At 52.3% G+C, this 104,721-nt stretch carries 107 protein-coding genes, 10 tRNA genes, 1 pseudogene and 4 riboswitches; of the genes and pseudogenes, 16 read left to right on the plus strand and 102 right to left on the minus strand.

The annotated features are described in order from the left end of the window. Positions 1-2,034: 2,034 nt before the first annotated feature. From BLQ99_RS07270 to BLQ99_RS07280, 3 genes are all read right to left on the minus strand, one after another. Positions 2,035-2,517, minus strand: coding sequence for a hypothetical protein (locus BLQ99_RS07270; RefSeq protein ID WP_093689596.1), 483 nt, complete (start codon positions 2,515-2,517; stop codon positions 2,035-2,037). A gap of 493 nt (positions 2,518-3,010) precedes the next feature. Beyond that, on the minus strand, positions 3,011-3,703 hold the full coding sequence (locus BLQ99_RS07275) for a hypothetical protein (protein WP_093689598.1): 693 nt from the start codon (positions 3,701-3,703) through the stop codon (positions 3,011-3,013). Further along, on the minus strand, positions 3,691-4,191 hold the full coding sequence (locus BLQ99_RS07280) for an HAD family hydrolase (protein WP_093689599.1): 501 nt from the start codon (positions 4,189-4,191) through the stop codon (positions 3,691-3,693). Before BLQ99_RS07280 ends, BLQ99_RS07275 begins: the two co-directional genes overlap by 13 nt. Before the next feature lie 177 nt (positions 4,192-4,368). Between BLQ99_RS07280 and BLQ99_RS14915 the strand changes: the two genes are divergently transcribed. Further along, a complete protein-coding gene (locus tag BLQ99_RS14915) occupies positions 4,369-4,542 on the plus strand; it encodes a hypothetical protein (RefSeq protein WP_171904625.1) in 174 nt (57 codons plus the stop codon). Between the two features lie 23 nt (positions 4,543-4,565). On the opposite strand, the gene BLQ99_RS07285 is transcribed toward BLQ99_RS14915, so the two are convergent. The 23 genes from BLQ99_RS07285 to BLQ99_RS07395 form a co-directional block, all read right to left on the minus strand. Beyond that, positions 4,566-4,886, minus strand: a complete 321-nt coding sequence (locus tag BLQ99_RS07285; RefSeq protein WP_093689601.1) for a septation protein SpoVG family protein — start codon at positions 4,884-4,886, stop codon at positions 4,566-4,568. A gap of 81 nt (positions 4,887-4,967) precedes the next feature. Next, a complete protein-coding gene (locus BLQ99_RS07290) occupies positions 4,968-5,513 on the minus strand; it encodes a hypothetical protein (protein WP_093689603.1) in 546 nt (181 codons plus the stop codon). A 42-nt stretch (positions 5,514-5,555) separates the two neighbouring features. Continuing rightward, positions 5,556-5,768: a hypothetical protein gene (locus BLQ99_RS07295; protein WP_093689605.1), complete on the minus strand. Its 213-nt coding sequence runs from the start codon at positions 5,766-5,768 to the stop codon at positions 5,556-5,558. An 11-nt stretch (positions 5,769-5,779) separates the two neighbouring features. Continuing rightward, a complete protein-coding gene (locus BLQ99_RS07300; protein WP_093689607.1) occupies positions 5,780-6,010 on the minus strand; it encodes a hypothetical protein in 231 nt (76 codons plus the stop codon). Between the two features lie 110 nt (positions 6,011-6,120). Then, a complete protein-coding gene (locus BLQ99_RS07305; protein ID WP_093689609.1) occupies positions 6,121-6,534 on the minus strand; it encodes a helix-turn-helix domain-containing protein in 414 nt (137 codons plus the stop codon). A 59-nt stretch (positions 6,535-6,593) separates the two neighbouring features. Next, on the minus strand, positions 6,594-6,782 hold the full coding sequence (locus BLQ99_RS07310; protein ID WP_093689611.1) for a helix-turn-helix domain-containing protein: 189 nt from the start codon (positions 6,780-6,782) through the stop codon (positions 6,594-6,596). A gap of 472 nt (positions 6,783-7,254) precedes the next feature. Further along, positions 7,255-7,440 (minus strand): hypothetical protein, encoded by a 186-nt coding sequence (locus BLQ99_RS07315; protein ID WP_093689613.1) that lies wholly within the window; start codon positions 7,438-7,440, stop codon positions 7,255-7,257. Positions 7,441-7,459: 19 nt separating this feature from the next. Then, positions 7,460-8,080: a tyrosine-type recombinase/integrase gene (locus BLQ99_RS07320; protein WP_342721899.1), complete on the minus strand. Its 621-nt coding sequence runs from the start codon at positions 8,078-8,080 to the stop codon at positions 7,460-7,462. Between the two features lie 154 nt (positions 8,081-8,234). Next, positions 8,235-8,636 carry a tyrosine-type recombinase/integrase gene (locus BLQ99_RS07325; RefSeq protein WP_093689617.1) on the minus strand — a complete coding sequence of 134 codons (402 nt, stop codon included), beginning with the start codon at positions 8,634-8,636 and terminating at the stop codon, positions 8,235-8,237. A 166-nt stretch (positions 8,637-8,802) separates the two neighbouring features. Further along, positions 8,803-8,878, minus strand: a tRNA-Gly gene (locus tag BLQ99_RS07330). 324 nt (positions 8,879-9,202) lie between these two features. Further along, positions 9,203-9,709: an Nramp family divalent metal transporter gene (locus BLQ99_RS07335; protein WP_093689619.1), complete on the minus strand. Its 507-nt coding sequence runs from the start codon at positions 9,707-9,709 to the stop codon at positions 9,203-9,205. A gap of 357 nt (positions 9,710-10,066) precedes the next feature. Then, a complete protein-coding gene (locus BLQ99_RS07340; RefSeq protein ID WP_245690338.1) occupies positions 10,067-10,654 on the minus strand; it encodes a hypothetical protein in 588 nt (195 codons plus the stop codon). 411 nt (positions 10,655-11,065) lie between these two features. Continuing rightward, positions 11,066-12,097, minus strand: coding sequence for an NrfD/PsrC family molybdoenzyme membrane anchor subunit (gene nrfD / locus BLQ99_RS07345; protein ID WP_093689621.1), 1,032 nt, complete (start codon positions 12,095-12,097; stop codon positions 11,066-11,068). 2 nt (positions 12,098-12,099) lie between these two features. Continuing rightward, the gene (locus BLQ99_RS07350) at positions 12,100-12,699 is read right to left on the minus strand and encodes a 4Fe-4S dicluster domain-containing protein (protein WP_245690340.1); all 600 of its coding nucleotides are present in this window, start codon (positions 12,697-12,699) and stop codon (positions 12,100-12,102) included. Further along, the gene (locus tag BLQ99_RS07355; RefSeq protein ID WP_093689623.1) at positions 12,696-13,358 is read right to left on the minus strand and encodes a TorD/DmsD family molecular chaperone; all 663 of its coding nucleotides are present in this window, start codon (positions 13,356-13,358) and stop codon (positions 12,696-12,698) included. Before BLQ99_RS07355 ends, BLQ99_RS07350 begins: the two co-directional genes overlap by 4 nt. A 10-nt stretch (positions 13,359-13,368) precedes the next feature. Beyond that, on the minus strand, positions 13,369-15,606 hold the full coding sequence (locus BLQ99_RS07360; protein ID WP_093689625.1) for a molybdopterin dinucleotide binding domain-containing protein: 2,238 nt from the start codon (positions 15,604-15,606) through the stop codon (positions 13,369-13,371). A gap of 51 nt (positions 15,607-15,657) precedes the next feature. Continuing rightward, complete coding sequence (locus tag BLQ99_RS15280) at positions 15,658-16,425, minus strand: hypothetical protein (RefSeq protein ID WP_093689627.1); 768 nt, start codon at positions 16,423-16,425, stop codon at positions 15,658-15,660. A gap of 149 nt (positions 16,426-16,574) precedes the next feature. Then, positions 16,575-17,921 carry a sigma-54-dependent transcriptional regulator gene (locus tag BLQ99_RS07370; RefSeq protein ID WP_093689629.1) on the minus strand — a complete coding sequence of 449 codons (1,347 nt, stop codon included), beginning with the start codon at positions 17,919-17,921 and terminating at the stop codon, positions 16,575-16,577. After that, positions 17,893-19,767 carry a sensor histidine kinase gene (locus tag BLQ99_RS07375; RefSeq protein WP_093689631.1) on the minus strand — a complete coding sequence of 625 codons (1,875 nt, stop codon included), beginning with the start codon at positions 19,765-19,767 and terminating at the stop codon, positions 17,893-17,895. Before BLQ99_RS07375 ends, BLQ99_RS07370 begins: the two co-directional genes overlap by 29 nt. A gap of 19 nt (positions 19,768-19,786) precedes the next feature. Beyond that, positions 19,787-20,773 carry an ABC transporter substrate-binding protein gene (locus BLQ99_RS07380; protein WP_093689633.1) on the minus strand — a complete coding sequence of 329 codons (987 nt, stop codon included), beginning with the start codon at positions 20,771-20,773 and terminating at the stop codon, positions 19,787-19,789. A 170-nt stretch (positions 20,774-20,943) separates the two neighbouring features. Further along, the gene (hydE, locus tag BLQ99_RS07385; protein WP_093689635.1) at positions 20,944-21,978 is read right to left on the minus strand and encodes a [FeFe] hydrogenase H-cluster radical SAM maturase HydE; all 1,035 of its coding nucleotides are present in this window, start codon (positions 21,976-21,978) and stop codon (positions 20,944-20,946) included. Between the two features lie 134 nt (positions 21,979-22,112). Further along, the gene (locus tag BLQ99_RS07390) at positions 22,113-23,489 is read right to left on the minus strand and encodes an RsmF rRNA methyltransferase first C-terminal domain-containing protein (RefSeq protein WP_093689637.1); all 1,377 of its coding nucleotides are present in this window, start codon (positions 23,487-23,489) and stop codon (positions 22,113-22,115) included. A gap of 105 nt (positions 23,490-23,594) precedes the next feature. Continuing rightward, positions 23,595-23,810 carry a hypothetical protein gene (locus tag BLQ99_RS07395; RefSeq protein ID WP_093689639.1) on the minus strand — a complete coding sequence of 72 codons (216 nt, stop codon included), beginning with the start codon at positions 23,808-23,810 and terminating at the stop codon, positions 23,595-23,597. A 132-nt stretch (positions 23,811-23,942) separates the two neighbouring features. Here BLQ99_RS07395 and BLQ99_RS07400 point away from each other — a divergent pair, with 132 nt between their 5' ends. Then, positions 23,943-24,155, plus strand: coding sequence for a hypothetical protein (locus BLQ99_RS07400; RefSeq protein ID WP_093689641.1), 213 nt, complete (start codon positions 23,943-23,945; stop codon positions 24,153-24,155). A 17-nt stretch (positions 24,156-24,172) separates the two neighbouring features. Here the strand turns inward: BLQ99_RS07400 and BLQ99_RS07405 are convergent, their stop codons facing one another. From BLQ99_RS07405 to BLQ99_RS07505, 23 genes are all read right to left on the minus strand, one after another. Next, the gene (locus BLQ99_RS07405; protein WP_093689643.1) at positions 24,173-24,802 is read right to left on the minus strand and encodes a phosphoribosyltransferase; all 630 of its coding nucleotides are present in this window, start codon (positions 24,800-24,802) and stop codon (positions 24,173-24,175) included. Between the two features lie 15 nt (positions 24,803-24,817). Then, positions 24,818-25,255 (minus strand): hypothetical protein, encoded by a 438-nt coding sequence (locus BLQ99_RS07410; RefSeq protein ID WP_093689645.1) that lies wholly within the window; start codon positions 25,253-25,255, stop codon positions 24,818-24,820. Between the two features lie 152 nt (positions 25,256-25,407). Next, positions 25,408-25,483, minus strand: a tRNA-Phe gene (locus tag BLQ99_RS07415). Positions 25,484-25,488: 5 nt separating this feature from the next. Next, a tRNA-Asp gene (locus tag BLQ99_RS07420) sits at positions 25,489-25,564 on the minus strand. A 10-nt stretch (positions 25,565-25,574) separates the two neighbouring features. Further along, positions 25,575-25,649: transfer RNA gene (locus BLQ99_RS07425), tRNA-Glu, on the minus strand. A 126-nt stretch (positions 25,650-25,775) separates the two neighbouring features. Continuing rightward, positions 25,776-25,982, minus strand: coding sequence for a hypothetical protein (locus BLQ99_RS14775; protein WP_143005881.1), 207 nt, complete (start codon positions 25,980-25,982; stop codon positions 25,776-25,778). 186 nt (positions 25,983-26,168) lie between these two features. After that, positions 26,169-26,360, minus strand: coding sequence for a hypothetical protein (locus BLQ99_RS14780; protein ID WP_143005882.1), 192 nt, complete (start codon positions 26,358-26,360; stop codon positions 26,169-26,171). A gap of 124 nt (positions 26,361-26,484) precedes the next feature. Next, entirely contained in the window at positions 26,485-27,027 is a 543-nt protein-coding gene (locus BLQ99_RS07435) for a C40 family peptidase (RefSeq protein ID WP_245690342.1), read from the minus strand. Between the two features lie 16 nt (positions 27,028-27,043). Beyond that, positions 27,044-30,217 carry an efflux RND transporter permease subunit gene (locus BLQ99_RS07440; RefSeq protein ID WP_093689651.1) on the minus strand — a complete coding sequence of 1,058 codons (3,174 nt, stop codon included), beginning with the start codon at positions 30,215-30,217 and terminating at the stop codon, positions 27,044-27,046. An 11-nt stretch (positions 30,218-30,228) separates the two neighbouring features. Further along, positions 30,229-31,494, minus strand: a complete 1,266-nt coding sequence (locus tag BLQ99_RS07445) for an efflux RND transporter periplasmic adaptor subunit (RefSeq protein WP_093689653.1) — start codon at positions 31,492-31,494, stop codon at positions 30,229-30,231. 15 nt (positions 31,495-31,509) lie between these two features. Then, entirely contained in the window at positions 31,510-32,136 is a 627-nt protein-coding gene (locus BLQ99_RS07450) for a TolC family protein (RefSeq protein ID WP_245690344.1), read from the minus strand. Positions 32,137-32,385: 249 nt separating this feature from the next. After that, positions 32,386-32,526 carry a hypothetical protein gene (locus BLQ99_RS14925; protein WP_156784671.1) on the minus strand — a complete coding sequence of 47 codons (141 nt, stop codon included), beginning with the start codon at positions 32,524-32,526 and terminating at the stop codon, positions 32,386-32,388. Positions 32,527-32,633: 107 nt separating this feature from the next. Beyond that, entirely contained in the window at positions 32,634-33,011 is a 378-nt protein-coding gene (locus BLQ99_RS07455; RefSeq protein WP_245690346.1) for a NusG domain II-containing protein, read from the minus strand. 166 nt (positions 33,012-33,177) lie between these two features. After that, the gene (locus BLQ99_RS15370) at positions 33,178-33,471 is read right to left on the minus strand and encodes a DUF2680 domain-containing protein (RefSeq protein WP_342721896.1); all 294 of its coding nucleotides are present in this window, start codon (positions 33,469-33,471) and stop codon (positions 33,178-33,180) included. A gap of 89 nt (positions 33,472-33,560) precedes the next feature. Next, a complete protein-coding gene (locus BLQ99_RS07465; protein WP_093689657.1) occupies positions 33,561-33,803 on the minus strand; it encodes an SHOCT domain-containing protein in 243 nt (80 codons plus the stop codon). A gap of 65 nt (positions 33,804-33,868) precedes the next feature. After that, a complete protein-coding gene (locus BLQ99_RS07470; RefSeq protein WP_093689659.1) occupies positions 33,869-34,996 on the minus strand; it encodes a sensor histidine kinase in 1,128 nt (375 codons plus the stop codon). After that, positions 34,989-35,684 (minus strand): response regulator transcription factor, encoded by a 696-nt coding sequence (locus tag BLQ99_RS07475; RefSeq protein WP_093689791.1) that lies wholly within the window; start codon positions 35,682-35,684, stop codon positions 34,989-34,991. The genes BLQ99_RS07470 and BLQ99_RS07475 overlap by 8 nt, the downstream gene beginning before the upstream one ends. Before the next feature lie 658 nt (positions 35,685-36,342). Continuing rightward, positions 36,343-36,418, minus strand: a tRNA-Lys gene (locus BLQ99_RS07480). Positions 36,419-36,426: 8 nt separating this feature from the next. Continuing rightward, positions 36,427-36,502: transfer RNA gene (locus BLQ99_RS07485), tRNA-Phe, on the minus strand. A 4-nt stretch (positions 36,503-36,506) separates the two neighbouring features. Next, a tRNA-Asp gene (locus tag BLQ99_RS07490) sits at positions 36,507-36,582 on the minus strand. A gap of 41 nt (positions 36,583-36,623) precedes the next feature. Beyond that, positions 36,624-36,699, minus strand: a tRNA-Val gene (locus tag BLQ99_RS07495). Between the two features lie 6 nt (positions 36,700-36,705). Beyond that, positions 36,706-36,780: transfer RNA gene (locus BLQ99_RS07500), tRNA-Glu, on the minus strand. Positions 36,781-36,785: 5 nt separating this feature from the next. Further along, positions 36,786-36,861, minus strand: a tRNA-Lys gene (locus BLQ99_RS07505). A gap of 270 nt (positions 36,862-37,131) precedes the next feature. On the opposite strand from BLQ99_RS07505, the gene BLQ99_RS07510 reads away from it, so the two are divergent. After that, entirely contained in the window at positions 37,132-37,980 is an 849-nt protein-coding gene (locus BLQ99_RS07510) for a DMT family transporter (protein WP_093689661.1), read from the plus strand. A gap of 32 nt (positions 37,981-38,012) precedes the next feature. Here BLQ99_RS07510 and BLQ99_RS07515 read toward each other — a convergent pair whose 3' ends face one another. From BLQ99_RS07515 to BLQ99_RS07525, 3 genes are read right to left on the minus strand one after another with little or no spacing between them, the layout of a single operon-like run. Beyond that, the gene (locus BLQ99_RS07515; RefSeq protein WP_093689663.1) at positions 38,013-39,296 is read right to left on the minus strand and encodes an adenylosuccinate synthase; all 1,284 of its coding nucleotides are present in this window, start codon (positions 39,294-39,296) and stop codon (positions 38,013-38,015) included. A 29-nt stretch (positions 39,297-39,325) separates the two neighbouring features. Continuing rightward, positions 39,326-40,618, minus strand: a complete 1,293-nt coding sequence (gene purB, locus BLQ99_RS07520; protein WP_093689665.1) for an adenylosuccinate lyase — start codon at positions 40,616-40,618, stop codon at positions 39,326-39,328. Between the two features lie 33 nt (positions 40,619-40,651). After that, positions 40,652-42,043, minus strand: coding sequence for an NAD(P)/FAD-dependent oxidoreductase (locus BLQ99_RS07525; protein ID WP_093689667.1), 1,392 nt, complete (start codon positions 42,041-42,043; stop codon positions 40,652-40,654). A gap of 342 nt (positions 42,044-42,385) precedes the next feature. Here BLQ99_RS07525 and BLQ99_RS07530 point away from each other — a divergent pair, with 342 nt between their 5' ends. Then, the gene (locus BLQ99_RS07530) at positions 42,386-43,090 is read left to right on the plus strand and encodes a Crp/Fnr family transcriptional regulator (RefSeq protein ID WP_093689669.1); all 705 of its coding nucleotides are present in this window, start codon (positions 42,386-42,388) and stop codon (positions 43,088-43,090) included. 49 nt (positions 43,091-43,139) lie between these two features. On the opposite strand, the gene nhaC is transcribed toward BLQ99_RS07530, so the two are convergent. The 4 genes from nhaC to BLQ99_RS07550 all read right to left on the minus strand — a co-directional run bounded on the left by nhaC (position 43,140) and on the right by BLQ99_RS07550 (position 47,315). Next, positions 43,140-44,558 carry a Na+/H+ antiporter NhaC gene (nhaC, locus tag BLQ99_RS07535; protein WP_093689671.1) on the minus strand — a complete coding sequence of 473 codons (1,419 nt, stop codon included), beginning with the start codon at positions 44,556-44,558 and terminating at the stop codon, positions 43,140-43,142. 48 nt (positions 44,559-44,606) lie between these two features. After that, the gene (locus BLQ99_RS07540; protein WP_093689673.1) at positions 44,607-44,807 is read right to left on the minus strand and encodes a 4Fe-4S dicluster domain-containing protein; all 201 of its coding nucleotides are present in this window, start codon (positions 44,805-44,807) and stop codon (positions 44,607-44,609) included. A 24-nt stretch (positions 44,808-44,831) separates the two neighbouring features. Further along, the gene (locus BLQ99_RS07545) at positions 44,832-46,517 is read right to left on the minus strand and encodes a fumarate reductase/succinate dehydrogenase flavoprotein subunit (protein WP_093689675.1); all 1,686 of its coding nucleotides are present in this window, start codon (positions 46,515-46,517) and stop codon (positions 44,832-44,834) included. A gap of 219 nt (positions 46,518-46,736) precedes the next feature. Then, complete coding sequence (locus BLQ99_RS07550) at positions 46,737-47,315, minus strand: hypothetical protein (RefSeq protein ID WP_093689677.1); 579 nt, start codon at positions 47,313-47,315, stop codon at positions 46,737-46,739. A 240-nt stretch (positions 47,316-47,555) separates the two neighbouring features. Between BLQ99_RS07550 and BLQ99_RS15285 the strand changes: the two genes are divergently transcribed. Further along, positions 47,556-47,690 carry a hypothetical protein gene (locus BLQ99_RS15285; RefSeq protein WP_281240876.1) on the plus strand — a complete coding sequence of 45 codons (135 nt, stop codon included), beginning with the start codon at positions 47,556-47,558 and terminating at the stop codon, positions 47,688-47,690. Between the two features lie 138 nt (positions 47,691-47,828). On the opposite strand, the gene dnaB is transcribed toward BLQ99_RS15285, so the two are convergent. The 10 genes from dnaB to rpsF all read right to left on the minus strand — a co-directional run bounded on the left by dnaB (position 47,829) and on the right by rpsF (position 57,553). Next, a complete protein-coding gene (gene dnaB / locus BLQ99_RS07555; RefSeq protein ID WP_093689679.1) occupies positions 47,829-49,163 on the minus strand; it encodes a replicative DNA helicase in 1,335 nt (444 codons plus the stop codon). A 171-nt stretch (positions 49,164-49,334) separates the two neighbouring features. Next, entirely contained in the window at positions 49,335-51,269 is a 1,935-nt protein-coding gene (gene lonC, locus BLQ99_RS07560) for a Lon family ATP-dependent protease (RefSeq protein ID WP_093689681.1), read from the minus strand. 36 nt (positions 51,270-51,305) lie between these two features. Continuing rightward, a complete protein-coding gene (rplI, locus tag BLQ99_RS07565) occupies positions 51,306-51,752 on the minus strand; it encodes a 50S ribosomal protein L9 (RefSeq protein ID WP_093689682.1) in 447 nt (148 codons plus the stop codon). Continuing rightward, on the minus strand, positions 51,712-53,742 hold the full coding sequence (locus tag BLQ99_RS07570; RefSeq protein ID WP_093689684.1) for a DHH family phosphoesterase: 2,031 nt from the start codon (positions 53,740-53,742) through the stop codon (positions 51,712-51,714). Before BLQ99_RS07570 ends, rplI begins: the two co-directional genes overlap by 41 nt. Positions 53,743-53,757: 15 nt before the next feature. Beyond that, the gene (locus BLQ99_RS07575) at positions 53,758-54,717 is read right to left on the minus strand and encodes a YybS family protein (RefSeq protein ID WP_093689686.1); all 960 of its coding nucleotides are present in this window, start codon (positions 54,715-54,717) and stop codon (positions 53,758-53,760) included. Between the two features lie 3 nt (positions 54,718-54,720). Continuing rightward, positions 54,721-55,029: a MazG-like family protein gene (locus tag BLQ99_RS07580; protein WP_093689688.1), complete on the minus strand. Its 309-nt coding sequence runs from the start codon at positions 55,027-55,029 to the stop codon at positions 54,721-54,723. Positions 55,030-55,101: 72 nt separating this feature from the next. Continuing rightward, entirely contained in the window at positions 55,102-56,466 is a 1,365-nt protein-coding gene (locus BLQ99_RS07585; RefSeq protein WP_093689690.1) for a DNA recombination protein RmuC, read from the minus strand. A 136-nt stretch (positions 56,467-56,602) separates the two neighbouring features. Beyond that, a complete protein-coding gene (gene rpsR / locus BLQ99_RS07590; protein WP_007289993.1) occupies positions 56,603-56,833 on the minus strand; it encodes a 30S ribosomal protein S18 in 231 nt (76 codons plus the stop codon). 17 nt (positions 56,834-56,850) lie between these two features. Beyond that, complete coding sequence (locus BLQ99_RS07595) at positions 56,851-57,252, minus strand: single-stranded DNA-binding protein (protein WP_093689692.1); 402 nt, start codon at positions 57,250-57,252, stop codon at positions 56,851-56,853. A gap of 16 nt (positions 57,253-57,268) precedes the next feature. Continuing rightward, positions 57,269-57,553: a 30S ribosomal protein S6 gene (gene rpsF / locus BLQ99_RS07600; RefSeq protein ID WP_093689694.1), complete on the minus strand. Its 285-nt coding sequence runs from the start codon at positions 57,551-57,553 to the stop codon at positions 57,269-57,271. 562 nt (positions 57,554-58,115) lie between these two features. On the opposite strand from rpsF, the gene BLQ99_RS07605 reads away from it, so the two are divergent. After that, positions 58,116-58,316 carry a DUF3311 domain-containing protein gene (locus BLQ99_RS07605; RefSeq protein WP_093689696.1) on the plus strand — a complete coding sequence of 67 codons (201 nt, stop codon included), beginning with the start codon at positions 58,116-58,118 and terminating at the stop codon, positions 58,314-58,316. A gap of 30 nt (positions 58,317-58,346) precedes the next feature. After that, the gene (locus BLQ99_RS07610) at positions 58,347-59,822 is read left to right on the plus strand and encodes a sodium:solute symporter family protein (RefSeq protein ID WP_093689698.1); all 1,476 of its coding nucleotides are present in this window, start codon (positions 58,347-58,349) and stop codon (positions 59,820-59,822) included. A gap of 122 nt (positions 59,823-59,944) precedes the next feature. Here BLQ99_RS07610 and BLQ99_RS07615 read toward each other — a convergent pair whose 3' ends face one another. The 12 genes from BLQ99_RS07615 to selD form a co-directional block, all read right to left on the minus strand. Next, positions 59,945-60,832, minus strand: a complete 888-nt coding sequence (locus tag BLQ99_RS07615) for an HD-GYP domain-containing protein (protein WP_171904626.1) — start codon at positions 60,830-60,832, stop codon at positions 59,945-59,947. A 157-nt stretch (positions 60,833-60,989) separates the two neighbouring features. Continuing rightward, positions 60,990-61,077, minus strand: a riboswitch (cyclic di-GMP riboswitch). Positions 61,078-61,490: 413 nt separating this feature from the next. Then, complete coding sequence (ychF, locus tag BLQ99_RS07620; protein WP_093689702.1) at positions 61,491-62,597, minus strand: redox-regulated ATPase YchF; 1,107 nt, start codon at positions 62,595-62,597, stop codon at positions 61,491-61,493. A 209-nt stretch (positions 62,598-62,806) separates the two neighbouring features. Beyond that, entirely contained in the window at positions 62,807-62,992 is a 186-nt protein-coding gene (locus tag BLQ99_RS07625; RefSeq protein WP_093689704.1) for a hypothetical protein, read from the minus strand. 31 nt (positions 62,993-63,023) lie between these two features. Beyond that, the gene (gene pflA / locus BLQ99_RS07630) at positions 63,024-63,782 is read right to left on the minus strand and encodes a pyruvate formate-lyase-activating protein (protein ID WP_093689706.1); all 759 of its coding nucleotides are present in this window, start codon (positions 63,780-63,782) and stop codon (positions 63,024-63,026) included. Further along, complete coding sequence (gene pflB, locus BLQ99_RS07635) at positions 63,769-66,003, minus strand: formate C-acetyltransferase (RefSeq protein WP_093689708.1); 2,235 nt, start codon at positions 66,001-66,003, stop codon at positions 63,769-63,771. Before pflB ends, pflA begins: the two co-directional genes overlap by 14 nt. A gap of 142 nt (positions 66,004-66,145) precedes the next feature. Next, positions 66,146-66,226: riboswitch (ZMP/ZTP riboswitch) on the minus strand. A gap of 72 nt (positions 66,227-66,298) precedes the next feature. After that, a complete protein-coding gene (locus BLQ99_RS07640; protein WP_093689710.1) occupies positions 66,299-67,210 on the minus strand; it encodes a malate dehydrogenase in 912 nt (303 codons plus the stop codon). Positions 67,211-67,400: 190 nt separating this feature from the next. Beyond that, positions 67,401-69,287, minus strand: a complete 1,887-nt coding sequence (locus BLQ99_RS07645; RefSeq protein ID WP_093689712.1) for a sigma 54-interacting transcriptional regulator — start codon at positions 69,285-69,287, stop codon at positions 67,401-67,403. Further along, entirely contained in the window at positions 69,269-69,490 is a 222-nt protein-coding gene (locus BLQ99_RS07650; protein ID WP_093689714.1) for a DUF951 domain-containing protein, read from the minus strand. The genes BLQ99_RS07645 and BLQ99_RS07650 overlap by 19 nt, the downstream gene beginning before the upstream one ends. Then, a complete protein-coding gene (locus tag BLQ99_RS07655; protein WP_093689716.1) occupies positions 69,487-70,329 on the minus strand; it encodes a mechanosensitive ion channel family protein in 843 nt (280 codons plus the stop codon). The genes BLQ99_RS07650 and BLQ99_RS07655 overlap by 4 nt, the downstream gene beginning before the upstream one ends. Beyond that, positions 70,326-70,598 carry a putative Se/S carrier protein gene (locus BLQ99_RS07660; RefSeq protein ID WP_171904627.1) on the minus strand — a complete coding sequence of 91 codons (273 nt, stop codon included), beginning with the start codon at positions 70,596-70,598 and terminating at the stop codon, positions 70,326-70,328. Before BLQ99_RS07660 ends, BLQ99_RS07655 begins: the two co-directional genes overlap by 4 nt. A 34-nt stretch (positions 70,599-70,632) precedes the next feature. Next, the gene (yedF, locus tag BLQ99_RS07665) at positions 70,633-71,241 is read right to left on the minus strand and encodes a sulfurtransferase-like selenium metabolism protein YedF (RefSeq protein WP_093689720.1); all 609 of its coding nucleotides are present in this window, start codon (positions 71,239-71,241) and stop codon (positions 70,633-70,635) included. Continuing rightward, positions 71,219-72,262 (minus strand): selenide, water dikinase SelD, encoded by a 1,044-nt coding sequence (selD, locus tag BLQ99_RS07670; protein ID WP_093689722.1) that lies wholly within the window; start codon positions 72,260-72,262, stop codon positions 71,219-71,221. Before selD ends, yedF begins: the two co-directional genes overlap by 23 nt. Before the next feature lie 242 nt (positions 72,263-72,504). Between selD and BLQ99_RS07675 the strand changes: the two genes are divergently transcribed. The 3 genes from BLQ99_RS07675 to BLQ99_RS07685 all read left to right on the plus strand — a co-directional run bounded on the left by BLQ99_RS07675 (position 72,505) and on the right by BLQ99_RS07685 (position 74,048). Further along, positions 72,505-73,278: a hypothetical protein gene (locus BLQ99_RS07675; RefSeq protein ID WP_143005883.1), complete on the plus strand. Its 774-nt coding sequence runs from the start codon at positions 72,505-72,507 to the stop codon at positions 73,276-73,278. A 39-nt stretch (positions 73,279-73,317) separates the two neighbouring features. Further along, on the plus strand, positions 73,318-73,521 hold the full coding sequence (locus BLQ99_RS07680; RefSeq protein WP_093689726.1) for a hypothetical protein: 204 nt from the start codon (positions 73,318-73,320) through the stop codon (positions 73,519-73,521). Positions 73,522-73,625: 104 nt separating this feature from the next. Next, a complete protein-coding gene (locus tag BLQ99_RS07685; RefSeq protein WP_093689728.1) occupies positions 73,626-74,048 on the plus strand; it encodes a hypothetical protein in 423 nt (140 codons plus the stop codon). 121 nt (positions 74,049-74,169) lie between these two features. Here the strand turns inward: BLQ99_RS07685 and BLQ99_RS07690 are convergent, their stop codons facing one another. From BLQ99_RS07690 to selA, 13 genes and pseudogenes are all read right to left on the minus strand, one after another. Continuing rightward, positions 74,170-75,057 (minus strand): cation diffusion facilitator family transporter, encoded by an 888-nt coding sequence (locus tag BLQ99_RS07690; RefSeq protein ID WP_093689730.1) that lies wholly within the window; start codon positions 75,055-75,057, stop codon positions 74,170-74,172. A gap of 40 nt (positions 75,058-75,097) precedes the next feature. Then, positions 75,098-75,175: riboswitch (NiCo riboswitch) on the minus strand. A 48-nt stretch (positions 75,176-75,223) separates the two neighbouring features. Then, complete coding sequence (locus BLQ99_RS07695) at positions 75,224-75,868, minus strand: CBS domain-containing protein (protein WP_093689732.1); 645 nt, start codon at positions 75,866-75,868, stop codon at positions 75,224-75,226. A 50-nt stretch (positions 75,869-75,918) separates the two neighbouring features. Continuing rightward, positions 75,919-76,623, minus strand: coding sequence for an ABC transporter ATP-binding protein (locus BLQ99_RS07700; RefSeq protein WP_093689734.1), 705 nt, complete (start codon positions 76,621-76,623; stop codon positions 75,919-75,921). Then, positions 76,623-77,390: an ABC transporter ATP-binding protein gene (locus tag BLQ99_RS07705; RefSeq protein ID WP_093689736.1), complete on the minus strand. Its 768-nt coding sequence runs from the start codon at positions 77,388-77,390 to the stop codon at positions 76,623-76,625. Before BLQ99_RS07705 ends, BLQ99_RS07700 begins: the two co-directional genes overlap by 1 nt. Beyond that, positions 77,368-78,330, minus strand: a complete 963-nt coding sequence (locus BLQ99_RS07710) for a branched-chain amino acid ABC transporter permease (RefSeq protein ID WP_093689793.1) — start codon at positions 78,328-78,330, stop codon at positions 77,368-77,370. The genes BLQ99_RS07705 and BLQ99_RS07710 overlap by 23 nt, the downstream gene beginning before the upstream one ends. A gap of 24 nt (positions 78,331-78,354) precedes the next feature. Further along, on the minus strand, positions 78,355-79,251 hold the full coding sequence (locus BLQ99_RS07715) for a branched-chain amino acid ABC transporter permease (protein ID WP_093689738.1): 897 nt from the start codon (positions 79,249-79,251) through the stop codon (positions 78,355-78,357). A gap of 139 nt (positions 79,252-79,390) precedes the next feature. Beyond that, positions 79,391-80,566: an ABC transporter substrate-binding protein gene (locus BLQ99_RS07720; RefSeq protein ID WP_093689740.1), complete on the minus strand. Its 1,176-nt coding sequence runs from the start codon at positions 80,564-80,566 to the stop codon at positions 79,391-79,393. A 403-nt stretch (positions 80,567-80,969) separates the two neighbouring features. Further along, positions 80,970-81,710 carry a GltB/FmdC/FwdC-like GXGXG domain-containing protein gene (locus BLQ99_RS07725; protein ID WP_093689742.1) on the minus strand — a complete coding sequence of 247 codons (741 nt, stop codon included), beginning with the start codon at positions 81,708-81,710 and terminating at the stop codon, positions 80,970-80,972. Between the two features lie 5 nt (positions 81,711-81,715). Further along, complete coding sequence (locus tag BLQ99_RS07730; protein WP_093689744.1) at positions 81,716-83,212, minus strand: glutamate synthase-related protein; 1,497 nt, start codon at positions 83,210-83,212, stop codon at positions 81,716-81,718. Then, a complete protein-coding gene (locus BLQ99_RS07735; protein WP_093689746.1) occupies positions 83,205-84,299 on the minus strand; it encodes a class II glutamine amidotransferase in 1,095 nt (364 codons plus the stop codon). Before BLQ99_RS07735 ends, BLQ99_RS07730 begins: the two co-directional genes overlap by 8 nt. Positions 84,300-84,402: 103 nt before the next feature. Beyond that, positions 84,403-84,486: pseudogene (locus BLQ99_RS15430) on the minus strand (hypothetical protein); the annotation flags it as partial. Between the two features lie 370 nt (positions 84,487-84,856). Beyond that, entirely contained in the window at positions 84,857-86,728 is a 1,872-nt protein-coding gene (gene selB / locus BLQ99_RS07745) for a selenocysteine-specific translation elongation factor (RefSeq protein WP_093689748.1), read from the minus strand. After that, on the minus strand, positions 86,725-88,116 hold the full coding sequence (gene selA, locus BLQ99_RS07750) for an L-seryl-tRNA(Sec) selenium transferase (RefSeq protein ID WP_093689750.1): 1,392 nt from the start codon (positions 88,114-88,116) through the stop codon (positions 86,725-86,727). Before selA ends, selB begins: the two co-directional genes overlap by 4 nt. 158 nt (positions 88,117-88,274) lie before the next feature. On the opposite strand from selA, the gene yyaC reads away from it, so the two are divergent. Beyond that, positions 88,275-88,850, plus strand: coding sequence for a spore protease YyaC (yyaC, locus tag BLQ99_RS07755; protein ID WP_093689752.1), 576 nt, complete (start codon positions 88,275-88,277; stop codon positions 88,848-88,850). A 94-nt stretch (positions 88,851-88,944) separates the two neighbouring features. Here the strand turns inward: yyaC and BLQ99_RS07760 are convergent, their stop codons facing one another. The 11 genes from BLQ99_RS07760 to BLQ99_RS07810 all read right to left on the minus strand — a co-directional run bounded on the left by BLQ99_RS07760 (position 88,945) and on the right by BLQ99_RS07810 (position 97,306). Next, positions 88,945-89,187 (minus strand): YkuS family protein, encoded by a 243-nt coding sequence (locus BLQ99_RS07760; RefSeq protein WP_093689754.1) that lies wholly within the window; start codon positions 89,185-89,187, stop codon positions 88,945-88,947. Between the two features lie 120 nt (positions 89,188-89,307). Further along, positions 89,308-89,547, minus strand: coding sequence for a YkuS family protein (locus BLQ99_RS07765; protein ID WP_093689756.1), 240 nt, complete (start codon positions 89,545-89,547; stop codon positions 89,308-89,310). A gap of 72 nt (positions 89,548-89,619) precedes the next feature. Then, a complete protein-coding gene (locus tag BLQ99_RS07770; protein ID WP_093689759.1) occupies positions 89,620-90,003 on the minus strand; it encodes a bactofilin family protein in 384 nt (127 codons plus the stop codon). 24 nt (positions 90,004-90,027) lie between these two features. After that, the gene (locus tag BLQ99_RS07775; RefSeq protein ID WP_245690350.1) at positions 90,028-90,903 is read right to left on the minus strand and encodes a M23 family metallopeptidase; all 876 of its coding nucleotides are present in this window, start codon (positions 90,901-90,903) and stop codon (positions 90,028-90,030) included. Between the two features lie 219 nt (positions 90,904-91,122). Next, the gene (locus tag BLQ99_RS07780) at positions 91,123-91,692 is read right to left on the minus strand and encodes a nitroreductase family protein (protein ID WP_093689763.1); all 570 of its coding nucleotides are present in this window, start codon (positions 91,690-91,692) and stop codon (positions 91,123-91,125) included. Positions 91,693-91,705: 13 nt separating this feature from the next. Beyond that, positions 91,706-92,221 carry a DUF4446 family protein gene (locus BLQ99_RS07785; protein ID WP_093689765.1) on the minus strand — a complete coding sequence of 172 codons (516 nt, stop codon included), beginning with the start codon at positions 92,219-92,221 and terminating at the stop codon, positions 91,706-91,708. A 23-nt stretch (positions 92,222-92,244) separates the two neighbouring features. Continuing rightward, complete coding sequence (locus BLQ99_RS07790; RefSeq protein ID WP_093689767.1) at positions 92,245-92,925, minus strand: DUF554 domain-containing protein; 681 nt, start codon at positions 92,923-92,925, stop codon at positions 92,245-92,247. A 4-nt stretch (positions 92,926-92,929) separates the two neighbouring features. Beyond that, positions 92,930-94,072 carry an aminotransferase class V-fold PLP-dependent enzyme gene (locus BLQ99_RS07795; RefSeq protein ID WP_093689769.1) on the minus strand — a complete coding sequence of 381 codons (1,143 nt, stop codon included), beginning with the start codon at positions 94,070-94,072 and terminating at the stop codon, positions 92,930-92,932. A 72-nt stretch (positions 94,073-94,144) separates the two neighbouring features. Further along, positions 94,145-95,371, minus strand: coding sequence for a [FeFe] hydrogenase H-cluster maturation GTPase HydF (gene hydF / locus BLQ99_RS07800; RefSeq protein WP_093689771.1), 1,227 nt, complete (start codon positions 95,369-95,371; stop codon positions 94,145-94,147). A gap of 284 nt (positions 95,372-95,655) precedes the next feature. After that, complete coding sequence (locus BLQ99_RS07805; protein ID WP_093689773.1) at positions 95,656-96,552, minus strand: ParB/RepB/Spo0J family partition protein; 897 nt, start codon at positions 96,550-96,552, stop codon at positions 95,656-95,658. Then, positions 96,545-97,306: a ParA family protein gene (locus BLQ99_RS07810; RefSeq protein WP_093689797.1), complete on the minus strand. Its 762-nt coding sequence runs from the start codon at positions 97,304-97,306 to the stop codon at positions 96,545-96,547. Before BLQ99_RS07810 ends, BLQ99_RS07805 begins: the two co-directional genes overlap by 8 nt. Before the next feature lie 438 nt (positions 97,307-97,744). Here BLQ99_RS07810 and BLQ99_RS07820 point away from each other — a divergent pair, with 438 nt between their 5' ends. The 5 genes from BLQ99_RS07820 (at position 97,745) to BLQ99_RS07840 (ending at position 104,501) form a co-directional block, all read left to right on the plus strand. After that, positions 97,745-99,046, plus strand: a complete 1,302-nt coding sequence (locus BLQ99_RS07820) for an IS110 family RNA-guided transposase (protein WP_093689777.1) — start codon at positions 97,745-97,747, stop codon at positions 99,044-99,046. 268 nt (positions 99,047-99,314) lie between these two features. Beyond that, a riboswitch (SAM riboswitch) is annotated at positions 99,315-99,417 on the plus strand. Positions 99,418-99,499: 82 nt separating this feature from the next. After that, on the plus strand, positions 99,500-100,153 hold the full coding sequence (locus BLQ99_RS07825) for a vitamin B12 dependent-methionine synthase activation domain-containing protein (RefSeq protein ID WP_093689779.1): 654 nt from the start codon (positions 99,500-99,502) through the stop codon (positions 100,151-100,153). A gap of 14 nt (positions 100,154-100,167) precedes the next feature. Continuing rightward, complete coding sequence (locus BLQ99_RS07830; protein ID WP_093689781.1) at positions 100,168-102,555, plus strand: homocysteine S-methyltransferase family protein; 2,388 nt, start codon at positions 100,168-100,170, stop codon at positions 102,553-102,555. Between the two features lie 256 nt (positions 102,556-102,811). Beyond that, positions 102,812-103,165 (plus strand): Na-translocating system protein MpsC family protein, encoded by a 354-nt coding sequence (locus tag BLQ99_RS07835; RefSeq protein ID WP_093689783.1) that lies wholly within the window; start codon positions 102,812-102,814, stop codon positions 103,163-103,165. 316 nt (positions 103,166-103,481) lie between these two features. After that, positions 103,482-104,501: a Nif3-like dinuclear metal center hexameric protein gene (locus BLQ99_RS07840; RefSeq protein WP_093689785.1), complete on the plus strand. Its 1,020-nt coding sequence runs from the start codon at positions 103,482-103,484 to the stop codon at positions 104,499-104,501. The last annotated feature ends 220 nt before the right edge of the window (positions 104,502-104,721 follow it).

Raw genomic sequence — 104,721 nt, forward strand, 5'->3', positions numbered from 1 at the left:
AAAACAAGCAAAATGTCCACATTCTACGATACAAAAACAGGCAAAATCATATGCCTGGCTGTTGGTTTTATGCATGAATATATGTTTTAAATATGCAGAATCAATGCATAAATATAATGAACAAAACTGTTGCCAGGCGTTTTCTAATGTTAGGTAATCTACCTTTAAAACCGTTCTAAAACAGGAAGGGAAATTGTTTCCCTCTAGACCGCATAGCAAGCCCTACAGCAGGTTTTTTGTCACAGGTAGGTATGATACCCTTAACCCTGCTTTTTTTGTGGTAAAATCATTATTTTTATCATTATAAACAAGAGAAAAAACAAGCAACAACAAGCAATCACGAATAAGCAAAATGTACAAATACTTTTTCGGCTGTTTTTGCTTGTTTATTAGACAATATCGACGAATTTAAACAGCGAAAATAAAAAAATATGCGATTTTTTGAGGTTGTAAATAGCGGTTAATATAAAACCCTTTACCGCAAAATACAACCTGAAAAAATAGGGTTTAAACTAGGGTTTTTGGCATAAAAACAGGCATAGCGAAATGAAAAAACAACGATAATATCTATTCCCGCTAATAATGGGGATGGTCAACTCGACTACCCCTTGGGTTTTTGTGATTAGATAATTTATTACCTGGTAACAATTTTGGGAAATAAAAAATATTTCCCAACGCATGGTATTGGACTGGTCAGTCAGAAATTATTTCCTACTATTTTACTCGGAATTAAAACAATTAACAATATGTTTATTTTGTTAACTTTATTTTTATATTTTGTTAACAATGATTGATATTTTATTTCCTACTAATTCACTCAGAATTATACAAGCAATATAGACAGGGTGTTAAATATGTCGCACTCTATACGATATTTAATTGCAATTAATTTATCAATTTTAAATAATTTCTCATTATTTGTTTTAATCCATCTTATCAGAATATTTTTAAACGCATTGATTATACATTTTATTTTTATGTAAACTTACACTTTCATTCACAAGAGAGAACGAAAAAATCAAGGCAATAAGATTTTCCATATCAACCAAAAAAATAAAACCAAATCAAGGTGAATATTTGCCCGGAAAGGCGAAGCCCTGAAGGGCAAACAATAAGAATTATTTTATATTATTTTTTAATAATCATTTTATTTTAACAATAAGTATTTAAACAAATCAAGCCTATAGTTTTATCGCCCCGAAGGGGTGGAAACAATCAACCATAATCAAATAAAATACTTTTCAATGTTTTGATGTCCACAGGCCTTCATTTCATTCCGGCCTGTGTCCATGCCGCTTCGCGGCAATATTTTTTTCATCTACAACAAGGCATAAATGTTTCGATTTTGTTATTTCAGCCGCTCCAGGCCTTCATTCGCTTGCGCTCATTACGACCTTCCGCGGCAAATCCTATACAAAAAATTTAAATTTATGTGTCAATATCCCTACAACAAACATCATACTCTTCGCCATGACCTGCGTAACCCCTATGTGCATGTCTTGATGCGCGGAATGTGACAGAAGCGATAGCTAATGTCACATTCCGCGCTCGTCCTTGCACAAGCGAAGCGCAGGGCAAGGCGACAAACATAATTGTTTGTACTAATGAATTGACTTTAAAAATTATTTAAATAATCTTAATATTATTAAAATTCAATATTAATACAATTTAAATATACCTATTGTTAATTATTTTATTTTATAGATATATAGATATATACCAAATCCCAGAAGCCGCATAAATTCTGCATTTTTCAAAAAAATATATGTCATCCATGTCATATAAAACCCCTTGATATATGTCATCCATGACACATATCACTTACATGTTTATGGCAGACTTATTTTGCATAGTTTGGCTGCCGAAATCTGCACGTATAAAATGCCGAAATTGAACAAAGTTTGCATAAACTTTGCATGGAGGGGCGGGTATGATTGGCTGTTCTAGCGGTGTTGCCTAAGCAACGCCGCGCAGCCTAAATATCATACCCGCAGAGGCTCCTTGTCAAGTTTATGCGGATGGATGAATAATTACTTAATTGCCGAAATCTGCATTTTTGGATTGCCAAATACACTTACACTCAGCTAAATGTGTAGGGATATGAATATAGGTATATTTGCCTTGGTTAACCTGGGTCAATACCCCATAATATGACAATTCGTCAATGATTCTGAGCATCTGCCTGTAGCTGACCATATTTTGGATTATTTTTTCATGTATCTGCTTCAAACTATACTTGCCCTGGTCATCGCCAATGAAATTATCCAGCCTTACATAACACAACAACCTAAACATAACTGCTTCTGTCGTCGGTTTTAAAACATTGTTTTCGATTATTTCCCTTATTTTTTTCCAATATATCTTCGTAAACCTGCCTTTTTCCTTTCGCTCTCTAGCAATCCTGCTCTTTTCAGCCATTCTGTATACTTTTTTCGCAAAAAATTCATTCTGTTGTTTAAGTGTTTCGTTTTCTTCTTGCAATGCTTGTAATGTATCAATATATGCCTGTTCGTTCATGAATATCTTCTCCTTTCTGATATATATTGACAACTTGTCAATATTTTTTTGCTACAAAAAGCACAACAGACAGGCGGCCTAATCGGCCAACCTGTCTAATTTTTTATATTAGCATATTTTCAGAAAATTGTCAAACAATTCGCCTGTTTCAAGTAATTCTTGAAGTTCTGGAGAGAGTTTTTGGAGTTGTTTATGTTCTTTGTAAGTTCGACGTGATAATCCAATATTTTCTGCAAGTTCTGCTTGAGTTTTAAATAGGCGATTATCGCCTAATTTTTCTGGTCTTCCTCGTTCAATTCCGTTGCTAATTTTTCTTGGGGTTTAAAATTATTTTCATCGTAAATTTTGCCTTGTCATCCCTAAATCATTAGCTAATTCTTGTTGTGTCTTAACTGTAACATTATGTTGCAGTTTTTCTGGTCTACCTTCTCTTACCCCTTGTGTTTTCAAGTTCCGATTATTGGAACTTGATTTTCTATCACCACCATGTTGACTAATTGGTCTTCAACACATACTCACCAAAATATCGCCATGATTCATTTTCATTCAGCATACCTATGCCAGGTAATACCACATGAGAGAATTCGCCAGTCCGGACGTGTCTACTGCCGAACAACCTAAGCGAATATCCCTGTGTATATCCTGGTGTGGGGTATATCGTGATGAATACTTTTTCCATATCTATACCTTGGTTTTGTAATATATACGTTACTGAACTAGCGATCCGGCGGGAAAAAGAATAGATTTTTTCATTGTCCTGTCTTTCATTCAGCCGAACCCATATGTGATAACCTCTACCTGATTCAACCATTAGCGGTAATATATTTTCCAATTTCAGGTAAATGTACACATATTCTGCTACTAGGTATGTTTCTTCTGGTGATATTCCCCTACTATCGATGTTGAAGCAAAGTATATCATTCGCATAATCGTCAAAATAACCGCATACATTGCCGTTTTGTTTTATATGATGCAATAGTAAATAGTCATATACCTGTTGGGATACATGCAGGCGGTATTTGTGAATGTTCTTCTTGAAGTCCACATAATCAACCACAACGCCTGCTTTTCGCATAATGTCTATAAAATCAAAGCCAAAATCATTTACTTCTAGTTTCAAAACATTCGGTTTCATGCATGAGTAAAATTTTTTCAACAACGCTAGTTTTTGTTCTATTGTAAACATTGTTTAATTCCCTCCCAATTCCCCGGCCGGAAAACTGTAACGCCTAATTGTTTAGCGAATTCGATATTTTCCATGTCGTCAATCAGGTAGTGTATCTGCCATAGCCTGCATACTTTTGCTTTTATGTCTGATGTATCTATTAGTAAATCATAATGTATGCCATGTTTGGCTAACCATTGCTTCGTTTCGATATAGCAATTCCTCAAATCCCTATATGTGAGTATTACCACACGCCAACCATTGGTGTTTAACCATTGCATGAATTCCTGTGCTCCTGGTGCAATATCAGCCAATATATACGCTTGTTTGTGTATTTCGCGAATTTTCGGGTAATACTTTTTCGGAATGTCGTCATAAAGCAATTTATCTTTTTTAGCGTATATCAATGCCTGATTATATTCGTTGTCATTTGTTGGTCGAAAAGTATTCAAAACTTCAGAAAAATTATTCAAAGTATCATCAATGTCAACGGCTATTGTTTTGTTCATTATTTTTGCTCCTTTCTATGTAAAAATAATAGATATTATACGAAAAACATAAATAATTATCTAATAAATGAATATAAACGTATATAATTCTTTTTAATCATGATTTTTACCGCTTGACTATTGACAAGTTATCTCCATTGTCCTTATAATAAAATCAAAAACAAGGGAGGTAAAAAAATGAAATACTTCATTAAACAGATGAATGCCGAGGGAAGCGACACATTCAATACTAAAGAGGATATGTTGGTTGCACTTCGGGAATTAGTCTATGATGGTGGTTGGTATGATTTATCGGTGAGTGATGAAAACGGTACAGAATACGAAATAGACATTGCTGTATATCCTAAATGACAAAGGGCGGCATAAAACCGCCCTTACACTATTTCAACCACCGTTTTTCCTTCCTGTTCAAATTCATTTGTATCAATCCTTTGCCAAGCTTCAATTACTTGTGCTATTACTTGTTCATGTATTTCTTTACTTATACAATACGCGACAAGGTAAAATCCTATTTGCGACTTCCTGCGAGGAAAACGCAGGAAATACTTGTTGCTGTCATCGGGATATTTCCCAAAAAGAACATCACGAATGACAATAGCGTTTTCAATCTCGATGTTCGCAATTGCAATAACACCAGGTAGTTTTTCTTGTTGTCTGTTCGCTTTCTTGAACATGACAGATGTAATTTTCATCATGTACCCGCTCCTTTTTTGGTTTTGTTCATGAAAAAAGGGTGTAAGTTGAAATTACACCCTGTCATTAAGTGGTGACCATCACTATTCACGCATTTTCTGCTCTATCTGTTTGAGTACATACTCAGGTAATTTCGTGCTAGGGTCAAGTATCATCTCCCCATATCGGCCATACTTAAACCTGATTTTATACTGGTCGCCTGCGTTGGTTTCTGCAAAAATATATTGTTCGTCAAAAGTGTCAACAAGCCTGAATGTTTTTAGTTTCTGTTTCTCTTTTTCAGCCCAATATGCCTTGGCCAATTCTTTCAGCTTGATTTTTGCACTCATTGGCAAGTCATAACCAGGTATTTCTATGTGATTATTTTCAGCCATGTAACTAACAGGGCCTAATACTTGACCATTTTTGAAATAAATAGTAACCATAGGCAATCCATATCCAGGATTGTCGCTGAATTCGGCATTGATGACTTCATACTGATTCTCCCATTTCTCGTAACAGGTAGGGCAGGTCAATAGTATCTGTCCATCTAGGAACCTATACCATAGACCTTGATTTTTTGGCGAGAATGCCTTACCACATTCAGAGCATTTCAATTCAAGCAATGTTCTTTGTTTTTGTTGAAACATGAAACATCTCTCCTTTTGATTTTGATAAAATATAAAAACCGCCTAACGACCCATGATTGGCGCAAAAGGCGGATTTTTTATTGGTTTAATATGCAATTGTTTACATAATTCTATAAATGATTGCTCATGTTTTGGATTGACAACAAAGGTATCATCAATCAGCCATATCGCTATTTGTGAGTCAGTTAATTCCCCTAATCTGTATTTGATTGATTTTTTGTCTGTTTCAGACTTTTTCGGCCTACCTCTTGGCATTGGTAACCTCCCTATCTGACATTCAGGACTTTTTCAAGTCCTACGGCCAAAACCTTTCGCAATTCACTTGCCAATTCTTCGTTTTCTTCCGCTAGTTCATCAATGTCGGCTTTTATCAGTTCCAGGTTTCTTACAACTTGACTAAGCATTGATACCGTTTCGGCAATGTCAGCCATGACGTGATGAACATATTCGTAGTAACCGCATGTATTTTTGATTGTATAGGTTTCATGTTTTTCCATAAGACTATTCCCCCTTGATTTTGGAAAATTTTGGTACCTGCAAACCCTTGAAAATACTGGCTTCGCAGGCATTGGTATTTGTGACAAAATGGCTTGTACGATAGATACCCTTAACCTGTGACAAAACCTAAAATATTGTCTGGAATTTTCCTTTGTCCTGCTTCAATCATTGCAAGTAATGACCTACTTATACCTAGCATTTTTGCCGCTTCTTCCTGCGTGAGATTGTTTTTTTCACGAAAAAACTTTACAGGATTATCGATACCTCTTAAACTAAATAAACCACCACAAGAACAAGTAAGACCATAACCGTCATAATACATTTTCGCCTGTTTAAAACATTCAGGACAGGTTAGGTTATACCGTTTATTGTCTTTGACGTTTTGCAGGACTTTTTCGTATTCTTCGTAATTAACCCATTGACCATGTTCTTTGTACCTTACCACCTGATACCAATATCCACAAATAGGACATTGTTTCGGATCGTTATGTTCGTGACCACATACCGGGCAAATAGATTGCATATACAATCACTCCTTTTGCAATTTTCATAATAATTAAGACCATACAGGAATAAAAAAAATCAGACCAATTCATCCGGTCTGCATCCTAAGACTTCCGCCAATGCCAATAGTATATCTTGCGTTGGCTTTATTTGTTCATTTTCAACTTTCGCGACATATGACTGACTAACACCTAACATTTTGGCTAAGTCGTGTTGAGTTAGCCCTTTTTGCATACGGAGAATTTTCATCTTGGTTAATTTTGGCATTATATTCACCCCCCTTTGAATAATAATAATTATTAACTAACAACCAAAATAAAAAAATCCAGGTCAATGCCTGGATAATTACTCCTTCAATTAGAGTAATCTGTAAAATCGGGCAAAAATGTAAGGTTTTTTTGTATCTGCTGAATTACCCTTCCCTGTTTAACGTATTTTCGGCCAAAAATATTACATTTTTTTGTTTGGCGAAACTACCCCTCCAAAATAAGTCAAAATTTTCGGCCAAAAATGTAAGGTTTTTTTGCCTGGTGAAAAAATACTTCCCTGAGATAGTGCAATACTAGGCAAAAATGTAAGGTTTTTTTGTATTTTTTATTTTTCGTCCATCATACACAAACATTTTAAGCTAAATGTCTACAACGAATTTAAAAACCCTTCCATAAAATAGTGTCATTTTCGGCCAAAAATTTAACCTTTTTTCCTAGGACTTTTGTCTTATTTTTATAGGACTTTTGTCTTATTTTTGTGGGAACGTCCAATCAACCCTGTCATACATAAGGTCATAATACACTATCATTTCATCACCATTTTTATCTATGATTCTCTTACCAGCAGGAAAAAGCGGGTAATCTTCTATCTTGATATAGTTAACATAAAAATTTTTCCCTATCCAATCCATGACGGCTTTTTCTTTTTCAATCATAGAACAACAGCCTCCTTGGCTAATACAGCCAATCCTTATTATCCAGGGGATTGTATCGGGAAAACTGTGTCTTTATTTCTTGGTCATTCAATTGTAAATATATGCGAGTGCTTTCTAGGTCAGCATGTCCTAGTATCTTTTGCAAAGAGAATATATCGCCGCCATTAAGCAGGTAGTTTTTTGCAAAGGTATGTCGCCATGTATGACAGGAAATTTTTTCGCCTTGTAGGTTTAGTTCATGTTTTAGTTTTTTAAACATACTTTCTAACGCTGATGAAGTCATTTTCTGCCCTGTCCTGGACGGAAAAACATAAGGACAATCAGGGTTTTTGTCGGCAAGATATTCCTGCCTGTGTTTCAAGTACTCAATCAAAATTCTTTTCATCGCTCTGCTGATAGGTACGAAACGTTCCTTCATGCCTTTGCCTTTCTGGATACGGATCAGGTCGGTGGTAATGTTAATGTCCTGTAGCTTAAGTTCGATTAGCTCGTTCATTCTGATGCCAGTACTGAAAAATAGCGATATTATGCATCTGTTGCGAATTTCATAAAATGTATCGCCTTTAAAAGCGTTAAGCATTTTCTTTATTTCAACAGCAGTAAATGTTCTAGGTATGTATTTGGCAATCCAAAAATGCAGATTTCGGCAATTAAGTAATTATTCATCCATCCGCATAAACTTGACAAGGAGCCTCTGCGGGTATGATATTTAGGCTGCGCGGCGTTGCTTAGGCAACACCGCTAGAACAGCCAATCATACCCGCCCCTCCATGCAAAGTTTATGCAAACTTTGTTCAATTTCGGCATTTTATACGTGCAGATTTCGGCAGCCAAACTATGCAAAATAAGTCTGCCATAAACATAGGTATTATTTTTTCAATCTTCGGCGGATTGACTTTTTTTATTGGATTGTTTTTGATTATTTCTTCTTTTTCAAGAAAATTTAAAAATGTTTTGATAGTGCGGTAATATCTATGTATTGTAATATTGCGCATTGTACCTAGGCTTTTCAGGTGGTTAAGAAATTCTCTTATTTGATAGGCGGTAATATCTTCTACATGATAGACTTCCATTTTCTCCATGAGAAAATCTAAAAATCTAGGTAATTCTGTTTTATAAGTCTGAATAGTCCTTGCTGTCACTCCTTCTGATTGTTTGCTCGAAAAGAACATTTTAGCCGCTAACGTAATTTCCATTTCCGCTGATAGTCAGCCTTTTTGAATTTATTTGCAATGTATTCACATATACATGCAATACAATTGGTTTACCAATGAGTTATAGACAGCAATAAATCGAAGCTGATGCTGTAAAAAAACAAAAATCTGAGATAGAATCGCTTCTACCTCAGATTTTATCTGCATCTGGAGCGGGCGACGGGACTCGAACCCGCGGCACTCGGCTTGGGAAGCCGATGCTCTACCAACTGAGCTACGCCCGCACGATATTGACTTTACTGGATTTGTTAAAATTTACCTCTTACTTTTTATCAAAAAATGCGCAATTATTGGGGTCCCAACGCTATTGAGTATATAGCAAAAATGCAGTATTGTCAAGGATTAGGAGGCATTTCCTACCCGCTTCCCAAGACAAAGTTTTACCTCATTTTATTGGTTTCGTAAGCATTTTTTATGTTTCCTAAAAGAAAAAGCGGGGTTATACACCCGTTTGCAAATACAGCCAAAATATTTTGGGAACGTGTGTCACGCGAGCAATTGGCGTCATACTATATAGCACAATATTTAATTCCCATAAAGGGGAGTAGCTAACGGATGTCGTATCCGTGAGTAGTATCGACACACTGGCGAAAGCCCGGTACTACTGGCAGCGCGACTGCTATAGCGAGACCTTTATTTCCAGCGTTGTGATTGGAAATAGGGGTCTCTTCTGATTTTCCCCCAAGAAATTCCGCAAGGTCTGTAGCCATCGCTGCCACGGTAGCTATTGACCATAGGCCCCAGTTCACAGGCCGAGAAAATATTTGGCCGCAATGATTTGGAAGGTTAACGCCCGTTGCAATCCCTAGTTTGGCTGACATGATTTGAACGAAAATCGCCATTAAGTTACTCCATAGAATAACCCATAAAAGGTTGTAGCCAAATTGCGTACCTCCGCTGATATTCGTGCCAAAATTACCGGGATCCATATAGGCAACACTGACAATGAACGCCGGGCCAAGGTACTTGAATAATCCTTTGGCCTTTGCTTTCATTTCCCTCGTCTCAGGTAGAATTTGAAGGGGTAGGTGCGAAGCAAGTTGTTCTTCTTTCATCCTCATCATCCTTTCGGTTTATAATCTACAATCGCCATTTATTCAAGTTAAAATAGGCTACCGGCGATAAGTAGCTGCTTTAAAGTATGAAGTACGTATGTAATTGGTGAATTGTATTTATTCCATTTATGTTGGACAAACCATAAAGCAAAAAGCCCCACACTGGTAAGTGTAAGGCTTCAAGCTATCCCACCGAGGTTTATTCAAATTCGAAATGTTTTAACAAAACTCTTATATCATTAATTTGACCCGCATTCTCACCCTTTTCTTCATATAAATAATGCAGCCTACCAGTGAAATAACAATGGTAGGCTTTCTCTTTAAACGCTAGTCCCGTGATCTGGTTTTCTAGCGTGCTTATAAACCAAATTGGCTTATAATCCCATTAGAAAAGGCATCCGCCATCATCAATGCTTGTTTCTCGATTTGATTAAAAATCTCGATACTATTTGTGTAATTTTTGCTAAGCATAGCAACAGCCTCTTCTTTGGTTAATGCCAGGTGCTCATACCACATACTCCTCATATGTTTAACGGACCAGTAAGGATTAATATGTCTTAGGAAGTAAACGATCTCGTCCGCGTTTGCATACCATCGCTTCTCCGCATCTGCCGCCGCCTTGGTATTTCCATCCTTGGCCGCCTTCACAAGCTCTGCGGCAATAACCAGATGGTCTCTTATCAGTCGCTCAAACTCGCATGCAATTTCTTTTCCGTAAAAACGGCGAAATAACCTCGCGAAATCAGGGGCATTACGCAGAAGCCGCTTGGTAGTCGCCTCCAAATCGGGCAAATTGAATACAATCCCCATAATAACCATTCTCGTCCAATAAATATGCTGTTCCCAAAGCAGACGGAAACAGTCCCTTAGGTGTACTTGTGCTTCGCTAAGCATACATTCGTTATCGCTAAAAGATGCTGGGTCTTCATAATAATGTCCAGACAAATAGGTCCCCCCCCTTTTAATGTCGTTCTGCTACATAATATGCGGTCGATTAGAATAAGGCGACTTCACTGGAGACCTACTTGGGCAGCGGAAACTTTATTTAGTTATTTCCATTCGATAATTCTCCGCTTGGGACATTGGTTGGCGTCTCCGTCCGGAGCGGCGTCACGTTGCTTAGTGCGCAGGGAATTCTCGGTCGCCGACTGAATTACCCCACTATCTACTTAGATAACTGCAGCAAGGGCGGTAGAGACAAGATTCCTCAAGTACGATACTCCCCCTCGGTAACGTTGGGCATCACTACGTTAGCGCCGCTTCTAAGAGCAATAATCCGCCCATTCGGGTCCAGCTATTTTCATCTTCCAGTCTGGTATCATTATTGCCAGGCATAAAAGAAATTAGTTTATGTGATTACGATCCTACACCCGCATTTGACATTCTTGGCTGAGCGGGCAAGAACATTAGCCGGAAAAAGCGGTATCCTACAATAGCAATCCCGGCTAAAACAATCGCAGCGGCGAAAACCTGCCATGCAGCCAAGTCGCCGTCAGGAATACTGCCTGGCATCAGCGGCGTTTCCTGTCCACCCAAAACAAAGTTCAGCCGCAGAGCGTACACACCAATAACGGACATCAGACCGGCAAGAACTGGTGACAGCGTACTTTTCTTAGCCCATATGAGCAGCAGCATAGGCAGAACCAATCCCATTATTATTTGGATCCAGATAAACTGTATATGCCTTGGACCCCAAACTAGATGCATTACCGTTTCCCGCGCCCCAACAGAAGCCAGCGTAAGTACGATAAGGTGGAAAGTGATGAGCATAGCTTCGGTCACTACTAAGAAAAGTTTCAGCTCACCAAGAACCTCTAAGGCCGTTTCGGCGTCCCTCTCCCCCCGGTTGGGAAACGTATGAAGAAGAACAGTCAAAACAGCAGCAGCGCAAACTAAGCCAGAAACAAGAAACAGAACAGGAACAATGGCGGAATTCCACAAAGGCCGGCCCGGAACTACACCAATAAGCATCCCGGTATAAGTTCCCAGCGCCAACGCCAGCCCTGTCCCAAATAATAGAATTTTGTTACTTACAGTTTCGTTTTTCCAACATTTCCAACCATACCAGAACGATACGGGACCGTAAAGGGAAACGATCCACGTGCCCCAAGCCATTAAGGACATTGGATTAAAATTGAAAAGCAACATAAAAAACCGTTCGGGTGAGGCGAGATCGGCGATAAGGACAAGCGGCGCGGGAGCAAATGCCACCGCCGCTAAAACGGCAGCCGGCTTTACCAGTGAGCGCATTTTCTCCCACTTAAAGACGCTGGCGAGAGAGGAAATCAGAAACAGTCCGGCACTAAGTCCGGCTAAGAAAAAATACAGAACAATCAGCACGCCAAAAGACTGCTGTTGAGTCACGGCGTTTAATACGGTCGCCCCCATATCTACCGCCCCCCTTTTGCTATACGGAGCTTGGCGGGATCAAGCTGTATACCGTCAAGTCCGTGGTAATAAACACAAGGTTTGGTGCCCAGTTCGGCCTTCAACGTCTGATGGCTTCGACTCTTAAGCATGCGGCTTACATCACTGTTTGGATCGTTGATGTCGCCGAAATAGCGGGCCTGCCCCACGCAGGTGCTAACGCAAGCCGGCATTATGCCGGCCTCAACCCGGTGATAACAGAACGTGCATTTTGCCGCCACTTTTTGGACGGGGTCTATAAACCTGGCATCATATGGGCACGCCGCGAGGCAATAACGGCACCCGACACATTTGCCTGCATCAATCTGAACTGTGCCATCAATAGTCCTATAGGTCGCGCCTGTAGGACATACCTTTAAGCACGGCGCTTCCTCGCAGTGGTTGCAGAGTCGCGGGAGCTTTAAACTGCGCACGTTGGGATATTTGCCTGCCTCGTATTCTGTCACCCATGACCGGTGAACTCCCCTGGGAACCATGTTTTCATGCTTGCACACGACTGTGCAAGCATGACAGCCAATACATTTATTCAAATCAATGACCATTGCGTACTGTCGTTTGCTCAATGCACTTCACCCCTTACTCGCCTGGAATTGGCCATTCTACCGGCATCCAACGATGTGAATTCGGCCAATAGAGCCGTCAAAGCGGCATAAAATTCCCCCCCTGTTTTGGCCAGGGCTGCGGCATAATCCGGTAGCCAGCTCAAAAGATGTTCCCTAAGGAACTGAGACTGCAAGCCCTGCCAGCCTTCGCTTTCAGCCTCCGCTACGCTCTCTCCCTTCGTGAGAAACGCCATGAAGGCAAGTTGAAAACCAATATGATCAGGAACGGCAACCTCTTTTAAGGGAGGAAAAATCTCCAGGCTTCGCGGCTCAAACCCCAGTGTCTCATAACAAGCGGCACAATGAACGGCATCTTCACTCCATAATGTATTGTATTTAATGGCTGATTCAAAGGGAGGAACGTATTTGCCGCTACAAGGGACAAAGAAATGATCGTAATATTCCTGCTGGAGCGCCTGTAAGGCGCTTGCGGAACTCGCGGCTGCCGCACTGCGCTCTGCGGCGAGTTCGGCAAGCCGCTTGCTGATGGGTGAATCAATAATTTTTGTGATTTCCTCGGTAAAAATCATAAAATCCCGAAGTGATTCAACTGTGGGAAGCTTAGTATACGTAGAGGCGAATATTTCATAAATGGCGCTTCGTTCACCGGCACTAAGCATTATCTTCACCTCACTCGGCCGGCTCAATCCGCACACGGATGCCGTTCCGTCCGTGCGTGCCGCTTGATACTTCCGTCAGACCAAAAGGCTTGGGCAGTGACGGATCAGCGAGTCCAAGAGGATTGGACGCAATCCCGGTTCTCCGCACGGGGTCGCCTTTGACCTCTTTACCTCCAATAACATGTGTCCGCCCGCCATACTCCCACTTCCCATATCCGAAGTGAATAGCAGCTGTACCGCGGGCAACGCCCTCGCGCACCCTCAGGATGCCAACAGCCTGGTTAGTTGGCGAAATCACCTTCACCTTCTGGCCATCCTTCAGACCATGCTTTGCCGCGTCGGCGCTGTTGATTTCAACATAGTTGGTCGGGCCGAGCTCCTGCAGCGTCGGGCAATTGGACAGCATGGACACTCCCCTGAGCTTGGCTTTTGCCGAGGAGATCCGGAAAGGCCAGTCTTTTGTGGGGTATACATCATCAACCTTCCGGCCGTCGGCAAGCATCTCTTCAGTCCAAACCGGCACTCCTTCAAAATATTTGCCGGTAATGCTGTTTTTGCTTGTAGCCATGAGCTCGCTATAGAAGCAGAGTTTTACCGGCGCGCCGTAGCGCATCTTGTTACCGTCGTGATAACGGTCATCAGGCTCGAATCGCCCGCCTCTGGCCAACACGTACCCTACCTTTTTCCACTCTTCCGGCTTTATAGAATCGCGCCATTCACTGATAGCGCTTTCCATATCGGCAATCGCCCATTCTTCGCTCGATATGTCAGGTACGGGATTCTCATCATAAGCCATATTAGCCACGGCTTTAAGATAGAAATCCTCCCGCTTGTCAAGCGGCCAGAGCTTTCCGTCCGCATCGGCTATGGCATCCTTGCCAAAGCCCGGCAATCCCAACTTCTTCGCTACATCAATAATAAAGGCTTCCATACTCATAGGCTGGGATGATCCCTTGGGCGTCAGAGGTTTTATCACCGGCCAGCGCACAGCCGTCATTTTCGTATTAATCTGGGCTCGAACCGGTACCATTGCCCATTGCTCGTAAAAACTTGTATCGGGAACAACGTAGTCGGCCATGGCCGTTGTTTCCCCCATAACAATATCAATGCTAATGAACAGCGGTATATTTTCCGTCTTGCGCAGTTCCTTTATCATTTCTTCCCGGTATAGAGAAGGGGTCGAGTATAACGGATTGGCATAGCAGTTTACATAAATTTTGCACTGGTAGGGATAACGGTGGATGGCTGAAAACAGTGCTTGCCCGTCTAAAGAAAAGCCGACTGGATGCCACGGCAGTTTAGATGGATATGGATTTTGCCCTTTTGCGACTTTATTTTTATATTCCGTCGTCTTTTCATAGGGGAATCTTTCTCGGCTGATCATCACGCCTGACGGCTTGACCATTCCGGCAAAACTCTGCAGATTGTAGCGGGGTCCCGGAGTATAATGCTTGTAACCCGGGCCGTTTATTGCCATGCCTCCTTTGGTATTGTACGCCCCCATTAACGCCGGAAGCATCCAAAGAGCAACGGTAAACGGCAAGCTGTTGACGGAAACAGTGCCTGCGAGCGAATCTGTACCTACACGCGGCCCGTGGGAGGAAAATTCATTGGCAATGGCAATAATCTGCTCAGGCGGAACCTCGCATATTTTTGCATATTCTTCGATGGTATGCTTAAAGACGCCGTCGCGCAGCAAAGATAAAGCAGTAGCCACCTTGACAGGTCCCTGCGGACTGTCTACCGTTCCCTGGAAAAAGAGTTCGCCCGCTATAGCGGCAGTATGCAGCACAGGACTTTTCGACGACTTATCAATAACGATGAACCCTTCACCCGATAATCCAATATCGTGAGGACGGAGGAACTTTCTGTAGCTCGGGTGTCCGGGATCGGTAACAACCAGGTGGGTAGCGTTGCTATAGCTGTTATAACCCATAGCTTTTGCCGCATCAAGATGCGAACATTCTAAATAACTGGCATTATATTTGTGGTTCTCTAAAATCCAGCGCATAATGCCCAAAACAAATGCGCCGTCCGTTGATGGTTTAACGGGTATCCACTGGGTTTTTCCAGGAACATCGGTACCCCCTTGCATTACGGGATCCACCACGGCTATCTTAAGACGGCCCGAATTGGCGCCAAGAACAGTTTTTCTCGCAAGGGCCTGGAAGCTAAAACCGCTGTGCCCGGGGTAAGCGCCCTCATATATACAAAATTCGGCGCCTTGAAGATCAGGCTTATATGGCAACCCTGGGCCGCCGTCAAATAGGACCTGCCACGCAGGTCTCCACGCACCCCCTCAAGTGCCGGTATGGCCGTAAAAATTCGGTGACCCAAAGCTGTTTAGAACAAACCGCATAGCAAAGTTAACCCTGCCGTACGATCCACCGGAGTTCCATACCAAACCGTTGGCTTTGGGTCCCATTTCCGGGGCTTCGGGATTGATCGGAGTTTTTAGGTCTCTGACCTGGCGGAATCCCTCGATATGCGTATTGTCCCCCGCCTCTTTAAACAGCTGGCCGCCTTCAACGGTTTCCGTGATAAGCTCATCCCAGGTGATAGGCTTCCACTTTCCTTCGCCCCTGTTGCCTGTGCGTTTAAGGGGAGTAAGTATCCGCAGAGGATCGTAAACCTGCTCATAAGTTGCATTGCCACGAGCGCATAAGGTAGCTCGGTGCTTATGACCGAGATCCTTATTTAAGCTAAATGACTGATAGGCTGCCGTAAGCGGCGCCTCATAAGGAAGCGTTGGCTCCGCGCATTTTGGGCTATAAGGATTGCCAGCCACCCGCAGAATTTTTCCGCTTTTTTTGTCAATTTTTACTCTGTTGCCACACGAGCTGTAGCATCCCATACAGACACTATGCCGCATTACAATATCGGGATTAACTTCAACAGCGCCTGTTTCCGGATTAACCCTTGCCTCAAGCGGCTGACCGCCAAACCGCCTGTTCTCAGGAAACGAAGCAGGTGGCAAAGCAGCCCGGCCCGCGCGTTCAATACCAATGCCGAGGGCCGTAGAACCGGTCACCAAAGCGGCAAGTTTAATAAATTCTCTTCGCTTCAAGCTCACATCTCCTCTCACTTGAGTTTTCCGGCCGAATGTCCGGCGCGTATTTATAATTGCAAGTTCCGTGCCATAGACCTTTTTGCGTTCCCGTTAGCCTTGCCAAGCGCTAGATGTTTTATTTTTTGACAAAATAACAAAACCACTTGTCAAGTTGACAAGTGGTCACTCTGCTCCGGCGGGGTAAGCCCGTAATATTCAATCTTTCGGTACAGAGTCCGAAGAGCTATGCCAAGGAGTTCGGCCGCTTTCGGCTTATCCCATTTTACCTGACGCAGCACCCGGTTTATATGCTCCCTTTCCACAGATTCCAATTTCAAATCCTGACACGCCGATTCCCATGGATAATAAAGATCCTCTTTTTGTATCACACTCCCTCGGGACAGCAGAACTCCCCGTTCCAAAATATTGACAAGCTCCCGAACATTTCCCGGGTAATCATACGCCATAAGATACTCCATAGCTTCCCTGCTTAATTCCTTTGGACCGTGATAAAAACGGTTATTTAAAAAGTAAGAAACTAATAGGGGGATGTCCTCACGTCGTTCGCGCAGAGGGGGAACAGGCAGGGAAACTACGTTCAGCCTGTAATACAAATCCTTGCGAAATTTACCTGCAGCCACCATCTCCTTTAAATCACGGTTGGTTGCCGCCACAACGCGCACCTGTACGTGCCTTACGGCTGGATCGCCAACCCGTCGAAACTCCCCTGTTTCAAGAAACCGGAGCAGCTTTACCTGCAGGGAAATATCTAGCTCAGCGATTTCATCAAGAAACAGGGTGCCCCGATGAGCCAGTTCCACTAGCCCCTGCTTTGCCGTATGTGCTCCGGTAAATGCCCCTTTTACATGGCCGAATAACTCGCTTTCAGCCAAGTGCGCCGGCAGCGTCCCCACGTTAAGGGGAATAAAAGGCTGATCGGCACGGCGGCTCCAAAAATGCAACGCCTGTGCAACCAGTTCCTTTCCCGTTCCGCTTTCCCCTAAAACCAACACTGGTGAATCGCTGTCCGCCACCCTTTTGATCATTTCCGTCAACCAAAGCATGGAGGAGCTTTTGCCAATCAGGGGGCGATTGCCAATATGAGTTTTCTGAGCGGCCGCAAGCCCGATGCTCTTTTTTATCAGGCGTCCCTTTTCAGCGGCTTTTTGCAGGGTCAACTCAAGCTTCGCCGGTTCCACTGGCTTGGTGAGGTAATCGTAGGCTCCCCTCTTCATTGCCTCAATAGCGGTCTCAATGTCTCCATGGCCTGTTAGCATGACTACCTCGAGTGTCGGCTGCACTTCTTTAGCTTTCGCCAGGAGGTCTAGACCGTCCAGTTCAGGCATTTTGATATCAAACAGCGCGACGTCAAAACTTTTCGCCGCCACCGCCTTAAGAGCTTCAATAGGGGAACTAAAGGCGAATACTTCATGTCCCTGGCGGCTGAGCCGTTTTTGCAGCAGCTGAATGAAGGACATTTCATCATCAGCTATTAGAATGCGATAAGGTTCCATCCTCCACCTCTGTTACCGGCAGTTCAATCACCATTTTGGTTCCCTGCCCTTCCTGGCTTTCCGCATAAATATGTCCCTTAAGTTTGGAAATTATCCCGTAACATACCGATAATCCCAAGCCCGTTCCCTGGCCGAAGGGCTTTGTGGTATAGAAAGGTTCAAAAATCTGCCGGAGTTTATCCTGCGGTATGCCGTGCCCGGTATCAGCGAAAACAAGGCGCAGAATTCTATTTTCGCCTCTATCCAGGCATTCCGCCGAAACGTTGATTTTACCACCTAAGGGCATAGCATCAAGCGCATTGGTAAGGATATTCAGAAAGACCTGCTGAAGTTGTGATGCACTTGCCCGAATTGCCGGCAAAGGCTTGACAATATCCGTTGTCATTTCAACGCCTTGTTTGCGGAAGCGATAGCGGATTAACGGCAGTACATCTGACAATAGTCGTTCGATCAGGACTGCCTCCACTCTGTCCGACTGCGGCCGGGCAAAATTCAACAGGCTTTCGGTAATGGTAGCGGCCCGAGATATCTGTTCTTTCATGTCTTGTAGGTAAAACTCAAATTCCCCTTCTTGTTCAAGCCGGGCCGCTCCCTCCAAACGAAGCCGTTCCAGCAGATCCGTCACATAAAAAGATAGAGTGTTTACTGGGTTATTGATTTCATGGGCGACTCCGGCGGCAAGCAACCCAATAGCGGCCATTTTCTCCGTCTGATACATAGAAACCTCCAGTTCTCTACGGCGGCGCAGTTCAGACGTCATGGCGTTAAATGCCTCAACAACCTGACCCAGCTCATCATTCCCCTGGCTTGGGATGCGATAGTCCAAATCTCCGCTAGACACGCGGCTGACCCCTTCAGACAAGGCATTCAGCGACCTGGTAAAAATAAAAGCAAAAAATACGCTGATGGCAACGGCTGCAATCATTACAGCAACCATCGCAGCGGCCAGCTTAAAGATAAGATCCCACAGCGGGCCATAGACCGTGGCTGTAGGCTGCTCAATAATAACGCCCCAGTCGGTTCCCCGCACTCTGGTATATACGCCGAGCACTTCCTGTCCGGTATATGAAACATACCGCATCGGAGTTGGAACAGCCCCTTCCCCCCGGCCTTTTAGCAGTTCCTGGACGGCAAGGCTGTCCATGACAGATTGGCCGCGAACCACTTGGCCAAAGTCTTCGTGCCCAATCAAGAAGCCCTTTTCATCGACAAGAAAAATATACCCTCCGCCGCCAATCGGCATTGAAGCAATTCGTTCCATTACGCTCCGCAAGGATACCTGCGCGATAAGTCCGCCCAAACTCCCTTTTTCCGATTGACCAAATATAGGAACAGCCATGGTAAAAACTACGTTGTTATCCTTTTCCAGTCTTGCTGCCCCAACGTAGGATTTTCCCTGGAGCGACTCATAGACACCCGGTTTGAGTGCAACCTGGCGCAAGTCATTAGGGCCGACAGCATACCTGCGGGAAACCTTGGTTAGCTCTTGTCCTTCTTTGTTAACTACTGCCAACTCTTCAATATAGGGGTAACGGTTTATGATCGTATAAAGAAGCCTCTCCTTTACAGCTTTTTCGTCAGTAAGCAGGCGATTCGATTCAGCCATCGCCATAGTCTCAAGCGACGTGCGAAGCGTACTGACGAGTTCAGCTGTATCATTAGCTACTCTCATGGCAACCATGGAATGGTTTTTATTGATAGAGCTTTCGAGATCGCTCCTGGCCGTCTTCATGCTGTAAAGACCCAGTAGCAGGATCGGCAGTATCGACATAGTGATACCAAAGGCGAGCAGCCGGAACTTTATACTAACGAACCACTTGCCGCTAAAAACGAATGGTTCTTTCATACTATTACTTCGCCGCCGTTCATTCGATATACTTAGTCACAAAGGGAAGAGTGGAATGGTTTATCTGAATGCCAAGTTTCTTTGCCGTTCGGGTGTTTAAATGAAACTCGAGGCGAGCGGGAGATTCCACCGGAATATTGGCTGGCTCCTGATTTCGCAAAATATTGCTCACTATCCGGGCCGCCTGCCGGCCTTCCTCTTTGTAAGGCAGCCCGTATGAAGCCAGCAGCCCTTTCTGAGTCTGTTGCTCGCTTACGCCCATAACCGGAATTTTCTCAGCTATGCTCCAGTCCGCCAGGCACTCGGACATAGCCTCAAAAAGCAGGCTGCACATTAGGAGAACGCCGTCAGTCCACCCCTTCTCCTTTTCCAGCGCCGCCATTACTTCCTGGGAAGTGGTAACTGAAATAAGTTTCATGGTTACATTAAATTTTTCCGCCGCTTCATACAAGTACGCGGCGCTCGGGCCAATTGGCGTGGAGTGCGGGTTGTAAAGAACAAGGACCTGCCTAATTTCCGGGACAAGCCGTTTCAAGTATTCAAGCCGTTTGCCTGATAGCTGTACATAATGGCTGTCTACGCCGGTTACATTGCAGCCTGGATTGACGGTATCTTTGACAATCCCCATCTCGACTGAGCAGCCCACCCCGACAAATACTACGGGTACCTGTACTGCCTCTGTTGCTTCCTTCGCAGCGAAAGTTTCAAACGTTCCGGTGGTCACAATTACGTCGACTTTGTCGGTAACCAGCTCCTTTGCCAGCTTAGGTAGCAGGGAAACATTATTTCCCGCATTTTTTACGATGATTGACACATCCTTCCCTTCCACAAAACCGTAATGAGGAAGGCCAACCCGCAATCCTTCCAACTTGGGGAGCCGCAAATCGCTGGCGACAAGTACGCCAATCTTTTTAGGTTGGTTTGCCGACGCCCCTTGTCCTGCAAAATAAAAAACCATCATGATTATAACGGTTGCAGCCAACCCAAACCATGCGAAAATTCTCATAACATAAACCTCATCAATTGAACAATTTGTTTAAATCATGTATACAACCTTTTAGCCAACAGTCCTTCCGTAAAAACTGAAAATTTACTGAAAATTTAATGAAGACTACAAGCCTCATGAGGTAAAATTTCCCTGGCACAAAAAAACGGCGGACTATCCGCCGTTTTCTATTACCCTATCTTCTTTTTCTGTCGGTAACCGTACCCGGCTGAAACTTTGCGCCCGATCCCGTTAATCTTACCGGTAATACAAGACCGGCAGCGCGCGGGAGTGTCGTTGATGCAGATCTTGCCGGGATAAATGGCATATAATTGGCGATACTCCCCTTCGGTAACGTTGGGCATAACGACATTGGCGCCGCTTCTAAGAGCAATAATCCGCCCATTCGGGTCCAGCGATTCCATAGCCGTAGTAGCCGGTATGTTGATGTCCGGCATTAGGAGCCGGGTAATCGCCATAACTTTTAGGCTGAGCGTAAACGTGCCGCCTTTTTCGCCATGGAGGGGAGTGTCCGGATTGGGGATGAACGGCCCGACGCCAATCATGTCGGCATCGATCTCTTTAAAAAAGAGAATATCGTCAGCAAGCGATTCAAGGCTTTGCCCGGGCAGTCCTACCAGACAGCCTGTACCAACCTCGTAGCCAAGTTCTTTTAAATCACGCAAGCACCGCATTCTGTTTTCAAAACTCATCCCCGGGTCCAACGCCTCATAGAGAGCTTTGTCAGTCGTCTCAATCCGCAGCAGATACCGATCGGCTCCCGCCTCCTTGTAAGCCGCGTATTCTTCCCGGGTCTTTTCGCCGATACTAAGCGTCAGGGCCATGTCCAAGGCCTTGATTTCGCGGATAATATGCTGCATCGTTGGTACATCAAACGAACTGTCTTCGCCGGATTGCAGTACTATCGTTTTGTAGCCGTAAGACTTGGCTTTGCGGGCAAAATCAATAATCTGCTCGACTGTCAGCCGGTATCTTTTTAGCCTATGATTGTCGCGTCTCAGCCCACAGTACAAGCAATTTTGCTTACATATATTGGAAAATTCAATTAAGCCCCGCAGATGGACTTCATCGCCCACAAACCTCTTGCGCACCCGGTCGGCCGCCGCAAACAGCTCCTGATTATACTCATCGGTCGCCAAGAGTTTAACGATTTCGTCCTTGGATAAATCGTGATTCTGTTCCGCTTTCGCTATAATATTCAGCAAACTCCCTCGCCCTCCGGCTCCAGTTTTGAAAGAGAAAAAATTTCTTTTAATATCAATTTTATTATAATCGGTGATCCGGCTTATGACCAGATGCCGTCTCTATATTCATAAACAAATAATAGCAGCCATCCCACCTACAGCCAGCGCAACCCCTTGGGATAATGGTTTTTCAGGCAATCCGCGCTCTGCTTGCCCCACCCGAGGGGATAACCGTCGACAGTCACGAGCGTCCACCCTTTTTCGCCCTGGCGAGGCAGCGCTTCGCCCCGCAGATAGCGCCGAACCGCATCGCTATCGGCGGAAAAGTCGGCCGTGAGGCGGACATCCTTGGCGGTAAGAGCAACAGCAAGGGCATGCGCCGGTTCAAACCGGTTTTTCGCCAGCACGCCCAAATGCCAGCCGGGCCGAAGAACCCTAAGCCCAGCGAGCGGCGGCGTGCCCGGTGGCAGCAGATAAAGATGATCGCCAAACAGCCGCAGATCGCCTTCCGGCACGGTGGTCAGGAATTCCCGGCAAAAAGCAAGATAGTCTTTTAAGCGCGAGTCGGCGCGGCGTTTGTCGTCTTGGCGGACAGGCCGGACACCGGCCGCTTCACTTTCCCCCCGTTTGCGCAGCAGGGCAATGAAATGGCCTTCGCCCCGGAGCTTGTGCGGCCACAGGCGCACAGCACCGGCAAGGTCGGCGTGGCCGCCGCCCCAGGCCGGCACGGCAGGAGCAAAGCCATGGTCATGCGGCAGCGGCACTACCGCCAAATCCCGGTAGGTAGCCAGCAGCCAGGCGATAATTTCTTCGTTTTCCTCCGGGGCAAACGTGCAGGTAGAATAGAGCAGCCAACCGCCATCCTTCAGCATTTTCACCGCGTTTGCTAAAATCTCTCGCTGCCGGGCGGCGCACTGGCGTGGCGCATCGGCCGTCCACTCCTGGCAGGCATCCGCATTCTTGCGGAACATGCCTTCACCCGAGCAGGGCGCATCCACCAAAATCCGGTCAAAAAAGGCGGGGAACCGCTCGGCCAGCCGTAGTGGCGTTTCGTTCGTCACGATACAGTTTTTTATGCCAAGCCGTTCGATGTTTTCGGACAGAATTTTGGCCCGGGCCGGATGGACTTCATTAGCAATAAGCAGGCCCTGCCCCTGCATGAGGGCCGCCAGGTGCGTCGCCTTGCCGCCCGGCGCGGCCGCCAAATCCAAGACAACTTCTCCCGGCTGCGGCGCCAGGAGCGGTGCCGCAGCCATGGCGCTCGGCTCCTGAATATAATATAAACCGGCAGCATGGTAAGGGTGTTTGCCCGGCCGCTCCTCTTCGGCGCAGTAAAACCCGTCGGCCGTCCAGGGCACGGGCGTCAGGGCAAACGGCGCCAGGCTAACCAGTTCGGCCGGCGTAATTTTCAGGGTGTTTACCCTCAGGCCATAAGTGCGAGGCTCTTCGTAGCTTTGGTAAAAAGCGGCGAACTCATCTGCCAGCAAGGCCTGCATCCGCTGGCAAAAGGCCGCAGGTAGATCGTGTTCCATAGAACCTCCTTAGCGTCAGGCGGACTATCTAAAGGGATTATAGCCGCTGAGGCTGACTTGCGCAAGCACCACCAATACGCGTGCCATATGAAAAAACGGCGGGGGCTACTGCACCCAGCCGTTTAAGAGATAGTGCCACTTGCGGGCGATGCGCACATGACGTTTGAGGTCTTCGGCCAGCCGGCGCTGCTGGTTGCGGCTGAGCCCGGCCCAGGCGTAATAGCCGGTGTAGCGGGCCACTACTTCCGCCACGTCGCCGTCGGTATATCCCAGGCGTTTGAGATGGGCGATGTCCAGGGCAATGCGCTCTTGATAGTCCATACCATCATCCTTTGCGGCGTTTGTTACGGTTAGTGTCACCGAAAACTGCCGCCCGCTCTCGCCGCCCGTTCAGGTACTTTTTGGCAACAAAAACCGCAGCGCCCGCATACACTATAATAAGGCGGTGAGAGGATGGTTGTGTTTATTGATGAGATTGGCCAGCTCATTGAAAAGACCCGCAAAGCCCATGAAACAGGCGCCATTCAGGGCATCATTGTTATTACCGTAGACTATGACGGTACGCTGCATGCGGTATGCAGCGATAACCTGTCATACCTGGAACGGATTGGCCTTCTGGAAGTAGCCAAACAAGCCGTTCACGCCGAATCGCTGATAATGGAGTAGCCGCCCCAAAAGGGCGGTTATTTACTAGCAGCAAGCAGGGCCATCACTTCGGCGTCTGTCGTCTGAGCAAAGTCCTCGTAATACATACCGACCGCCATAAAATCTTCAGGCTGCAGCGGACAGATAAAATCATCGACCAGTTCGCCCAGCTCGCAGACAATGTCAGGCGGCGCAACCGGCACGGCAATGACGAGCCGCACCGGCCCAAGCGACTTCAGCCACCGAATAGCGGCGCGAATGGTATAACCGGTAGCGATGCCGTCATCGACGATGACGGCGGTTCGGCCGGATACGGCCGGCGGCGCGGCTGTGCCGGTATAGGTTTTTAGGCGGCGCTCGATCTCGGCATGGGCTCGCTCTGTCGCGTGCTTTATATATGCCTGATCTATCCCGTGAGCGGCAATCAGTGCGTTATCAAGCACGGCGGCGCCATCCGGCATCACCGCGCCAATAGCCACTTCGTCGTTGTGCGGATGGCCGATTTTGCGCGTCACCAGGACTTGGATGGGGACATGCAGCCGCCTGGCGATCGGCGCCGCAACGGCTACGCCGCCCCGGGGGATGGCCAGTAGGGTAGGATGTACCAAAGATAGTTTTTCCAGCCGGTCAGCCAACGCTTCCCCGGCCGCCTTACGGTCACGGTACATGCTATCACCTCTCGCTTATCGGTACTCTTTATCAATAATGGCCCGAAACTCGGCCCGGGCTGCCGCAAACCGCTGCTCCGCCAGGCGCCGGGCCTTAGCATCGGCCGGATTATCGGCGGCGTCGGCCGCATACTTGCACCAGGCTTCGGCAAGGTCCAGGGCATAGACGAAGTCTTCCGCCAAGGCGCCCTTATAAAACAGGGCAGCGTGTTTTAACCGGTTAAATTCATACTGCCCCTCCCAATAAATGTCCGCGGCCCGGCCTGGCGACCGCGCCTGGAGCGCGGCCCCCTCGCGGGCGATACGTTCCATGAGCGCCAGCATTGCGCCAGCGCTTTCATCGGCGAAAGCATTGTCTTCGTCTGTATAAGTATATGGCGTCAACCGGTAAAGGTAGCCGGCGGCCGTAAGGAGAACCATTATTATCAGCAAACTCACGATAAACCGGCCCACAGGCCCACCGCCTTTGTCTGATAAGATCACCTATAGCATCTGCATTCGGGCCGCCGGCTAATTCGTGGTATTTTTCGCTAAAAAATAGTCCCGGGTCACAACGTGTAACCCGGGGTGCAAAAAACCGCTCCTCGCATGAGGAGCGGCCGAGGTGGTGCCTCAGGGCGGAATCGAACCGCCGACACGAGGATTTTCAGTCCTCTGCTCTACCAACTGAGCTACCGAGGCATATATGGCGACCCCGATGGGACTTGAACCCACGATCTCCGCCGTGACAGGGCGGCATGTTAACCACTACACCACGGGGCCATAGACGAGTTGGTGACCCGTAGGGGATTCGAACCCCTGTTACCGCCGTGAAAGGGCGGTGTCTTAACCGCTTGACCAACGGGCCTTGTATGGTTGATATCAGAAGGACGAATAAACTCTGGCATCTTGCGTCAACACCCGAGCATACCGCGAAAATTATTATAACCCAATCCGTCACATTTGGCAATACCTTATGTAAAAATATCACATGTCAGTGACAACTCTGTTTTTCTGTTTCGGAATTTTTCCCGGTAAGCTCGGTCTCTTTACCTGTTTGATTTCCGCCACAGCAGCCAGATTTATGACCATTTGATTTACTTGAGCCATGGCTATGTCCGCCGCAGCATCCTCCAAACCGCATCATTAAAAACATTACACCAAAGATGAGCCCATACTGTATGATATCCTGCCATTCCATGTGACAGCCCTCCTTATTTGCTGTTTGACTATAATATAACAGAAAAACTTGAAAAACTTATGAAGAATATTTGTTTTTATTGTGAACTTTTACTATATCCGCTTATTTTATTTTGCGCCGTATTATAAAAACGGCCGGACAACCCTCTACCTGAAAGGTTATCCGGCTGTTTTTACCCTTGCCCTATTAACCGTGATGGCTGGAGTGCTCGTTTCCGCCTTGCGGTGCATCTGCCGGCGGCTTTTGTTGCTCTTGGCTGGTAGTTTGATCAGCAGTCTGGGCGGCGGCAAATACCGGCGTCAGCGTAGGACTCACGACCGCACCAAAGACAAAGGCAGCCACCAGAGCAGCAAATAGAGTTTTGGTAATCCTCTTCATTGCAATTCCTCCCACTTGCGTAATTGAGCCGTTCTAAGTATATACTAGCAAACGAATTTGGATTTTTAATGAAAAAATTATGAAGAAATCGTGAAGTTACACGCCATAATACAATTACTTCTCCTCAAATAACTCTTTTTGCGCCGTAATATCGTCTGACAAAATAGTCATCCTTCATATCACCAATTGCGACGACACCCTGCGACCACGAGGTATGAATAAATTTATCAGCGCCAATATATATTCCCACATGTGAGGCTCCTGGCTCATAGGTAGTAAAGAACACCAAGTCGCCGGGCTCTAGCACAGATTTAGCTACTGGCTGTCCCACGAGAAACTGCCGGTCTGCTGTCCGCGGCAAGCTTACACCGGCCTGCCGAAATACATACTGAACTAATCCTGAACAATCGAATCCTTGCCCAGGACTTGCACCGCCCCATACTACCGGTTGCCCCAGCATTGTTTTGGCTATGGAAATAATTGCCTGGTTCTTCCCCGGCGCCTTTGCGGGCACTATCTCCTCCGGGGCAGGCAGCACGGCCTCGTTGATGATAGAATCTAGTGTTTTAAGAAAATTATCATATGTAGTGGCAGCAGGGACGGCCATCGCCGTCCCTGTGCTGCCTAGAGTCACCGCAAATACTACAGCGATTATTAGTTGTCGCATAATGTCACCCTGATTATTACATATTCTGGTGCGAAGAAGCTTTAGCCAGCAGTCGGTCTTTCCAAACATAGTAAATACTTGGCAGTACCACCAGGGTTAAGATGGTAGAGGTAACCAGGCCGCCCACCACGACGAGCGCCATGGGACGCTGGATCTCGGAACCTGTTCCGGTGGAAAAGATTAGGGGAAACAAACCAAGGCTAGCCACGAGCGCAGTCATCATAACCGGACGGAAACGGTCAAGGGCGCCTTGCAGTACTGCTTCTTCTAAGGGCTTATCTTTTAGCAGACGGTTAATATGGTCTACCATGATAACACCGTTTTGCACCGCTATGCCAAAGAGGGCAATAAAGCCTACTGCTACAGCTACAGTTATATAGGTGTCGGTAAGATAGATGGCCACAATACCGCCAACCAAGGAAAACGGAACATTGAGCATAATGAGCAGTGCATCCCCAACAGAGTTAAAGGACATGTAGAGCAGGAAGAAGGTTAAGAGGATTACCGCCGGAATTACCAGAGCCAGACGCTCTTTTGCCCGTTGCTGATTTTCGTATTGACCGGCCCACTTATAGTAATAACCGGGTGGCAGCTCAACCTTTTCCTTTATTACTTTTGATGCTTCATTCACGAAGCTTACTATGTCCCGGTCGCGGACATTCAGCTGAATGATAACCCGGTAGATGCCGTTTTCGCTGCTGATCATAGACGGACCATCAACAACGCGAAACTGGGCTACTTCCCCAAGCGGAACATATGCGCCGGAAGCCGGTGCAGCGAAAGCTGCGGCAGCGCCAGCACCCATTCCGCCCATACCGCCGCCAGCGCTGCCAGTCTTGGCACTGCCGCCGGCTGTTACAGGTATGAGAATATTTCGCATGGCATCAATGTTTTCCCGGTTATCCCGGTTATAGCGCAGCAGGATATCAAACCGTTTTTTCCCTTCGATTGTCGTCGTTGCCACCCGCCCGCCGATCGCCATTTCAATTGCGTCTTCCACATCGTTAATGTTAAGACCATAGCGGGCAACCTTTTCCCGGTCGACATGAATTTCGAGATATGGTGCGCCAAATATCCGCTCGGCCAAGAGATCACTTACTCCTGGTACGGTGGCTAGCGCTTTTTCGATTTCGAATGCTTTTTGCTGGAGTACATTTAAGTCATCACCATACAATTTAATCCCTACATCTGTACGCACGCCGCTGGTTAGCATTGCGAGCCGCCCGGCAATTGGCTGGGTAAAGGCCAGATTTAAGCCAGGCAGACTTGATAATTTGACCATCATCTCTTGTTCAATGTCAGCCTTGGTTATGCCCAGGCGCCACTGTTCTTTTGGTTTTAGGGTGACAATGGTTTCAATCATATTGATCGGGGCCGGGTCTAGTGCGGTGTCAGCCCGGCCAACTTTACCGACCGACATTTCGACTTCGGGAATTTCCATGATGATTTTATCCATCTTTTTGGCTGCATCCACCGCTTCGGTAAGGGAAACAGACGGCAGCATCGTCGGCATCACCAGGAAAGTCCCCTCATCTAAAGCCGGCATAAACGACGTTCCCAGGAATGGTAATAGGGCAAAACCGGCAATCATGATGGCGAGCGCTGCCGCAATAGTGGCGGTGCGAAGCTTAAGCGCTGTTTTTAATATCGGCAGATAGAGTTGATGCAGCTTGCGCACTACCCATGTCTCTTCTTCCTTGATTTTGCCCCGCAGCAAGATAGTGCAAAGTACAGGAACTAAGGTAAAGGCGAGTAGCAGTGAACCTGACATGGCGAACGTCTTGGTCCACGCCATCGGCGTATAGAGTTTGCCCTCGGTTCCAGTCATGGTAAACACGGGCAGGAAGGTCACTATGATTATGGTGATAGAGAAGAAGATCGGGCCGGCCACTTCCTTTGCCGCTTCTAACGTCACATCAATAATGTTATGCTTGCCGCCGTCTTCAGCGAGGTGGCGGTAAACATTTTCGACCATTACGATGGCCGCATCTGTCATAACCCCAATCCCAATAGCAATGCCGCCGAGGGACATTAGGTTAGCGGAAAGATGGATTTGCTTCATTAAGATGAAGGCAATTAAGATGCCTATTGGGATTGCGCTAGTAACAATAATGCTTGAACGGAAATTTCCTAAAAAGAGGAATACAATGATTGATACGAGCAGAAATTCTTCGACAAGCGCTCTTGTTAAGGTGCTAACCGCCTTTTGGACCAGCTCGGTCTGGTCGTAGTAGGGCACTATTTTCATCCCTTGGGGCAAGGTCGACTGAATTTCGGCTATCTTGGCCTTGGCCCGCGCGATAACCTCCAGCGCGTTTTCACCTGACCGCTGAACGACAATGCCGCCTGCCGCCTCATTGCCAAACTTGGTTAAAACGCCACGACGAAAATCAGGACCGATGGTAACCCGGGCTACGTCTTTGACATATACTGGTATATTGTTGTTTTGCGTGATGACAATATTATTGATATCATCGACTGATTGGACAAGGCCAAGACCGCGGATCACGTATTCCTGACCGTTTTGTTCTACTACTTTCGCCCCGATATTGGCGTTATTGGCGCTTATTGCGCCATATACCTGGCTAACACCAACTTTATAGGCCTTTAATAAATCCGGGTCTAAATTTACTTGATACTGAAGAACATACCCGCCAATACTTGGCACCTCAGCAACCCCGGGTACAGCACTAAGCTGAGGTTTGATAAAAAACTCCTGGATAGTACGCAGTTCGGCCAAATTGTGCCGATCGCTCTCAACAGTATACATGAATACTTGGCCCATTGGGGTACTTACCGGCCCTAAGGTGGGCTGTACCCCCCGAGGCAACCTTGGAATAGCTTGCTGAATTTTTTCGGCGACCACCTGCCGGGCAAAATACGTATCCACGCCGTCTTCAAAAATAACAGTAATCATGGACAACCCAAAGGAAGACGATGAGCGTACTTGTTTTACATTTGGCAGGCCCCTCAGCGCCGTCTCGAGCGGATAAGTTACCTGGTCCTGCACCTCCTGCGGACCACGGCCCATCCAATCAGACATAACCAGTACCTGGTTTTCACTTAAGTCCGGGAAGGCATCGATCGGCATATCTTTCAGGGCAAACCCGCCCCACAGAATTGTAAATACGGTTAGGGCGACAATAATTACACGATTATGTAGCGAAAACTCGATTAATTTATTTAGCATAGCTTATCCCCCTAGTGACCGGCATGCTCGCCGCCAGCTTTGCCAGAAGGCGCAGGGTTTGCTGGAACTTGCGGCACGGCCGCAGGCTGAGCGGCTTGCGGTTTTCCGCCACCGCCATGGCCCGCATGGCTGCCAAAATTGCCTAATTGCGTTTGCGAATCGATTAGGAAGGTTGCTGCCGTCACCACAACCTCACCAGGTTGGAGGCCTGATAGGACTTGTATGTAACCGTTTGCTTCCTGGCCAATTACAATATCGCGCTTAACGAAGGTATCTTCCCCTTGGGCAACAAAGACTATCTTCCGTTTACCGGTATCAAGCAAGCTTGAAGCTGGTATAACCACTGTTTCACCCAGTGGCACTTTAATGGTGGCTTGGGCAAACATGTTGGGCTTGAGCTTGCCAGCTGGATTAGCCATCTCGACCCTTACCTTAACGGTGCGGGTAGCATCGTCAAGCACAGGATTTATAAAACTAACTACCCCTGTAAAAGTTTCGCCGGGATAGGCTGGGGTCGTAACTGTAACGGTTTGACCGACCTGTACGTTTGCTACATCTTTTTCATACAGATCAACATAGAGCCACACTGATGATAAATCGGAAACAGCGTAGAGTTTTTCACCCGGCATGATGTAAGCGCCGGGCAGAACTTGCTTTTCGAGCACGGTGCCGCCGAATTGGGCGCGAACGGCCATATGCGTATTAGGCTGCCTGGTATGGGCAATATGCTCTATGTCTTGAGCCGGTACGCCTAAAAGTTCGAGTTTGCGGCGCGCCGCTTGCAGCAGTTGGTTATTCATCTGCACGATGTCGCGGCTCGCGCCGCGCAGTTTATCCACCGTATCTATCGCCAGGATGTATTCTTCTTGGGCGGCAATATAGTCGGGACTGTAGACGGCGGCAATTACCTGGCCGGGCTCAATATACTCCCCCTCAGCAGTGACGTATAGTTCATCGACACGGCCCATTACCCGGGAGGTGATATAGGCCCGGCCATTTTCGTTAATGGCAATTTTGCCTGTCGTCCGAATTTCTTTCGTTAGCGCCTTTTTCTCTACCACCGCCGTTTGTACCCCAGCAAGTTGGCGAGCCTTGGCGTCAAGCACTACCTTCTCCCCGTCTACTTTAACTGCGGCAGCACTACCGCCATGTCCGGCATGGGTTGCCGCCGCTGGTATTTGTTTGTGAGAGTTATAGTAGGCAAAAGCCCCTCCGGCAATTACGGCTACCGCTACGCCGGCAATTATGATTTTTTTCTTATGTGTGCTGTCCACCATTGTTCCTCCTAGTCTTTATTTAATTTTTGTTATATCAACGTTGACAAATAAGGGTTTACCCACTGCTTTTTCCAAATTGGCTATGGCCTTTTCATAATCTACTTTTGCTTTATATAAACCTAGTTTGGCGTTACGTAACGTGTTCACGGCCTCAAGCACGGTCATGAAATCGGTCTTGCCATTGGTATAGCTAACAGTTGCCGCCTGATATGTCTGCTCGGCTTGAGGAATAATAGTGTTTTTATAAAGGTCAATTTGCCGCCAGCTTGCCTGGGCATCGGCAAGCGCCATTTGTACGTCCAGTTCGGTCATGTTTTTCATGTTAGTGAGGGCTGCCTCAGCTGCCGCTAAATTGGCCTCAGCGGCTTTAATGTCAGCCTTAATCTTATTACCCTGCCAGATTGGCAGCATAGCCATGATCTCGACCTTCCAGGTGGGTTTACGGTCTTCAAGCATTAGACCCATCTCAGTTTCTTCTACCATTTTTTCTTTATTGGTTTTGTAGCCTAAGGTGAACTCAAAGTCCGGTAGCTTCTGCTTGCGTGCGAGCTCAACACCGCTTTTAGCCAATCTGGGCCCTGGATTAGGTAACTTTTCTTGTTGCTTCTCTTTTTCGTCTATCGCAGCATTCAGTCTTTCCATAGGTCACCCTCCTTTACGACTTAAAGAAAGTGTTTATTTAATGCCTTGCTTTCTTGCTTTATAATAGCAACATAATATGAAAAACCTATGAACAAGATGTGAAAAAGTGATAAAAAAAGAACCTGGCACCAGCCAGGCCTACGATGGATATATGAAAATGCAAATGAATAAGTATAAGCTCATTATTGTGCGCCAGTTTCCTGATTGGACTGAAATTGTTTACAGCATTGACGCTCTATTCCACCCCGGCTACGAGTGCATAACATACAGCATGGCTACGAAAACCGCCGTCCACGCTCCCCATTGCAGTAATTTCAAAATTGCCCGTTGTACCGGCGTATAGGTTTCGCCCGTCTCTTCCGGCATGTTCACCGGTTTATTCGGTTCCATGAGTATTCCTCCCTCTGTCCGTCGCAGTACTTGGATGCTCTTATAATACCAAGTCATTGTGAAGAAGCTATGAATAAGTTGCGAAGAACTTCTGTTTTTTTAGCCTATCAATGGACGATTGCATCCATATCAAGCGGTGCAGACGACACAACCTTAATCACGATACGGTATGGCAGACAGACAATCTGCTGTGGAGCCTTTTCAATCCAACCAGTTAGGACACATTCTTGAGTAGGGCAGTCAGCCTCCCGCACTCGGATGCGCCTGCCTTCTACCTCAATAATGTCGTAACCGCCGGCTACATTAACGCGGAATTCCTGTCGATAGCCTGCACGTAGCACCACCGTTTGATATAATGCTCCATTCACCCAGATTTCGGCCACATCACTACTGCTGGCCGAATAGGCGATTGTACTATACCCAATGCCGGCAAGGGATACTACCAGCAATATACCAATTAGCCACTTATCAGCTCGGGTCAACATAAGTACCATCCGTCTGCCGCCCCTCGTTTTTCTCTTGTTATTGCTATTATATAAAGTTAATATGAAAAAGTTATGAAGATATAAAGAAAAACCAGGATTGCTCCTGGTTTTTTGTATTGCGGGTGCTTACTTATTATTGTTATTGAAATTTCCCATCATGCCGCCGTTACCCATCATTTCCGCCCATCATACCACCCATCATACCACCATTCATCATGCCGCCACTTTGCATCATTTGCTGCATGACGGGGGCCATTTGCTGCATATGCTCATTCATCCAGGCGGCTTGGTCGGCGGTCATAGCACCATTGTCAACCGCTTGTTGCATCATTTGCTTATGATAGTTAAACATTTGATTGAACCAGTCATTTTGCGGCTGGGTTTGGTCGGTAGTCGCCGCGAATACCGGCACGGCAGTTAAGGCTGCCAACACGGTGGCAATTACAATTTTCTTTTTCATAAAGATATCCCTCCTGTAATTGGTTTGTCTTTATTTTAATCCATCATTGTGGAGAAAGTATGGAAACATTATGAAGAATTTGTGTTAATTTATTCTAGTTCTTTTTTCATGCGCTGATATTCTTCATTGGTGATTTCGCCCCTGGCATACCGCTCTTTCAATATCTCGACCGCTCTTGTCGACTTATTTGCCTGTTGTCCGTCGCGAAATACCGCTTTAAACATCCAAACGGCCGCCATGACAATCAGAGCGGCAAATGCCAGGTGGATAATCAACCCGAACCCCATGCCAAGCCATCCGAGCGGACCGCCAAATCCATAGCCCATCATCATAATGTATGCACCTCCTCTGTATTGACTTTATTGTACCCCAACACTGTGGAGATTTTGTGGAGATTTTATGAAGAAACTATGCGTTTTTGCCGTGCACGTAGCGGTAGTTTCAACGTAAAGGTACTACCTTGCCCTGGCGTGCTGGTTGCGTACACCTGCCCACCATGGGCTAGCGCCATCTGCTTGACTAAGGCCAACCCTAAGCCGGTACCGCCGCTCTGTTTCGTTCTGGCCGGGTCAACCCGATAAAAATAATCAAAGATATGCTCTATATCGTCAGCCGCAATCCCTATGCCGGTATCAATAACCTCTATCGTCACGGCCGTCCCGTCCCCTTTTGCCGTTACAGTTACGCTCCCTGCCGGCGTATAACGGATGGCATTCAAAAGCAAGTTGTACACCATTTGCTGCAGCATGCCGGCGTCAGCCCATATCCGCGGCAAACTATCATCAATCTTGAGACTTAGCGCCAGATTCTTTTCGGCAGCCAATGGTGCGCTCTTTTGGATTACCTGACGCAAAATAGTGTGGAGGTCAATCTCAGTATAATCAGGAGTCAACTGTCCGGTCTCCAACAACGATAAATCTCTGAGTTCCCCCACCATTTTCGTCAGTCGGTCTACTTCTTCGGTCAGGGACTTTATTTGTTCCTGATCTGGTACAATTACACCATCCGCAATGCCTTCTAAGTTTGCTTTCAGGATGGTTAATGGCGTGCGAAGTTCGTGTGCGACGCCGGCCAGAAACCGTTGTCTGAGGACTGTATTGGCTTTTAACTTTGCCGTCATCGCATTAAACGCTGCCGCCAACTGGCCTACCTCATCTTGCCGATCGACAGCCACTGCTACATCCAGATTGCCTGCCGCTACGTCATTGACGGCCCGGTTCAGGTCAATCACCGGGGCAGCGATACTGCGGGCCAGGTAATAACTCACTACCGCCCCGATTAACAGCATCATACCGGCCGCCACTGCCAGCGAATGCCGGAGCGATATCAGAAATTGCCTTTCCGGCACCCCCATCATCGCCGCCATATTGCCGTGCTTCATCATCATACCATGCATGCCGCTCATATACAAATAAGAGCTAAAATTTTCCGACACCTGATAATTGACAACCAACATCAGCCCTAAAACGACGGCAGCTGTGGTCGCGAAGACGGTTACGGTCACGCGGGCCAGCAGACTACGCATGTTGCTCACCTGCCAGTTTATACCCTACACCATAGATGGTCTTGATATAGTGCGGTTCATCCGGGGAAGCGCCTAACTTTTTGCGCAGGTTTTTTATATGCGAATCCACTGTGCGCTCGTAACCTTCAAAAGCATAGCCCTGTACTTTTTCAATTAACTGAAGCCGGGAAAACACCCTGCCTGGGTGAGCGAGAAACAATTCCAGCAGCTTATATTCAGTCGGCGTTAATTCGACCGGCGTTCCCGCTATGGTTAAACTACGGTTGTTCTGGTCCAAAACAGCGTCCCCGACTTTGAGAATGCGTTCCCCGCCCTCCCGGCGACTAGCCGGCTGTAACCGACGGAAAATCGCCCGCATACGTGCAATCACTTCTTTCGGGCTAAACGGTTTGACGACGTAATCATCGGCTCCCAATTCAAGCCCGATAATACGGTCTGCTTCGGCATCGCGAGCTGTCAGCATAATGATCGGCACATCACTGGTCCGCCGGATTTCCTTACATACCCCCCAGCCATCAAGGCTGGGGAGCATAACGTCTAAAAGAACAATATCCGGCCCAAGTTGCCGCGCTTTGTCTACCGCTTCCCAACCGTCCCTGGCCGTTATTACCGAATAGCCCTCCTTTTCCAAATAGGCCGTCAGCACTTTCAATATTTTTTCATCGTCATCGACTACTAACACTTTCACATATTTCACCTCGGTTTTATAATAGCACACAACCTGACAAAATAACTGCGTCCTGCTAAAAACAGTACGCTGCAATAAGTACTTACGCTTCCTGTTATATCCGAAACTGCCGCACGGCATTCTCCAGGGCCACTGCCATTTACGCAAGGCGTTGGCTGGATGCAGCCATTTCCTCCATGGACGCTGCTGTTCAGTGACTGCAAAAAGCGGCAAGAACCGGGTTATCCAGCTGACGTTTGCCGACTCAGCCTCAACCTGTTCCCATCTGAAATAGCGAACTTCACCTCCTCCTTTATTTTCCTGTACAACCGTATTATACATAGACATTTTGAAAAACTTATGAACGTATTGTGAAGAACTTATGATTTTTAGCCAATTCTGACCTTTGTAGCAAATTAAAAAAGCTACCAGCCAGCTCTTCTTATGCAGCCCTCCTGGGAATTGCCAATTATCTCTATTACTATGCCGATAATACGCAAATAGCGGCAAACACAACAACCACAGCGTCAGTACAACAACCAACGTTGCAAAGTAAACAAAAAGAAACCCTGCGGGTAACGGCTCGCGCCGCTCCTGCAGGGCCCTTTTTTGCATGATGGTACGGTTGTTGTAAAATAAAAAAGCCTTTCAGAACAAACGTCCAAAGCCTTGAATTTTCTGGTGACCCACGATGGACTCGAACCATCGACACCCTGATTAAAAGTCAGGTGCTCTACCAACTGAGCTAGTGGGTCAGGTAAGCTGGTGCCTCAGGGCAGAATCGAACTGCCGACACGAGGATTTTCAGTCCTCTGCTCTACCAACTGAGCTACCGAGGCATAATGGCGACCCCGATGGGACTTGAACCCACGATCTCCGCCGTGACAGGGCGGCATGTTAACCACTACACCACGGGGCCATAAATAGATGACTGTCGTCAGGCGACAGTCATGACGGATTTGGTGGGCGATGACAGGATCGAACTGCCGACATCCTGCTTGTAAGGCAGGCGCTCTCCCAGCTGAGCTAATCGCCCATATAATGGTGACCCGTAGGGGATTCGAACCCCTGTTACCGCCGTGAAAGGGCGGTGTCTTAACCGCTTGACCAACGGGCCGCAAATGGTGACCCACGATGGACTCGAACCATCGACACCCTGATTAAAAGTCAGGTGCTCTACCAACTGAGCTAGTGGGTCATGCCTCACAACATGAGATTATAGATGATTATAAGCTTATTGTCAACTTATATTTTTTGGAAAGTGTGTTTAAACTTGTTGAGCTTGTATCCAGCTGGTCGCTTGTCTGATTGAAATGGACGTCAAACTCTGCTGGTCACCGGCTGGCTGACTAGGATTTCCGTGCCATTTTTAAATTTACACAATATTAGCACAAAAGGATTGTCCCTTTTTCTCCCAAATAATTATAACATTTATATCGCAAAAACACTTGTAAAGGTTGTGAAACTCATGATTAATCCCCAAAACGCGTTATTTTTTCTCGCTCTGGTGGCGGTGTTGTGGAGCAGCGGCGGCGTAATGATAAAATCGGTTGCCTGGCCCCCACTGGCGATTGCCGGTCTGCGTAGCCTTATTGCCGCCGCCGTCATCTGGCTGGCGTTCCGCAAGGAGCGATTGCACTTTTCGCGCATTCAGCTGGCTGGGGCCGTTGCCTATTGTGGCATGGTCACCAGTTTCGTTACGGCGACAAAGCTGACAACCGCCGCCAATGCCATTCTGCTACAGTACACCGCCCCCATCTATGTAGCCCTGCTGAGCGGCTGGCTACTCCGAGAAAAAGTTACCCGCCGTGACGTATTAACAATCGGTGTGGTGTTCGGTGGCATGATATTTTTCTTTCTCGATAAAGTGTCAACCGGCGGCATGCTTGGCAATATCTTAGGCATCGTTAGCGGGATAAGTTTTGCTTTATTTGTTATTTTTACCCGCATGCAGAAAGACCACGCCCCTTTCGGGTCGGTTCTGCTGGGGAACATACTTACTTTTTTCCTAAGCCTGCCCGTGCTGCCTGATATCACCTTCACTGTCTTTAATCTTGCCATAATTTCAGTGCTTGGCGTCTTCCAACTTGGTCTAGCATATGTAATCTACTCTTATGCCATCCGCCACGTGCGCGCCCTGGAAGCCACCCTTATCACGTCGATTGAACCAATTTTAAACCCCATCTGGGTGTTTCTTTTTCTTGGCGAAATACCAGGACCCTACTCGTTAATCGGCGGCGCTATCGTACTATTCGCCGTGATTGGCGGCTACTTTTTTGACGCCTATAAAAGCAAAATAGATACCCCTGCCGGTTGAGACCGCTCAACTGGCAGGGGTGTTTTTACGCCTTAAAACATATCATGCAGAATGATCGTCTGATCGCGGCGCGGGCCTACGGAAACGATCCCAATTTCAATACCGGCCGCTTCACTGAGGCGTTCGATATAGCGGCGGCAGTTGGCCGGCAAGTCGTCATAGGCGCGGATATCGCTGATCGATTCTTCCCAGCCCGGCAGCTCCTCGTAGATGGGTTCAACCTGGGCCAGCACTTTGAGGCTGGCGGGGAACTCTTTCAACACTTCGCCTTTATATTTATAGCCGACGCACAGCTTAAGAGTCTTGATCCCGTCCAGGATGTCAAGACGGGTAATGGCCATATAATCAATGCCGCTTAGGATGCCCGCGTAACGCACGATGGCCGCGTCCAGCCAGCCGCAGCGGCGGGGCCGGCCGGTAGTGGTGCCGTATTCGCGGCCGCGTTCGCGGATGAGATCGCCAATTTCGTCTTTGAGCTCGGTCGGGAACGGCCCTTCGCCCACCCGGGTGCTATAGGCCTTGACGACGCCGATGACCTTACTGATTTTTTTCGGGCCAATGCCGGCGCCGATGCAGGCGCCGCCGGCAATGGGATGGGAAGAAGTGACATAGGGATAGGTGCCGTGATCAAGGTCGAGCAGGGTTGCCTGCGCGCCTTCAAACAGCACTTTTTTCCCGGCGTTGATGGCATCATTGAGGACGACGGCCGTATCAGTGACGTAAGGCCGGAGAATTTCGGCATAACCGAGGTATTCTTCTTTGATTTGCTGGTAGTCAAAACCCTGAACGCCATAGACGGCGCGGAGAAGGTGGTTTTTGGCCTCGAGGTTGCGTTCCAGTTTTTCGCTGAATTCCTTTTCATCCAGGAGGTCGACCATGCGGATGCCGCTGCGGGCGTTTTTGTCCATATAGCAGGGGCCGATGCCGCGCTTCGTGGTACCGATTTTGTGCTCGCCCCGGTATTCTTCTTCCACTTCGTCCAGCAGCCGGTGATAGGGCATAATGACGTGGGCGCGGTTGGACACCCTGAGCCCGGAAGTATCAATGCCCTTCTCATGCATGCCGCGTAGTTCCTTGATCATCACGGCCGGGTCGATGACTACCCCGTTGCCGACAACACAAAGCTTGCCGGGATAGAGGATGCCGGAAGGCAGCAGGTGGAGCTTAAACTCGTTGCCGCCTACCATGACCGTGTGGCCGGCGTTGTTGCCGCCCTGGTAGCGAACAACCACATCGGCTTTTTCGGCCAGAAAATCTACGATTTTGCCTTTCCCCTCGTCACCCCATTGGGTGCCGATAACGACGACTGCTGACACTGACCTCATTCCCTTCAAAAGCGTATTCGTTACAGCCCAAACCGAGCCATAATGGTATCCACATGCCGGAGGTGGTGGCGGTAATCAAAGCAGTCGGCAATTTCCTCCGGCGAGAGATATTTCTTGATATCGGGGTCATTAATAATATTGGTTTTGAAGTCCTGGCCCTCCAGCCAGCGAGCCATGGCATTGCGCTGCACCCAGCGGTAGGCCTCTTCCCGGGCAACCCCCTTGTTGACCAAGGCAAGCAGCACGCGCTGGCTGAAAATCAGCCCGCCCGTCTTGTTCATATTGGCCAGCATTGCCTCGGGATAGACCAGTAGTTTATCGACAATGTCGGTGAAAATGCGCAGCATGTAGTCCACCAGAATGGTGCTGTCCGGCAGGATAACGCGCTCTACCGATGAATGGCTGATATCGCGCTCATGCCACAAAGCGACGTTTTCCAGCGCCGCCATGGCGTTGCTACGCACCAGCCGCGCCAAGCCACTGACCCGCTCGCAGGTGATGGGATTGCGTTTATGCGGCATGGCCGACGAACCTTTTTGGCCGGGATGGAAGTATTCCTCGACCTCGCGGATATCGGTGCGCTGGAGGTTACGGATTTCGGTGGCAAATTTATCAAGCGAGCTAGCCACCACCGCCAGCGTGGTTAAAAATTCGGCATGGCGGTCGCGTTGAATGACCTGGGTCGCCAGTTTGGCCGGCGTCAGGCCCATTTTTTCGCACACATAGGCCTCGACGCGGGGGTCGATATTGGCATAGGTGCCTACGGCGCCCGACAGTTTCCCGACCGCAACGGCGGCCCGGGCCCGTTTCACGCGCTCAATGTTGCGCTCCGTCTCATCCAGCCACAGCGCGAACTTAAGGCCTAATGTAACCGGCTCGGCGTGGATGCCATGAGTCCGGCCAATCATGACGGTGTACTTATGCTCGGCGGCGCGGCGGCGCAGTACTTCCCGCAGCTTTTCCAAATCGGCGATGATGATGTCCGCCGCCTGCTTCATCATGTAGCCCAGGGCGGTATCCTTGACGTCGCTGGAGGTGAGGCCCATGTGGATATATTTGGCCTCATCGCCAACATTTTCGGCTACCGCCTGCAGAAAAGCGAGGATGTCATGGCGCGTCTCCTTTTCGATTTCGCGTATGCGCTCGACGGAAAACTTGGCCCGCTCACGGATAATCGGCACGGCTTCGGCCGGGATCTGGCCAAGCTCGGCCATGGCTTCACACGCGTAAATTTCAATGTCCAGCATTGTCTGGAACTCGTTTTCATCGGTCCAAATGCGTCCCATTTCCGGGAATGTGTAGCGCTTAATCATCAAATCCACCCCTTAATCATTAGTTACCGGCGGTTAAGCTTGCTTTTTACCTTCGCGGGCCATGATCTCCCGGGCAACGACTACACCCGCGGCCGAAGCCTGGGCCAGGCCGCGCGTTACGCCGGCGCCGTCGCCGATGGCGAAGAAGTTGGGGATTTGGCTTTCCAGCACGTTATTCAGGCTTAGACGGGAAGAATAGAACTTCACTTCCACACCGTAAAGCAGGGTATGGCGGGAATTGACGCCCGGCGCCACTTTGTCCAGCGCCTCGAGCATCTCGGTGATCGCCACCAGGTGACGGTACGGCAGCACTAGGCTGAGGTCGCCGGGCGTGGCGTCCTTGAGGGTGGGCTCTACCAGGCCACGGCTAATCCGTTCAGGAGTGGAGCGGCGGCCGTCGAGGAGGTCGCCCAGGCGCTGCACAATGACCCCGCCCCCCAGCATGTTCGCCAAGCGGGCAATAGACTTGCCGTAGGCAATGGGCTCCTTGAACGGTTCGGTAAAGCTCTTGGACACCAGCAGGGCAAAGTTGGTGTTATTGGTTTTCTTGGTAGCGTAGCTGTGGCCATTAACGGTAATCAGTCCGGCATTGTTTTCGGTCACAACCTCGCCGTAGGGGTTCATGCAGAAGGTGCGCACGCGGTCGTCAAATGACTTGGTATAATACACCAGTTTGGACTCGTAGACGATGTCGGTGATGTGCTCCATCACGACCGCCGGCAGTTCGACCCGCACCCCGATGTCGACCGGATTGGTGACCAGCGACAGGCCCAGTTTTTGCGCCTGGCCGACAAACCACTCGGCTCCTTCCCGTCCCGGTGCGGCCACCAGGTATTTGCTCTTCACTATTTCGCCGCCGGCAAGTTCGACGCCAACATAATTGCCGTTTTCTACGACGATGGACTCCACCGCCGTGCCGGTGCGGATTTCGCATTTATCGCTCAGGTATTCGCGCATACGGCTGAGGATTTCAAAGTTGTTATCAGTGCCGAGATGGCGGATGCGGGCCGGCACGAAATTAAGGTCGGCCGCCGCCGCCACGCGCTGGATGCGGCGAATTTCCTCCTTGTTCTCATCGCCGTAGACCTTTTCCGGTCCGCCGAATTTTACATATATTTGGTCCACATAGTGGATTAGCTCGGAAACTTTGCTTTTTTCTATATAGGCGTCAAGCATGCCGCCAAATTCGGTCGTCAGGGTCAGCTTGCCGTCGCTGAACGCGCCGGCGCCGCCCCAGCCGCAGAGAATATCGCAGGGCTTGCAATTCACACATGTTTTATACGTCAGGTTTTTGGGGCACCGACGTGAACTGATGTCACGTCCTTTTTCGATAATCAGCACGTCCAGTCCCGAACCGGCCAGCTCCAACCCGGTGAAAATACCGGCTGGACCGGCGCCAATAACGATAACGTCATATTGTTTCATGGTTATCACTCCCCTGGTTAGTTATTCTACCCTGACCCACAAAAATAACTCAAACAGCAGCCACTGTGCTTCTATTTGAGTAGGGGAGATGCTGCACAGTTTTTCCCTTGATAATAATAGCATCTGCCGGCAGGGGTGTCAATAAAAATTTCGAATGATTATTTTCTTTGTCCCAAAAATGTTCGGATATTCATGGCCTCAAAGGTTCTGGCAACTTAAAAATCAATATTAGTCAAGCATGCTCGCATCACTATAAACAATCGCGTTTGCAAAATTTTACCTGTAATGTTGGATTATATGGTATAATCTGGATAATAATACTTTGCGAAAGGGTGGTTGGCGATGTCGACCGAAGAGGGCCATTGCAATCCGGAGACTTTATGGTCTCCCTGGATATGCTGCACCCATGCGCGCAACTGGGAACAAGTTTTTCACTTGAGCCACCGCCGCTTTTATAAGAAGAAAGAGCTAATTATCCAGAGGGGACAACAAATTGACCATCTGTATTATCTAAAAACCGGTCGAGTAAAGACAGTTGCCTGGAATCAAGATGGACAGCAAAAAACCATCTGGTTCATCGAAGGTAGCGGCATTTTTGGGGAAACACCGTTTTTTAATAATAAATCTTGCGATTATTGTTTCCTCGCTGAAACAGATTGCGAAATTTATTTGTTTCCCCGTGATGTCATCTTTCATGAAATTATCCCGCACTACCCCGATTTAGTAGTTTCCCTCCTTACTACTTTAACCCGTAAAGTCCACATCTTATCTACTCAAGTCGAATATTTAACTTTTTGCAAACCAATTATCCGGGTTGCCCGCCTTATTTATCTCCTTTTCCAAAACAATAAAGCTACCGGTAACGAAAAGCCCCCAGCCCTACCGGTCACACAGGAAAGTCTGGCCGATATTTTAGGCCTGCACCGGGTAACGGTTAACAATGTTATCAGACAGCTCAAAAACAAACAAATACTGGAAAACCGCCCCCATTTCATTATTGTCAAAGATGAACAAAAGTTGCATGATTTAATAAAGACTTACCTCTAATACAGGCAAAAGGCTCTGGCCAACAAACCGCCAGAGCCTTTTATTAATTTTACGCCTTTAATCCGGCTGCAGGTGACTGGCGTAATGGTGTACCGTCGGTACGCCAGATGGCAAAGCCGGTATAACCGTAGAAAATGGAGAATAAGGGAACAATCCAGTTTAGAAAGGCATATGGAGCAAAATCATAGGCACTGACGCCTAATACCCCCAGAATGTAAAATGCATGGACGCTCCAAGGAATGAGAGGACAACCAATGGTACCCCCATCCTCGCAAGTACGGGATAAAACACGCAGATGAATCCCCCGGTTTTTAAATACTGGTACAAAGGCCCGCCCGGGAATAATAACCGATACCATCTGGCTGCCGGTACCAAGAAGAATAATATACCCCGCTAACAAGACCGACAAAATCAGTCTCCCAGTGCTCCGGGCCCAAGTAACGATGGCCTGGAGCAAAACTTCCAAAGTGCGGGTTTTTTCCAGGACACCGCCAAAAGCGACCCCAGCCGTGAGCAATACGATTGTTCCCATAACACTGTTAATCCCGCCCCGGCTGAGCAGAACATCAACCTGCTTAACACCCGTTTTCGACGCATACCCCGACATCAGCGACTGCGTTATCTCTTTTAGCCCACACCCCTGTAGGAGCCATGCCTCCAGCGCGCCTACGGCAACGCATAAAATAAGCAGTGGCAGGGCAGGCATTTTGCGGTAGGCAAATATGATCATGAGGACTGGCGGCAGCAGCGTCCATAAGGATAAATTAAACTTACTGCTAAGCGCTTGCAAAATTACCGGAATAGCCCCGGTGGTAGTCGCAGCGCTATGCTGTATCCCCAAAAGCAGATAAAGCAGGGCCGACACCACCGCCGCCGGGATGGTCGTCCACATCATTGAAGCGATATGCGGAAATAGTTCAACTTCACAGACCGAAGCGGTAATGTTGGTAGAATCGGATACCGGCGACATCTTATCACCAAAATAAGCTCCTGACACAATGGCTCCGACTACCATTGGCAGTGGATATCCCAATGCTTGACCTACCCCAAGTAAGGCTACCCCTACTGTGCCCATGGTACCAAAAGACGTTCCTGTAGCCGTTGACGCAATGACACAGATAAGAAAAGCAGTCATCAAGAAACTAGTCGGCGCTATCAGCTGCAATCCCCAATAAATAATCGTCGGAATGGTTCCCGATAAAATCCATACGCCGATAAGCATACCGACAACAATTAAAATCAAAATCGCGATCATTACCCGGGAAATAGACTCCATCATCCCGGTCTGCAGTTCGTCCCAAGAGTAACCAAAAAACTTCCCAAAAAGACAGGCAACAACGGTGGCAATAATGAGCGGCAAAATAGCACCGATCTTTAAAACCGCCGTGCCATATAGGATGATAGACACGGGCACAAAAAACACGGCAAGGGCCATAAGAATGGACGGTTTTTTCCCAGTTTCCTCCATATGCCTTACTCCTTCAGCATTTTTTTGAACACCTTAAACTTTGAGGAACTAAACGATCAAACAAGGAAATTCCATTTGGGCTGCACCATGAGGGCACTCGATTTCACAAACGCCACAATACCAGCAGTCATTCTTATATTTATTTATTGGCAGCTTCGTTACAGGATCCAGACGAATTACATCACCTGGGCATTGTTCAGCACACCGGCCGCAGCCGGTGCATTTTGCTTTATCAACCTTTATTCCCATAACGCAATCCCCCTAAAAGCATTATTAACCCCGATATACCGGTACTGGCTTGGTATAAGTGATCATCTCCCCAGTTTCTGCTTTGGCAACAATAACATATGTTTTATCCCACCGCGGGTCCTTTTGCGGAAAATCAAGCCGGTAATGACCATAGCCCCAGCGGCTTTCCGTTCGGGTAAGCGACGCCCGTACGGCCATTTCCAAAGTATCGATGATGGACTCTATTTCTACAAATTTCATCACTTCGTGGAAATCCCGCGCTTTTACCTTTTCCAAATCGCGGCGGAAATTGGCAATATACTTAAGCGCCGCTTCTAGCTTTGGTCCGCTCTTGGGTGATGTTAAATGGGGTTTGATGATGCGCCGGACTTTGTACTCAAATTCATCCGGCTCAAAGCCATCTTCACGGGCCAGCGGCGCCGAGAGACGTCGAAATTCATTTTCGACCACTGCCCCATTGACACGTGCCAACACTTGCCCAACTACCTCATCGGCGGCATGTTCACCCGCAACCATCCCAAAAACCCAGGCAGCGCCAACAAACCCCCAGCCGGTGGAGGCAACATCGCCGGCAGCATATAATCCTTTAATCCGTGTTTCGCCGTTTTCATTAATGATTACGCCGGTTGGCCCATGGCCACCACACATGTTGGGTCCCGATAGCGTTAATTCAATAAGGTCTTTACCGATATCTATCCCTTTTAATTCAAAAAACGCTTTTTCCGTCGGCCGCTCAGCGCTAAAAATACCCTCCTTAATGATCTCGATGGTAGCCTCAGGCAAATGGCGCAAATCGTAATACAACGGCCCCCGGCCTTCCCGGATTTCCGTTCGCATCGCCTGTTCGCGGATGCCGGACGGCGCCCGTTCCAAGAGGTCAGGCGCGTATTTCGCCATAAACCGTTCTCCCAATGAATTGACAAGATAGCCTCCGTGACGGATGAAAGTCGAATGTCCCGGCCCCTCATAGTCTTTGATCATTGGCGATACATCATTGTACTCCATATTGGCTAGTTCGCCACCAGCATGGTAGATCATGGTATAGCCTTCACCAGCATTATATGGGCAATCAAATGTACCAAACAGATAGCCTGTATCCGGTAAGGCAAATCGACCTTGTCCGCCGGTGCAGACGATGACTGCTTTGGCCTGGCATACCATCATCTCGCCGGTTCGGATATTGAACAAGATTGCCCCGGCTACCCGACCGGCGTCAGTTAAGATGCGGGTTGCCATTGTGCGGTCCATTATCTTTACACCGTGTTGACGAAGTAGTTTTTCCATTGCTGGCTTGATGTCGCCCCGCATTTCAGCGAGAAAGGCTCCTTTGGGATGAAACTGTTGAACTATATAATCGCCCTTTTCGTCCCGCGGAAAAGACGCTACCCCTAGTTCTTCCAGTTCGCGCAAAACAGCAAAACTTTTCTCGGCGATAATTTTATTTAAATTAGAGTCAACAATGCCTTCGCTCATTAATTCTATTGATTCGACGTACTCTTGGACGGTCGCCTTGCCAGGGATCGTCACGTTGTTAAAGGCGTCCATCCCCCGGCAAATCGAACCACCACGCCGTACGGTCGCCTTATCGATTATTAATACATCAAGTTTTGGATTTTTCTGCTTTGCTTTCAGCGCCGCCATCGGACCTGCCGTCCCGCCGCCAATAACCAAAATATCAGTTATTATCGTCTCTTTCAGCTCAATGTTCATGTCTCGTCCCCCCTCAGTATTTTATCATAGGGGAAAAGGTCCGTAAATTCTGCAGTGCTATTTACATTTCTCCGAATTTTTTAGCAAATGCGGAGAATATTATGAACATTCCAGGTCAGGTACATTGTTCATGAGTTATTTAAAAAATAGGGCCACCCCAAAGACGCCCCCTTAACTTACACCTACAACAAAAAAGAGGCCCTCCGCCTCTCTCTAATCCTACTTCATTATTGGAAATTGCAGTCCACCGGCAATGGTATCTTTATCGCCATATACCCACCAGGACATGTTCTTGAACAGCGGGCCGTTTAGCTGCGCCGCCGGGCCGCTGGCAGACCACCCAATACCAACGTTAAACGCCGGCTTGGGGGCAGTAAGGTTGAGCCTTATTTCCGTTTGCTCGGTAATTCCCAGCTTTCCATTTTCAAACTTTGCGTCTTCCTTGACGTCCGCCGGCACCTCAAATTCCTTGCCGTTCACTTTCACATAGATTTTGCCCTGCCGGCGGTCAAACTGCACGTCGGTCTTTTCCTGCTCCCCGGTCTTTGGGTCAACCTCCTTCGGCACATAGACAATTTCCTTGGTGTGCTTATCCTCGCCTTTGACATACACTACCTGTGGTTCTCCCGGCTTGGACTGTTCGCCCGACGTGTTGATTAGGATTTTGGGCTGCGGCACCACCGCCGCCGGCGGCGGCTGCTTATACTGCTTATACTCGTAGTAAACAATGCCGAGGACAATAACCACCAGCAACAGACTGAGGAAAAACTTCCACTCCTGTGATATAAACCGGATCATTCCCGCCACCTCCCGCCTGGTTACATTCCGGGCGCTGCCGGAATTAAACCCGTAACGCACTGCTCCAACAAGCGCCTTGCTGAAATATAATGTAAGGACACGCCGGCTATGCCTTGTATGGAAAACAGGCGGTGCCAAAAACAGAAAAACACAATTGCTTATAGGAGACTATTGTAATTTTGGGCAAAAGTATATATAATTAAAGAAATAATGATAATTATTATCATTGGAGGGACCCGTATGGCTGACCTGCATAATATTTGCGTTGATAAATCTTCTTACAAAGCAGAGATGAACAAACAAGGACTGCCGCTTCATGCCCTAACGAAAGACAGCTTCCGTAAAGCGTATGAAAATAAAAAAGAAAAAAAATAAAAGTAAAAGTTAAAGTATCCGCTTAGCAAAACAAAAGCGGATACTTTGTTTTTCAGGACGCATATTAGGCCCAAACCGGCAAAACCTTAAAAAGCCGTTGCCCGCCGGTCGAAAAAAGCAGCCCTAATATAGAGCTGCTTAGTCCGTCCGGGTGGTAAGGTCGATGAACTTGGTAAACTGCTTGTGGAAAAAGAGCTGCACCGTATCGACCGGGCCATTGCGGTGCTTGGCGACGATAACCTCGGTGATATTCTTCTTGTCGGTATCGGGATTGTAATAATCTTCACGGTAAAGAAAAGCGACGATGTCGGCGTCCTGCTCGAGCGACCCCGATTCGCGCAGGTCGCTCAGCATGGGTTTCTTGGACTGGCGGGCCTCGACGCCGCGGCTGAGCTGGGACAGGGCGATGACCGGCACGTTGAGCTCCCGGGCCAGCGCCTTGAGCGAGCGGGATATTTCCGAAATTTCCTGCTGGCGGTTCTCGCTGCGGCTGGGGCCTGAGCTGCCCTGCATGAGCTGCAGGTAGTCGATAATAATCAGTTTCAAATCATGCTCAATTTTGAGCCGCCGCGCTTTGGTACGCATCTCCAGGACGGTGATGCCGGGCGTGTCGTCGATAAAAATCGGCGCCGCCGCCAGCTTGTCGGCCGCCAGCACGAGCTTCTTCCAGTCGTGGTCCTCCAGTTCGCCAGTGCGCAGCCGCTGGGCGTCGATAGCGGCCTCGGCGCACAGCATCCGCTGGACAAGCTGCTCCTTGGACATCTCCAGCGAAAAAAAGGCAACCGTCTTTTTCTCGCGGATGGCCACATGCTGGGCAATATTCAGGGTAAACGCCGTCTTGCCCATACTGGGACGGGCGGCAATGAGAATGAGGTCGGACGGCTGGAGGCCCGAAGTCAGACGGTCAAGATCCTTAAACCCGGTAGGGATCCCGGTAATGCCGCCGCGGGTCGCATATAGTTCTTCGATTTTGGCGAAGGCATCGAAAATAATGGCCTTGATCGGGGTAAAATCGCGCCCCACCTTGCGGTTGGACACTTCCAAAATCATCTTTTCCGCCCGGTCAAGGATAGCGGCAACTTCCTCATTGGCCTCATAGCCCATGCCGGCAATTTGGGTAGCCGTGTTGATCAGCTGGCGGAGGAGCGCCTTTTCTTCGACAATTTTGGCATGATAGACAACATTGGCCGCCGTTGGCACGCTGTTGGCCAGGGACGTTATGTAGGAAATGCCGCCGGCGCCTTCGAGTTTTTCTTCCTTGCGCAGCACTTCGGTGACAGTGACGATATCCACCGCCTCGTTGCGGTTGAAAAGGTTCAAAATAGCCTGGTAAATGAGCCGGTGGGCCTCACGGTAAAAGTCATCGGGACGTAAAAACTCGGCGACCTTGGAAATGGCTTCCCGTTCGATAAGCATCGCGCCGAGAACGGCCTGTTCGGCTTCCACGTTCTGGGGCGGTATACGGTCTAACATAATTAATCCTCTCCCATAAAAAACGAGTCAATTATCCCATGACTCCATTTGCGGTCTATTCTCTTTTCCCCCAGGCAAGTCAGGGGTTGTTGCACGGAAATTATTATTAATGATAAGCCTCGCTGTCAGCGAGGCTTATCATTTATCTGTTATTAAACTCGGGCTTCCCCTTTAGGCAATGGCCTGATCAGCTTTGGCCAGGAGAATATCCAAGGCGGCATCAATCGTTTCCACCGGGCGGATATCAAGCCCCAGGTGGCCCCGCGGGATGTCATGCTCGTTTTCCTTAGGAATGATCAGCGTGGTCGCGCCGGCTTGCCTGGCGCCATAGGCCTTTTCGAAGACGCCGCCGACCGCTTTGACTTTGCCCTGAATGGAGATCTCGCCGGTCACGGCCACGTCCTGCCTGATCGGCCGGCCGGTAATGGCCGAAATGATGGCGGCAGTAATGGCCAGGCCGGCTGACGGGCCGTCGATGCGGCCACCGCCGACAATATTCACATGAAGGTCATAGTTGGCCATGTCCTGCCCGGTAAGTTTGCGGACCACGGCCGCCGCATTAAAGACCGAGTCTTTCGCCATACTGCCTGCCGTATCGTTAAACCGGATGCTGCCTTTGCCTTTATCCGCGGCGGGAAAAGCGACCGCCTCAATCTCCAGGACCGAACCAAGATAACCGGCCACGCCCAGGCCAAAGACCTTGCCCACCTCGGCCGTAGCCGAGGCCTTGCGACTAACATAAGGCGTCAGGCGGCTGATCTGCACTACCTGATAAACATCGGCGGCCGTGATGACGACTTTGCCGGTGTCGCCGCCCGCGCGGTACAGCGCCCGACCGTAGGCGTCGGCCAAAATATTGATCGCCTTACGGCCCTCAATGGTATACTCGCTGATAATACGCGGGATGTCGCCGTCCATGTCCGCCTGCAGCCGCCGGGCGGCGTTATAAACGATCTCTTCAATGTGTTTAGGGGTGAGCGGTTCAAAAAAGATTTCGGCGCAACGCGAACGGATGGCCGGATTAATGTCGCCGGGGTCGCGGGTGGTAGCGCCGATGAGAATGAAATCTGCCGGCGCACCGTCGGCGAACAATTTCTTCACATACTTCGGGACGTGCGGATCCGCCGGGTCGTAGTAGGCCGATTCAAAGAAAACCCGTTTGTCTTCCAGCACTTTGAGCAGTTTATTCTGCAGCATGGGATCCATTTCGCCGATTTCGTCAATAAAGAGAATACCGCCATGCGCGTCGGTTACCAGCCCGGGCTTGGGCTCGGGAATGCCGGTTTCGGCCAAATCCTTGCGCGCCCCCTGATAAATCGGGTCATGAACCGAGCCCAGGAGCGGATTGGTCATGTCGCGCGGGTCCCAGCGCAGGGTAGTGCCGTCCACCTCAATGAACGGCGCATCGGCCGCAAAGGGGGTAAACTTGAGTTTTTTCGCTTCTTCCAGCACCAAGCGGGCGGCCGTCGTTTTGCCGACGCCCGGCGGGCCGTAGATAATAAGGTGCTGCGGATAGGGCGAGGCCAGTTTGGCTCTTAGCGCTTCAATGGCCCGCTCCTGCCCGACGATTTCCGCCAGGCTGGTCGGCCTCACTAGTTCCATGGCCGACTTGGTCAAGCGCTTTTGCTCGAGTTTTTCCAGAACGGCATATTTTTTCAGCGTCTGGGGATTTTCCACGGCAGGCTCTTCTTCTTTCAGCACCTGGGCCTTGATCTCGCGGATATATTCTTGATGGCGCTGGTCCATCTTTTCGGCAATCTTTTTTTCGATTTTCTCCTCTACCGTCCGGCGGGCCATCATATCGGCCAGCTCATCCTCTATTTCCTCAAGGATGGCCGGAATCTCCTCGTAAGTGGGCAGTCTGTCCACGGTGGGATCCTCGTAAACCAGCTTCTGCAAGGCTAAAACCCGCTCTGGCAAACTATCGGAACGCATCAGCTCCAAGGCATCCACCTTGCCGGCTTTGAGCACCACCTTTTCCGCCCCTACCAGCCCGGAATAGAGACCGTACAAGGCGGACACCTCGCGCCGGAGAGCGTCATCAGCCTCCTTGGCCGGCCGTGGCGCCTGCGTCTGGCGGACAAATTTATTGAAAAATCCTTTCATGACCTTTCCTTTCTAATACCGTAGTGAGACGAAGCGTTACTGGGCGATAACCTGCACCTGAATCTGACAGCTCACTTCGGGATGAACCTTAATGGTGACCGGATATGTCCCGAGGGCTTTAATCGCCTCTTTCAGTTCGATCTTGCGTTTATCGATTTCAAGACCGTGCTGGGCCGAAAGAGCGTCGGCAATGTCTTTGCCGGTTACCGAACCGAAGAGTTTGCCGCCTTCGCCGGTCTTGACCGCGACTTTAACGCTGAGCTTCGCCAGCTGGCTGGCCAATAGCCGGGCCTCATCAAGCTGGCGCTGCTGGCGGCGGGCTTCCGTCTCTTTCTGCTGCTTCGCGGCGTTGATATTGGCCTCGGTAGCCGGAATGGCCAGTTTCTGGGGCAGCAGATAATTGCGGGCATAGCCCTCGGATACCTCTATGATATCGCCTTTTTTACCGAGTTTTTTTACTTCCTGCACCAAGATAACCTTCATAGGACTCACTCTCCTCTAAATACTGGGAAACAATTTCCGTAAGGCGCTGTTTTACCTCTGCGATGGTTAGGTCCTTTATCTGGGCGGCGGCCGCGGTCTGATGGCCGCCGCCGCCCAATTTTTCCATTATAACCTGGACATTAATGTCGCCCTGGGAACGGGCACTTACCCCGACGCCGCCCTCTTCGAGCCAAAAGAGGATGAAGCAGACCCGTACTCCCTCGATATTGAGGAGCATATCGGCCGCCTGCGCCGCCGACACCTGGGCCGTTTTGCCCTGGGCCGGACAAGTGGCAATAACCACGCCGCCGGGCAGCATTTCCGCACTGTTGATGATACTGGCCCGCAAGCGGAGGCTGGCCAGGTCAACGCAGAAAAGACGCCGCACCAGCGCGGGGTCGGCTCCGGCCCGGCGCAGATAGGACGCCGCCTCAAAGGTGCGGACGCCGGTCTGGACGACAAAATTCTTGGTGTCCACGATGATACCGGCGTAGAGCGCCGATGCTTCCAGGCGCGTCAAATCCAGCCCGTCATCATAATACTCTAGCAGCTCGGTAACCAGCTCGCTGGTCGAAGAAGCCGACGGTTCCAGGTAAACAAGCAAGGGACTTTCGATAAACGTTTCGGCCCGGCGGTGGTGGTCAATCACAACGACGCGGTCCACCTTGGCGAGCAAGTCCGGCGCCGCCGTCAGCTCCGGCCGGTGGGTATCGACGACAAACAGTACCGTCCGGGCGGCTATGAGTTCGGCCGCCGCGTCAGCCGTGAGAAGCAGCGCCTCATACTCTTTATAGTCCGGCAGCAGTTCCTGCAGTTTGGCTACCGCCGCCCCCGGCTCGCTGACCACGATATGGACTTCTTTGCCGGCGTGACGGGCCATTTTGGCCACGCCCATGGCCGCGCCCAAGCTGTCAAAATCTTCTCCGGCATGGCCCATTACCAATACAAGGTCGGCGTCACCCATGATATCCCGGATAGCCTGGGCTACGACCCGGGCCTTAACCCGGGTGTTCTTTTCCACCGCCTTGGCTTTGCCGCCGTAAAACTGCACCTTGCCTTCAACGTAAACGGCGGCCTGGTCGCCGCCGCGGCCGAGGGCGAGGTCCAGCCCCGCCTGTGCCCGCTGGCCCAGCGCAGCCACCGTCGGCTCGTCGGCCGCCACGCCCATGCTCAAGGTAACGGGCAGGCGGCTCACACCCCGGATCGCCCGGATCTTATCAAGGATATCGAATTTATCGGCGAGCAGTTTATCAAGGGCCCGCCGATTAAATATGGCGATGTATGTGTCTTCGCTGAATTTTTTAATAAAGCCGTCGAGACTGGCGGCCCAATCGGCAAGGTGGCTGCCTACCTCGCCGAGAATGGCGGTACGCTGGCTTTCCGTCAGCCCTTTGAGAACATCATCATAATTATCAATTTGAATTAGCGCCAATACCGGCATGGCGCCTAAGCAGCGCTGACGCACCAGTTCGGTGCCGGTTACGTCGGTGATGTAGAGCAGCATGAGGTCTTGGCCCGCCATGCCGCCGTCCTGCGCCGCGGGACTGAGCGGTTTATGGGTAATATGGTAGTACCGATCACCGGCCTTAAGCGGCAATACCCCCGCTTTTCCCCAAATCTCGGCAAGGTTCAGGGCCGGCCACACTTCGGTAAGCGACTGGCCGGGCTCGATATCATGAAGCCAGTTGGCCAGCACGCTGTTACACCAGTGCAGGAGGCCGCCGGCATCAACAATGGCAATAGCCAGCGGCAGGTTTTGCAGGGCATGGTATGATGCTTCGTCGATATTGCCGCTTAGTGACGACAGGTATTCGGCCAGCGCCCGCTGCCGCGCCAGGTGCCGCTCCCGGCCGTAAAGATACAGCGCATAGAGCAGGACTGCCCCGATAATTGCGATATAGTGATTATAGAAGGAAATCACGGCCAGCAGGATGGCCGCGACTGCCAAATAGATGCGGGTATCAAACCAAAATGACGGTCCTTGGGGCATATAACCGCCTCCCGATTACATCGAATGCGGCGACCGCAGCCGCCGGTAGTCAAGGGCCATATCAAAAGCGCCCGCAAAAATGACTACCTGCATGAGAAAACCATTGCTGAATATCAAGATCAGTATAATACCGCGGACAAATCTTGACAAATTGTATTTATCGGCAAGGAAGTAAAATAACGCCATACCTTGCACGAGCAGCGCCACCGTGCTGAGCATTTGCAGGTTTACGCCGGCATTGTAAAGCAGTTTAATTTCCCGGGACTGTCCCCAATAGATGGCCAGGATGGCGATGATGAATGCATACAGGACGGCGCGCGGCAGTGTCCATTCTTTAAACGGCGGAAAGGGAGCGATACGATGGCCGAGTCTGCCTAGCACCGCTTTGGCCACAACGAAATTGAGATAGGTATCCACCACCGCGGCCAGCACGAACCCGGCGGGCAGGATGATTTTGAAAAGATCGAGCATGGTGCGCAGCATCTCGCCCATGCGGGCCAGGTCTTCCTCTTTCATGCCAAGCCGGCGGTAAAAGTCGATGGCCTGCTCGGCCGCCTGGGTCATAACATCGCCCTGAATATTGAGCGGATTGACGCCGAGAAAAACGGCGCCGATCGCCAGCACGGCCGCCTTGGAAACAAGCGAGGCAACCGCCCCCCACCCGATGGCCTTGGCCGGCGAAAGGCCGGCGCGAAAAGCATGGCCCAGCACGATGCCGATGAGACCGAAGCCGACGACGACCGAAACGGCATGGAGGGGATGCATAAGAATGGCAATGATAATACCGGCTACGATTGTAGCCATGATGCTCCATTTATAGCCATGCCGGACCCCCAGGAGAATGATGGGCACCGGCCAGATAAGGTTGACAAAAGGGCCAATTATAGGAATATAGGCGCTGATAAACGCAAACATAATGGCCACGGCGGCCAGCACGCCGCCTTCCACCATTGGTCGGATACCGGTATTACGCATGACTCACCTCTTATTTTTCAAATGGCGTTGAAACTCACTATAATCGCCAAACCATTTTTCTATTTCCGGATCTTGCTTTATAGTTTGGCCCAATCGGGTCAATATCACTTCATCCAGGGCGGCGAAATCAATGCCCAGCCGCCGGCCCAGCACATAACAGGCAATGATGATGGAGGCCAGCGCGTCCCGTATGGCTTGTTCGCTTGCTTGGGCAAAGGCCTGAAATAACCGCCCCACCTGGCTGACCAGCTCGGCCTTCAGCCACTCGATGAGACGCAGGCGGCGCAGAATATCTGGTTCATGGGATAGCACCGAACGACCCCTCCTTGCTGCAGTGGATATTATTCGCCGCGGCAGTGCCTTTCTTCCTGCCGGCTACCGGCTTTACCCACATTCTTCTTCCGCCGCGGCGCTGTCAAGGAGCCGGACGGCTTCTTCGGCGGGAAGCTCTTCGACTTTTTTCAGTTTCCGCTCAATAGTGCGCGACTTGCGGGCCGCTGTTTCGATCGAGGCGGACGCTTCCTGCAGTTTGCGGCTCGTTTTGTCCAAAAGATCACCAAACTTGCTAAATTCGGTCTTAACGGCGCCGAGCAGCTGCCATACTTCGGCGCTACGCTTTTCGATGGCCAGCGTCCGAAAGCCCATCTGCAGGCTGCTGAGCAGGGCGGCGAGCGTCGTCGGCCCGGTGACGATGACGCGGTAATCCCGGATCAGACTGTCGCACAGCCCGGGCCGGCGCAATACTTCGGCGTACAAACCTTCAATGGGGAGAAAGAGAATGGCGAACTCGGTAGTATGGGGGACGCTGATATATTTGGCGGCAATATCGCGCGCCTCGGCCCGAAGGCGGTTCTCCAGGGCTCTCGCCGCCTCTTCCGCCAGCTTGGCATCGGCCTTATCCTGGGCATCCAGCAGGCGCTGGTAGTCTTCCTGCGGAAACTTGGCGTCAATGGGCAGCCACACCGGCGCCGCCTCCCCATCGCGCCCCGGCAGTTTGACGGCAAACTCCACCCGTTCCGACGACCCTGGCTTGGTGGCCACGTTTTGGGCGTACTGGTCAGGAGTAAGGATTTGCTCGAGCAGCCCGGCCAGTTGGTATTCTCCCCAGATGCCACGGGCTTTAACATTGGTCAGCACCCGCTTTAAGTCGCCTACGCCAGTGGCGAGAGCCTGCATCTCGCCCAGCCCCTTGTGCACCTGTTCCAAGCGCTCGCTAACCAGGCGAAAGCTCTCGCCCAGGCGCTTTTCCAGCGTGGCGTGTAGCTTTTCGTCCACCGTGCGGCGCATTTCCTCAAGCCGGCGGCTATTGTCATCGCGCAGCGCTTTGAGCTGGCCGTCCACGACCTCGCGCAGCTTATCCAGCCGCTGCTCATTGCTCTCCCGCATGGCCTGGACTTCCTCCCGTAGCCGGTCGGCTTTCTGGTCGCTGGTCCGGGTGAAATTCTGCAAGATATTGGCAAAAGCCTCCAGTTGGGCCATCTGGGTACCGGTGTTTTCATGGAGACGGCGCAGGACAGCCTCCTGAAACCGTCCGACCGTTCCGACCAATTCTTCCCGCAGCATACGGGCGGTTTCGGCTGCTTCACTCCGGTTTTGCGCCGCTTCGGCCCGCAGGATGCGCTCCAGCCGGTCGAGAGCTTTTTCAAAGGGGGCCAGTTCGGCGGTCCGACCACTGCGAAGAAGCAGCAGGAGGAGCAGGGCAAGGACGGCAATATTAAGTATCAGGCTGATTATGGCTAAGTCAGACATTGTGCACCTCCGGCAAATAGGCATGTTATCTGATATTTCCCGTAAATCAAGAAAATCCCTGCCGGCCGCAGCTAGGTAGCGCAGCTTGGACCGGTAAAAACAAAAGAGCCGGAGAAAAATTCCCGGCTCTTTGGTCTTATTCCGCCGTAAACGGCAGGAGGGCCATATTACGCGCGCGTTTAATGGCAAGTGTGAGTTGACGTTGATGTCTGGCGCAGTTGCCCGAGATGCGGCGCGGCAGGATTTTGCCCCGCTCGGTGATAAACCGGCGCAGTCTGGGCACATCTTTGTAGTCAACACGTTCTATCTTGTCAACGCAGAAACTGCAAACCTTTTTCTTCGGTTTTCTGCCTCGTTCGCGTTTCACCTAACCTTTACCTCCCTTTAAAATGGTATTTCCTCTTCAGGAGGGAAGACGTCGCTGCCAATGGACGACACGTCGAAGGAACCGCTGCCACCGCCGGCAGCAGCCGTTTGCTTGCGCTCCAGAAACTCGATGCTCAGGGCGACGACCTCGGCAACCCGCCGTTTTTGGCCGTCAGGAGTTTCATAGGAGCGGATTTGCAAGCGCCCTTCTACCAAAATCCGCTGTCCTTTGGTAAGGTTATTTCCACAAGTTTCGGCCAGTCGTTCCCACGCGACAATGGGAATAAAATCGGTCTGCTGTTGTCCCTGGCTAACATAGCGGTTAACGGCGAGGTTAAACGACGCTACCGCTTTGCCTGTTTGCGTATAGCGAACTTCCGGGTCCTGGGCGAGACGACCGACTAAGATAACCTTATTCATGGCAAATCCTCCTGGCCTATTCGTCTTCTTTAATAACCATATGACGCAAAATCTCGTCCGTAATCTTCATTACGCGCTCAAGCTCGAACACGGCTTTGGGCTCGGCGTCGAAATAAATGACGCAGTAGAAGCCCTCGGTGAAGTCTTTCACCGGGTAGGCCAGGCGCCGCTTGCCCCAACGGTCGATTTTCTCAATGTTGCCGCCGTTGTTTTTAATGAGGTTCTCAAACTTGGCAATTACCGCAGCGGTCGCTTCTTCGTCGAGCGGCTTCACAATGAACATGACTTCGTATTTTCTCACGAAAATCACCTCCTCCTATGGACTAGTGGCCCCCGTAGGGGCAGGGAAGGTTTGCAATCTAAAATTGAAACCTGCGTCTAGGCCATGTCCTAGACTGATATATTATACCATTATCCTGCAGCGTAATCAAGGGCGTTCTGTGGTGCCCTTTTATTTATCCGCGCGTGCTCATATCATAGCAGTTTTAAAAAGCGCCCGCTCTTTTTAGCAGGACCGGATTTGCCGGCGCCATAAACGGGAGGATGACTGCCTAAGCGGCAGCGGCGAAAGTTTTCCTGTAGTAAATCTGTGCCTATTAAGCAGGGACTTTAGTTTAACAGTTGTATTTTTTAGTCTAATTCTTAGATGTAATTTGTTCAAAATTAACAAGCAGCGGCAGGATTTTAGTACTATTTGGAATAAAAAATATACAAGGCAATATATTTAGATATCTGAATAATATCAGGGGTGATCCGGAAATTGGAACAGGTCAGCCATAAATCCGGTGCGGCCTCAAGCCGGTTAGGTGGACAAAACGCATCGCTGCGGCTGTTACCAATAAAATAGGAAAGGAGATTTAGGCATGAATCCGGTAAAAGTGATTTTAACATTGATTCCGTTTATCTGGACTATTGGTATGATTCCGTTCGTTAACAGAGTAAAGCCTTTTGTATTAGGGTTGCCGTTTTTGGCCTTCTGGCTGATTGCCGGAATTATCGTCGCTTTTTTGTGCATAAGCGCCCTTTATCGCCTCGATAAAAACAAAGACGACGCGGATGTTTAATCTAAATAACCGGCGAAAGGTTGGTGTTGTATGTCAAACGAAGTACTTGCGCTTGTTGTCATCTTCACTTTTGTTATTGTCGCAACAATTGTCGGCATGATTCCTGGGATGAAACAAAAAATGAACCTGGAACAATGGGCGGTTGGCGGCCGCAACTTCGGCCGGTGGCTCAACTGGTTCATTATGGCGGGTGAAATATACACCGCATTTGCCTTTCTTGGCGCCAGCGGCTGGGCCTATGCCCGCGGCGGCCCCACATTTTACATCCTCGGTTATGGCGCCCTGGCTTATCTGGTAGGCTACTACCTATTGCCCGCCATTTCGCCGCTGGGCCGCAAATACGGCCTGATGACCCAGCCGGATTTGGTGGAACATCTATATAAGAGCAGACCCCTGGGCATTCTGACCGCCTGCATCGGCGTCGCGTTTCTCTTGCCTTATCTGCAGCTGCAGCTTACCGGGTTGGGACTCATCATTGAAACTTGTTCCTATGGCCAGATTACCCGCGTGCCGGCAATGCTCATTGCCTTTACCATGGTGGCGACCTTTGTCTATGTCAGCGGCCTGCGGGGCGTAGCCGCGACAGCCATTATCAAAGACGTTGTCATGATGGTTGCTGTCGTCTTTTTTGGGCTGTATCTGCCTATCCATTACTTCGGCAGCGTCGGCGGCATGTTTGAGGCGCTTGACGCGGCCAAACCGGGTTTTCTCGCCTTGCCGGGCGGGACCAAAAACCTCGATGTCAGCTGGGTAATGTCCACCCTCGTGGTGACCAGCTTGGGCTTTTATATGTGGCCCCATTTTTCGGCCAACAGCTTCAGCGCCAAGAACCCCGATGTCTTGCGGCACAACGCCGTATACCTGCCGCTCTATCAGTACTGCCTGATTTTCCCCATGCTGATTGGCTTTACCGCCCTGCTGGTCATTACGCCGCCGCTGAAAACGCCGGATATGGCCTTTATGACCATTGTCCAAAAAGTATTCCCCGGGTGGGCGTTAGGCCTCGTTGGCGGCGCCGGCGCCCTGGCCTGCATGATCCCGGCGGCCGACCTGCTGCTATCTACGTCCATGCTGTTTACCCGTAATATTTACGGTAAAACAATTGGCAAAGACACCAGCCCGGAAAAAATGGGCCAATTAGCCCGGGTAGTCGTCCTTATCCTTACGGCCATAGCTTTGTACCTGGCTATCTACAAACCTAATATGCTTGTCAATCTCCTGCTTACCGGCTACTCCGGCGTAACCCAGTTCTTCCCCATGATTGTCCTGGGAATGTTCTGGAAGAAGGCTACCAAGATAGGAGCATATACCGGCCTTATTGTCGGCGAAGTTATTGTGTTCGCTTTAATTCTCAACAAAATGGATCCCTTCGCCATTGCCGGCTTGAATCTTAATGCCGGGTTCGTGGCCCTGGTGGTTAACATGATTGTATTTGTCAGCGTCAGCTTGCTTACTTACACGCCGGTAGCTGACAAAGACCAATCACCGCAGACGGCGAAAGCATAATACCAATAATTTAAGAAGGCTTTGGTTAAGACGGCGCAGCCGTCAGTAAACCAAAGCCTTCTTTTTATGTCCACCCAACTCGCCTTCCTTAATTTTTAAGGTTCGGTTGTCAAGCGGCTTATTTACCCGCCCGACGCATTTTGCCAGGCAGGCCGTAGGACTGCTTCCAGCCCCGCCACTACCTCCGGCCAAAACAGGTGCTGCTCGCTTTTTATTGCTTCAAGCGCCTGATGCGGCTCCAGCCCGGTTCGGGATTCCCGCCCCGACGTATAAAGGTCAAATGTATCGGCGACTGCGACGATGCTTGCCAGCAAACTGATTTCGCCGCCCCTTATCCCGGCCGGATAACCGCTGCCGTCGCAGCGCTCATGATGCTGGCCAACGACGGTCAAAACCGCGTCTTCCAGTGCCAGCGGCCGGAGCATGTCGCAGCCGACGCGGGGGTGTTGCTTTACCATTAGCACCTCCTCCGGTCGCAGTGGATCAGCACGGTTGATGGCCTCGGGCGGCACCAGTACCATGCCGACGTCGTGTAGCAGCGCGCCAAGGCAGACCGCCTGCCCGGCCTGCCTGGCCAGCCCCAGTTTTTCGCCAATCATGACCGCCAGCAGCGCCACATTCAAAGAATGGGAATAAACCCAGCCTGCATACCCGACCAGCGTTTTCAAGTGAATACTCCAAAAGCTTTGGCGGCCATTTTCGATAAGCTCGCCTACCCGCGCCGCCGCCGCCGCGATCAGTTCCTGGTCCAACCCAGGGATGGCTGCGGTTAGCTTAGCTACTGCAGCAACCACTTGCTCCCCATCTTGCGTTCTGCGGGGGGGGGGGGGGGACGTAAACTCGCCCCCCTGTCGCTTAAGCACTACTTTACGCTCTAGCAGCCGCTGATAGATCTGCGGCGTTATTTTTTTGCCTTTGGCCACCAGTAATACGCCGTCCGCATCATAAATATCGCGGTCGGCAATGCTGATTACCGTCTCTAAGCTGCCGTTTCCGCCTGCCCCTGTCATTACGTTTCCCTCCCCGCAAAACTTGTACGCCAACCAACAGAGAAACATAGATACCAGGTTGCCTACGGAAAAACAGCAAAAAAGCAGGCTTTCCGCCTGCCAACCAGCTTATAGTCGCATCATCATTGCATATATACAACAATTAGCCCTAATGCTAATTGGCAACCTGGCGATCATAGACACCTAATGTCCTTAGACCCATGGCTTTGCGTCCCCGGCTTTCACCGGGTTTGCCCAAATTTTGCATATCAAAATATGTCGATTCCACCTTTCTTTAATTTTTATCATACTATAGTCGTTGGGTCTTGACAAGTCTCTTTTAGGGAAATAAGTCCTATTTTGAGGAATTTAGTCCTATTTTTGGAGAAATAAGTCATATTTGGGAGAATTTAGTCCCAGTTGGCGCCACAGACCGGTCCGGCCGCCGCTTGGGGGTTAGCAACCGCAGCGCCGATCCACCGCTCCAACTCTCTTAACCGATCAATATCCCCCGCTGGCGTAACCGGGGCATTGTTTCCTGACCGGCACCTTATGACAAAGACTTCCTGTTCGCAGATTTAATTCTGCACCAGGAAGTCTTTGTCTTTCCCCTGTTTAAGATTGGCAATTCAGTTAAGGAATATTACCCGGGAAATGGCGGTGTTGCGCTTCTTCATGCTTACACGTTGAACCGGAAATAGACCACGTCGCCGTCTTGCATCACGTAGTCTTTGCCTTCCAGGCGGATAAGGCCCTTTTCCCGGGCCGCGCCGTAGCTGCCGGCGGCAACGAGGTCAGGATAGGACACGACTTCGGCCCGGATAAAGCCGCGCTCAATGTCGCTATGAATTTTGCCGGCCGCCTGCGGCGCCTTGGTACCCTGCCGGATGGTCCAAGCCCGCACTTCCTGCTCGCCGGCGGTGAAAAAGGTAATCAGACCCAAAAGCTTATAACCGGCCTTGATGAGCTTGTCCAGTCCCGATTCAACGAGGCCCAGCTCGGCGAGAAACTGCTTGGCTTCCTCGTCGGACAGCTCGGCAATTTCCGCCTCGAGTTTGGCCGAGACGGCGATCACTTCCGCCCCTTCCCCGGCGGCATACTGTTTCACCACCTGCACATACGGGTTGGCGTCCGGATCGGCTACATCGTCTTCGCTCACATTGGCGACAAATAGCACCGGTTTAAGAGTAAGCAGATTGAGATCGCGCACCAGGGCCTGCTCTTCTTCGCTTAAGCCCAGTCGCCGCGCCGGCTGCCCCTCACCCAGCCCTGCGCGCAGGCGCTCAAGGACGGCAAACTCGCTCTGGGCTTTTTTATCGCCGGCTTTGGCCATTTTTTGAGTGCGTTCAAATCTTTTTTCCACCGTCTCCAGGTCGGCAAGACACAGTTCGGTGTTGATAATCTCGATATCGCGCAAGGGGTTGAGCGCCCCTTCGACATGGGTAATGTTAGCATCGGCAAAGCAGCGTACCACCTGGGCCACGGCATCGACCTGGCGGATATGGGACAGAAACTTGTTGCCCAGCCCCTCACCCTGGGATGCGCCCTTCACCAGCCCGGCGATGTCGACAAATCGCATGGCCGTGGGCGTCGTCTTGCGCGGCTTATACATCGCCGCCAGCTTCCCCAGCCGCTCGTCCGGCACTTCCACCACGCCCACGTTGGGTTCGATGGTGCAGAAGGGGTAGTTGGCCGCTTCCGCCCCTGCCTTGGTAATAGCGTTGAACAAGGTGCTCTTGCCGACATTAGGCAGCCCGACGATACCTACTTCCAAATTGGTGCTCATGTAAACTCCACCTTACTGCAAAGATAATCATGCCAATAAATGGCGCCACAAAGCATGAAAAAATTTTTAACCACTGAGAACGCAGAGGCGCGATATTCATCGCGCTAAAGCCAAAATTATCCCTCTCCGCGTCCTCCGGTTCCCCTCCACTTTTCATGCTAGCGTTAACCTATATATTTTAGACCATCCAGCCGCTATTGGCAAGGCTTCTATCTCTCCCTGTCCCGCCAGTTGACCCAGACGTATTTCAGCCGGGCCATGCCGAGGAGGATAAACACCGACCCGGCAATGACGCCGACGGTGACGTTAATGATGCGGCCAAAATCGGTGCCGATGGCCACGAGGACGATCCCGGTGATAAAGGTGGACAAACCGAGGAATAATTGGGCAAGCATGAATACCTCCGACGGTTAATAAGTTATCATGCTAATATTCTGCCTCGATTACCCTGATTCCTTGCGCCGTCAGGGCTGCCCGCGCGGCCAGCATCTGTTCGCGCCGGGCAGCGGGTACGCCGGCCAGGGGATAGCGGCGGCCAAGGCCTTCCCATTTGGCCCGGCCAAGAGTGTGGTAGGGTAATAGTTCCACGGAAACGGGCCGCGGCAGGCCATGCAGCAGATCGGCCAACGCCGCAAAATCCGCCGCCGTGTCGGTTAAACCGGGAATGACGACATACCGCACCGTCACCGGTGCGCAACCGACTGCCGTCCGCAGGTTTTCGCCAATCGGTCCGGGCGATCTCCCGGTAAGCCAGACATGCTTGTCGGCAAGCGCCGCTTTAATGCTAAACAGCACGGCGTCAGTATAGGGAAGCACCATCGCCATTTTTTCCGGTGAAGCAAAGCCGGCCGTGTCCAAAGTGGTATGAATGCCCTGCCGGCGGCAGGCGCGAAACAGAGCGGCCACAAACTCGGCCTGTAGCAGCGGCTCGCCGCCGCTCACCGTCACCCCGCCGCCGGAAAACCGGTAAAACGCCTCATACCGGGCCAGGTCGGACAGCACCGCGTCAAGGGTGACCGGCCGGCCGGTCGGCTGCCACGTGTCGGGGTTGTGACAGAATTTACAGCGCAAGGCGCAGCCGGCGAGAAACAGGACATAGCGAATGCCCTGTCCGTCGACGGTACCGCAGGGTTCACAGGAGTGGCAAAGGCCGAGCGGCATAAATCTCTCCTTACAGCCTTTCATAGAAGGTGCGCTCCAGCACTTCGCGTTGCTGCCGGGGCGACAGTTTCGTAAAGTGAACGGCATACCCCGAGACGCGGATGGTGAGATGGGGATAATGTTCAGGATGAGCTATGGCATCCTCCAGGACACGGCGGTCCAAGACATTGACATTAATATGATGTCCTCCCTGCGCGGCATAGGCGTCGAGGATGCCCACCAGGTTGTCCCGCCGTGCCGCCGCCGTTTTGCCTAAAGCGGGTGGCAAGACGGAGAAAGTGTACGAAATACCGTCCTGGCAGTCGTCGTATGACAGTTTGGTAATCGACCGGAGGGCGGCCAGCGCTCCGCGGCGGTCGCGCCCATGCATGGGGTTGGCGCCAGGAGCAAAGGGCTCGCCGGCTTTGCGGCCGTCGGGCGTGGTTCCCGTTTTTTGGCCGTAAACCACATTAGAGGTAATGGTGAGTATGGACAGAGTATGCTGAGCCCCCCGATAGGCGGCATGTTCCTTCAGTCTGGCGCTAAATTCGGCGCACACCTCGGCGGCGATGGCGTCTACCCGGTCGTCGTCATTGCCGAAATAGGGGAAGTCGCCGTCAGCGACGAAGTCCACAGCCAGACCCCGCTCGTCGCGCAGCGCTTTTACTTTGCCGTAGCGGATGGCGCTCAAGCCGTCGGCCACCACCGACAAGCCGGCCGCGCCGAAGGCCATCAGCCGCCCGACTTCCGTATCATGGAGCGCCATCTGCGCGCTCTCGTAGGCGTATTTGTCGTGCATATAGTGGATAAGGTTCATGGTATTGACATACAGACCGGCCAGCCAGGCGAGGACGCGGGAAAAGTTTTGCCGCACCTCGTCGTAATCGAGATATTCGCCCTGCGGCAGCGGCAAGGCCGGTCCCACCTGTTCGCCGGTTACTTCATCGCGGCCGCCGTTGATGGCGTAAAGCAGCGCCTTGGCCAGATTAGCCCGGGCGCCGAAGAACTGCATCTGCTTACCCACTTTCATGGCCGAGACGCAACAGGCGATGGCATAATCGTCGCCATAGACCGGGCGCATCACGTCGTCGTTTTCATACTGAATGGCGCTCGTGTCCAGCGATACCTGGGTACAAAACCGCTTAAAGCCGTCGGGCAGCTGTGTTGACCACAGCACCGTCAGGTTGGGCTCAGGCGCCGGTCCCAGATTATACAGTGTTTGCAGGATGCGGAAAGAAGTGCGGGTGACCAGCGTCCGGCCATCCAGGCCCATGCCGCCGATGGCCTCCGTTACCCACAGCGGGTCGCCGGCAAACAGCTCGTTATATTCAGGAGTGCGCAGCTGCCGGGCTAGCCGCAGTTTAATCACCAACTGGTCAATCAGCTCCTGCGCCTCCTCTTCGCTGATGCGGCCGGCAGCCAGGTCCCGTTCCAGGTAAATGTCAAGAAACGTCGACACGCGTCCCAGGGACATGGCGGCGCCGTTTTGCTCCTTAATGGCGGCCAGGTAGCCGAAATACAGCCACTGCACCGCTTCGCCGGCGTCGGCCGCCGGGCGGGTAATGTCAAAACCGTAGGCGGCGGCCATTTTGGCCATATCCTCTAAGGCGGCGATTTGCATGGCGACCTCCTCGCGGAGCCGGATAACTTCTTCCGTCATCGGCATTGCCGCCAGTCGGCCAAGGTCGGCCTGTTTGGCCGCGATCAGGCGGTCCGTGCCGTACAGGGCTACCCGACGGTAGTCGCCGATGATGCGGCCCCGTCCATAGGCGTCAGGCAGACCCGTGATAATGCCTACCCTTCTCGCCTGTTTCATTTCTTCGGTATAAGCGCGAAAAACGGCGGTATTGTGGGTTACGCGGTGCTCGTGATAAATAGCCGATATGGCCGGATTAAGGCGGTAGCCATAGGCCTCGCAGGCCTGCTCGGCCATGCGGATGCCACCGCTGACAATGACGCCGCGCTTAAGCGGCGCATCGGTCTGCAGACCAACGATTTTCTCAAGGTCGCGGTCGATATATCCCGGCGCATGCGCCGTGATAGTGGAAACCTTTTCGGTATCGACGGCGAGCACGCCGCCGGCGGCGCGCTCAGCGGCCAGTAGGCGGCAGCATTTGTCCCACAGCTTGGCCGTCCGCGCCGTAGGGCCAGTAAGAAAGGCACCGTCCCCTGTATAGGGAGTATAGTTGTGCTGAATAAAGTCGCGGACATCGATTGTCTCTGTCCACCGTCCGGGGCGAAACCCCTGCCATGCATTCATAACCATAACTCTCTTCTCCTCCTGCCAAAAACTCGTGTCTACCCTGAAAATCAATAGCTTTAAAACGATAAATATCGGTTTTCATAGTCCCGCTCGGCTTCACTTTCCCAGTACCACTTAACCCCAAAAAATAAATACCGCCTGGGCTAATTTTTGCCCAGGCGGTCGGCTTTCACCAGATACAGTCCACGTGGTTGCTTCCACTAATCCGCCAGTCCTGTATCCTGTCTATCAGGTTGTTATGTTTCAATTATAAACCGGCCCGCATCCACCGTCAACACGCAAGAATTTTCGTAATGTTTTACAGCAGGTTTTCCATTTCTTTAACATATTTCTTGATATTTGCCACCGACGCAGCAAGCTGCTCCTGTTCCGCCGCCGACAGTTTAAGCGGCAAAACCGGACCGGCGCCGTGGCGACCGACAACGGTCGGCAGGCTTAACGCCACCCCGTGCTGCTCATTATAGGTGCAGACCGGCAGCACTGCCCGGCTGTCGCGGACGATGGCCTCGAGAACGGCGCAGGCCGCCGTAGCCGGGGCAAAAACGGTGCCGCCCTTAAGGGCAATAACCTCACTGGAGGCTCGCACAACATCTTCGATAATGGCGGCCAGTTTGGCCTGGTCGTAAGCCGGTAGAGCGGTAAGGGCCACGCCGCGCACCGAAACCTGGGATGTGAGGCAGACCATCGTCTCGCCATGTTCGCCCACCACATAAGCGTCAACGTCCCGGGCGTCGGCGTCGAACGCAGCCGCCAGGTAGGAGCGGTAGCGGGCGGTATCCAAAACAGTGCCCATGCCGATAACGCGGCCAACCGGCAGGCCGGATACCTGATAGGCCAATTGGGTCATAACATCAAGCGGATTGGTTACCATGAAAATAATACAGTTAGGGCTGTAGTGCACGGCTTGGCGCACCAGATCGGCAATGAGGGCGGCGTTGCGGGACAGGAGCAGCACCCGCGGCTCATCGGCTTTACGGGGAATGCCGGCGGTAATGACGACAATGTCCGCGCCGGCCGTGTCCGCCATCTCCCCATGGCGAATCCGCGCCGGGGGCGCAAAGGACAGGCACTGGAGCATGTCGAGGGCTTCGCCGCGGGCTTTGTCCCGGGCGGCGTCCACCATCACGATTTCGTGCGCCAGCCCTTTCAGCATGGCCGTATAGCCAATTGCCGCACCCACTTTACCACTGCCGACAATCGCTATCTTCATGAAGTCCACCCCTTTTCACCATCGCTAGATTTAGTTCCTTTACCACCTTTTAGTGCAAATTTCATGCCAATTTTTCAACCACTAACGCGATTGTTGCCGCGCCGCCAAGTCCGGGGCAAAGTCCGACGAAGCAGCGCGGTCCGGGTGGACAACAGTAAAACAGCACCGTTTCATTGTGAAACAGTGCTGTTCATTTTGAACTATCGCTCTCTATGCCCATTTCTCGCAGTTTGCGCCATAAAGTCGACCGACCAATGCCGAGCAGCCGAGCGGCCTGTTGTTTATTGCCGTTGGCGCGGGCCAGGGCGTCCCGGATAGCGACCGCCTCAGCCGCCTTCATTCCCGGCGCGGCCGGGCGGTCGGCAGGGGACAGGCGGCGCTCAAGACATTGCCGCACCTCGGCGGCGGTAATTACCGGTCCTGCCGCCAGCGCCATCAGCCGGCCAACGACATTGTGCAGTTCCCGAATGTTGCCCGGCCAGTCATAGGCGGCAAGCAGCGCCAGCCCTTCATCGTCCATTCCCCGGACGTTACGGCGGTATTTCTGGTTAAACTCGTCGATGAATTTGCGGACGAAGAGCGGAATATCCTGCTTGCGGGCTCTGAGTGGCGGCACTTCCAGCGTAAGCACATCGAGCCGGTAATATAAATCCTCGCGGAAGCGTCCGGCAGCGACCATCGCCCGCAGATCGCGGTTGGTAGCGGCAATCACCCGGATATCGACGGGGATAACGCGGTCATCGCCGATACGGTATATTTCATGCTCCTGTAGCACCCGCAGCAGCCTGGCCTGCAGCTCTTCCGCCATTTCGCCGATTTCGTCCAAAAAAATTGTGCCGCCGTGGGCTTGTTCGAACAGACCGACCTTGCCGCCTTTTTTCGCGCCCGTAAAGGCCCCCTCGGCATAGCCGAAGAGCTCGCTTTCCAGCACCGTCGCCGGAATGGCCGCGCAGTTTACCGCCACGAACGGGCCGTACCGGCGCGGACTGGCCGCATGAATGGCATGGGCGAAGTATTCTTTGCCCACTCCGGTTTCCCCCTGAATGAGGACGGTGGCATCCACTTCGGCAAAGCGGCGGGCCTCGTCAATGACCGTGCGCATTGCCGGCGCGGCCGTTTCCTCCAGTTCCAAAAAGGTATGGCGCGCCAGGCGGCCCCGCCGGGCCAGCTCCTGCCGCGTCCGCCGTTCAATGTCCTGAAACTGGCGTAGTTCCTGCAGTGTGGCCACCGCTCCCGCCGTTTCGTCGCCTACGGTAATTGGTAAATAGTTGATCACCACTTCGCGCCCGTCCTCCAGCCGTTCTATCGAACCGGTGAGCCGCTCGCCGAGGCGACCATACCGGCGCAGTTTGGTCAGGAAAGGATGGTTATCGGGAGCGCCGTGCGCCGGCGTGAGCAGACGACGAGCTTCCCGGTTAAGCGCTGTTACCGCGCCGGCGTTGTCCACGGCGATAATGCCATAGTCTACCGAATTAATAATCGTCTCAATCCGGCGGGCATTAGCCTCTTCCATGCGCTGGATGGTGAGCATCTGCCGGGATAGCTCCAGGGCGTGACGGATGCCCTCCGGCCCGGATCGCAGCAGGATGCCGCGCAGGCCATGGGCTTCGGCTTCGTCGACCACCGCCTGGTTGCCGATAATACAGGCCGCTCCCGCCCGAACCGCCTGGTCGACACCGGCCCGGTAGCGCCGGTAGTCGTCAATGGCAATCTTCCGGGCTTTGTCCTGCACGCCAAGAATTTCTTCAATGGCCGCCAGCCCGGTCAGCACTTCCTGCCGGTCGACGATGGCCACCGGCCCGCCGGCCGCCTGCGCTTCTAGCAAAGCCCGCAAAAGATCGAAGCCGGTAAACTTTACTTCCACCAGCGGCACCTGGGGCAGGGCAGCGGCAATCATGCCGCAAGTTACGCCGCGGCTAATCAGCACCCTTGCCCCTTCGGCCACGGCCTGCCGGGCGGCGGCCACCCCGGCGGCCAGCCGGGCCTGGACGACGCTTACGGCGTTATCGCCGGCGGCCAGCTGGCGGGTAAGACTGGCCCAGTCGGCATGGGTTGCGATTACGACGATGTCGGGCATGAACTTTCTCCGCCTGCCGCCGGCTGGATAATCGCTTTTACGGCTTTTTCAAATTTAGGCCGGGGCAGCATGACCTGTCGGCCGCAGCCCAGGCACTTAATGCGAAAGTCGATGCCGGTCCGCAGGACTTCCCAACGGTCTGAGCCGCACGGATGCGTTTTTTTCATTTTTACAATATCGCCAACCTGATAACGGACAATCATCGTTTTCCCCCCTGCTCGGTCAGGTCACGGATGGCAGACGTCGCCGGCGGCGGCACCTGGGCGGCGGCAAACAGCTCCTTGATGCGCTGCCGGAGCGCCGCTTCCACTTTCGTTTGTTCGAGCGGTACGGTTTTCGCCACCAGGCGGATAACAAGATCATAGGTGCGCAGATCAACCACCCCTACCACTTTGGGCCCCTCAATGACTTCCGCCAGTTCCTTGGCGACCTCGTCGCAGGCCTGATTGAGCAGCGCCATTACCTGGGCAAGGTCGGCCTCATATGATACCGGCACATTAACAACTGCTTGCATCGTACCCCGCGTGTGGTTGCTTACCCGGGAAATTTGGCCATTGGGAATAATGTGCAACACGCCGTTGCCATCCCGCAGTTTCGTTACCCGAAAACCCATTTCTTCCACCGTGCCGGCGATATCGCCGGTAACGATATAATCGCCGATGGCGTACTGGTCTTCGAGAATGATAAAAAATCCGGTCATAAAGTCCCGAATCAGGCTTTGCGCGCCCACGCCAAGGGCCAAGCCCACGATACCGGCGCCGGCAATCAGCGAGGTGGTGTCAATGCTGAATTCCTGCAGCACCATGACGCTGGCGATAAAATAAAGGCTGTAGCGGGCAATACTCTGGGCCAGGCCGCTTAGCGTACGCGCCCGCTTTTCATTCATGTTAAGCGATTTAAACCCCGCCTGGGCCAGAAAAAACCTTTCAATGACGACGCGGGCAAAGCGCACGGTCAGGCTGACAGTAAGAATAATAGCCGCAATCCGCACAACTTTGCCGCCAAATTGTAACCAAAACGCAGATGACAAAAAATCGCTCACTGGCTACCTCCTGGTACCGGTGATTGGTATTCTTGCAAAAGCTCATACACCCTCCGGCCGGCGTCCCGGCTGAAGAGCCGTGACCACCGCACCTTGGCGGTCGCCAGCGCCGCCAGCACGGCCGCTTCATCGGCGGCGGCAAACAGCAGGCACTGACCGCAGCTCAGCGACACCTCCCGCGGGGTTGGCGCCGCCGCGACCGCGATGCCGGCCGCGGCGAGAACCTTTTCCGCCCGGAGGGCATGGTGGACGGAAACAAAGGTGATCAACCGGTCGTATTCGTGAAACGTAGATATTCACCGCCTATAAGGTAATAGCTTGATGCGACGTGATTTCGTCTACAATCGCAAACATATTGGTGACTTCACCGACAGCCAGTTTCTCCTTTAGCCCGAAGTAGTCGAGACAAGTGCCGCAGGCCCGCACGGCTACCCCTTTCGCGGCCAGTGTCCGCAAATGGTCTAAAACCGGCGAACCTTCGACGGCAAGCCGGACGGCGCCATTCATAAGGAGCACCGCCCGCGGCAGCGGCTCTTTCTCCGTAAGGGTAAACAGAAAGGACTTCATTAGTACCTCCCCCAGCTCGCTGCTGCCATGGCCCAGCCCGGCGCCGGTCAACAGATAGACCGGGCCGCCGGCCGTGGCAGCCGCCATGGCCGGGGCCGCTCCGGCGGTCTGAGCTTCTTGCCCTTTGGTAATCGTAAGATAATAATGGCCGTCTTTTTCCTCGACCCGGACACCGTAGCCGTTCGCCGTAGCGAATTTAACCACGTTCTCCTTGGCGACGGCATTATCGACAATGGTGGTAACAATCCCCTGATCGATACTGTCAAGCGCCTTTTTGGTGGCAATTACCGGTTGGGGACAAGCCAACCCCCGCGCATCCACGTTAATCGACATAAATTTCGCCATTCCCTTCCTTAGTTACTTCACCGATGATGGCCGCAGCAGCCAAACCGCGCCCGTGCAGCTCAGCCAACAGCTCACGGGCGCATACCGCCGGCAGGCTGAAGAGCAGGCCGCCTGAGGTCTGCGGGTCAAAGCAGAGGTCGCGAATATTTTCCGGCACGGCACCGACAAAGGTTACCGTTTTAAGATAATCGCGGTTAGCATAGGCCCCGGCCGGCACAAAGCCCATCGCCGCCGCGGCCGCCGCCTCAGGCAAGAGCGGCAGGGCAGCGCTATGGACCGTGACCTGCACCCGGCTGGCGCTGGCCAGTTCAAAAAGGTGGCCGAGCAGGCCGAAGCCGGTGATATCCGTGCAGGCGTTTACCGGATAACCTTCCGCCGCTTCCGCGGCGTAGCGGTTGAGAGCGGCCATGCTTTCCGCCGCCGCCCGTACCCCTTCGGCAAACATGTCGGCCTTGGCCGCCGTAGCGAGCACCCCTGTCCCCAGCGGTTTGGTAAGAATTAACAGATCCCCTGCTTTCGCGCCGGCATTGGTCAATATCCGGTCAGGATGAGCAATGCCGGTAACGCTGAGGCCGTATTTGGGTTCGGCGTCATTGACGGTGTGTCCGCCGACGATGACGGCGCCGGCCTCACTCACCTTGTCCTGTCCGCCTTGCAAAATGGCAAGTAGCACTTCCGGCGGCAACGAACAGGTGGGAAACGCGACAATGTTCATCGCCGTGAGCGGCCGGCCGCCCATGGCATACACATCGCTCAGGGCGTTGGCGGCGGCAATTTGGCCGAAGGTATACGGATCGTCCACGATGGGTGTGAAAAAATCAACGGTTTGAATAAGGGCAATCTCATCGTTTAATTTATAAACGCCGGCGTCGTCAGCCGTATCATGCCCCACGAGCAGACGCGGATCAGCCGGCGGTGTCAGTTGGCGCAGAACCTGCGCCAGGGCTCCCGGCCCGATTTTGGCCGCTCAGCCGCCGCTTTTGGTATAGTGGGTCAGCATAATACGGTCGGCTTTTGCCATAAGCAATCATCCTTTCGTCGCAATGAAAACCAATAAGTAAGTGGCCCAAAGAGGTAATCATGCCAATAAATCGGCACCACAATCGATGGAAAGCAATGCCAGCGAACCACTTTCTATTTCCGATTGCCACTTTCCAGGGTAGATATATAAATATATCTATGCTCTCTTATATATTTAGTTTATACGTTGCCAGGGAAAATCCTTTTCGCTACGTTTTGCCAACCCGCCACGACGCGCATATAATGGTACAGCATTATACGGCAAGCGAGGCGAAAATGATGAGCGGAGCCAGCCAAACACCGTCGTCAATCATCGATTTAATTTTGGCGGACGTTAATGCTATTGTTCCCAATTTTAATTCACTTGTCAGCTCCTACCGGCTGCTGGTCGGCGCCGCCGAAGAAATCCGCCGCACGCCGGGCGTCTGCCCCGATGTTTTCGAACGGGCCGTCCGGCGCTATGACAATACCGGCACACTGATTGACATTCTAATTGAACTGTTATGCTGTAAAATTGCCTTTAGCGCCCAGTTCCTTACCGTCTCGTGCGCGCCGGTCGATCTCTTCCGCCTACTCGCCAGCCGCGACCCCGCCACCGATACGCCCCATTGCACGGCGGAACAAGTTGTCATCATGGAAGCGGTACGGCGGGTCTTGCTGCAATATTGCCATGATGGGCCCTGCCTGCCCTACAACCCGGTCGTTTGTCCTACCCCCGCGGCGAAACCGCCGGCGCCGAAGCCGCCGAAGACAGCGCCGCCAAAAAACAGTGATATTGCCGAGGTGGTATTCAGGGAAGAAGCAGCGCCGCCAAACAGTGATATTGCCGAGGTGGTATTCACGGAAGAAATTGCCGGTGGCACCGTCAAGGAGCAGCAATTCCCGTCGCCGCGCGAGCCGGCGCCAACGGCAAAAGCCGCTCCCGCTAGTGCCGGGCCTGAGCCCGAGCCGGCGAAAAGCCGCCTGCGTCCCCGCCATTTACTTAACTGGCAGCTTAGCACCAAGCCGAAAAGGTAACGCCGCTTCATCAAAACTGCTGCGGGAAGGAGTGAACCGATGGCCCTCCCAGCCGACGTCCACGATATCGTAGAAGTGTTTTTAATCCAAAACCTGGCGGCGCTTGGTTCGCCCACCGTCGCCCTCATTTTCCCGGCTGACCCGCTTTTGATCCAAACTGTGGTTATTAACAGTTTTGACCGTCTCACCCTCCCGTCCGATTACCAGGAGATTTTGGACATCATCGTCCTGTACCGCCTATGAGGGTTAGCCCTAACTTAGCCAATTAACCGGACAAACGCTCAGTAATATGCTATCATAAAAACAAGGATCTAAAACGGCTAAATACATAAGAAGCGGGTGAAAATATGGAAGAGCTGCTAAAACAGCTGGTGGAAGGACAAAAACAAATTTTTGGCCGCCTTGAGCACATCGAGTCTGCCATTGCCGGCGTCAGGGAAGAACTGAAAGCCGACATCGCCGGTGTCAGGGAAGAATTAAAAGCCGACATCGCTGACGTCAGGAAAGAACTGAAAGCCGACATTGCCGCCGTCAAAGCCGAATTAAAAGAAGACATTGCTACCCTTGATGCCAAGGTGGAAGATTATGCTGCTGAACAGCAAAAGGACATCAAATATCTCCTGGAACTTATTTATGCCCGCATGGCGACCAAAGAAAGCGTCGACCAGATTGCGGCCTGTCAGGCCGAACATACCCGGATCCTTAATTTATTATCCGCCCGTTCTATTAAACACGAAGCCGAAATTGAGCATTTGAAGCTGGCAAAATAACAATACTCTAACCACAGTATCTCAAAAAGTCCCCCTGGGTAGACCTGGCGGTTAACGCCAAGCTACACAGGGGGTTTTTGCGGTGGTAAGATAGGCTTGCTTACAGTTTTCCCCGCCGCGCTCAGGCGCCAAAGTCTTCGTGGCAGCCGCACGGCTCCAGGTGAATGACAACATCACACGGTCCAAGGGCGCTAGCAATGGCCGCCTCAATTTCATCGCAAACTGCGTGGGCTTTGTCCAGCTGCATGTCTTTGTGCAAAATCAGGTGAACGTCAATATGGCGCATACAGCCCGAACGGCGGGTCCGCAGGCGGTGATAGGCAATGACGCCGGGGTGACTGGCCAGTATATTGCCAATAAGTTCTTCCTCCTCCGGCGGGAGACTAACGTCGGTCAGCTCATTTAAACTCTTTTTCGTCATAGTGTAGCCTGCCTTTAGCACAATCACGGCGACAACAATGGCGATGGCCGGGTCTAGCCAATTAACACCGGTTAAATTTATAACCGCCAGGCCCACGAGCACGCCGGCCGACGTCCAGATATCGGCCTTGAGGTGGATGGCGTCAGCTTCCAGCGCCTGGGACCCGGTCGCCCGTGCCACCTTCATTAGCCGCTCCGCTACGGCATAGTTGACGCCGATCGAAACCAGCATGACGGCGATACCATATTCCAGATAGGCCGGCGCGTGGCCGCTGGCCAGCTTTTCCACCGCCTCATACATAATCCAGATTGCGGCCAGAACAATAAGAAAGGCCTCGGCCGCCGCCGACAGGTTTTCGAACTTACCATGACCGTAGGCATGCTGCGCATCAGGCGGCTGGCTCGACTTGCGGACGGCGTAATAGGCAATAAGGGCGGCTAAGAGGTCAACCCCCGAATGGGCGGCCTCAGAGATAATGCTGACCGCGCCGCTATAGAAGCCCACAATTAGTTTTAGCAGCACCAAAAGCGTATTAGAAATCACCGACAACCTCGCCGTGCGCTGTTTAAGCGCTTCTGCATTTTCCATGTCATTCCCTCCAAAACAAAAAGACCTGCCCCCTTAAGGTGCAGGTCCCGCAGAGCCTTTCTGCTGCAAACGCCCGGCTGCACTGCCTTACGGCAGCCGCCTGTTCCTGTTGTATTATATTAACATGGTGGAGGAAATGTGTAAAGGCGGAAAGCGTCCGCAATAATCAACCAATTTGCGCCACATGGGCTACCGTAAAGCCTATCTTGGCTAAACGGGCCGTAAGCTCGGTCACGTCACGCACGTCGGCGCGGATGACCAGTTCGGCCTTGTCGTCGCCGTTTTTATAGCAGGCCAGGCTGCTAATATTAATACCCAGTTCTTTGAACACTTCCGTAATGTCATGGATTACTCCAACAGTGTCGGTTACGTTGATGGTCAGGCGCACTTTTCCTTCCGGCAGCCCCATAACATCAACAAAGGTCTTAAAAATATCGGTTTCGGTGATGATGCCCACCACCGCGCCGGCCGCATTGACCACTACCAGGCCACCGATTTTATTGTTATACATCAGCAGGGCTGCTTCTTCAATCGTGGCATCGTCGCGGATAGTAATAACATTGGTGCGCATTACCTCTTTCACCTGCATTTTGGCGAGCAGGTAGTTGAGTTCAAAGATGGAAAGCGTTGTCGCCGGCGAGGGCGAGACTTCCCGCAGGTCGCGGTCGGTGACGATACCTACCAGCCGGCCTTTATCCACTACCGGCAACCGGCGGAACTTGTGGCTCCGCATGATTTCGAAGGCGTCGGCCACTGTCGCCGTAGGGCTGATGGTCACAGGATTGGGAGTCATCCGTTTGGCCACAAACATACTCTGCACCCTCCTTGTTTATATAACTCAGGCCAGCCACCTGGTCGCGATCAGCCGCCCAGATAGGCCTTACGGACCGCCTCGCTTTGCGCCAGGTCGGCGGCCTTGCCGGCCAGGGTGATGCGGCCGGTTTCAAGCACATAGGCCTGGTGGGCAATGGACAGGGCCATGTGGGCGTTCTGCTCGACCAGCAGGATGGTGGTGCCGCTCGCATTGATTTCCTTAATAATTGAAAATATTTCTTTGACCAAAAGGGGCGCGAGTCCCATGGACGGTTCGTCCAACAAGAGTAGCCGCGGTCGGCTCATCAGGGCGCGCCCCATGGCCAGCATCTGCTGCTCGCCGCCGGACAGAGTGCCGGCAATCTGACTCCGCCGCTCGGCCAGGCGGGGAAAGCGGGCAAACACCTTCTCCAGGTCGGCGGCGACGCCGGCACTGTCCTTACGGGTATAAGCGCCCAATTCCAGATTCTCCAAAACCGTCATATTGGCAAAAATACGGCGGCCTTCCGGCACTTGGGAAATACCCATTTTGACGATATCCTGGGCCGGCAGGCCGGCAATATTTTTGCCTTCAAACAGGATTTGCCCAGTTTTGGGTTTAAGCAAGCCGGAAATAGTCCGCAAGGTGGTGCTTTTGCCGGCGCCGTTGGCGCCGATAAGGGTGACGATTTCCCCTTCTTTTACTTCTACGCTTATGCTCTTCAAGGCATGAATAGCACCATAGTATACGCTAATATTATCAAGTTTGAGCATCAGTGCACCTCCTCGCCGAGGTAGGCCTCGATGACGCGTGGGTTGGTCTTAATTTCCTGCGGTGTGCCATGGGCGATAACGCTGCCGTAATCAAGCACGTAGATGCGCTCGCACACCCCCATAACCAAGCTCATATCGTGTTCAATCAGCAGAATGGTTAAATTAAACTGGTGGCGGATCCAGCGGATCATTTCCATCAGCTGCTGGGTCTCCTGGGGGTTCATGCCGGCTGCCGGCTCGTCAAGCAGCAGCAGTCTGGGCTGGGCGGCCAGCGCCCGGGCGATTTCGAGGCGGCGCTGCTCGCCGTAGGAGAGATTTTTGGCTATTTCATCTTTTTTATCGGCCAGTTGGAAAATTTCAAGAAACCGGAGCGCCTTGGCCTCAATTTCCGCTTCCTCCTGCCAGTAGCGCCCCAGGCGCAGGATGGACTCGACCAGGCCGTAGCGCACATGGAAGTGGTAGGCGATTTTCACATTGTCCAGCACAGTAAGGTCGGCAAACAGGCGGATATTCTGAAAGGTACGGGCAATACCGCGCTGGGTTATCTGAAAGGGGCGCAGGCCCACGACGCTTTTGCCGTCAAATTCGATTTCTCCCTCGGTCGGCTCATAAACGCCGGTGAGCAGGTTAAATACCGTAGTTTTGCCGGCGCCGTTGGGGCCGATAAGTCCAACCAGCTCGCCGGGCTGGATTTCGATATTGACGTTGGAGACGGCACGCAGTCCGCCAAACACTTTGGATAATTTAGTTGCTTTGAGCAGTGCCACGGACGCCACCTCCCCGCAGTTTGCCAAATAGTTTAAGACTAAGCTCTTTATTGCCGAACAGCCCCTGGGGCCGGTACAGCATCAGGGCGATGAGGAGCAGCGAGTAGATAACCATCCGCCACTCGGGATAGCCGGCCAGCGCTGCCGAGACAAAGGTAAGCAGGATGGCGGCGGTAATGGAGCCGGTAAGGCTGCCCAGGCCGCCGAGAACCACCATGGTCAGGATGTCAAAGGATTTCATGAACGTAAACGATGCCGGATGGGCGATATAAAAGTAGTGGGAAAAGAGGGCGCCGGCAACACCGGCAAAGGCGGCGCCGATCGTAAAGGCCAGCACCTTGTACCGCGTCGTGTCAACCCCCATGGCCTCGGCGGCAATTTCGTTCTCGCGAATGGAAATGCAAGCCCGGCCGTGACTGGAGTTGATGAAGTTTTTTATAACGAAAATGGTGAACACCATGGCCCAAAACACCCAGGTAAAACTGGTATAGCGGGGAATGCCCATAAAGCCCGAGGCGCCGCCCACATAGGGGATGTTAAGAATGGTAATCCGGATGATTTCCCCCAGACCTAAGGTGGCAATCGCCAGATAGTCGCCGCTCAGCCTGAGGGTTGGCAGACCAATGACAAATCCGAGCACGCCGGCAGCGACGGCGCCGGCAATAATGGCAAGGATGAATGGAACCTGGAACTTGACGGTCAGCACGGCGCTCAGGTACGCGCCAACGGCCATAAAGCCGGCGTGTCCGATGGAAAACTGACCGGTAAAGCCGTTGATAAGATTAAGGCTGACGGCGAGAATAATGTTGATGCAGATCAGAATAATATTGAGCAACCAGAAGGAGCCGATAATATCAAACTCAATCATGGCCTGCACGGCCGCATAAAGGCCAAGGCACGCCGCGAGGCTGGCGAGATCGGTCTTTCTTTTTGCGTTCATACCCGGTATGGTCATCTCTCTCACCTACACTTTCTCGCGCACATTTTTGCCTAGAAGGCCGGACGGTTTAAAGAGCAGGATGATGATCAGAATGGCAAAAGCCGCGGCATCGCGGAAAGTGGAGGAAATGAAGCCGCTGACCAGCGCTTCGATGATGCCCATAATGATGCCGCCCAGCATCGCCCCGGGAATAATGCCGATACCGCCCAGCACGGCGGCCACGAAAGCTTTGAGGCCGGGCATAATGCCCATCAGCGGGTCAATCGAGTTATAGTACACGCCGACTAACACCCCGGCGGCGGCGGCCAGGCTGGAACCAATGGCAAAAGTCACCGAAATGATGCGGTCCACGTCGATACCCATCAGGCGCGCCGCATCGGTATCGTAAGATACCGCCCGCATGGCCTTGCCCACTTTGGTGCGGTTGACGACATAGGTCAGCACGACCATTAGAATTAACGAAACGGTAAGGATAACGATCTGCTGGTTATTGACCACCAGCCCGCCAAAGTGGTACAGCTCGGCCGGGAAAACGGCCGGGAAAGTCCGCGGCTGTGGCGTCATCAGTAAGATGCCGCCGTACTCTAAGAGCAGCGATATACCGATGGCCGTAATAAGTACGGCGATTTTCGGCGCATGGCGCAGCGGACGGTAGGCGGCCCGCTCGATGATGATGCCGGCCGCGGCAGCAACAGCCATGGCAAAAACCAATGATGGGATAAACGGCCATTTAAATACGGTCGTAGCAAAAAAACCGGCATAAGCGCCCAGCATATAAATATCGCCATGAGCAAAGTTAATCAGGCGGATGATACCATATACCATGGTGTAGCCTAAAGCGATCAAGGCATAAATGCTGCCGAGGGAGATACCGTTAATAAGCTGCTGGCCAAGCTGCTGGGAAAATGAGCTGAATTCCATGCGCTCCCCTCCTCATAAATTCGGTAGTTAAACGTATCCAAGGTACACCCCGCCAATTGTAACATCCGCAAAAGGAAGGTTTTTCACAAGAATGGGGATTAGGCTCCCCTAACCCCCATTGGTTATGTGGTTGTTTTCATTACGGATTGATTTTTTCTTTAAAGATCTGTTTACCGTCTTTGAGCTCGATAATCGCCGCGCTCTTCACCGGGTTATGGTTGGCGTCAAGGGTAATCACGCCAGTAACCAACTGCAAGTTTTTGGTCTGCGCCAACGCATCTTTTATTTTAGCGGGTTCAGCGCTGCCGGCACGCTTAATGGCGTCGACGAGGAGCATGGCGGCGTCATAACCGAGCGCCGCCAAGGCGTCCGGCACTTGGCCGTATTCTTTCTTGTACGCTTCAACGAACTTCACGACGCGCGGGTCTTTGTCTTCCGGCGAGTAATGGTTGCTGAAGTAGGCGTTGTTTAGAGCAGCGGCGCCGGCGATTTCCAGCAGTTTAGGCGAATCCCAGCCGTCCGCGCCTAGAAGCGGTACGGTAATGCCCAGTTCACGGGCCTGTTTCACGATTTTGCCCACTTCTTCATAGTAAGCCGGGATAAAGATAACGTCCGGGTTAGCGGCTTTAATCTTGGTCAGCGTGGCCTTAAAGTCTTGGTCTTTTTGCAGGAACGCTTCTTTGGCCACTATTTTGCCGCCATTCTTGGTAAAGGTCTGCTCGAACACTTCCGTCAGGCCTTTGGAATAGTCCGAGCTGTTGTCAGTGTAGATAGCGGCGGTCTTGGCATTAAGCGACTTGCTGGCGAAGTTGGCCATGACCGAGCCTTGGAAGGGATCAATAAAGCAGGAGCGGAAGACCCATTCGCGCAGTTTGCCGTTTTCCACGGTAACACGCGGGTTGGTGGAAGTAGGTGTAATCAGCGGAATCTTGTTATCCTGGGCGACCTGTACCGCCGCCAGCGTATTGGTACTGGCGACCGCGCCGAGAACCGCGACTACTTTGTCTTGGGTGATTAACTTGGTGATGGCATTTGTGGACTCGGACGGCTCCGACTTATTGTCGGCCGCAATGAAGACAAGTTGTTTACCGAGCACACCGCCGGCGGCGTTCACTTCCTTAAACGCCAGTTTTGCACCGTTGGCCGCGGAGTTGCCGAAGGTCGCTACCCCGCCGGTGAGTTCAAAGTTACCGCCAATCTTTATTTCTTTTGCATCACTGCTGGTCGTAGACGATCCGCCGCAGCCGGCGACAAGCCCGGCAAACATCGTCAGCGCCACCGCCAGCCCCGTAAAGGACAGCCATTTCTTCTTCACGTTTACAATCCCCCTCGTCGTCAGTTATTAGCATTATTTACATCAGTCCGCAATTTTGCGCCCGCCCGGTCTTAGGCCTGCCATCCCCTCCTTTTGCGCCTCTGCCGGTGCTGAACTGCTTACAACTCTCATAAAGGAAAAACCCCGGCAGAAATACTCCTGCTACAGGAGGATTTTCCGCTAGGGTCTTTTCTACCCACGGTGTATGCCTGGTCTTCGGCGCCGGCACTTGTACCGCTCGGACCTGCCCGCCGCTACCGGCGCGGAACCCTAAGGTACACTCCTCGCAGATATTTGTTTCCTGTGCATAATTATATGAGGACTCTTTATAGCATGTCAAGTGTAATGGTGTAAAATTTTATTCTGCCCGCTGGTGCGGTACAGTATACACACCGCCGCAAATTTAGGGGACGTAGAGCAGACCATACGGGCGGTGGGTCACCGGCGCGAGTTTCACGAACGGCGCATCCAGAATTGCCCGCGTGTCACCGCCAAAATAGCGGCAGTAGTCCCCTACCAAACCCCGGATGGTGTCCCAGTCGGCATCGGTCAGCGGCAGGACGCTCACTTCCTTACCCAGGCAGTCGGTATCAACACGACCCCGGATGTAAATAACCCCGCCGTGCATACCTGTCCCGACATAATCGCCTACCGGCGGGCGGTCGTCTGCCCCCAGTCCCAGGACCAGGATGACGCCGCCGGCCATATACTCGCCCAAAAAGTGTTGGGCGGTGCCGCCAATAACGATGACCGGCTTCATCTCCCGGTAGGCTTTCATGTGAATACCGGCGCGGTAGCCGGCATAGTCGCGGATGAAAATGCGCCCACCCCGCATCGAAACACCAAGGACATCATTGACATGTCCGTGGATTACGATTTCCCCGGCATTGAGCGTGTTGCCTACCGCTTCCTGGCCGTTGCCGTAGACGGTAATGCGCGGCCCGTTGCCAAAAGCGGCCAAATCCGAGCCCGGCGTGCCGTAGATCTCGATATGCACCGGTGCGTTCACACCGGTGCCGATGTAACGCTGGCCACAGGCACCCTCCACCTTTACCGTGGCCGCGCCGGCCGCCACGGCGGCGCGGATCTCGTTATTCAGTTCCCGGTAGCTCAGCTTATGCGCGTCCACCACCCTTATGCTCATATCTATTACCTCCCCACCGGTTTTATGCCAAGAATGTCGAGCGTCTGAGCATCAAGGCCCACACCGCGCAGGCGCTCCCGGCTGCCGCGCAGCGATTCCAGGGCGTTGACCCCGAGGGCGCCGAGCATTTCCTTAATTTCCAGGCTCCACGCCCTGAGCAAATTGGTCAGCATCTTGGCGCCGATGTCAGGATCCAAGCGGCTGACCAGGTCATCACGCTGCGTAGCGATACCCCAGGCGCATTTACCTGTATGGCAGCGCTGGCACACATGGCAGCCAAGCGCGACCAAGGCAGCCGTGCCGATCGCTACGGCGTCGGCGCCGAGGGCGATAGCCTTGACGACATCGGCACTGTTACGGATGCCGCCGGCCACAATGATCGAAGCCCGGTTTCTGATTCCCTCGCGCCGTAGCCGTTCGTCGACAACGGCGAGCGCAATTTCGATTGGGATACCGACATTATCGCGGATCATGGTTGGGGCCGCCCCGGTACCGCCGCGAAAACCGTCGATGGAGACAATATCGGCGCCGGCGCGGACAACACCGGACGCAATGGCCGCGATGTTGTGAACGGCCGAAACTTTGACCGCCACCGGTTTTTGGTAATGGGTGGCTTCTTTGATGGCAAAGATAAGCTGCCGCAGGTCTTCAATGGAATAGATATCATGATGCGGCGCCGGCGACAGGGCGTCGGACTGCTCAGGAATCATGCGGGTCTCGCTGATTGCGGCGGTCACCTTTTCCCCCGGCAGGTGACCGCCGATGCCCGGCTTGGCGCCTTGGCCGATTTTGATTTCAATAACCGCCCCGGCATTGAGGTACTCGGCATGCAGGCCGAAGCGGCCGGACGCGCACTGGGTGATAATATGGTCGCCATAGGCGTAAAGGTCACGGTGCAGGCCGCCTTCGCCGCAGTTCATCAGCGTGCCGCTTTGCTTGGCTGCCGCCGCGAGGGCCTTATGGGCATTTAGGCTAACTGCGCCATAGGACATGGCGCCAAAGGTAATGGGCGTCTCCAGGCGGATTTGCGGCGGCAGCGGCTCGGCCAGCCGCGTTTTGCCCCCGTCGGTCGCCAGCTTTATCCGGTCGGGCCGCCCGCCCAAATACGTCCTGAGTTCCATTGGTTCGCGCAGCGGGTCGATGGACGGGTTGGTAACCTGGCAGGCGTCCAGCAGAATATGGTCCCAGTACACGGGATAGGGCTTGTCGCAACCGGTAGAAGTCAGCAGTTTGCCGCCTGTATTGGCCTGTTTATAAATATTATGAAGGTGGTATGGCTGCCATAAGGCATTTTCCTTGTAAGTGTAGGGGTTTTTAGTGACGGTAATGGCTTCCACCGGACAGGTAGCCACACAGCGATGGCAGGCTACACAGTTTTTGTGATCCGCTACGACGCGGCCCTCGAACTTGAGAGCGCCGAAACTGCATTCGCGCGCGCAGCGACCGCAGCGCACACAGGTTTCATCAATATGCACCTTGAACTCTGCCGGCAGTTTATGCATGGATAGCGCCTCCTTTCAAACGGCCGATGATTGGCGTGCCCGCCTCCGGGATCCAGATGCGGTCAGGGTTCGGACATACTTCGCGGATGGCCGCTTCCTCGGTGGCCACCAGTAACGTCGCCCCTTGCCGCGCCGCCACCATGGGGCGCAATTTGATGCGGTCGGTAAGGCCGATCAGTTCGCCGCTGCGGGCCACCAGGACGGAAAAGGGCCCATTGAGCAGCAGACTGCCATAGACGATGCGCAGCGCCCGAAGGAGCTGGCGCTCGTCGGCATCACTTATTTTGTCAATGTCCTTCCAGAACGGCGCCGCCAGCACTTTAGCCGCCAGCGTCACCGGCAGGCCGTGTTTGCGTACTAACAAGTCGAACGCATAAACCACTACTTCGGTGTCGGTCATGAGACTGCATTTATAGCCCTGCTCCTCCAGATAACGGTAGTTGATGCCGTAGGAGGATATTTCGCCATTATGCACGACCGACCAGTCCAGCAGGCTGAACGGGTGAGCACCGCCCCACCATCCCGGCGTATTAGTGGGAAACCGCCCGTGGGCAGTCCACATATAGCCTTCATATTCTTCCAAGCAGTAAAAGCGGGCCACGTCTTCAGGATAGCCAACGGCCTTGAATGCGCCCATATTCTTGCCGCTTGAGGCGACAAAGGCGCCGTCGATGGTTGAGTTTATCGTCATCACAATGTCAGTAATAAAGCACTCTTCATGAATAATTTCCCGGCGGCGCAGCGGCGGAATTTCCACAAAATACCGCCACAAGAGCGGTGAATCGCCGATCTCGGGAATTTTGCGCGTGGGGATCGGTTCGTCCTTAACCACCACAACCTTTTCCGCCAGAAAAGTTTCCGTTTCCGTCCGTGCCTTGCGGGAACTATACATCATGTGCAAAGCGTAATAGTCTTTGTATTCCGGGTAGATGCCGTAAGCGGCAAACCCGCCACCCAGGCCGTTAGAGCGTTCCCGCATGTTGGCGATAAATTTGCGGATGCGCTCGCCGTTTTCCCGCCGGCCATCCTCATTAATAAAGCCGGCAATCGCGCATCCTGAGGGTATCCGTTCGTCTCGTCCCAACATTCTCCCACCACCTCATTACATGGCAAAATATAACAGACAGGCTAAAAAGCGCAGCCGCGCCCTTTAGTGAAAGCGCCAAGGGCGCGAAGAACGCCCGCGCCGTCTACCATTTGCGTAACTTTGCTCTACCCTGGAAAGCGTAAAACCGCAAAGGACACAAAGAACACAAAGGGCTACGCGCGCGACAATTGTCGCGCGAGAGATTAGTTCAAAAGCTTACTTTTCATCGCTTGTGGTGCCAAATTATTGGTATGATTATCTTCGCGTACTCTGCGTTCTTCGCGGTTAAAAACTTATACTTTCTGATATAGCAAGGAAAAGACCCTGGCAAAAGATACCGGTTATCCGGGACCTTCCGCCAGGGTCTTTTATACCCACGGTGTAGTGCTGGCGCCACGCTGCACCTGTGCCGCTCGGTCCAGTCCGCCGTTTGGCGCGGAACCCTAGGCACTCTCCCAATATACTTTTGTATTTTTACCGAATACCCGTCTGTGTATTTTTATTATAAAAACAGCATTCTAGGCTGTCAATATGTAGCATATGTATACATCATCTGACTATTTATACAATTTTGTCCCTGGTTTGCGGACATCGCCATCGCGAATAGTATATTTCTGAAGGTCGAAGTACTCCATAAGCGGCAGCGCCACTTTTCTGGAGGTTTGTAAGAGATCGCGCAGCTGCGCGACGGTGATCGTCGGCTGGTTGGCAAAATGGCGCCGCAGCACATCGAGCGCCTGCTCCACCGCTTTGTGGTAGAGGACAAGGTCGCCGCCAATGCGCACCAACAGCCCTTCGCGCAGCAGCAGGTCCATGGCTACTTCCGCTTTAGCCGGCGGCAAATTCAGCTTTTCGGCCAATATGGCCGTATCAATGGAGAGCAGGCCGCAGGCGCTCAGGGCGTGGTCGACTTTGGCCGCCAGATCCTGTTTCCGGTCCCGGTGGCGTTCGGCATGCTGCGGGAGGGCCACCTCGGCTCCCCTGACCACAATAAAGCCGACTGCCTGCCAGTGCTCCACCAGGTGGTCAAAGGCTTTTTCGTCAAGGCCAAGCTGCTGGCGCAGCACTTCCCGCGCCATTCCTGGCCGGTCGGGCTGCGCCGCATGGTAGTCGGTCAGGAGACTGTGGCATTTTTCCCGCAACGCCGCGAGCTGCTCGGCGGTGAAATAATAGGCGCCCTGCCGCACAATCCGGCCGCCGGCGACCAGCGCCGCCAGCGCTCTATCAAGCGTTTTTTCCGACAAATACCCGGCTTGCCGCGCCAGTTCCCCGGCTTCCAGGGGCAGGCTGCTATCGGCCAGCACGGCATACACCAGCTTCGCCACATCGCCGCCCAGCACCTCGGCCCGGGCCACACGCGCCGGTCCGATCTCGCGCTTGCTCAGGCTGGGGGCGATTAAGATCGCGCCGCCCAGCAGGTGCTGCGGCGAATAAAGGCGCAGAATGCCCCGGTCTCCCGCCCCCGCTCCCAGGGGGCTTTCCAAAACCAGCCGGGCATAGTCTTTCGGCGCGTCCCGGAAAAAGTAGATGCGGCCGATCGACTCACCGGTGCCGAGATGCAGCCGGACACGCGCGCCGTTTTTCACCTCACTGCGCCAGGTAACTTTTACGTCCCAGACGTCACTGACCTGGCCGTGGCGGGGCGAGCTGAGGCACATCCCCCGCCCCACCGCGCCAAGGTCGACGCCGGCGAGATTGATGGCGGCCCGCTGGCCGGCCTGGATTTGTTCCACCTTTTGTCCGTGCCATTCGAGCCCCCGCACGCGCACCATTATTCCTGCCGGATATAAGGTCAGGCTGTCGCCGATTTTCGCCGTCCCGCTCAGCACCGAACCGGTAACGACGACGCCATAACCCTTTACCGTAAAGGCCCGGTCAATCCACAACCGAAACGGCGCGTCATTGTCCCGACCGGGCAGCCGTTCGGCCACCTGTCTCAAAATGGACCGCAGTTCGGCCAAGCCCTCGCCCGTAACTGCCGATACCCGGCACAGCGGCGCGCCGGCCAGAAAGGTGCCGGCCAGCAGGTTTTGCACGTCCTCGGCCACCAGGTCAAGCCATTCGCCATCGACTTTATCAATCTTATTCAGCACCACTACGCCCTGGCTGATACCGTACAGGTGGAGCATGGCCAGGTGCTCACGCGTCTGGGGCATGACGCCTTCGTCGGCGGCCACCACCAGCATCGCCATATCGATGCCGCCGGTCCCGGCCAACATATTTTTCAAAAACCGTTCATGGCCCGGCACGTCGACAACGCCGGCGACGATATCGTCAGAGAGGGGAAGAGAGGCAAAGCCCAAATCGATGGAGATGCCGCGCAGCTTTTCTTCCTTGAGCCGGTCGGTATCCGTGCCGGTCAGCGCTTTGATAAGCGCTGTCTTACCGTGATCAACATGCCCGGCGGTGCCGATGATGATATATTTCATTGTCCCGCTCCTTTCGCTAATTCCAGACAAGCCTGGCAAATCAGACCGGCATCCTCGTCCGTCAGACACCGCACGTCAAAAACGACCTGGTCGTCCTGAATGCGGGCGATGATGGGCACGCACCACTGCCGCAGCTGCCGCTCCAGGGCGACAGCACTAATACCTTGCGGCCGCACGGCTACGCCCCACCCGGGAAGGTCGACGGCCGGCAGCGCCCCCCCGCCGGCCTGGGCGGAAATTTCCGTCACGTCAACGCGCCAACCATAAGCCTGAAGGGGCGTCAGCCGCTCTTTCAGCGCGGCCGCCTTTTGCGCTAGCTCGTCCTGGGTTAAGCGCAACATGCGCTGCACCGGCACATCGCGGAGCGGATCGCCGACAGTGTAGTCAATGAGCGTGCCCTCAAGGGCGGCAAGCGATAGTTTGTCCATACGGAGCGCCCGCAGCAGCGGGTGTTTTTTCATGATCTCGATATAACGGCGCCGGCCGGCGATAATACCGGCCTGGCCGGCCCCGAGCAGTTTGTCGCCGCTGAATGTTACGATATCAACGCCGGCAGCGATGGATTCACGCACCGTGGGCTCACTCCAGCCGCCGGCGGCGAGCGGAACAAGCGTACCGCTGCCCAGGTCTTCGATAACCGGGATGCCGCGGGAATGCGCGAGCTTGACGAGCTCAGCCGTATCCGGCTGGGCGGTGAAGCCGACAATGCGGTAATTGCTGGTATGTACTTTGAGGACAGCCGCCGTATTCGCCGTTATCGCGTTGGCAAAGTCCGCCAAGTGGGTTTTGTTGGTGGTGCCGACTTCGACCAGAATGGCCCCGCCTTGCTGCATTACTTCGGGAATGCGGAACGAACCGCCGATTTCCACCAGCTGGCCCCGGCTGACGATGACCTCCCGCCCCTTGGCCAGCGCCGACAGGACGAGCAGAACCGCCGCAGCGTTGTTGTTGACCACCAGGGCGTCCTCGGCGCCCGTCAATGCGCAAATCCGGCCGACGACATGGGCGTAGCGGGTGCCCCGCTGGCCGGTGGCCAGGTCATACTCCAGCGTACAGTATCCTTCCATGACCTCCCGCACCGCTGCCGCCGCCCGCGCGCTGAGGGGCGCCCGTCCCAGATTGGTGTGCAGCACCACACCGGTGGCATTGACTACCTTGCGCAGGCTGCGGCCGCTTGCCTGCCGCAGCCACGCCCGGGCGGCGGCGATTAATGCGGATACGCTGATGTCGCAGTCCTCGCCGGCGCGCAGGCGTTGCCGCGCCTGGGCCGCCGCCTCCCGCAAGGCGGTGACGACGAGGTCGCGCGGCCACTCAGCCACGGCGGGATCTTTATACATTTCGCCCAGCAACCGGTCGATTGCCGGAATTAGTTTAAGTTTTTCCTGCATATGTTCCTCCCTGTCTGCCTTTTCCATTCCATTGTACTATACTTTGCCGCCACTCTCCAAATTATCCTGTTTTTCCTTATTCTGCCGTGCACCACGAATAAGGTGGCCAAATTTGTCGCATAATCATAGTAACAATATCAAATTGCCAGGGAGTATTTATGCTAAACAACCTGTTCAACCTTCCCAAACAGCCCCCCGAATTAAAATTCAACATACACCTGCCCAGCGCGATGCATGATATTGCGGCTACGGTTAGCAGCTATATCCGGGAGGCCGAGGCCGCCGGCCGCGAAATTGTCATCCTGTGCATCGGCACCGACCGCTCTACCGGCGATGCCCTCGGCCCCCTGACCGGCAGCAAACTGAAGACGCTGCACCATCATCCTTATATCTACGGGACGCTTGATGACCCCGTCCATGCCACCAACCTTCCGGCGATGATAAAGTTTATCGAAATCAATTTCGCCAATCCCTTTGTCATCGCCGTCGACGCCTGCCTGGGCCGACTGGAGAGCGTTGGCTGCGTTTCCCTCGGCCGCGGCCCCGTGAAGCCCGGCGCTGCGGTCAACAAAGAACTGCCGCCCGTCGGCGACGCCTATATCACCGGCATCGTCAACGTGGGCGGCTTCATGGAACACCTGGTCTTGCAGAGCACCCGCCTTAATTTGGTAATCAAGATGGCCGATATTATCGCGCACGGCTTGGCCTTCGGCCTGGGCGGAAGAAAAAATTGATTGTGCCCAAGTTATTCAACCGGTAAACCAATTAATTATTCACAGGCACCAAAAAATTTGAGCTCCGCTGGATAGCGGAGCTCTCACGCGCTAATCACAGGCGCTCGAGTTCTTCCACGATTTCCTCGGGCGTTTTGCCGGCAGCATTGATGACCGGCACCTCGGTTAACGTGTCCTGGCTGTTCATAAGGTTGATATCGGCGCCACTGACAATAATGGCATCGACGCCATGAAGACTGGCTTCGTCCAGGTCTACTACCTCGTAGCCTTCGCTTTCCAAAATATCAATCAGATTAGAGAGACTTTTTTCCACTGCGATTACACCGATACCTTGCACGCCTTTGCACCTCCGTATTTTTCATAAAGTATGAAGTATGAGGTATGAAGTATAAGGTTATGAAGTAAACGGGAAACGGAGAGTAGAAAGCGGTAAATGGTAAAGGGTGGAAACCAGGATTTAGCCGAGGCGTTCGGCCAGGGCGCTGGCCACCTGCTCCGCCGTAAGACCGGCGGCATTGATCATCACCGTGTTTTCCGCCAGCTTGCCGGCTGCCGCTTTGGCGCCAGGCTCGCCCGTATAGACCACGGCTTCGACAGGACGCACACAGTCGGCCATGTCCACCACTTCATAGCCGCAGGTACTTAAATGTGCTTTGATGTCGTCCAGTCCGGTTTCGACCGAAACCAACCGCAACATAAAAAGCACCTCCTGCACTTTTTTATAGTGTTTGCAGAGGTGCTTTTTTCATGCCTGTCAATCTTTTGCTGTTTACTTGGCCTTCGTTGCCGCGGCCTCTTCGCCGGCGCGGCGCATTTCGCAACCGCCCTTGAACACGGCGCCTTCGCTGATAATCAGCGTTCCGACTTTAATATCGCCATAAACCCGCGCTGTAGGTAACAGCTCCAATTTTTCCGCAATGTCCAGATTACCGTTAATCGTGCCGGCAATGGTACCGCTGCGCGCCTTGATTTGCGCCCGGACGGCGCCGGTTTCGCCGACCAGTAAATCACCGAGGGACTGAATTTCCCCTTCAAACTGGCCATCAATACGCACCGCGCCCTTGGTCGTAATCGTCCCCTTAACGCACGTTTCCTTGCCGACAATCGTTTCGACCTGTTCAATCGCCGCCTTCTTATTACCACCGCCAAACATACGTTCAACTCCCCTTCATTCATACTACAAAAAATTGGCGGGATTAACTGCGGTGCCGCCGACACGAACTTCATAGTGAACATGCGGTCCGGTGCTCACACCCGTGCTGCCCATATAGGCGATAATTTCGCCTTTCTTTACCCGTTGACCTGTTTCCACCAGATTTTGGCTGTTGTGGCCATAGATGGTGACAATCCCGTTACCGTGGTCAATCTGCACCATTTTACCATAGCCGCCGTACCAACCGCTGTACGTCACTACGCCATCGGCCGCAGCGACAATGGGCGTACCATAATCGCCGGCAATATCAATGCCGGGATGCCAATCGCTACCCCCGCCCCAGGGCGAACTACGCCAGCCGAAGCGAGAGGTAACCTCTCCGCTGGCCGGCCAAATTGACGGCGTTGCCGCCAATCTTGCATTGCGCTCAATTAAGCGGTCCCTTAAAGTCTCCAGACTCTGCTCCCGCACTTTGGCGATCTGCTGAAGATCGTTCACAACTGCGGCAATTTCACCAAGCTGTGGTTTCACCACGGGCCCGCCCTGACCGCCATGGCCGGCCGTAGGACGGCTGACGCCGGAACGGGAAGGGCCGGCTTCCTCGGCATTAACCAAGCGGCGAATTTCCGCATCAAGTTGATTGAGACGGTTCATGTCCTCCTGCAGGGCGGCCGTTGCTTTCGCTAACTGTTCAATTTGGGCGAGCTGAGCGCCGTTGACCTGGCGAAGCCGCTCCAGTTCGGCCTTTTCGGCCTGAGCAGTGTTGACCGTATGCCGGTAGTTAACCACCCCGCCGACTAATGCCACCAAGAGCATACAGAGAACGGCGGCAGTGATTTTTACCACGCGGATAGGGATCCGGATACTTTTTATGGCTTGCCCGTGATGGGGTACTATCATAATGGTGTACTCCCTACGGTCTGGCTGGCGGGGCCTGTTCGGTATGCTAGCCAACGGCATCACCTCTTTTTCGACAGGGATTAACAGGGGTACTAATCTAGAATATAATTCGACTTTGTTTATAAAATTCCTGCTTTTACCATAAATACTTTGCCAACAAATAGTGACAAGCTATACAACAAAATGCCACCAAACATGGGCGGCATTTTGTTTATTATGTCAACTTATAATAATTTCGGCCAGTTTGCGCTTGGGTACATGGTGAACCTGCCGCTCGTCGCGCCAATACTTGATGTCCCCGCCAGGACCAACCTCGTCAATCACCACTTCCTCCTTGGGACGGCCGAGGGCGAGAACAAGGACGATTTCGAGATGGTCGTCCAGCGCCAACACCTCTTTCAGTGCTTTGCGCTGGATATTGGCAATCATACAGCCGCCCAAGCCCCGCTCTACGGCGGCAAGCATGATCGTTTGGGCGGCAATGCCAATGTCGGCTACCGCCGCCAAATTAATGGTTTTGTCCTCCAACATAACGATATAGGCCGCCGGCCGTTCGCCCGGCGCCGGCCCCGGCCAGTCGGGCAAATACGCCGCCCAGCCCAGGGTTGGGAAAATGCGGTCATTGAGTTCCTTGTCGCTCGCCAGCACATACTTGAGGGCCTGCCGGTTAGCCCCTGACGGCGACAGCCGGGCGTGATCCACCAGCTCCAGTAATACCTCGCGGCTTACGGGGACATCTTCGTAAAAACGGCGGTAGCTGCGGTTTTTCCGCACCAGTTCCTTTAGCATATTCTCTCCTCCTTTATTCTTTTACCCGTACTGTCCGGGCCTTGTCCAAAGCCTCTTTTTCTTCATTGGTCAGGAAATAGCTTGACTGGCCGTTGATAATCGGTTTAGCGTAAACGCGCGAATCATCGCGGCCAAAAATACTGGACAGAACTACCCCGTTATCCTGGGCGTCCAGGAGGGCGATGGCAAAACTAAGATCGCTGCCCGTGTCATCAAACGCGTTGAAGCGCACAACGCCCACCCGCTGGACGCAGGTCTTGGTAATGGCGTCCAGGCGGCGGCACTGAGCGGCAAGGGTATTGACTTTTTCTACCGTCTCGCGCACTTCATCAATGTGGGCCATCAATAGCCGTTCAATATTGGTCCCTTCCATGCCTTGCATGAGCTTCTGGTAGCGCCGGTTAAGGCGGCTAAGTTTGATATTGATATTTATAAAGAAAATTAGGGCAATGAAAATCGTAACGGTAATGGTCAGCAGGATATAATGCAAATTGGCCATTACCAAGCCGCTTAAAAAGGTTAAATCCATAAATCTTCACTCCTGCGATGATACTAAGCCGGCCATAGCAGCGTCAAAATGGCCGCGACCGGAATGGCGGGCAGCAGATTAGCTACCTTGATTTTTTTTATCTCCAACATCATCAGGGCGATACCGACAATCAGCACTCCGCCCACTGCCGTCATCTCCGTAACAACACTTTCCGACAGCACGGCGCTCAGCGTACCGGCCAACAAGGTCAGTCCACCCTGGTAAACAAGAATAACAAGACTGGATAAGGCAACGCCGATGCCCAGGCTGGAAGCAAAGACTACCGACGAAATGGCGTCCAGCGTTGACTTGGCGTAGAGGGTCGTAGCATCGCCGGTCAAACCATCCTGCAGGGAGCCGACAATCGCCATGGCGCCCACGCAAAACACCAGGCTGGCCGTGATGAAGCCCTGCCCGGCATTGCCGTACTCACTGCCCAGCCGCGTGGTGACAAAGTCGCCCAACCGGTTAAGCCGTTCGTCAATGTCGATTGCTTCCCCCACGATGCCGCCAAACACCATGCTGAGAATGACAACCACTATATTATGTGTTTTGAAAGCCATCTGTAATCCAATGAGCAGCACCGCCAACGCCAGTCCCTGCATGACGGTCTGCTGGTACCGCACAGGGATGCCCCGTTTAAGCAGCAGGCCCACGCCCGAACCGACAAGTACAGCGACGGTGTTGACAATCGTCCCTTTCATCAGCTCACCCCTTTGCGGCAACCTGCCGGACAGCCCGGAGGGCGTCCTCAATTTCTTGTTCAGTTGTAAAATAGCCGGGACTGAACCGGACGGTCCCGGTCTGCAAGGTGCCAATCGTCTGATGGGCCCATGGCGCGCAGTGCAGACCGGCCCGGCAGATGATGCCATATTCATTTTCCAGTCGATAAGCCACTTCGCCAGTGTCCTGGCCGTCAACGGTGAAGGAAACAACAGCCGTTTGCTTTTCGCTTTGCCGTGGCCCATACACCGTTACTCCCGGTATGGTGGCCAACCCGTTAATCAGCTCTTCGGTCAACCGGCCTTCACGGGCGCGGATGACCTCCCGCCCAACCCGGCGGATAAACCGTGCGCCAGCGGCCAGCCCGGCCACGCCCGGCGTGTTGGGTGTGCCGCTTTCCAGCCGGTCCGGCAGAAGCTCAGGCTGCCGGTCGAGTTCGGACAGGCTTCCTGTCCCGCCGTAGCGGAGCGGCACAAGGTCAATGTCTTCCCGGATGTAGAGACCGCCGGTCCCTTGCGGCCCCAATAACCCTTTGTGGCCAGTAAAGGCCAACATGGCGATATTTTGCGAAGCCACGTCGATTTCTTCCACCCCTGCGGTCTGGGCCGCATCAACAATAAGCGCGGCGCCGTAGCGGGTCGCCAGCTTGCCGACGGCGGCCACCGGCATTATCGTACCGGTAACATTGGACGCATGGCACATGACCACCGCCCGCACCCCTTCCCGCAGCGCGGCGGCCATGGCGGCCAAATCGAGCTGGCCGGTTTGGTCGCAGGGGACGATGGTCAGGTCAACCCCCATGGTTTCAAGCTGCCGCAGCGGCCGGGCCACGGCGTTATGTTCCATCGCCGTGGTGACAACCTTGTCCCCTGGCCGTAAGTACCCAAAAAGGGCCATGTTGAGCGCATCGGTGGCATTGTAGGTAAAAACAATCCGGCTGGGGTCGGCCACCCCAAAGATAGTGGCCAATTCGTCCCGGGCTTCGTACAGGACGCGGTCGGCCTGGTGTCCGGCGCCGTAGCCGCCCCGGCCCGGATTGCCGGCCAGGTGGCGCAGACAGCCATCTACCGCCTGGTAAACCTCTTCCGGTTTAGGCCAACTGGTTGCCGCGTTATTAAGATAGATCATGGCAAACTCTCTTTCCGCTAACTTACTTGTCGTTGTATTAGAAAATATAATTGTTTACCCGCTCTTTTATATTTACTTACCGTCTAAAACCCGCCGCGCGGCCGGAAACGGCATGAGCACCCGGGGCAAGATCCCGTGGACATAGGCAATCAGGACACCGTAATTGACAATGGGAACGCCTTTTTCCCGGGCCACGGCCAATCGGTACAGCATTTCCCGCCGGTTGAGCATACAGGCGCCGCAATGAACAATCAGCTGGTACTGTTCTAAATCGGTCGGAAAATTACCGCCGCTCACCCATTCAAACTTGAGCTCGCCGCCTACTTTCTGCTGCAGCCAGCGGGGTATTTTCACCGTGCCAATATCATCTTTCTGGCGGTGATGGGTGCAGCCTTCGGCGATAAGGACGCGGTCGCCCGGCTTCAGCCCGTCAATCGCCTTGGCGCCGGCCACCAGTGTCTCCAAGTCGCCTTTATAGCGGGCAAACAGGATGGAAAATGACGTGAGCGTCACGTCGTCCGGCGTGACGGCCGCCACGTGCTTAAAAGCCTGCGAATCGGTGACAACAAGCCGCGGCGGCTGCCTTAAATTGGCGAGAGCATCCGCCAGCTGCGTCTCTTTGACCACCACCGCGATGGCGTCTTGGTCAATAACATCCCGGATGGCCTGTACTTGCGGCAGAATCAGCCGGCCTTTGGGCGCCGCCGAATCGATGGGCGTTACCAGCACGACGGTATCACCGCCGGTGATCAGGTCGCCGAGAATCGGCGGTCCTTCCCAGTTTTCCGGTGCATGTTTAATCATCTGCCGCTTGAGCTCTTCCACCCCTTGCTTGGTTTTAGCGCTCACGGCCACCATCGGTATCGCTAACCGTTTGGTCCAATTCAACGTTTCCGCTGCCGCCGGCTGGCCCATATCAATCTTGTTCACCACACCGATGACCGGAATGTTGCGCTTTTTCAGTTCCGCAACCAACCCTTCTTCCCAGTCGGATACACCCGCCGCCTGGTCGATCACCATCAGGGCCAAGTCGGTCTTATTGAGAACTTGTAGCGTGCGTTCGACGCGCAGCGCTCCCAGTTCGCCTTCATCGTCGATGCCGGCCGTATCAATAATGACCACCGGGCCGATTGGCAGTATTTCCATGGCTTTGTAAACAGGGTCAGTCGTCGTCCCCGGCACATCGGAGACAAGGGCGATATTTTGATTGGTCAAAGCGTTAATAAGACTGGACTTGCCGGCATTTCGGCGCCCGAAGATGGCGATGTGCAATCTTGCTCCCCGAGGTGTGTCCTGCATAAATATCCTCCTTATTATTCCCTGTTTGGTCGCTTTTGCCAACACAAATTAATGTGAACAAAAACGCCGGTGCGCCTTTTACTGAAACCGTCAAGGAAGCTAAGGACGCAAATGGTTACGGTAATTATTCGAACCGCCGAGGACGCAGCGGCGCGATCGCATCGCGCTGAGAAAACCATAAAAATCCTTCACGGTTTCATTTTCTCCACGGTTCTCTTCCTCTTAACTTTCCACTTGCCACTTTCTTCTTACCCAATTCAATGTTTCACATGAAACAATTATTCTTATACAACGATTGGTCCCCGGCGGCGGGTAGCGGCCGCCTGCTGGTGCGATTCGGACAAAATGTCCAGGATACGGTCCAAATCTTCCATGCTGTAAAACTCAATCTCAATCTTGCTCTTCAGCTTGCCTGGCTTGATTTTTACTTGCGTCCCCAGGAGCAGTTTTAAGCGATCCTCGGCTTCCGCCACAAAAAATTCTTTTTTCTCGGGCTGCGGCTGCTTTTTCTTGCGCGGTGCACTGCTGAGACGTTTAACCAATTCCTCCGCATCGCGGGCCGATAAATCTTCGGCGATAATCGTCTCAGCCGCCTCAATTTGCAATTCTTCTTTATCTAACGCCAATAACGGCCTGGCCTGTCCCACTGTCAATGTTCCACGTGAAACATGCTCCTGGACCGCCGGGGCCAGGTTCAAGAGCCGCACCATATTGGCAATCAACGACCGGCTGCGGCCAATCTTGCGGGCCACTTCCTCCTGCGTCAGGCCAAACTCGTCCATCAACCGCCGGTAAGCATTCGCTTCTTCAATGGGGTTTAGATCCTGGCGCTGCAGATTCTCGATAAGGGCGATTTCCGTCATCTCCGCGTCGGTATAATCCCGTACGACCGCGGGAATGGTTTTCAGGCCGGCCAGCTGGGAAGCCCGCCACCGCCGCTCGCCCGCTACCAGCTCATAGCCGTTCATGGTCTTGCGGACGACAATGGGCTGCACGACCCCGTACTGCCGGATTGATTGCGCCAGTTCTTCGAGCGCCTCGGGATCAAATGTGCGCCGCGGCTGAAACCGGTTGGGGGTAATTTCTTTTATGGCAATTTCATTGACCGGCTCATCGCCACCGGCCGGCGTCGCCGGAAAAAGGGCATCCAAACCGCGTCCCAGGCCACGGGCCTTAGTCATCGCCAATCACCTCTTTCGCTAAGTCAAAATAAACTTCCGCCCCTTTCGATTTCGGGTCATATTTGATGACCGGCTTGCCGTGACTGGGGGCTTCGCTTAGCCGCACATTGCGGGGAATAATGGTCTGATATACCTTATGGCGGAAATGATTTTTGACTTCATCCACAACCTGAATCGATAAATTGGTCCGAGCGTCAAACATCGTCAGCACCACCCCTTCCAGCGTTAGGATGGGGTTAAGGTTTTTCTGGACCAAGTTGATCGTATTCATCAGTTGGGTCAATCCTTCTAAAGCGTAAAACTCGCATTGGATGGGAATGATAACTGAATTGGCCGCCGTTAAGGAGTTAATGGTCAGTAACCCCAGCGACGGCGGACAATCAATGATTATATAGTCATATTTATATTTCACTTTATCAAGGGCCCGCTTCAGCTTCGTCTCCCGCGACATAACCGATACCAGTTCAATTTCGGCGCCGGCCAGTTGGATGGTAGCCGGCAGCAGCACTAGATTAGGGATTTCGGTCGGCAGCAGCAGGGTTTCGACCGGGACATCGTTGATCAGGGCGTCATAGACGCAGTGCTTAATGCTGGCCTTATTGACCCCGAGCCCGCTGGTCGAATTACCCTGCGGGTCGATATCGACGAGCATCACCTTTTTCCCCAGCTCGGCCAGGCAGGCGCTCAAATTTACCGACGTGGTCGTCTTGCCGACACCGCCCTTTTGGTTGGCAATGGCAATAATTTTGCCCAATTTTTTCACCCCAGAGCATACAAAATAGCATCCAAAATTCTCCTTTCATTTCAACGCTCTTTTCTTAATATCCTGCAAAAATTTATTCGGAAACCGATAAAATGTAGTTTACATAATTAAATAATTTCGCCACGGCTCCGCTCCCCCTTGACACCGCTTGGGAAAATATTCTATGATGAAAAAAACCGCAAAGATAATCATGCCAATAAATTGGCACCACAAAGGCATGAAAACGGATAGTCTGCGGCGAATATTTAGCTTGCGGCTGGGCGACAAAAGGACGTTGCGCACTAGCGCTTTGAGCCTGACGCAAAGATTGTCCTCAATCATTTGGTGCATCACTAACTGTCACCTCCTATTGGAGAGTACGCAGGGTAGAATACATCCCTAGAGATGATTGCACCAGTCGCAAAATAAGGCCGCAGAAGGAGAATTAGAATGAGTAATAATGTCCAGGTAGTTTATGAGCGGTGTTGCGGGTTAGACATTCACAAACGTAAAATTGAAGCCTGTGCCTTGGTAAATGAAAAAATGCGACGCAACAGTTTCGGCACTACGTCAGAACAGCTGCATAAACTTGCCGATTGGCTTAAAAAACATGAAGTGGAAATTGTAGCAATGGAAAGCACCGGTGTCTACTGGAAACCGGTTATCAATGTTCTGGAAGCCGAAGGAATAAAAGCGATAATAGTCAATGCCCAACACATTAAAAATGTACCTGGACGAAAAACCGATGTTAAGGATGCCGAGTGGATAGCTTCGCTTCTTCGCCATGGACTACTAAAACCAAGCTTCATTCCCGAGCGTAGGCAACGGGAAATGCGCGAAATCACGAGGTTACGCACAGCAAAAATTCAGGAACGTGCCCGAGAAATTCAGAGGCTGCAAAAATTCTTGGAAGGCTGCAACATAAAATTATCATCAGTGGTAAGCGATATAAACGGCGTAACGGCTAAAGAAATCATCAAAGCAATTGCTGCCGGTGTAAACGACCCGAAAAAACTGGCTGAATTATCCCGTGGCCGGTTGAGTGCTTCCCAGGAAGAACTTGAAACTGCCCTAGACGGAATAGTAAGCCCTGATATTCGCACTCTAATCCAGATCCAACTTGAAGCTATTGAAGCCTTAGATAAACAAATAGCATCACTAGACTTGATGATGGAGCGAATAGAACGAGAAGACGAAAATTTTAAGGAAGCCCTGGAGCTAATAGATACAATCCCTGGAATAGGGAAACGGATTGCCCAAGTAATATTGGCAGAAATAGGACTTGACATGAGCCGGTTTCCAAGCGACAAGCATATAGCCGCATGGTCCGGACTAGCTCCAGGGAATAACGAAAGTGCCGGAAAGCGAAGATCTGGGAAAGCTAAACCGGGCAATCCGCAACTTAGGTCGCAACTAGTTCAGGCAGCACATACTATAGCGCGGATGAAAAACTGTTATTTATCATCCTTATACCATCGAATAGCAGCCAGAAGAGGTAAGAAACGAGCTGCGGTAGCAGTAGCGCATGCAATCATTGTAGCCATATATCACATGCTGATTCGCAAGGAACCATATAAGGACCTTGGGGAAAACTATTTGTCGGAACAAATGCGTCGTAGCAAAATAAAAAGTTTAGTAAACCTTGTCAAAAACATAAAGAAACTGGACGACGATGTTCAATTCATTATTAGCGACCAAAGTATTCGGATAATAATTGGCGAAGAGGTTAAAGAGTTCTCAATGACAGGGTGATACACTAGAAAATCAGCTTTCTTTTGTACACCAGGCCTGTCAAAAAATAGATTTGTACAGGCTTAGTTTACTATTGCCTAAAATTGGGGTATGTCAGCTCTGTTGGCACACATCGTTTTCAGGGTAGGGCGCAAAGAACGCAAAGGGTATATCGGGCGCGACGCGTGCCGCGCCAAAAAATACTTAGCGCAACTTCGCGCTCTTCGCGAACTTTGCGGTTAAAAACTTATACTTTCTGATATAGTTAAAAACTATCATAACGTGAATACTCTTATCCAGAGCGGTCGAGGGACTGGCCCGATGACACCCGGCAACCGGCATTGCGCTTGGTGCTAATTCCTGCAGAATCTTATGGTTCTGAAAGATAAGAGGAAAGGACTGCGACCGGGCGCCCCCTTTCCTCTTGGAAAGGGGGTTTTTGGTACGCCTGTATATAACGCTCAGTTAACCAAAGTGGATATTAATGAAACACGGCGGTATGCCGGCCTGGCCCGGGCGGCCCGCTTTCCCGACGCTCTGCTCCGCCAGGCCTGCCTTGACGCTCAGGTCCTGGCCGTGCCGCGCGGGATCTGGCAGGTATATCCCTATTCACCGGCCGACGGCGTCATTCTCGCGCCTACTCCCCTTAGGCTTAGCGGCGCCAATATTGCCAACCACCTGGCCGGATCCGTACAAGTAGCCGTCTTGGCCGTCACCATCGGTGAAGCCATCGAAGCGGAAATCTCCCGCCGCTTTCGCCAAGGCGACGCGGCCGCGGCGCTGCTTCTGGATGCCGCCGGCACCACGGCGGTGGAAGCAGCGGCTGACCAGGTCAACGCGCTGATTAACCGGGAAGCGGCCCATCAGGGAATGACCGCGACCAAGCGGTACAGTCCCGGCTACGGCGATTGGGACATCACCGTGCAGCAGCACGTCGTGGCCCTCGCCGGCGGCGGCGCGATTGGCATTACGGTAACCGCTTCGTCCATGCTGATCCCGCGCAAATCGGTGACGGCCGTTATCGGCCTTAAACCCGGCAAACCAAACGGGCAGCCGACCTGCGCCGGCAATGTCTGCCTTACCTGCGGCCAGCCCAATTGTTTGGCCCGGCGTACATCATCACAGTGAAAGGATGAGCCACGATGATTTATCTTTTTGACGGCGCGATGGGCACGATGCTGCAGCAGGCCGGACTGACGCCGGGACAATGTCCCGAAGCCTGGAACTGCGAGCGGCCGGAGGTGGTAACCGCCATCCACCGCCGCTATGTTGAAAGCGGCGCCGCCATCATTGAAACCAACACCTTTGGCGCCAACCGCGTTAAACTATCCCATTACGGCCTGGCCCGCGACGTTGCCCGCCTCAATACCGCCGCCGTTCGCGCGGCCCGCGCGGCCGCCGGGCCCCACACCAAAATCGCCGGTTCCGTCGGCCCGACCGGCAAATTCATCGCCCCTCTCGGCGAACTCTCCTTTGACGAGGCCTGCGATGTCTTCGCCGAGCAGATTGCCGCTTTGGACGCCGCCGGCGTCGACTATATAATCATCGAAACCATTATCGACCTTCAGGAAATGCGCGCCGCGCTGCTGGCCGCCAAACAGACCACCCGCAAACCGGTCATCTGCCAGCTCTCGTTTGGTGCCGACGGCCGTACGGTCACCGGCACCGACCCGGCCACCGCCGCCATCGTGCTGGAAGCCATGGGCGCCGATATCATCGGCGCCAACTGTTCGCTCGGTCCGGCCCAACTGGTGCCGGTGGTGGAAGCCCTCGCCGCCCACACCAGCCGACCCGTTAGCGTCCAGCCCAATGCCGGCATGCCTGAACTGGTTGACGGGAAAACGCACTTTCCCATGGGTCCGGCGGAACTGGCTGCCTGGGCGCCACGCCTGATTGCGGCCGGCGCTAGCTATATCGGCGGCTGCTGCGGCACCACGCCTGAGCATATCAGGGCCATGGCTGAGGCCATCCGTCACCTGGGCGGCAGCGGTACTTCCGTCCGGACCGTAAGACAAGGCGTCGCCCTCACCAGCCGCAGCCGCACCGTTTGGCTGGGGCCGGGCCACCCGCCGGTTATTATTGGCGAACGCATCAACCCCAGCGGGCGCAAAGCCTTGGCCGCCGAAATCCGCTCCGGCAGTTTTCTGACCGTCAAGAAAGACGCCCTCGCCCAGGTGCAGGCCGGCGCCACCGTCCTGGATGTAAATATGGGCGTGCCCGGCATTGACCAGGCAGCGACCATGGGGCGGGCGGTACAGGAGCTGTCCATGCTGGTCGACGTTCCCCTGTCCATCGACACTACCGACCCGGCTGCCCTGGAGGCCGGGCTGAAAGCCTTCCCCGGCCGGGCGCTGGTCAATTCCGTGAGCGCCGAACCGGAACGGCTGGAAACATTCCTGCCACTGGCAAAAAAATACGGCGCCGCCGTCCTGTGCCTCCCCGTCGCTCCCGGCGGCGTACCCGCTACGGCCAACGAGCGGCTGGCCGTGGCCAAACAAATTGTTGAGGCGGCGCTCAAGGCCGGCCTGCGCCCCCAGGATTTACTCCTTGACGCCCTGGTTCTCACCGTCGCCGCCGAGGGACAGGCCGCCCGGGAAACACTGGCAACCTTGCGCTTGTATCGGGAGCATTTCGCCTATCCGGCCGTCATCGGCCTGAGCAATATTTCCTACGGTCTGCCGCGCCGCGACCTGATGAATGCCGCCTTCTGCGCCATGGCCCTGGCGGCCGGACTCGACGCGCCCATCCTTAACCCTTATGACCCGCTGATGCAGGACATGCTTGCCGCCGCAGGCGCCCTGCTGGGTTATGACGCAAACGGCAAAAGCTACAGCGAACGCTACGGGCGCGCGGCGGCGCCTTCACCGGCGGACCCGGCAGCGGAAGAAACAGGCGATAAGCTCGACCAAATCCGCCAGATGGTCATCCGCGGCGAAAAAGAAGCTGTCACGGCCGCGGTCCAGGCCGCCCTGCAGGCGGGCTATTCGCCCTTGGACATTACCGACCGGGCGCTGACGGCGGCCATGAACGAAGTGGGCGAAGCCTTTGGCGCCGGCCGCTGCTTTTTGCCCCAGGTGCTGCTATCCGCCGAAGCCATGCGGGCCGCCTTTGAAATAATCAAAACAACCTTGCCGCCCAATGCCGCCAGCCGGGGCACGGTAGTGCTCGCCACCGTCAAGGGCGACATCCACGACTTGGGGAAAAATATCGTCGCCACCCTGCTGGAAAATAGCGGGTTTACCGTCATCGACTTAGGCAAAGACGTAGCGCCGGAGGTGGTTGTGGCGGCGGCCCGCGAGCACGACGCCGACGTAGTGGGCCTGTGCGCCCTCATGACCACCACCATGCCCCAGATTGACGTTACCATCGCCGCCCTGCGCGCAGCCGGCTGCCGGGCCGCAACAATCGTCGGTGGCGCCGTCCTGACCGCCGAATACGCCGCCCAGGCTGGCGCCGATGCTTATGCCGCCGACGGCGTCGATGCGGTCAACAAAGTAAAAACCCTGCTGAAAAAGAGCCGCCATGCCTAGCCTTACCCTCAAACCAAGGTGTGTCAGTAGGTCTGACACACCTTTAATTTAGACAATAGTAAATTAAGCCTGGACAAATTCCTTTTTGCCAGGCTTGCATACATCAAAAGTAAAATTGCAAAAAAACAACAGCTGTGAACTAACATGAAAATATAGCAATTGTCAGAATTTCCAAAATATGTTATGGTAGTTAAAGATAAATCAGCGGGGTTGGCGATTACGGCGGGCCGGCCGCACAGGGAGAGGATGGCTGGGTATGGGAGTCGATTTACGGCAGGAGATTATCCGCATCAATAACAATCTCAACATTGGCATGTTTGGCACTGGATTGCGAAAGCAACGTGTTGTCATGGCCGATGACGACAAAATTTTGATCACGGCCGATCACAAACGGATACCGGTACTGTCAGTTTTGGATCAGCAGCAGCGTCATATTACTCGGGTTATCGACGCAGCAATTTTGGATGAATACAAGCGGCGCCTCAAAGAAGCACTGATTAACCAGCTGCAGCTTCCGGTCAAAGCCGTATTAAAGGATTATGACCCTGAACATGAACTGGCTATTACCATCATCATTTTGAGTCAGCCATTGGCCAAAGAAATAAAATAGGCTGATCAGAAAATATTGTTAAAACTTTTATAATATTCTATTTGTTTAGCAGGAAAATAAAAATTCACGGCGAATACGGCGATTATACAACTCATCAAAGATGAGCGGTTAAAACTATATATTCGGTGGGCCGTAAGAGCTCTGCGGAGAGCTGAAAGCTACCCTTTATCGAGCGAAGGGCAAACATGCGCATAGGAGCGTTTGTTCGCACCAGAGCATTCGATGAGGGTAGCTTTTTGTGTTAAAAAAGGGGGGACAAGAAAAACGGCGCGGGTTTTAGAAAAGCCATCGGGGAGAAAAAGAAAGGGGGGGATTTATGGCAAAAGTCAAAGATGTATTGGATGCGCTTGACAAAATTACCGGCGGACGTTGTGTAAAAAACATCGATGATATTTTCAGCGGCAAGAATCAGTTTGTTGTCAATAAGACGTCAAATATTCCCGGTAAGGCCTGTATCGAAACGCCCGGACTGGTATGCGGCAACCTTGAGGCCGAGGTCAAGAAGCTCGCGGTAACGATGACATTAACGGAGTGCAACATCGAATTGGCCGGAGCTACCGGCGTAGATGCTATCGTAGCGCATCACCCTGTCATGGAGGCGGCAAATTCCGGCGGCGTTACGATGCGTAACTATCTCAACTTGTACGGACTCAGTGTTTTTGAACTTCACGAGGCATTCCACGGTCTTCACCCCGGCATTGCCTTCATCCATGGCCACAAGGCGTTCCGGGTAGACATTGCGTACGGCGGAATACCGGGCAACATTCTTTATGTTGGCAAGACGCTTGACGAAGTAAAAACCCTTGGCGATATCTTAGACAGACTGAACACCTTTATGGGGTTAGATGAAGAACACAAAATGCTCATAGCGGAGCGAAATTCCCGTTCGTGCAATCAGATTATGGAAACCAATGTGGCAACAGGTGGCAAAATATTGGCAGGCAACCGGGACAATCCAGTCAACACCGTCATTCATATCTTCCCCCATACCGGCTTCACACCGGAACACCTTGTCAAGGTCAAGTGTGAACATCCTGAGGCGGATACAGTCTTGGCTTCCATTAGCCGTGTACGAGAGAATAGTGCCTTGGTCGCCAAGGCCAAAGAGCTTGGCATGAATTTTATTATTGGCAATTCGCATGCCATGGAGATTCTGGAAAATGGTCTGCCGCTGGCTGTGGCAATTAGAAAATTACTGCCTGACGTAGAAGTTGTTTTGTTCCGTGAGCGGATTACGTCTACCCCGATTACGATGGCAGGAACGCCAGCGATCCGTGAATACGCTGAAAATATTGCCGAGCGGTTTTTGCTGCCCAATGCGGCGAAAGTGAAATAAGCGCAAACATAATTCATGAACGGACTTGGTGTTGGCGATGGCCTGGCAGCAACTGCTGCCTGATGAAAATGTTTATTATTCCGGCGCTATTTTGTTGGCCGGGAAACAGCTGAGAGGATGAGATAAGGAGGTGTTCACCGGATAGCCGGGAACGTCACAAGAGAGCACCAGAATAACAAAATGGGACCAGAATAAAAAATTGGGCTGTAAGAACAGCCCT

This window comes from Sporolituus thermophilus DSM 23256, assembly GCF_900102435.1.
In the GTDB taxonomy this organism is placed as follows: domain Bacteria; phylum Bacillota; class Negativicutes; order Sporomusales; family Thermosinaceae; genus Thermosinus; species Thermosinus thermophilus.

Bases quoted from the DNA above. Each gene is read 5' to 3' on its own strand.
- BLQ99_RS07270 (WP_093689596.1), bottom strand. From the start codon at position 2,517: ATGAACGAACAGGCATATATTGATACATTACAAGCATTGCAAGAAGAA.
- BLQ99_RS07275 (WP_093689598.1), bottom strand. From the start codon at position 3,703: ATGTTTACAATAGAACAAAAACTAGCGTTGTTGAAAAAATTTTACTCA.
- BLQ99_RS07280 (WP_093689599.1), bottom strand. From the start codon at position 4,191: ATGAACAAAACAATAGCCGTTGACATTGATGATACTTTGAATAATTTT.
- BLQ99_RS14915 (WP_171904625.1), top strand. From the start codon at position 4,369: ATGAAATACTTCATTAAACAGATGAATGCCGAGGGAAGCGACACATTC.
- BLQ99_RS07285 (WP_093689601.1), bottom strand. From the start codon at position 4,886: ATGATGAAAATTACATCTGTCATGTTCAAGAAAGCGAACAGACAACAA.
- BLQ99_RS07290 (WP_093689603.1), bottom strand. From the start codon at position 5,513: ATGTTTCAACAAAAACAAAGAACATTGCTTGAATTGAAATGCTCTGAA.
- BLQ99_RS07295 (WP_093689605.1), bottom strand. From the start codon at position 5,768: ATGCCAAGAGGTAGGCCGAAAAAGTCTGAAACAGACAAAAAATCAATC.
- BLQ99_RS07300 (WP_093689607.1), bottom strand. From the start codon at position 6,010: ATGGAAAAACATGAAACCTATACAATCAAAAATACATGCGGTTACTAC.
- BLQ99_RS07305 (WP_093689609.1), bottom strand. From the start codon at position 6,534: ATGCAATCTATTTGCCCGGTATGTGGTCACGAACATAACGATCCGAAA.
- BLQ99_RS07310 (WP_093689611.1), bottom strand. From the start codon at position 6,782: ATGCCAAAATTAACCAAGATGAAAATTCTCCGTATGCAAAAAGGGCTA.
- BLQ99_RS07315 (WP_093689613.1), bottom strand. From the start codon at position 7,440: ATGATTGAAAAAGAAAAAGCCGTCATGGATTGGATAGGGAAAAATTTT.
- BLQ99_RS07325 (WP_093689617.1), bottom strand. From the start codon at position 8,636: ATGGAAATTACGTTAGCGGCTAAAATGTTCTTTTCGAGCAAACAATCA.
- BLQ99_RS07335 (WP_093689619.1), bottom strand. From the start codon at position 9,709: ATGAAAGAAGAACAACTTGCTTCGCACCTACCCCTTCAAATTCTACCT.
- nrfD (WP_093689621.1), bottom strand. From the start codon at position 12,097: ATGGGGGCGACCGTATTAAACGCCGTGACTCAACAGCAGTCTTTTGGC.
- BLQ99_RS07355 (WP_093689623.1), bottom strand. From the start codon at position 13,358: ATGCTTAGTGCCGGTGAACGAAGCGCCATTTATGAAATATTCGCCTCT.
- BLQ99_RS07370 (WP_093689629.1), bottom strand. From the start codon at position 17,921: ATGGAACCTTATCGCATTCTAATAGCTGATGATGAAATGTCCTTCATT.
- BLQ99_RS07375 (WP_093689631.1), bottom strand. From the start codon at position 19,767: ATGAAAGAACCATTCGTTTTTAGCGGCAAGTGGTTCGTTAGTATAAAG.
- BLQ99_RS07380 (WP_093689633.1), bottom strand. From the start codon at position 20,773: ATGAGAATTTTCGCATGGTTTGGGTTGGCTGCAACCGTTATAATCATG.
- BLQ99_RS07390 (WP_093689637.1), bottom strand. From the start codon at position 23,489: ATGGAACACGATCTACCTGCGGCCTTTTGCCAGCGGATGCAGGCCTTG.
- BLQ99_RS07395 (WP_093689639.1), bottom strand. From the start codon at position 23,810: ATGGACTATCAAGAGCGCATTGCCCTGGACATCGCCCATCTCAAACGC.
- BLQ99_RS07400 (WP_093689641.1), top strand. From the start codon at position 23,943: ATGGTTGTGTTTATTGATGAGATTGGCCAGCTCATTGAAAAGACCCGC.
- BLQ99_RS07405 (WP_093689643.1), bottom strand. From the start codon at position 24,802: ATGTACCGTGACCGTAAGGCGGCCGGGGAAGCGTTGGCTGACCGGCTG.
- BLQ99_RS14775 (WP_143005881.1), bottom strand. From the start codon at position 25,982: ATGGAATGGCAGGATATCATACAGTATGGGCTCATCTTTGGTGTAATG.
- BLQ99_RS14780 (WP_143005882.1), bottom strand. From the start codon at position 26,360: ATGAAGAGGATTACCAAAACTCTATTTGCTGCTCTGGTGGCTGCCTTT.
- BLQ99_RS07435 (WP_245690342.1), bottom strand. From the start codon at position 27,027: ATGCGACAACTAATAATCGCTGTAGTATTTGCGGTGACTCTAGGCAGC.
- BLQ99_RS07440 (WP_093689651.1), bottom strand. From the start codon at position 30,217: ATGCTAAATAAATTAATCGAGTTTTCGCTACATAATCGTGTAATTATT.
- BLQ99_RS07445 (WP_093689653.1), bottom strand. From the start codon at position 31,494: ATGGTGGACAGCACACATAAGAAAAAAATCATAATTGCCGGCGTAGCG.
- BLQ99_RS07450 (WP_245690344.1), bottom strand. From the start codon at position 32,136: ATGGAAAGACTGAATGCTGCGATAGACGAAAAAGAGAAGCAACAAGAA.
- BLQ99_RS14925 (WP_156784671.1), bottom strand. From the start codon at position 32,526: ATGGAACCGAATAAACCGGTGAACATGCCGGAAGAGACGGGCGAAACC.
- BLQ99_RS07455 (WP_245690346.1), bottom strand. From the start codon at position 33,011: ATGTTGACCCGAGCTGATAAGTGGCTAATTGGTATATTGCTGGTAGTA.
- BLQ99_RS15370 (WP_342721896.1), bottom strand. From the start codon at position 33,471: ATGAAAAAGAAAATTGTAATTGCCACCGTGTTGGCAGCCTTAACTGCC.
- BLQ99_RS07465 (WP_093689657.1), bottom strand. From the start codon at position 33,803: ATGATGATGGGCTATGGATTTGGCGGTCCGCTCGGATGGCTTGGCATG.
- BLQ99_RS07470 (WP_093689659.1), bottom strand. From the start codon at position 34,996: ATGCGTAGTCTGCTGGCCCGCGTGACCGTAACCGTCTTCGCGACCACA.
- BLQ99_RS07510 (WP_093689661.1), top strand. From the start codon at position 37,132: ATGATTAATCCCCAAAACGCGTTATTTTTTCTCGCTCTGGTGGCGGTG.
- purB (WP_093689665.1), bottom strand. From the start codon at position 40,618: ATGATTAAGCGCTACACATTCCCGGAAATGGGACGCATTTGGACCGAT.
- BLQ99_RS07525 (WP_093689667.1), bottom strand. From the start codon at position 42,043: ATGAAACAATATGACGTTATCGTTATTGGCGCCGGTCCAGCCGGTATT.
- BLQ99_RS07530 (WP_093689669.1), top strand. From the start codon at position 42,386: ATGTCGACCGAAGAGGGCCATTGCAATCCGGAGACTTTATGGTCTCCC.
- nhaC (WP_093689671.1), bottom strand. From the start codon at position 44,558: ATGGAGGAAACTGGGAAAAAACCGTCCATTCTTATGGCCCTTGCCGTG.
- BLQ99_RS07540 (WP_093689673.1), bottom strand. From the start codon at position 44,807: ATGGGAATAAAGGTTGATAAAGCAAAATGCACCGGCTGCGGCCGGTGT.
- BLQ99_RS07545 (WP_093689675.1), bottom strand. From the start codon at position 46,517: ATGAACATTGAGCTGAAAGAGACGATAATAACTGATATTTTGGTTATT.
- BLQ99_RS07550 (WP_093689677.1), bottom strand. From the start codon at position 47,315: ATGATCCGGTTTATATCACAGGAGTGGAAGTTTTTCCTCAGTCTGTTG.
- BLQ99_RS15285 (WP_281240876.1), top strand. From the start codon at position 47,556: ATGGCTGACCTGCATAATATTTGCGTTGATAAATCTTCTTACAAAGCA.
- dnaB (WP_093689679.1), bottom strand. From the start codon at position 49,163: ATGTTAGACCGTATACCGCCCCAGAACGTGGAAGCCGAACAGGCCGTT.
- lonC (WP_093689681.1), bottom strand. From the start codon at position 51,269: ATGAAAGGATTTTTCAATAAATTTGTCCGCCAGACGCAGGCGCCACGG.
- rplI (WP_093689682.1), bottom strand. From the start codon at position 51,752: ATGAAGGTTATCTTGGTGCAGGAAGTAAAAAAACTCGGTAAAAAAGGC.
- BLQ99_RS07570 (WP_093689684.1), bottom strand. From the start codon at position 53,742: ATGCCCCAAGGACCGTCATTTTGGTTTGATACCCGCATCTATTTGGCA.
- BLQ99_RS07575 (WP_093689686.1), bottom strand. From the start codon at position 54,717: ATGCGTAATACCGGTATCCGACCAATGGTGGAAGGCGGCGTGCTGGCC.
- BLQ99_RS07585 (WP_093689690.1), bottom strand. From the start codon at position 56,466: ATGTCTGACTTAGCCATAATCAGCCTGATACTTAATATTGCCGTCCTT.
- BLQ99_RS07595 (WP_093689692.1), bottom strand. From the start codon at position 57,252: ATGAATAAGGTTATCTTAGTCGGTCGTCTCGCCCAGGACCCGGAAGTT.
- BLQ99_RS07605 (WP_093689696.1), top strand. From the start codon at position 58,116: ATGAATCCGGTAAAAGTGATTTTAACATTGATTCCGTTTATCTGGACT.
- BLQ99_RS07610 (WP_093689698.1), top strand. From the start codon at position 58,347: ATGTCAAACGAAGTACTTGCGCTTGTTGTCATCTTCACTTTTGTTATT.
- BLQ99_RS07615 (WP_171904626.1), bottom strand. From the start codon at position 60,832: ATGACAGGGGCAGGCGGAAACGGCAGCTTAGAGACGGTAATCAGCATT.
- ychF (WP_093689702.1), bottom strand. From the start codon at position 62,597: ATGAGCACCAATTTGGAAGTAGGTATCGTCGGGCTGCCTAATGTCGGC.
- BLQ99_RS07625 (WP_093689704.1), bottom strand. From the start codon at position 62,992: ATGCTTGCCCAATTATTCCTCGGTTTGTCCACCTTTATCACCGGGATC.
- pflA (WP_093689706.1), bottom strand. From the start codon at position 63,782: ATGAAAGGCTGTAAGGAGAGATTTATGCCGCTCGGCCTTTGCCACTCC.
- pflB (WP_093689708.1), bottom strand. From the start codon at position 66,003: ATGGTTATGAATGCATGGCAGGGGTTTCGCCCCGGACGGTGGACAGAG.
- BLQ99_RS07640 (WP_093689710.1), bottom strand. From the start codon at position 67,210: ATGAAGATAGCGATTGTCGGCAGTGGTAAAGTGGGTGCGGCAATTGGC.
- BLQ99_RS07645 (WP_093689712.1), bottom strand. From the start codon at position 69,287: ATGCCCGACATCGTCGTAATCGCAACCCATGCCGACTGGGCCAGTCTT.
- BLQ99_RS07650 (WP_093689714.1), bottom strand. From the start codon at position 69,490: ATGATTGTCCGTTATCAGGTTGGCGATATTGTAAAAATGAAAAAAACG.
- yedF (WP_093689720.1), bottom strand. From the start codon at position 71,241: ATGGCGAAATTTATGTCGATTAACGTGGATGCGCGGGGGTTGGCTTGT.
- BLQ99_RS07675 (WP_143005883.1), top strand. From the start codon at position 72,505: ATGGTACAGCATTATACGGCAAGCGAGGCGAAAATGATGAGCGGAGCC.
- BLQ99_RS07680 (WP_093689726.1), top strand. From the start codon at position 73,318: ATGGCCCTCCCAGCCGACGTCCACGATATCGTAGAAGTGTTTTTAATC.
- BLQ99_RS07685 (WP_093689728.1), top strand. From the start codon at position 73,626: ATGGAAGAGCTGCTAAAACAGCTGGTGGAAGGACAAAAACAAATTTTT.
- BLQ99_RS07690 (WP_093689730.1), bottom strand. From the start codon at position 75,057: ATGGAAAATGCAGAAGCGCTTAAACAGCGCACGGCGAGGTTGTCGGTG.
- BLQ99_RS07695 (WP_093689732.1), bottom strand. From the start codon at position 75,868: ATGTTTGTGGCCAAACGGATGACTCCCAATCCTGTGACCATCAGCCCT.
- BLQ99_RS07700 (WP_093689734.1), bottom strand. From the start codon at position 76,623: ATGCTCAAACTTGATAATATTAGCGTATACTATGGTGCTATTCATGCC.
- BLQ99_RS07710 (WP_093689793.1), bottom strand. From the start codon at position 78,330: ATGAACGCAAAAAGAAAGACCGATCTCGCCAGCCTCGCGGCGTGCCTT.
- BLQ99_RS07715 (WP_093689738.1), bottom strand. From the start codon at position 79,251: ATGGAATTCAGCTCATTTTCCCAGCAGCTTGGCCAGCAGCTTATTAAC.
- BLQ99_RS07725 (WP_093689742.1), bottom strand. From the start codon at position 81,710: ATGAGCATAAGGGTGGTGGACGCGCATAAGCTGAGCTACCGGGAACTG.
- BLQ99_RS07730 (WP_093689744.1), bottom strand. From the start codon at position 83,212: ATGCATAAACTGCCGGCAGAGTTCAAGGTGCATATTGATGAAACCTGT.
- BLQ99_RS07735 (WP_093689746.1), bottom strand. From the start codon at position 84,299: ATGTTGGGACGAGACGAACGGATACCCTCAGGATGCGCGATTGCCGGC.
- selB (WP_093689748.1), bottom strand. From the start codon at position 86,728: ATGAAATATATCATCATCGGCACCGCCGGGCATGTTGATCACGGTAAG.
- selA (WP_093689750.1), bottom strand. From the start codon at position 88,116: ATGCAGGAAAAACTTAAACTAATTCCGGCAATCGACCGGTTGCTGGGC.
- yyaC (WP_093689752.1), top strand. From the start codon at position 88,275: ATGCTAAACAACCTGTTCAACCTTCCCAAACAGCCCCCCGAATTAAAA.
- BLQ99_RS07765 (WP_093689756.1), bottom strand. From the start codon at position 89,547: ATGTTGCGGTTGGTTTCGGTCGAAACCGGACTGGACGACATCAAAGCA.
- BLQ99_RS07770 (WP_093689759.1), bottom strand. From the start codon at position 90,003: ATGTTTGGCGGTGGTAATAAGAAGGCGGCGATTGAACAGGTCGAAACG.
- BLQ99_RS07775 (WP_245690350.1), bottom strand. From the start codon at position 90,903: ATGATAGTACCCCATCACGGGCAAGCCATAAAAAGTATCCGGATCCCT.
- BLQ99_RS07780 (WP_093689763.1), bottom strand. From the start codon at position 91,692: ATGCTAAAGGAACTGGTGCGGAAAAACCGCAGCTACCGCCGTTTTTAC.
- BLQ99_RS07785 (WP_093689765.1), bottom strand. From the start codon at position 92,221: ATGGATTTAACCTTTTTAAGCGGCTTGGTAATGGCCAATTTGCATTAT.
- BLQ99_RS07790 (WP_093689767.1), bottom strand. From the start codon at position 92,925: ATGAAAGGGACGATTGTCAACACCGTCGCTGTACTTGTCGGTTCGGGC.
- BLQ99_RS07795 (WP_093689769.1), bottom strand. From the start codon at position 94,072: ATGATCTATCTTAATAACGCGGCAACCAGTTGGCCTAAACCGGAAGAG.
- hydF (WP_093689771.1), bottom strand. From the start codon at position 95,371: ATGCAGGACACACCTCGGGGAGCAAGATTGCACATCGCCATCTTCGGG.
- BLQ99_RS07805 (WP_093689773.1), bottom strand. From the start codon at position 96,552: ATGACTAAGGCCCGTGGCCTGGGACGCGGTTTGGATGCCCTTTTTCCG.
- BLQ99_RS07820 (WP_093689777.1), top strand. From the start codon at position 97,745: ATGAGTAATAATGTCCAGGTAGTTTATGAGCGGTGTTGCGGGTTAGAC.
- BLQ99_RS07830 (WP_093689781.1), top strand. From the start codon at position 100,168: ATGATTTATCTTTTTGACGGCGCGATGGGCACGATGCTGCAGCAGGCC.
- BLQ99_RS07835 (WP_093689783.1), top strand. From the start codon at position 102,812: ATGGGAGTCGATTTACGGCAGGAGATTATCCGCATCAATAACAATCTC.
- BLQ99_RS07840 (WP_093689785.1), top strand. From the start codon at position 103,482: ATGGCAAAAGTCAAAGATGTATTGGATGCGCTTGACAAAATTACCGGC.